Annotated in this window: 68 protein-coding genes; 33 read left to right on the top strand and 35 right to left on the bottom strand. The window is 70.7% G+C overall.

Annotation, left to right across the window (positions count from 1 at the left end; genetic code table 11):
- Positions 1–102: 102 nt before the first annotated feature.
- The gene (gene cysK, locus QMK61_RS14400; protein WP_302072921.1) at positions 103–1,056 is read right to left on the bottom strand and encodes a cysteine synthase A; all 954 of its coding nucleotides are present in this window, start codon (positions 1,054–1,056) and stop codon (positions 103–105) included.
- A 152-nt stretch (positions 1,057–1,208) separates the two neighbouring features.
- On the opposite strand from cysK, the gene QMK61_RS14395 reads away from it, so the two are divergent.
- The 5 genes from QMK61_RS14395 to QMK61_RS14375 all read left to right on the top strand — a co-directional run bounded on the left by QMK61_RS14395 (position 1,209) and on the right by QMK61_RS14375 (position 6,250).
- Positions 1,209–1,568: an EF-hand domain-containing protein gene (locus tag QMK61_RS14395; protein ID WP_302072920.1), complete on the top strand. Its 360-nt coding sequence runs from the start codon at positions 1,209–1,211 to the stop codon at positions 1,566–1,568.
- A 101-nt stretch (positions 1,569–1,669) separates the two neighbouring features.
- A complete protein-coding gene (locus QMK61_RS14390) occupies positions 1,670–3,010 on the top strand; it encodes a TCR/Tet family MFS transporter (RefSeq protein WP_302072919.1) in 1,341 nt (446 codons plus the stop codon).
- Complete coding sequence (locus QMK61_RS14385; RefSeq protein WP_302072918.1) at positions 3,007–3,510, top strand: DUF1993 domain-containing protein; 504 nt, start codon at positions 3,007–3,009, stop codon at positions 3,508–3,510. The genes QMK61_RS14390 and QMK61_RS14385 overlap by 4 nt, the downstream gene beginning before the upstream one ends.
- 146 nt (positions 3,511–3,656) lie before the next feature.
- On the top strand, positions 3,657–4,520 hold the full coding sequence (locus QMK61_RS14380) for a DUF72 domain-containing protein (protein ID WP_302072917.1): 864 nt from the start codon (positions 3,657–3,659) through the stop codon (positions 4,518–4,520).
- Between the two features lie 98 nt (positions 4,521–4,618).
- Positions 4,619–6,250, top strand: coding sequence for an NAD(P)/FAD-dependent oxidoreductase (locus QMK61_RS14375; RefSeq protein ID WP_302072916.1), 1,632 nt, complete (start codon positions 4,619–4,621; stop codon positions 6,248–6,250).
- Between the two features lie 21 nt (positions 6,251–6,271).
- Here the strand turns inward: QMK61_RS14375 and folK are convergent, their stop codons facing one another.
- The 4 genes from folK to tsaD all read right to left on the bottom strand — a co-directional run bounded on the left by folK (position 6,272) and on the right by tsaD (position 9,737).
- Positions 6,272–6,772 (bottom strand): 2-amino-4-hydroxy-6-hydroxymethyldihydropteridine diphosphokinase, encoded by a 501-nt coding sequence (gene folK / locus QMK61_RS14370; RefSeq protein WP_302072915.1) that lies wholly within the window; start codon positions 6,770–6,772, stop codon positions 6,272–6,274.
- Positions 6,772–8,040: a mechanosensitive ion channel domain-containing protein gene (locus QMK61_RS14365; protein WP_302072914.1), complete on the bottom strand. Its 1,269-nt coding sequence runs from the start codon at positions 8,038–8,040 to the stop codon at positions 6,772–6,774. Before QMK61_RS14365 ends, folK begins: the two co-directional genes overlap by 1 nt.
- A gap of 121 nt (positions 8,041–8,161) precedes the next feature.
- Positions 8,162–8,521, bottom strand: a complete 360-nt coding sequence (gene folB / locus QMK61_RS14360; protein ID WP_302072913.1) for a dihydroneopterin aldolase — start codon at positions 8,519–8,521, stop codon at positions 8,162–8,164.
- A gap of 163 nt (positions 8,522–8,684) precedes the next feature.
- Positions 8,685–9,737 (bottom strand): tRNA (adenosine(37)-N6)-threonylcarbamoyltransferase complex transferase subunit TsaD, encoded by a 1,053-nt coding sequence (gene tsaD, locus QMK61_RS14355; protein WP_302072912.1) that lies wholly within the window; start codon positions 9,735–9,737, stop codon positions 8,685–8,687.
- Between the two features lie 70 nt (positions 9,738–9,807).
- Between tsaD and rpsU the strand changes: the two genes are divergently transcribed.
- The 3 genes from rpsU (at position 9,808) to QMK61_RS14340 (ending at position 10,919) form a co-directional block, all read left to right on the top strand.
- Positions 9,808–10,023 carry a 30S ribosomal protein S21 gene (rpsU, locus tag QMK61_RS14350; RefSeq protein WP_008208668.1) on the top strand — a complete coding sequence of 72 codons (216 nt, stop codon included), beginning with the start codon at positions 9,808–9,810 and terminating at the stop codon, positions 10,021–10,023.
- Positions 10,024–10,182: 159 nt separating this feature from the next.
- Positions 10,183–10,629: a GatB/YqeY domain-containing protein gene (locus tag QMK61_RS14345; protein WP_302072911.1), complete on the top strand. Its 447-nt coding sequence runs from the start codon at positions 10,183–10,185 to the stop codon at positions 10,627–10,629.
- Between the two features lie 119 nt (positions 10,630–10,748).
- The gene (locus QMK61_RS14340; protein WP_302072910.1) at positions 10,749–10,919 is read left to right on the top strand and encodes a DUF1328 domain-containing protein; all 171 of its coding nucleotides are present in this window, start codon (positions 10,749–10,751) and stop codon (positions 10,917–10,919) included.
- A 352-nt stretch (positions 10,920–11,271) separates the two neighbouring features.
- Here QMK61_RS14340 and QMK61_RS14335 read toward each other — a convergent pair whose 3' ends face one another.
- Positions 11,272–11,907 carry a GNAT family N-acetyltransferase gene (locus QMK61_RS14335; protein ID WP_302072909.1) on the bottom strand — a complete coding sequence of 212 codons (636 nt, stop codon included), beginning with the start codon at positions 11,905–11,907 and terminating at the stop codon, positions 11,272–11,274.
- A 135-nt stretch (positions 11,908–12,042) separates the two neighbouring features.
- On the opposite strand from QMK61_RS14335, the gene dnaG reads away from it, so the two are divergent.
- Positions 12,043–13,827 carry a DNA primase gene (gene dnaG / locus QMK61_RS14330; RefSeq protein WP_302072908.1) on the top strand — a complete coding sequence of 595 codons (1,785 nt, stop codon included), beginning with the start codon at positions 12,043–12,045 and terminating at the stop codon, positions 13,825–13,827.
- A 48-nt stretch (positions 13,828–13,875) separates the two neighbouring features.
- Positions 13,876–14,493 (top strand): DedA family protein, encoded by a 618-nt coding sequence (locus QMK61_RS14325; RefSeq protein ID WP_302072907.1) that lies wholly within the window; start codon positions 13,876–13,878, stop codon positions 14,491–14,493.
- A gap of 18 nt (positions 14,494–14,511) precedes the next feature.
- On the opposite strand, the gene QMK61_RS14320 is transcribed toward QMK61_RS14325, so the two are convergent.
- The 3 genes from QMK61_RS14320 to QMK61_RS14310 form a co-directional block, all read right to left on the bottom strand.
- Positions 14,512–15,174 carry a hypothetical protein gene (locus QMK61_RS14320; protein WP_302072906.1) on the bottom strand — a complete coding sequence of 221 codons (663 nt, stop codon included), beginning with the start codon at positions 15,172–15,174 and terminating at the stop codon, positions 14,512–14,514.
- 16 nt (positions 15,175–15,190) lie between these two features.
- On the bottom strand, positions 15,191–17,839 hold the full coding sequence (gene mgtA / locus QMK61_RS14315) for a magnesium-translocating P-type ATPase (protein WP_302072905.1): 2,649 nt from the start codon (positions 17,837–17,839) through the stop codon (positions 15,191–15,193).
- 155 nt (positions 17,840–17,994) lie between these two features.
- Positions 17,995–18,204 (bottom strand): hypothetical protein, encoded by a 210-nt coding sequence (locus QMK61_RS14310; RefSeq protein WP_302072904.1) that lies wholly within the window; start codon positions 18,202–18,204, stop codon positions 17,995–17,997.
- Positions 18,205–18,579: 375 nt separating this feature from the next.
- Between QMK61_RS14310 and QMK61_RS14305 the strand changes: the two genes are divergently transcribed.
- On the top strand, positions 18,580–20,181 hold the full coding sequence (locus QMK61_RS14305; RefSeq protein ID WP_302072903.1) for a tetratricopeptide repeat-containing sulfotransferase family protein: 1,602 nt from the start codon (positions 18,580–18,582) through the stop codon (positions 20,179–20,181).
- Positions 20,182–20,191: 10 nt separating this feature from the next.
- Here the strand turns inward: QMK61_RS14305 and cyoE are convergent, their stop codons facing one another.
- From cyoE to QMK61_RS14280, 5 genes are read right to left on the bottom strand one after another with little or no spacing between them, the layout of a single operon-like run.
- A complete protein-coding gene (gene cyoE / locus QMK61_RS14300) occupies positions 20,192–21,100 on the bottom strand; it encodes a heme o synthase (RefSeq protein ID WP_302072902.1) in 909 nt (302 codons plus the stop codon).
- Between the two features lie 15 nt (positions 21,101–21,115).
- Positions 21,116–21,589 carry a hypothetical protein gene (locus tag QMK61_RS14295; protein ID WP_302072901.1) on the bottom strand — a complete coding sequence of 158 codons (474 nt, stop codon included), beginning with the start codon at positions 21,587–21,589 and terminating at the stop codon, positions 21,116–21,118.
- Complete coding sequence (locus tag QMK61_RS14290) at positions 21,586–22,764, bottom strand: COX15/CtaA family protein (protein ID WP_302072900.1); 1,179 nt, start codon at positions 22,762–22,764, stop codon at positions 21,586–21,588. Before QMK61_RS14290 ends, QMK61_RS14295 begins: the two co-directional genes overlap by 4 nt.
- Positions 22,764–23,339 carry a hypothetical protein gene (locus tag QMK61_RS14285; protein WP_302072899.1) on the bottom strand — a complete coding sequence of 192 codons (576 nt, stop codon included), beginning with the start codon at positions 23,337–23,339 and terminating at the stop codon, positions 22,764–22,766. Before QMK61_RS14285 ends, QMK61_RS14290 begins: the two co-directional genes overlap by 1 nt.
- Positions 23,336–24,073, bottom strand: coding sequence for an SURF1 family protein (locus tag QMK61_RS14280; RefSeq protein WP_302072898.1), 738 nt, complete (start codon positions 24,071–24,073; stop codon positions 23,336–23,338). Before QMK61_RS14280 ends, QMK61_RS14285 begins: the two co-directional genes overlap by 4 nt.
- Before the next feature lie 59 nt (positions 24,074–24,132).
- Between QMK61_RS14280 and QMK61_RS14275 the strand changes: the two genes are divergently transcribed.
- The gene (locus QMK61_RS14275; protein ID WP_302072923.1) at positions 24,133–24,348 is read left to right on the top strand and encodes a twin transmembrane helix small protein; all 216 of its coding nucleotides are present in this window, start codon (positions 24,133–24,135) and stop codon (positions 24,346–24,348) included.
- 229 nt (positions 24,349–24,577) lie between these two features.
- Here the strand turns inward: QMK61_RS14275 and QMK61_RS14270 are convergent, their stop codons facing one another.
- The 5 genes from QMK61_RS14270 to QMK61_RS14250 form a co-directional block, all read right to left on the bottom strand.
- Positions 24,578–25,465 (bottom strand): cytochrome c oxidase subunit 3, encoded by an 888-nt coding sequence (locus QMK61_RS14270; RefSeq protein ID WP_302072897.1) that lies wholly within the window; start codon positions 25,463–25,465, stop codon positions 24,578–24,580.
- Between the two features lie 72 nt (positions 25,466–25,537).
- Complete coding sequence (locus tag QMK61_RS14265) at positions 25,538–25,717, bottom strand: hypothetical protein (RefSeq protein WP_302072896.1); 180 nt, start codon at positions 25,715–25,717, stop codon at positions 25,538–25,540.
- On the bottom strand, positions 25,704–27,320 hold the full coding sequence (ctaD, locus tag QMK61_RS14260) for a cytochrome c oxidase subunit I (protein ID WP_302072895.1): 1,617 nt from the start codon (positions 27,318–27,320) through the stop codon (positions 25,704–25,706). Before ctaD ends, QMK61_RS14265 begins: the two co-directional genes overlap by 14 nt.
- A 67-nt stretch (positions 27,321–27,387) precedes the next feature.
- A complete protein-coding gene (gene coxB / locus QMK61_RS14255) occupies positions 27,388–28,326 on the bottom strand; it encodes a cytochrome c oxidase subunit II (protein WP_302072894.1) in 939 nt (312 codons plus the stop codon).
- Complete coding sequence (locus tag QMK61_RS14250) at positions 28,323–28,838, bottom strand: DUF2244 domain-containing protein (protein ID WP_302072893.1); 516 nt, start codon at positions 28,836–28,838, stop codon at positions 28,323–28,325. The genes coxB and QMK61_RS14250 overlap by 4 nt, the downstream gene beginning before the upstream one ends.
- 203 nt (positions 28,839–29,041) lie before the next feature.
- Between QMK61_RS14250 and putA the strand changes: the two genes are divergently transcribed.
- From putA to QMK61_RS14215, 7 genes are all read left to right on the top strand, one after another.
- A complete protein-coding gene (gene putA, locus QMK61_RS14245; RefSeq protein WP_302072892.1) occupies positions 29,042–32,197 on the top strand; it encodes a bifunctional proline dehydrogenase/L-glutamate gamma-semialdehyde dehydrogenase PutA in 3,156 nt (1,051 codons plus the stop codon).
- Between the two features lie 105 nt (positions 32,198–32,302).
- Positions 32,303–33,631 (top strand): DUF4157 domain-containing protein, encoded by a 1,329-nt coding sequence (locus tag QMK61_RS14240; protein ID WP_302072891.1) that lies wholly within the window; start codon positions 32,303–32,305, stop codon positions 33,629–33,631.
- 507 nt (positions 33,632–34,138) lie between these two features.
- Positions 34,139–35,224 carry an AraC family transcriptional regulator gene (locus QMK61_RS14235; RefSeq protein ID WP_302072890.1) on the top strand — a complete coding sequence of 362 codons (1,086 nt, stop codon included), beginning with the start codon at positions 34,139–34,141 and terminating at the stop codon, positions 35,222–35,224.
- A 124-nt stretch (positions 35,225–35,348) separates the two neighbouring features.
- Complete coding sequence (locus QMK61_RS14230) at positions 35,349–36,581, top strand: parallel beta-helix domain-containing protein (protein ID WP_302072889.1); 1,233 nt, start codon at positions 35,349–35,351, stop codon at positions 36,579–36,581.
- A 10-nt stretch (positions 36,582–36,591) separates the two neighbouring features.
- The gene (locus tag QMK61_RS14225) at positions 36,592–37,731 is read left to right on the top strand and encodes an SO2930 family diheme c-type cytochrome (RefSeq protein WP_302072888.1); all 1,140 of its coding nucleotides are present in this window, start codon (positions 36,592–36,594) and stop codon (positions 37,729–37,731) included.
- Between the two features lie 132 nt (positions 37,732–37,863).
- The gene (locus tag QMK61_RS14220; protein WP_302072887.1) at positions 37,864–40,338 is read left to right on the top strand and encodes a TonB-dependent receptor; all 2,475 of its coding nucleotides are present in this window, start codon (positions 37,864–37,866) and stop codon (positions 40,336–40,338) included.
- Positions 40,339–40,346: 8 nt separating this feature from the next.
- Entirely contained in the window at positions 40,347–41,762 is a 1,416-nt protein-coding gene (locus tag QMK61_RS14215) for a coniferyl aldehyde dehydrogenase (protein ID WP_302072886.1), read from the top strand.
- 249 nt (positions 41,763–42,011) lie between these two features.
- Here the strand turns inward: QMK61_RS14215 and QMK61_RS14210 are convergent, their stop codons facing one another.
- On the bottom strand, positions 42,012–43,085 hold the full coding sequence (locus QMK61_RS14210; RefSeq protein WP_302072885.1) for an alpha/beta hydrolase: 1,074 nt from the start codon (positions 43,083–43,085) through the stop codon (positions 42,012–42,014).
- A 197-nt stretch (positions 43,086–43,282) separates the two neighbouring features.
- On the opposite strand from QMK61_RS14210, the gene QMK61_RS14205 reads away from it, so the two are divergent.
- On the top strand, positions 43,283–43,924 hold the full coding sequence (locus QMK61_RS14205; RefSeq protein WP_302072884.1) for a TetR/AcrR family transcriptional regulator: 642 nt from the start codon (positions 43,283–43,285) through the stop codon (positions 43,922–43,924).
- 141 nt (positions 43,925–44,065) lie between these two features.
- On the opposite strand, the gene QMK61_RS14200 is transcribed toward QMK61_RS14205, so the two are convergent.
- Positions 44,066–45,502, bottom strand: coding sequence for an outer membrane protein transport protein (locus tag QMK61_RS14200; protein ID WP_302072883.1), 1,437 nt, complete (start codon positions 45,500–45,502; stop codon positions 44,066–44,068).
- A gap of 204 nt (positions 45,503–45,706) precedes the next feature.
- On the opposite strand from QMK61_RS14200, the gene QMK61_RS14195 reads away from it, so the two are divergent.
- Together QMK61_RS14195 and QMK61_RS14190 are read left to right on the top strand one after the other, a co-directional pair.
- Complete coding sequence (locus tag QMK61_RS14195) at positions 45,707–46,009, top strand: YcgL domain-containing protein (RefSeq protein ID WP_302072882.1); 303 nt, start codon at positions 45,707–45,709, stop codon at positions 46,007–46,009.
- A gap of 71 nt (positions 46,010–46,080) precedes the next feature.
- On the top strand, positions 46,081–49,575 hold the full coding sequence (locus QMK61_RS14190) for an ankyrin repeat domain-containing protein (protein WP_302072881.1): 3,495 nt from the start codon (positions 46,081–46,083) through the stop codon (positions 49,573–49,575).
- Positions 49,576–49,650: 75 nt separating this feature from the next.
- Here QMK61_RS14190 and QMK61_RS14185 read toward each other — a convergent pair whose 3' ends face one another.
- The gene (locus QMK61_RS14185; protein ID WP_302072880.1) at positions 49,651–51,489 is read right to left on the bottom strand and encodes a monovalent cation:proton antiporter-2 (CPA2) family protein; all 1,839 of its coding nucleotides are present in this window, start codon (positions 51,487–51,489) and stop codon (positions 49,651–49,653) included.
- A 99-nt stretch (positions 51,490–51,588) separates the two neighbouring features.
- On the opposite strand from QMK61_RS14185, the gene QMK61_RS14180 reads away from it, so the two are divergent.
- Complete coding sequence (locus tag QMK61_RS14180) at positions 51,589–52,377, top strand: glutaminyl-peptide cyclotransferase (RefSeq protein ID WP_302072879.1); 789 nt, start codon at positions 51,589–51,591, stop codon at positions 52,375–52,377.
- 510 nt (positions 52,378–52,887) lie between these two features.
- Here QMK61_RS14180 and QMK61_RS14175 read toward each other — a convergent pair.
- The gene (locus QMK61_RS14175; RefSeq protein ID WP_302072878.1) at positions 52,888–53,775 is read right to left on the bottom strand and encodes a LysR substrate-binding domain-containing protein; all 888 of its coding nucleotides are present in this window, start codon (positions 53,773–53,775) and stop codon (positions 52,888–52,890) included.
- 105 nt (positions 53,776–53,880) lie between these two features.
- On the opposite strand from QMK61_RS14175, the gene QMK61_RS14170 reads away from it, so the two are divergent.
- From QMK61_RS14170 to QMK61_RS14160, 3 genes are all read left to right on the top strand, one after another.
- Positions 53,881–54,201, top strand: coding sequence for a carboxymuconolactone decarboxylase family protein (locus tag QMK61_RS14170; RefSeq protein WP_302072877.1), 321 nt, complete (start codon positions 53,881–53,883; stop codon positions 54,199–54,201).
- Between the two features lie 10 nt (positions 54,202–54,211).
- On the top strand, positions 54,212–54,784 hold the full coding sequence (locus QMK61_RS14165) for a DUF4865 family protein (RefSeq protein ID WP_302072876.1): 573 nt from the start codon (positions 54,212–54,214) through the stop codon (positions 54,782–54,784).
- Positions 54,785–55,068: 284 nt separating this feature from the next.
- Positions 55,069–55,449 carry a tautomerase family protein gene (locus tag QMK61_RS14160; RefSeq protein WP_302072875.1) on the top strand — a complete coding sequence of 127 codons (381 nt, stop codon included), beginning with the start codon at positions 55,069–55,071 and terminating at the stop codon, positions 55,447–55,449.
- A gap of 282 nt (positions 55,450–55,731) precedes the next feature.
- Here QMK61_RS14160 and QMK61_RS14155 read toward each other — a convergent pair whose 3' ends face one another.
- Positions 55,732–56,667, bottom strand: coding sequence for an alpha/beta hydrolase (locus QMK61_RS14155; RefSeq protein ID WP_302072874.1), 936 nt, complete (start codon positions 56,665–56,667; stop codon positions 55,732–55,734).
- A 259-nt stretch (positions 56,668–56,926) separates the two neighbouring features.
- Between QMK61_RS14155 and QMK61_RS14150 the strand changes: the two genes are divergently transcribed.
- The 3 genes from QMK61_RS14150 (at position 56,927) to QMK61_RS14140 (ending at position 59,268) form a co-directional block, all read left to right on the top strand.
- Positions 56,927–58,063 carry an acyltransferase gene (locus QMK61_RS14150; protein WP_302072873.1) on the top strand — a complete coding sequence of 379 codons (1,137 nt, stop codon included), beginning with the start codon at positions 56,927–56,929 and terminating at the stop codon, positions 58,061–58,063.
- 341 nt (positions 58,064–58,404) lie between these two features.
- Positions 58,405–58,710, top strand: a complete 306-nt coding sequence (locus QMK61_RS14145) for a carboxymuconolactone decarboxylase family protein (protein ID WP_302072872.1) — start codon at positions 58,405–58,407, stop codon at positions 58,708–58,710.
- 57 nt (positions 58,711–58,767) lie between these two features.
- Positions 58,768–59,268, top strand: coding sequence for a DoxX family protein (locus QMK61_RS14140; RefSeq protein ID WP_302072871.1), 501 nt, complete (start codon positions 58,768–58,770; stop codon positions 59,266–59,268).
- 18 nt (positions 59,269–59,286) lie between these two features.
- On the opposite strand, the gene hemB is transcribed toward QMK61_RS14140, so the two are convergent.
- Positions 59,287–60,279 (bottom strand): porphobilinogen synthase, encoded by a 993-nt coding sequence (gene hemB, locus QMK61_RS14135; RefSeq protein WP_302072870.1) that lies wholly within the window; start codon positions 60,277–60,279, stop codon positions 59,287–59,289.
- A gap of 167 nt (positions 60,280–60,446) precedes the next feature.
- On the opposite strand from hemB, the gene QMK61_RS14130 reads away from it, so the two are divergent.
- Positions 60,447–61,979: a S53 family serine peptidase gene (locus QMK61_RS14130; RefSeq protein WP_302072869.1), complete on the top strand. Its 1,533-nt coding sequence runs from the start codon at positions 60,447–60,449 to the stop codon at positions 61,977–61,979.
- A gap of 42 nt (positions 61,980–62,021) precedes the next feature.
- On the opposite strand, the gene QMK61_RS14125 is transcribed toward QMK61_RS14130, so the two are convergent.
- From QMK61_RS14125 to QMK61_RS14105, 5 genes are all read right to left on the bottom strand, one after another.
- Positions 62,022–62,840, bottom strand: coding sequence for a heme ABC transporter ATP-binding protein (locus QMK61_RS14125; protein ID WP_302072868.1), 819 nt, complete (start codon positions 62,838–62,840; stop codon positions 62,022–62,024).
- Entirely contained in the window at positions 62,837–63,898 is a 1,062-nt protein-coding gene (locus tag QMK61_RS14120) for an iron ABC transporter permease (protein ID WP_302072867.1), read from the bottom strand. The genes QMK61_RS14125 and QMK61_RS14120 overlap by 4 nt, the downstream gene beginning before the upstream one ends.
- Positions 63,895–64,710 carry a hemin ABC transporter substrate-binding protein gene (locus QMK61_RS14115; RefSeq protein ID WP_302072866.1) on the bottom strand — a complete coding sequence of 272 codons (816 nt, stop codon included), beginning with the start codon at positions 64,708–64,710 and terminating at the stop codon, positions 63,895–63,897. Before QMK61_RS14115 ends, QMK61_RS14120 begins: the two co-directional genes overlap by 4 nt.
- A gap of 272 nt (positions 64,711–64,982) precedes the next feature.
- Positions 64,983–66,068 carry a ChuX/HutX family heme-like substrate-binding protein gene (locus QMK61_RS14110; protein WP_302072865.1) on the bottom strand — a complete coding sequence of 362 codons (1,086 nt, stop codon included), beginning with the start codon at positions 66,066–66,068 and terminating at the stop codon, positions 64,983–64,985.
- Positions 66,069–66,098: 30 nt separating this feature from the next.
- Complete coding sequence (locus QMK61_RS14105; RefSeq protein WP_302072864.1) at positions 66,099–68,423, bottom strand: TonB-dependent hemoglobin/transferrin/lactoferrin family receptor; 2,325 nt, start codon at positions 68,421–68,423, stop codon at positions 66,099–66,101.
- A 352-nt stretch (positions 68,424–68,775) separates the two neighbouring features.
- On the opposite strand from QMK61_RS14105, the gene glk reads away from it, so the two are divergent.
- A complete protein-coding gene (glk, locus tag QMK61_RS14100) occupies positions 68,776–69,795 on the top strand; it encodes a glucokinase (RefSeq protein ID WP_302072863.1) in 1,020 nt (339 codons plus the stop codon).
- A gap of 63 nt (positions 69,796–69,858) precedes the next feature.
- Positions 69,859–70,536 (top strand): HAD family hydrolase, encoded by a 678-nt coding sequence (locus QMK61_RS14095; RefSeq protein ID WP_302072862.1) that lies wholly within the window; start codon positions 69,859–69,861, stop codon positions 70,534–70,536.
- Positions 70,537–70,609: 73 nt separating this feature from the next.
- Here the strand turns inward: QMK61_RS14095 and QMK61_RS14090 are convergent, their stop codons facing one another.
- The 5 genes from QMK61_RS14090 to QMK61_RS14070 form a co-directional block, all read right to left on the bottom strand.
- On the bottom strand, positions 70,610–71,683 hold the full coding sequence (locus QMK61_RS14090) for a TraB/GumN family protein (protein WP_302072861.1): 1,074 nt from the start codon (positions 71,681–71,683) through the stop codon (positions 70,610–70,612).
- A gap of 133 nt (positions 71,684–71,816) precedes the next feature.
- Positions 71,817–74,045, bottom strand: a complete 2,229-nt coding sequence (locus QMK61_RS14085) for an NADP-dependent isocitrate dehydrogenase (RefSeq protein WP_302072860.1) — start codon at positions 74,043–74,045, stop codon at positions 71,817–71,819.
- A 175-nt stretch (positions 74,046–74,220) separates the two neighbouring features.
- Entirely contained in the window at positions 74,221–77,346 is a 3,126-nt protein-coding gene (locus tag QMK61_RS14080; RefSeq protein WP_302072859.1) for an efflux RND transporter permease subunit, read from the bottom strand.
- Between the two features lie 177 nt (positions 77,347–77,523).
- Positions 77,524–80,760: an efflux RND transporter permease subunit gene (locus tag QMK61_RS14075; protein ID WP_302072858.1), complete on the bottom strand. Its 3,237-nt coding sequence runs from the start codon at positions 80,758–80,760 to the stop codon at positions 77,524–77,526.
- A 146-nt stretch (positions 80,761–80,906) separates the two neighbouring features.
- Positions 80,907–82,136 carry an efflux RND transporter periplasmic adaptor subunit gene (locus QMK61_RS14070; protein WP_302072857.1) on the bottom strand — a complete coding sequence of 410 codons (1,230 nt, stop codon included), beginning with the start codon at positions 82,134–82,136 and terminating at the stop codon, positions 80,907–80,909.
- A 453-nt stretch (positions 82,137–82,589) separates the two neighbouring features.
- Between QMK61_RS14070 and QMK61_RS14065 the strand changes: the two genes are divergently transcribed.
- Positions 82,590–83,111, top strand: a complete 522-nt coding sequence (locus QMK61_RS14065) for a c-type cytochrome (protein ID WP_302072922.1) — start codon at positions 82,590–82,592, stop codon at positions 83,109–83,111.
- The last annotated feature ends 368 nt before the right edge of the window (positions 83,112–83,479 follow it).

The raw sequence follows: 83,479 nt of genomic DNA, 5'->3' as shown, positions 1-83,479 counted from the left end.
CGAGCTAACGCGGGCTATGTCGACGGTACCCTCGCCCGGTCACACGTCTCCACCGCGCGGGTCATGGCTGAGGCGAAGAAAAGACGTTGAAAGGCATGGCTCTCAGAGCCCCGCCAGCCATTCGTCATCGGAACCCTCGGCCACGCCCTCGAACAGGAAGGTGGACAGGTAGCGCTCGCCGGTGTCCGGCAGCATCGCCAGGATCGCGCTGCCCTCGGCCGCGGTCTTCGCGTAGTCCAGCGCCGCCGCCACCGTGGCGCCGGCGGACACGCCGACGAAGAGGCCTTCCTCGGCCGCCAGCCGGCGCGCGGTGTCGCGCGCCACGGTGTCGTCCACCGGCAGGTCCACGTCGACCACCGCGCGGTTGAGCACGCCGGGCACGAAGTCCGGCGTCCAGCCCTGAATCTTGTGCGGCTGCCATTCCTTGCCGGCCAGCATCGACGCCACCGCCGGCTCGGCGACGACGATCTTCACCTCCGGCCGGGCCAGCTTGAGCACCTCGCCCACGCCGGTGAGCGTGCCGCCGGTGCCCCAGCCGGAGACGAAGGCGTCCAGCCGGCGGCCGGCGAAGTCGCGCAGGATCTCCGCCGCGGTGGTGCTGCGGTGGTACGCCGGGTTGGCGGGATTGTCGAACTGGCGCGGCAGGAACCAGCCATGCTTCTTCGCCAGCTCCTCGGCGACGCGCACCATGCCGGTGCCGCGCTCGGCCGCCGCGGTGAGGATCACCTTCGCGCCGTAGGCGCGCATCAGCTTGCGCCGCTCGACCGAGAAGGTCTCGGCCATCACCGCCACGAACCGGTAGCCGCGCGCGGCGCAGACCATCGCCAGTGCCACGCCGGTGTTGCCCGAGGTGGCCTCGACCACGGTGTCGCCGGGCTTGAGCTGGCCCTTGCGCTCGGCGTCGAGGATCACCGCGAGGGCGAGGCGGTCCTTCACCGAGCCGCCGGGGTTGAACGCCTCCACCTTGGCGTACAGCGCCACGTGCGGCGGCGCCACCCGGTGCAGGCGGACGATGGGCGTGCCGCCGATGGTGTCGAGAATGCTTTCGTGGATCATGGCAGCCTCCTGTCGGGTGTCCGGAACCACCTACGCTAGACCTTCGGCGAGGCGGATGCCAAACAATCTTTCCCGCTATCGTTTCCACGCCGCGGGCGCGTGGCGTGCCCCTGTTCTCGGCACGCCGGCGCGGCCTGCCCCACACTGCACGGATGCCGACCGTCCTCCGCCTGCCGCTCCGCCCCGGCCTCGCCGCCTGCCTCGCGCTCGCTGCCTGCGCGCTGGCCGCACAGGGCTACCCGGGCACCCCGGCCGACTACCTGCGCCAGATGGACGCCAACGGCGACGGCCGGGTCAGCGAGGCCGAATACGTGGCCTACATGAGCCGCGGCTTCCGCCGCATGGACGCCAACGGCGACGGCGTGCTGGAAGCGGCCGAACTGCCCGGCGGCCGCGGCCGCCCGGTGACCCTGCGCGAATGGCAGCAGGACCTGCGCCGCCAGTTCCATCGCCTCGACCGCAACCACGATGGCCGGCTCGACGCGCGCGAACTCGCCGCGCCCCCGGGCTGAGCGCCAGGCGACGGCAGCCACAAGAAACTTCGAACGGACTCCGGGCCACACCCGCGCCGCGATGCGCTATCGTGCGCGCCTGTCCCCAGGCCCTGCCCGTCATGGATAGCTCCCGACCGCACACCCGGCGCCACGCCGCGCTCGCCTTCATCTTCGTCACGGTGATGGTGGACATGCTGGCGTTCGGCATCATCATCCCGGTGCTGCCGCACCTGATCGTCGAGCTGATCGGCGGCAGCATCGCGCAGGCCGCCGTGTGGGTGGGCGCGTTCGGCGCGCTGTTCATGCTGATGCAGTTCGTCTGCTCGCCGATCCAGGGCGCGCTGTCCGACCGCTACGGCCGGCGCACGGTCATCCTCATCTCCAGCTTCGGCCTGGGCGTGGACTTCATCGTGATGGCGCTGGCGCCGGTGCTGTGGCTGCTGTTCCTGGGTCGCGCGGTGTCGGGCATCTGCGCGGCCAGCTTCTCCACCGCCAACGCCTACATCGCCGACGTCGTGCCGAAGGAGAAGCGCGCGGCCGCCTACGGCACGCTGGGTGCGGCGTTCGGCATCGGCTTCATCGTGGGGCCGGCGCTGGGCGGCTTCCTCGGCCACCTGGCGATCCGGCTGCCGTTCTGGGTGGCGGCGGGACTGTCGCTGCTGAATTTCTGCTACGGCTTCTTCGTGCTGCCGGAGTCGCTGCCCAAGGAACGCCGCAGCCTCCGCTTCGACTGGCGCCATGCCAACCCGCTGGGCTCGCTGCTGCTGCTGCGCCGCTACCCGCAGGTGTTCGGGCTGGCCGCGGTGTTCTTCCTGATCAACCTGGCGCAGTTCTCGCTGAATTCCACCTACGTGCTGTACACCGACTACCGCTTCGGCTGGGGGCCGCAGGTGGTGGGCTACACGCTGGGCCTGGTCGGCCTGTGCAGCGGGCTGGTGCAGGCAGTGCTGGTGCGGCGGCTGATGCCGTCGCTGGGCGAGCGGCGGATGATCCTGCTGGGACTGGGATTGTGCATCGGCGGCTACGCGCTGTTCGGCCTGGCGCCACACGTCTGGCTGTTCGTGCTGGGCATCCCGTTCCTGTGCCTGGGCGGCCTGGCCGGGCCGCCGGCGCAGGCGCTGGTGACGCACCAGGTCGACCCGCGCGAGCAGGGCCGCCTGCAGGGCGCGCTGACCAGCCTGGCCAGCCTGGCCGGCATCTTCGGCCCGGCGCTGTTCGCCAACCTGTTCGCGCTGTTCATCAGCGACCACGCGCCGGTGCGCCACCTGCCCGGCGCCGCGTTCGTGCTCGCGGCGCTGCTGCTGGCCGCGGCCACCCTGGTGGCGACGCGCGCCACCCGCGCCGCGCCGGCGCATTCCACGCCCGCCGGCGACGACATTGCGCTGCCCGGCGAGACCTCGCCGCTGGCGGTGCCGCTGGCCGATCCCCTTCCCGCTGAACCACCGGAGCATTCCCGATGAGCCTTTCCATGTACCAGGCCTCCGTTCCCGTCTTCGTGCGCGCGCTGACCAACCTGCGCCACGTGTTCCAGAAGGGCGAGGCCCACGTGAAGTCGAAGAACGTCGCCGACGAGGTGCTGCTGCAGACGCGCCTGATCCCCGACATGCTGCCGCTGGTGAAGCAGGTGCAGATCGCCTGCGACATGGCTGCGCGCGGCGCCGCCCGCCTCGCCGGCGTGGAACCGAAGAGCTTCGAGGACAACGAGACCACGCTGCCGCAGGTATACGCGCGCATCGATGCCGCGATCGAATACGTCAAATCCTTCCAGCCCGAACAGATCGACGGCAGCGAAACGCGCACGGTGCAGATGAAGACGCGCAACGGCGAAGTGACGCTGAGCGGGCAGGACTACCTGTTCGGCTTCACCCTTCCCAACCTGTTCTTCCACTGCACCACCGCCTACAACCTGTTCCGCGGCATGGGCGTGGAGATCGGCAAGAGCGACTTCATCGGCGCCTGACGCCCACCGGCAGCGCGGCGACGAGACACGCCGTCGCCGCGCGCCGACACGCCGGCCACGCCGCCTCGACGCAAGCGGCGGCAGCCTCGGGGCATGCGCAGGCGCCTTTCCGCCACCGCTCCGCCCAGCCGCCGCGGGTTCGCGGCATGAGCGTGCGCATCGGCATTTCCGGCTGGCGCTACGCGCCGTGGCGCGGACGCTTCTATCCGGAAGACCTGCCGCAACGGCTGGAACTGCACTACGCGTCGCGGTGTTTCCGCAGCATCGAGCTCAACAGCTCGTTCTATGCATTGCAGCGGCCGGAAAGCTACCGCCGCTGGCATGCGGACACGCCGCGCGGCTTCGTGTTCGCGGTAAAGGCGCCGCGCTTTATCACGCATGTCCGGCGGCTGCGCGACATCGACGGGCCGCTGGCCAACTTCTTCGCCTCCGGCCTGCTGGAACTGCGCGCGAAGCTCGGCCCGGTGCTGTGGCAGTTCCCGCCCAGCCTGCGCTACGACCCCGGCCTGTTCGAGGATTTCCTCGCCCGCCTGCCGCGCGACGCGCGCCAGGCGCAGGCGCTGGCGCGCGGGCACGAGGCGCGGCTGGCCCATGCGAGCGTGGCGATCGACCGCAACCACCGCCTGCGCCACGCGGTGGAGATCCGCCACGAAAGCTTCGCCTGCGAGCCCTTCATCGCGCAGTTGCGCCGGCACCGCGTGGCCCTGGTGGTGGCCGACACCGCCGGCCGCTGGCCGCTGCTGGAGGACGTCACCGCCGGCTTCATGTACCTGCGCCTGCACGGCGACCGCGAGCTGTACGCCAGCGGCTACGGCGACGCCGCGCTGGACGACTGGGCCCGGCGCATCCGCGCCTGGCGGCGCGGCGGCCAGCCGCAAGGCGCACGCACCGTCAGCCCGGGCCGGCCGCCCGCGCGCACGTCGCGCGACGTGTACTGCTACTTCGACAACGACACCAAGGTGAAGGCGCCGTTCGACGCCGGAAGGCTGGCGCGGCGGCTGGATCCGTAGCCCGCAAAGGCGGTCCGCTTCCGCAAGCGGTCGGGGCCGGGCGCGCCGGCTGCGTGCCCGCATGCGAAAATCGCTCCTCCGTTCCCGCCGACCCGCGCATGCTGCGACTGACCGACATCAAGCTCCCGCTCGACCACGCGGACGACGCCCTGCCCGCCGCGATCCGCGCGAAGCTGGGCATCCCGCCCGAGGCGCTGCGCGGCTACACGGTGTTCCGCCGCGGCTACGACGCGCGCCGACGCGGCGCGATCGCGCTGATCTACACGCTGGACGTGGACGTGGCCGACGAGGCCGCGCTGCGGGCCCGCTTCGCCGACGACCGCCACGTGCAGCCCACGCCGGACACGAGCTACCACCCCGTGGCGAAGGCGCCGGCGCGGCTGGACCACCGCCCGCTGGTGGTCGGCTTCGGCCCCTGCGGCCTGTTCGCGGCGCTGATCCTGGCCGAGATGGGCTTCCGGCCGATCGTGCTGGAACGCGGCAAGGCGGTGCGCGAGCGCACCAAGGACACCTGGGACCTGTGGCGCCAGCGCAAGCTGCACCCCGACTCCAACGTGCAGTTCGGCGAGGGCGGCGCCGGCACGTTCTCCGACGGCAAGCTGCACAGCCAGATCTCCGACCCGCGCCATCACGGCCGCAAGGTGCTGACCGAGTTCGTCAAGGCCGGCGCGCCGGAGGAGATCCTCTACGTCAGCAAGCCGCACATCGGCACGTTCCGGCTGGTGTCGATGGTGGAGAACATGCGCGCCACCATCGAGTCGCTGGGCGGCGAGGTCCGCTTCGGCCAGCGCGTGGACGACCTGCTGATCGAGACCGGCACGGACGGCGAACGCCGCCTGCGCGGCGTGGTGCTGGCCGACGGCGGCGAGCTGCGCAGCGACCACGTGGTGCTGGCGCTGGGCCACAGCGCGCGCGACAGCTTCGAGATGCTGCACGCGCGCGGCGTCTACGTGGAGGCCAAGCCGTTCTCGATCGGCTTCCGCATCGAGCACCCGCAGTCGCTGGTCGACCGGGCCCGCTTCGGCCCGCAGGCCGGCCACCCGGTCCTCGGCGCGGCCGACTACAAGCTGGTGCACCACGGCAAGGGCGGGCGCTCGGTGTACAGCTTCTGCATGTGCCCCGGCGGCACCGTGGTGGCGGCCACCAGCGAACCCGGGCGCGTGGTCACCAACGGCATGAGCCAGTACTCGCGCAACGAGCGCAACGCCAACGCGGCGATCGTCTGCGGCATCGACCCGCGCGACTTCGCGCCCTACGGCGACGGTCCGCTGGCCGGCATCGCGCTGCAGCGGCACTGGGAATCGTTCGCCTACGAGCTCGGCGGAGGCGACTACAGCGCGCCCGGCCAGCGCGTGGGCGACTTCCTCGCCGGCCGGCCCTCGCGCGCCTTCGGCGAGGTGCTGCCCTCGTACCGGCCGGGCGTGCGCCTCACCGACCTGTCCGCCGCCCTGCCCGACTACGCGGTGGCGGCGATCCGCGAGGCGATCCCCGCCTTCGAGCGGCAGCTGCGCGGCTATGCGATGCCCGACGCCATGCTCACCGCGGTGGAAACACGCACCTCTTCGCCGGTGCGGATCAGGCGCAACGACGACGACCTGCAGAGCCTCAACACGCGCGGGCTGTATCCGGCCGGCGAGGGCGCCGGCTACGCCGGCGGCATCCTGTCGGCGGCGGTGGACGGCATCCGCGTGGCCGAGGCGGTGGCGCTGGCGATCGCACCGGCGGGCTGAGCAGCGGCAGGGCAGCCGGGCTCAGGCGGCGTCCGGCGCGTCCAGCGACACCACGTGCAGCGGTTCGCTCTCGTGCGGGAACGCGGCCCAGCGTTCGGCCATCGTCGTGCCGTCGAGCGGGTGGTGCAGGTCCGGCGCGATGTCGGCCAGCGGCTTCAGCACGAAGGCGTGCCGCAGCTCCTTGCGCGGGATCTGCAGGTGGCCGGGGCCATCGATCACGCGCTCGCCGTACAGCACGATGTCCAGGTCCAGCGTGCGGCTGGCGTAGCGCGGCTGGTCGCGGCGGCGGCCGTGGCGGTCTTCCAGCGCGTGCAGCCAGTCGTTCAGTGCCTCGGGTTCGAGCCCGGTGTCCAGCCCGACGGCGAGATTGACGAAGTCGGGGCCGTCGAAGCCCACCGCCCTGCTGCGGTAGGCGGGCGAGACGTCGATCGCGCCGAAGCGGGCGCGCAGTTCGTCCAGCGCGGCGCGCAGGTGGCGGTGCGGCTCCAGGTTGGAGCCCAGGCTGAGGTAGACGCGGGCCATCACTGCGCCGGTGCGGGGAAAGGCGACGATTCTGCCTGCCCCGCGCCCGACCGCGCCAGCCCGGCCTGCACGTCGTGGCCGGACGGCTGCTGGTACAGCCGCAGGCCGAACTCCGGCAGCAGCGCGAACAGGTGGTCGAACAGGTCGGACTGGATGCCCTCGTACTCGGCCCAGGCCACGGTGGCGGTGAAGCAGTACAGCTCCAGCGGGATGCCCTGCGGTCCGCTGGCGAGCTGGCGCACCATGCAGCTCAGGCCGTGGTGGATGCGCGGGTGGGTGTCCAGGTAGGCCTGCACGTAGGCGCGGAAGGTGCCCAGGTTGGTGAGCCGGCGGCGGTTGGCGGCCACCTCGCCGGCCTCGCCCAGCGCGTGGTTCCACGCGGCCACTTCCTGCTGCCTGGCGGGCAGGTAGTCGGCCAGCAGGCGCAGCTTCGCCAGCCGGCCCAGCGCGTCGGCGTCGAGGAAGCGCACGCTGGCGGCGTCGATGTGGATCGCGCGCTTGATGCGCCGGCCGCCGGTCTCCTGCATGCCGCGCCAGTTCCGGTACGAATCGGAGATCAGCCGCCAGCTGGGGATGGTGGTGATGGTCTTGTCCCAGTTGCGCACCTTCACCGTGTGCAGGGCGATGTCGATCACGTCGCCGTCGGCGTTGAGCTGGGGCATCTCGATCCAGTCGCCCACGCGCAGCATGTCGTTGGAGGAGAGCTGCACGCCGGCCACGAAGCCGAGGATGGTGTCCTTGAAGATCAGCATCAGCACCGCCGACAGCGCGCCCAGCCCCGACAGCAGCAGGCCGATCTTCTGCCCGGTCAGGGCGGTGATGATGACCAGCCCGGCCACGATGAACAGCCCGATCTTGATCAGCTGCACCATGCCCTTGATCGAGCGCTGCTGGCCGCGCGGCGTCTCGCGGTACAGGTCCTCCAGCGCCGACAGCGCGGCGCCGATCGCCATCGCCACGAAGAGCGCCAGCAGCGCCTCCATCACGTTGCCGAGGGTCTGCTCCACGCGCTCCGGGACGCCCGGCACCAGCCGGATGCCGTACTGGATGGCCAGCGCCGGCACCATCCGCGCCAGCCACAGGAAGGTGTTGCGCCTGAACAGCGCATCGTCCCAGCGCCAGGCGGTGCGCTCGGTGATGCCGCGCACCACGCGCAGCAGGATGCGGCGCACCAGCGTGCCGGCCAGCCAGGCCAGCAGCAGCAGGACCAGCAGGCCCAGCGCGGTGCGCATGCCGGGGAGATCCAGCAGGTGTTGCAGGGAAGCCATGCGGTTCGCTCCTTGGGTCGGGACCCGCATGCACACGGGTCGGGCGGCAAGGGCCGCGGGGAGGCGCCAGGCCTCGCGAAAGGGAACGGCCGCGGCGCCGCGGCCTGGCGCGAACGACGCGCTATTGCGGCCGCGTGCCGCGCTCGATGCGCACGCCCACCGCCTTCGCCCCGCGCACCGCGCCGGGCTTGGACAGCTTCAGGCGCACCCAGGCCACGCCGAACTCCTCGCGGATGATCGCGGCGCAGCGCTCGGCCAGCGTCTCCACCAGGCCGAAGCTGGACGCGCCCACGTAGTCGATCAGCCGCTTGGACACGTCCTTGTAGTTCAGCGTCAGCGCGATGTCGTCGCCGGCGGCGGGCACGGTGTTGTCGAACGCCATCTCGATGTCGAACGACAGGGTCTGGCGCACGCGGCGCTCCCAGTCGTAGATGCCGATCACCGCGTCGATGCGCAGGTCTTCGATGAAAACGATGTCCATCGCTACAGGGTCGGCGATGACGGCGCGGCAATCAAGTTTCGGCGCGACTGAACATCGCCTCGGCCCGACATCCATTCGCGTTCGGCGTAGGCCCGCAGGGCCGAAGTCGAAACGCCCGGAGGATCCGGCACGAACGGATTTCATGCCGGGACACCACCCGCGGTCAGGCCGCGGGCGGCAGCGTCTCCAGGTTCCAGCGCGGGTACACCTGCACGGTCTCGTCCTGCCGCTGCCCTGCGGCGAGGCGGATCGCGCCGGCCAGCGCGATCATCGCGCCGTTGTCGGTGCAGAACTGCAGGCGCGGGAAGTAGGTGCGGAAGCCGTCCTTCTCGCCCGCCGCGGCCAGTTCGGCGCGCAGCCGCCGGTTGGCGCCCACGCCGCCGGCGATCACCAGCCGCCCGGCGCCGGCCGCTTCCAGCGCGCGGCGGCACTTGATCACCAGCGTGTCGACGATGGCTTCCTCGAAGGCACGCGCGACGTCGGCGCGGGTCTGTTCCGACTGGTCGGACTGCTGCCAGGCCAGCAGCACCTGGGTCTTCAGGCCCGAGAAGCTGAAATCCAGCCCGGGCCGGTCGGTCATCGGGCGGGCGAAGCGGAACGCGCCGGGCCGGCCCTGCTCGGCCAGCTTCGCCAGCGCCGGGCCGCCGGGGTACGGCAGGCCCATCAGCTTGGCGGTCTTGTCGAAGGCCTCGCCGGCGGCGTCGTCCAGGGTATCGCCGAGGATGCGGTACTCGCCGATCGCCTTCACCTCGACCAGCATCGAGTGCCCGCCGGAGACCAGCAGGGCCACGAACGGCGGCTCCGGCGGGTCGTCCTCCAGCAGCGGCGCCAGCAGGTGGCCTTCCATGTGGTGCACGCCGATCGCCGGCACGCCCAGCGCCCAGGCCATCGCCCGGCCCGCGGCGGCGCCCACCAGCAGCGCGCCGACCAGCCCGGGGCCGGCGGTGTAGGCCACCCCGCCCAGGTCGGCCGGAGCCAGCCCGGCCTGGGCCAGCGCCTCGCGCACCAGCGGCAGCAGCTTGCGCACGTGGTCGCGGCTGGCCAGCTCCGGCACCACGCCGCCGTAGTCGGCGTGCAGCTTGATCTGGCTGTACAGGGTGTGGGCCAGCAGGCCGCGGCCGGGCGCATCCGGCTCCCAGCGCAGCAGGGCCACGCCGGTCTCGTCGCAGGAGGATTCGATGCCCAGCACAGGCTTTGAAAAAGTCACGGTATCCACGCTATACTTCGCGGCTCGCCCTATTCAACAGGCTCGTCAGGTACGGGCCAGTCTACCACCCGGAGTCTTCATGCCCAGCGTAAAAGTCCGCGAGAACGAGCCGTTCGAGCTTGCCCTGCGTCGCTTCAAGCGCACCTGCGAAAAGGCCGGCGTGCTCGCCGAAACCCGCAAGCGCGAGTTCTACGAGAAGCCGACCCAGGAGCGCAAGCGCAAGCGCGCCGCCGCGGTGAAGCGCCACATGCGCCGCCTGTCGCGCGACGTCACGCGCAAGACGCGCCTGTACTGAGCCTGGCCGTCCGCCCCGCGCGGACGCGCGGCTGCCCCGCGCAGCCGTCCAGGCCGGTCTGCTGGCGCGTCCATCCGCCGCCGCGACCGCCAAGCCTCTTGCACTGGCCGGCGTTGCCCCTTGGGCGACGCCGGCCTTGTGCGTTTCCGGAGTAAAGCCATGACGCTCAAGCAGCAGCTCACCGACGACATGAAGGCCGCCATGCGCGGCGGCGACAAGCACCGGCTCGGCGTGGTCCGGCTGGTGCTGGCCGCGATCAAGCAGCGCGAGGTGGATGAGCGGATCGAGCTGGACGACGTGCAGGTCCTGGCGGTGCTGGAGAAGATGCTCAAGCAGCGCAAGGACTCGGTCAGTCAGTACGAGGCCGCCGGCCGCCAGGACCTGGCCGACGTCGAGCGCGCCGAGATGACGGTGATCGAGGCCTACCTGCCCGCCAAGCTGGACGACGCCGAGCTGGACGCGCTGATCGCGGCCGCCATCGCCGAGACCGGCGCGGCCAGCCCGCGCGACATGGGCAGGGTGGTGGCGGCAGTGAAGGACAAGGCCGCCGGCCGCGCCGACATGGCCGTGGTCTCGGCCAGGATCAAGGCGCGCCTGGCCGGCTGAGCGCCGCCGGCGCGTCGCCGCCGCGTCAAGGCCGCCCCGCTGCCCGATGGCGCGGCCTTCACGCGCGCTCCCGGACACTGCCCCGCGTCGCCGTCGTGGCGGCAGGACGGGAACCACGCATGCTCAAGTGGGCCATCATCTTCGCCATCATCTCGCTGGTCACCGGCCTGCTCGGTTTCCGCGGCATCTCCGGCGTGGCCGCCACCATCGCCAAGATCTTCTTCGCGATCTTCCTGATCCTGTTCCTGATCGCGATCCTGGCGGTGATCGGGGTGTTCCACATCCTGTAGCGCCCGGCGACCCACGACCTTCGGTCTCGCTGAAGCGCCCGCCACCGCGAACCCGCCCGGCCCGTTCGCCCCTCCGGAGAGAAGGTTGGGATGAGGGGCGGGTGCTCGCCATGAGCACGCTGTTTGCCTTCGCCTCCTCTCCCCTCCGGGGAGAGGATTGAGGTGAGGGGCGGGTGCTCGCCATAAGCACGCTGTTTGCCTTCGCCTCCTCTCCCCTCCGGGGAGAGGATTGAGGTGAGGGGCGGGTGCTCGCGACACCCCCCCCCCAATCACAGCGCGCTTCGAAGCAAGGTTTTCGCGAGGTTGCCCCCCTCACCCCGGCCCTCTCCCCGCAGGGGAGAGGGAGAAAGCACTAGCCCGCCACGCGCTCCATCCGCCGGTGCCCCGGCACCACACCCTGCGCATTCGCCAGCGAAGAAGCCCGCTCGCCGCTCACCGCGAACCCCAGCCGCCCGTACAGCGCCTGCGCGCGCGGGTTGCTCACCGCCACGTCCAGCACCATGCGCCGGCGGCCAGCCTGCTCGCCGCGCCGGATCAGCGCCTCGATCAGTGCGCGCCCGATGCCCTGCCCGCGCAGCGCCGGCGACACGCCCAGGTGCGCCAGGTAGTGCATGCCGCGCGACGGCGGCGGGATCACCCGCTCCACCCGCAGCCCCCGCGCGACCACGCCCGGCGCATGGCGCAGGCCGTAGTGCACCAGGATCTGCCGCGCCGCCGCCAGCGTGAACGCCAGCGCCGTCTCGCCGCCGTAGCCGGCGCCCACCGCCACCACCACGCCCTCCAGCTCGCCCACCACGTGGTTGCGCCAGCCGAATTCGCCCGCGCCGTCGACGAAGGCGTGGCGCAGGAAGGCCTGCGCGTCGCCGCGCCCGGGCACCGCGAACACGTAGTCGAAGGCCGCCGGGCCGGAACTGTGGATCAGCGGCACGGCGGCGGCCGCATCCTGCGGCGAGGCCGCGCGAAAGCGCACTGCGGACATCTCGGCCATCGTCGCTTCCCCTAGCCAGGACCGGACGCATGCTAGCCGCCCCGGCGCCCGCCGCCCCGCGCCCGGGCGACGATTGGCCGCGCGCCCCTCCGTGCTGGCCGATTCCACCCCCGGGCGGACTACACTAGGGCGCTTATGCGCGGCCTGATCCCCGACAGCTTCATCGACGAACTGCTCGCCCGCGTCGACATCGTCGACGTGATCGAGCGGCGCGTGCCGCTGAAGAAGGCCGGGCGCGAGTGGACCGCCTGCTGCCCGTTCCACGACGAGCGCACGCCCTCGTTCTACGTCAGCCCGGCCAAGCAGTTCTACCACTGCTTCGGCTGCGGCGCGCACGGCAGCGCGATCAAGTTCCTGATGGAGTACGAGCGGCTGGAATTCCCCGACGCGGTGGAGGAACTGGCGCAGTCGGTGGGCCTGACCGTGCCGCGCGAAGGCGGCCGCGACGACCGCCCGCGCGAGGACAAGACCGACCTCTACGCCCTGCTCGACGCCACCGCGCGCTGGTACCAGGAGCAGTTGCCGAAGAGCGCCGAGGCCAAGGCCTATTGCGCGAAGCGCGGGCTGGACGCCGACACCGTCGCGCGCTTCCGCCTCGGCTGGGCGCCGGCGGGCTACGACGGCGTGATCAAGGCGCTGGGCCAGGGCGAGCGGCGCATGCAGCTGCTCGCCGAGGCCGGCATGGTCTCCACCGGCGAGCGCGGCAGCCGGTACGACCGCTTCCGCGAGCGGCTGATGTTTCCCATCCTCGACCGCCGCGGCCGGGTGATCGCCTTCGGCGGGAGGATTATCCAGAAGTCCGGCGAGGGGTCGCCGGCTCTTGACCCCGGCGCGCAGGATGCGCGCAAAAGTGACGGCCCCAAGTACCTCAACTCGCCCGAGACCCCGCTGTTCCACAAGGGCCGCGAGCTGTTCGCGCTGTGGCAGGTGAAGCAGGCCAACGCGAACCTGCAGCGCATCGTGGTGGTGGAGGGCTACATGGACGTGATCGCGCTGCACCAGGCCGGCCTGCCGATCGCGGTGGCCACGCTGGGCACCGCCACCACGCCCGAGCATACCGAACTGCTGTTCCGCGCCGCGCCCGACGTGGTGTTCTGCTTCGACGGCGACCGCGCCGGCCGCGCCGCCGCGTGGAAGGCGCTGGACGCCGCCCTGCCGCGCCTGCGCGACGGCCGTCAGGCCTATTTCCTGTTCCTGCCCGAGGGCGAGGACCCGGACACGCTGGTGCGCAAGGAAGGCAAGGACGGCTTCGAGCAGCGGCTGAAGCACGCCACCCCGCTGTCCGAATACTTCTTCGCCGAACTGGCGCACGAGGTGGACACGAACAGCCTCGACGGCCGCGCGCGGCTGGCCGAGCGCGCCCGCCCGCTGATCGCGCGGCTGCCCGACGGCGCCTTCCGCGACCTGATGGCGGACGAACTGGAAAAGCGCACCGGCGCGCGCGCCGCGCTGCAGCCCGGGGCCGCCGCGCGGCGCCCCGCGCAGCGCCCGGTGGCGGTGCAGCGCTCCCTTGTACGCAGCGCCATTGCGTTGCTGCTGGCGCAGCCGGGCATGGCCGACGAGGTGGAAAAGCCTTACCCCTTCCTGCGCCTGGACAAGCCCGGCGTGGACCTGCTCGCCGAGCTGCTGGACACCGCCCGCGCCCGCCCCGGCATCAATCCGGCGATGCTGGTGGAGCACTTCGCCGAACGTGCGGAATACCCCGCCCTGCAGAAGCTGATGGCCGCCACCGTGGTGGGCGAGCCGGAGGCGCAGCGCACCGAATTCCACGAGGCGCTGCTGCGCATGGAGCAGCAGGCCGTGTCGCTGCGCCGTCATGCTTTGCAGGCGAAGATGCGCGAAGGCACCCTGAGCGGCCCCGAGAAGGACGAATTGCGCGGGCTGCTGGCCGCACGCGTGCCGCCGGCGGCGACGACATGAGGCGCCGCCCGATGCGCCGCGCCGCCCATCCGACAACCCGGAGCGTCGATGGACCTGCTTGAACGACTGATCACGATCTTCGCCCAGAACGGCTACGTCGCCGTGTTCATCGCACTGATGATCTGCGGCGCCGGCCTGCCGTTGCCGGAGGACGTGACCCTGGTGGCCGGCGGCGTGATCGCCGGGCTGGGCTACGCCAACGTGCACGCGATGTTCGCGCTGGCCATGTTCGGCGTGCTGCTGGGCGACACCGCGATCTTCCTGCTCGGCCACCACTACGGCGCGCGGATGATGCGCTGGCGGCTGGTGGCGCGCGTGCTGACCCCGGCGCGCTACGCGATGGTGCAGGAGAAGTTCGACCGCTACGGCAACCGCGTGCTGTTCTTCGCCCGCTTCCTGCCCGGCATGCGCACCACCATCTACGTCACCGCCGGCGCCACCCACCGCGTCTCCACGCTGCGCTTCATCCTGATCGACACCCTGGCCGCGCTGATCAGCGTGCCGTTCTGGGTCTACCTGGGCTATCTCGGCGCGAACAACCACACGTGGCTGATGACGTGGATGCAGCGCAGCCAGAACAGCCTGTGGCTGCTGGTGGGCCTCGTGCTGCTGGTGCTGCTGTTGCTGTGGTGGCGCCACCGGCGCCGACGCGCGGACGGCTGCTGAGGCGGCGACGCGCCCCGCTCAGCCGTCGTCGCCCGGCGACCAGTTGAAGCCCAGCGTCAGCCAGCGGCCGTCGCGGTCGCGGCCGGCCAGGACATCCACGCTGACGGCATCCGGCAGGTGCAGGCGCAGGCCGCCCTGCACGGCGCGGTAACCGCCGCCCTCGGCATAGGCCTCGGCCAGCCAGGACCACCGCGCATCGGGCCGGTACTCCATGCCTACCCCGCCGGTCGGGCGTCCGCGCGCAGCGTGCGGCGCGCGCCAGCCCAGGTTGGCCTGCAGCGTCAGCCGCGGCCCCAGCGGCAGGCTGGTGGACAGGTTCGCGGTGGCGGCGTCGAAGCCGCCGTCGCGGCGACGCCAGTCGCCACCCAGCGCCACGGCCAGGCCCGGCGCGCGCTCGCCCATCTCGACCAGGGTGTGCTTGACGCCGGCATACAGCGCCGGTCCGCCCGGCCCGGCGGGGTACGCGCTGGCGCCTGCGCTGTACTCCAGGCCGGCCCAGGCGCAGGCGGGCATCGCCGTGGCCTCCAGCGCGCCCGGCCGCGCGCGCAGCCAGGACTCGAGCTGGCAGTGGCCGTCGGCAGTGGTGCCGGCGTCATCCACCAGCAGGCTGGCGCCGGCGTGCGCGACGCACGTGACCAACCCCAGCGCCGCCAGCAGGGCGGCGGCCGGCAGCTTGCGCATGACACGCCCTCCATGGCTACAGCCAGCGCCCGTAGCGGCGCATGTAGAGCACCTTCACCGCCTGGGTCAGCGCGCAGTAGGCCAGCACGGTCAGCGCCAGCCAGCCGAAGAACGCGGCCGGCATCTCCACCATGCCGAGCTTGGTGCCGATCGCGGTGAACGGGATCAGCCCGCCGATCACGATGATCGCCGTGGTCAGCCCCAGCACCGGCGCGGCCGCCGCGCTCTGCAGGAACGGGATCTTGCGCGTGCGGATCATGTGCACCACCAGGGTCTGCGTGAGCAGGCTCTCGATGAACCAGCCCGACTGGAACAGCGCCTGGTGCTCCGGCGCGTTGGCGCCGAACACGAACCACAGCAGCGCGAAGGTGGTGATGTCGAACACCGAGCTGGACGGCCCGATCCACAGCATGAAGCGGCCGATGTCGCTGGCGTCCCACTTGCGCGGCTTGCGCAGGTAGTCCTCGTCCATGCGGTCGAACGGGATCGACAGCTGCGAGATGTCGTACAGCAGGTTCAGCACCAGGATCTGCAGCGGCAGCAGCGGCACGAACGGCAGGAACAGGCTGGCGATCAGCATGCTCAGCACGTTGCCGAAGTTGGAGCTGGCGGTCATCTTGATGTACTTCACGATGTTGCCGAAGGTGACGCGCCCCTCGAGCACGCCCTCCTCCAGCACCATCAGGTTCTTCTCCAGCAGGATGATGTCGGCCGACTCCTTGGCGATGTCGGTGGCGGTGTCCACCGAGATGCCGACGTCGGCCTCGCGCAGCGCCGGCGCGTCGTTGATGCCGTCGCCGAGGAAGCCCACGGTGTGCCCCTGGCGCTGCAGCGACTTCACCACGCGCGCCTTCTGCAGCGGCGACATCTTGGCGAACACGGTGGTGCGCGCCACCAGCGCGTCCAGCGCCGCATCGTCCAGCGGCTCGATGTCGCGGCCCTGCGCGGAGTGCTCCACGTCCAGGCCCACCTCGCGGCAGATCTTGCGCGTCACCGCCTCGTTGTCGCCGGTGACCACCTTCACCGCCACGCCGTGGTGGTGCAGCGCCGCGATGGCGACGCCGGCCGAGTCCTTCGGCGGATCGAGGAAGGCCAGGCAGCCCACCGCCACCAGGCCGGCCTCGTCGGCGATGCCGTAGGCATGGTCGACCGGCGGCTGGCGCTTGATCGCCACCACCAACACGCGCAGGCCGTCCTCGTTGAGCCGTCGCGTGATGGCGCGGATCGCGGCGCGGCGACCCTCGGTCATCGGCATCTCGACGCCGTCCTGGCGCGCGAAGGCGCAGATCGACAGCATCTCCTCCACCGCGCCCTTGCACACCAGCAGGTGCTCGCCCTCGCCGTCGCCCAGCACCACCGACATGCGGCGGCGCTGGAAGTCGAACGGAATCTCGTCCACCACGCGGTAGCGCGCGGCCAGCGGCTCCAGGTCGCGGTGCGCCAGCACGGCCTTGTCCATCAGGTTCTTCAGGCCGGTCTGGAAATGGCTGTTGAGGTAGCCGTACTCCAGCGCCTCGTCGGACTCCTCGCCGTCGAGGTCGAGGTGGCGCTCCAGCACGATCCTGTCCAGCGTCAGCGTGCCGGTCTTGTCGGTGCACAGCACGTCCATCGCGCCGAAGTTCTGGATCGCGTTGAGCCGCTTCACCACCACCTTGCGCCGGGACATGGCGATGGCGCCCTTGCCCAGATTGGCGGTGACGATCAGCGGCAGCATCTCCGGCGTGAGGCCCACCGCCACCGACAGCGCGAACAGCAGTGCCTCCCAGAAGCCCTGCTTGTACCACTGGATGCCCAGCACCACCGGCACCATCACCAGCATGAAGCGGATCAGCAGCCAGCTCACGCTCTTCACGCCGCGGTCGAAGCTGGTCTGCACGCGCTCGCCCGCCAGGCTGCGCGCCAGCGAGCCGAGGTAGGTGCGCGCGCCGGTCGCCACCACCACCGCGGTCGCGCTGCCGCTGACCACGTTGGTGCCCATGTAGCAGACGCTGGAGAGGTCCAGCGGGTTGGCCTGTGCGCCGGCCGCCGTGTCGCGCGCGCCGGGCGCCGCCTTCTCCACCGGCAGCGACTCGCCGGTGAGGATGGCCTGGCTGATGAACAGGTCCTTGGCGTGCAGCAGGCGCAAGTCGGCGGGCACCATGTCGCCCGCGCCCAGGTGCACGATGTCGCCGGCCACCAGCTCGGCCACCGGCACCTCGATGCGCTCGCTGTGGCCGTCCGAGGCGCGGCGCGTGGCAGTGGCGGTGTTGCGCACCATCGCCTTCAGCTTTTCCGCCGCGCGCGAGGAGCGGAACTCCTGGGTGAAGCTCAGCACCGCGCTGATGAAGACCATCACGGCGATGATCGTCGGCCCGGCGAGGTCGTCCGGGTCGGTGGCCAGCTGCACACCCGCCAGTACCAGCAGCACGATGATGAAGGGGTTCTTGAACGCGTGCAGCAGCTGCAGCGACCAGTGCGGCGGCTTCTCGTGCGAAACCTCGTTGACGCCGTCGCGGTCCAGCCGCCCGGCGATCCGCTCCTCGTCGAGGCCGCCCGGCGAGGTGTCCAGCGCCTCCAGCAGTTCCTCGTTGCGGCGCCAGGCCTCGCGGGCCGCGGCCACCTGCGGCGCGGCCTGCGCGCCCTTGCCGGCCGCCATGCCGGCGACGTTGTGGATGGTCTTGATCATGCCCGCTTCCGTCTTCGTTCGTGTACTCACCGGTGCGGGCGCGGCGCGTCAGCGCGCCGGCCACCCGTGCGGTGGCGAGGGGGTGCGCGGCCGCCCGGGCGGCCGGAGGTGCGGCGCGGATGGCGGAGGCCATCCCTTGCGCGGCGGGGTATGCGTCACTGGTTGGCCGCCAGCAGGTAGCGCGGCGGCTCGTCGGCGTTCGCCGGCAACGGACGTTCCGCTTCGCCGCGGCGAAGCTCGACCACGTTGCGGGAAGTCGCCAGCGGGGCGGGCACGGTCACCATGCGGCGCACGGGTTCGCGGCGGCCGGACAGGGGAAGCCGGCCCGCGGCAGGCAGACGGAAGATTTCGCGAAGGAGCTTCATGGCCCAATCTCCTCGTAACGGTGTCAGGGCACCGTCGGAGTCGGGCCGGACTTCCCTAGTCGAGGAAAGCGCCGGCCGACCGCTGGCGGTCGCCGCAGACGATCAGCTTGTTATGCGACGCCGGCACCCGATGCTCGCGGATGTCGACGTTGCGACTAGGGTAAACGTCCATATGCCTTGTTCAGTAAGGACTGGTGTGCCGGCCGCGCAGCGCGCCGGTCGGCGCGCGCATTCTCGTGCCGCAACGCGCAAGTGTCAAGCGCACTCATGCCACCGTTTGCGATTTGGCCCATGCCTTACTATCGGCCGGTCCCGCGCAGCTGACTGCGCCCGCTTCGAGCCGGAGCGGCATCAACCGCACCAACAGGATCACCCATGACGGCGCATGCCACTCCATCGGAAGGATTCCAGCAGCTGGCGACCAGCACCCGCCATGCGCTGGAGTGCGGCGACACGAGGTTGGCCGCCGAACTCGCCGCCCGCCTGCTCCAGTTGGCCCCGGGCCATCCCGAAGCGCACTACCTGTCCGGCATTTGCGCGCTGGAGCGACAACAGTTGCCGCATGCACTCGAACATCTGCACCGCGCAGCCAGCCAGGCGCCGCGAGAGCCGGCCTACGCGGTGCAATTCGCCCGTGCGCTTGCGCGCGCGCACCGACCCGGGGATGCACTGGAAGTGGCCAACGTGGCGTCGACGCTCGATCCGGATGATCCGGCGGTGCTCGGCATACTCGGCACGGTCTATATGCAATGCCATGCGCCCGAACGCGCGGCACCCGCCTTCCGCCGCGCCTGCGAGCTGGCGCCGGACAACGCGGCGCACCATTTCAACAAGGCGGTCTCACTGGTTTTCGCCGGCCATGCCGACGCCGCCGAGGATGCACTCGAAGCCTGTCTGCAACTGGATTCCGAACACTGGCAGGCGTACGGCATCCGCTCGCGGCTGCGCCGCCAGACCGCTGAACGCAACCACCTCGATGCCCTGCTTGCGCTGGCCGAACGCACCCAACCCGTGCCGCAGGCGCAACGGCAACTGCACATGGCGCTAGGCAAGGAATACGAGGATCTCGGCGATTATGCCGCAGCCTTCCGCAGTTACACCGCAGGCAATGCCGCCGCACGTGCCCTTGCGGGCTATGCCCTCCAGGCCGACGAGGCGATCTTCCAGGCGCTGTTCGACACCTTTCCGGAACCGCCTCCCGCAACGGGCAATGCCTGCCTGAGCCGCGAGCCGATCTTCGTATTCGGCATGCCCCGCACCGGCACCACGCTGGTGGAGCGCATCCTTTCCAGCCACCCCGAGGTTTCGTCGGCCGGCGAGCTGCAGCACTTCGGCGTCGCGCTCGAACGCCTGTCGGGCGCACGCTCGACCACGTTGCTCAGCCCGGAGGTCGTGCGGCGGGGATGCCAGGTGGACCCGGCCCAGTTGGGCGACCGCTATCTGGCCAGCACACGCCCCCTGACCCACCTGAAGCCGCGCTTCGTCGACAAGTTGCCGCATAACTTCCTGTACGCGGGATTCATCGCCCGGGCGCTGCCCCATGCCAGCATGATCTGCCTGCGCCGACATCCACTCGACACCTGCTTGGCGAATTTCCGCGAACCTTTCTCCGAAACCTCGCCGTTCCACGGCTACGCATTCGACCTGCTCGACACTGGCCGCTATTACCTGCAGTTCGACCGGTTGATGGCGCACTGGAGGCGACTGTTCCCGGGTCGCATCCTCGAACTCGATTACGAGGACCTGGTATACGATCCGGAAGGCGCTGCGCGTCGCCTGCTGGCGCATTGCGGGCTTCCCTGGGACGACGCCTGCCTGCACTTCGAGCGCAACCGCTCGGCCGCGACCACGGCCAGCGCCCTGCAGGTTCGCGCTCCCATCCACCGCGATTCGGTGATGCGTTGGAAACATTACGCGCAGCCGCTGCTGCCGTTGCAGGTCCTTCTGGAGCGGGCGGGTATCGATTGCGGCGATTGAACCGCCGGCGTCACGAAGCCAGCGGCTTCAACGTCAGTCCCTGCTGCGCCAGCGGCACCGCCAGCCAATGGTCCGCCAACAAGAAGGCGAACAGCGCCATCAGGTAGATCACCGAGTACTTGAACACGCGCATGGCGAAGTACTCGTCTGGCGGATCCAGCAGGCGGATGGCGTAGTAGAGGAAGCCCGCGCCCAGCACCAGCGCGCCGCCCAGGTAGACCAGGCCGCTGTTGCGGGTGATCGCCGGCAGCAGGGTCACCAGCACCAGCAGCACGGTGTAGAACAGCACCTGCCAGCGCGTGTAGGCCACGCCATGCGTCACCGGCAGCATCGGCACGCCGGCGCGCGCGTAGTCGTCGCGGCGGAAGATCGCCAGCGCCCAGAAGTGCGGCGGCGTCCACACGAAGATGATCAGGCACAGCTGCAGCGCGAACGGGTGCAGCCCGCCGGTGGCCGCGGTCCAGCCCAGCACCGGCGGGATCGCGCCGGCCAGGCCGCCGATCACGATGTTCTGCGGCGTGGCGCGCTTGAGGTAGGCGGTGTAGACCAGTGCGTAGCCGATCAGGCCGGCGAAGGTGAGGCATGCGGTCAGCACGTTCACCAGCAGCGCCAGCACCAGCATCGAGACGATGCCCAGCACGACCGCAAACACCAGCACCTGGCGCGGCTTCAGGTGCCCAGTGGCCAGCGGGCGCCGCGAGGTACGCACCATCAGCTTGTCGATGCGCTCGTCGATCAAGTGGTTGAACGCGGCGGCCGAGCCGGAGGCCATCCAGATGCCCAGCGTGCCGAACACCAGCGCACGCCACGGCGGGATGCCAGGCACGGCGAGGAACATGCCGATCACGGCGCAGAACACCAGCAGCGCCACCACGCGCGGCTTGGTCAGCTGGAGGTACTGATCAAGAGGCAGAGTCACGGGAAAACTTCGCTGTCATGGTGTGTGCTGCAGATCATCCTGGGCGGTATCGGCGTAATGACCGAACTCCGTGTAGTCCAGCCGGTGGTCGTGGTTCAGGTCATACTGGTCGAAACGAGCACGCAGCCCGGGCAGGCCCGCCACCTCGGAACGGCTGAGGCGCAGGTCGCCATCACGGTCCAGCCCCCTGAACAGCCTGGTCAATCGCTCCTCCGGCATCATCGGGCTGGTCTGATTGCGTTGCGCAAGCCGTTGCTGGATCGACACTACATCCTCGTTGCTGCTGCGCAGCTGGCTGTGCCGCTCGATCGCACCGACACTCACCCCTTTCTGGGGATGCTCCTGTGCCGCTGCGACGCTCGCCGCGACGCATGCGGCAAGGAGAACACCGCCGGACAACCGCTTCGCAAGCCTTGCCATAGACGCCCCTGCAATGTCAGGTTGATGGAACAACGACGAGCACGTGACCGGTCCAAGGAGACGGTTCATCGGCGCGCATCCAGGCCGCGGAACATCGCGCCGTCGCGTCGCGGCTGGGTGCGCGCCAGGTTCGCCAGCAGCACGAACAGCAGCAGCGCGGCGCCGCCGTTGTGCAGCGTCGCCACCGCCAGCGGCAGGCCGAGGTACACGTTGCTGACGCCCAGCGACACCTGCAACAGCAGCGCCAGCGCCAGCGCCGCGCCGCCCAGGCGCAGGCCGCGCCGCGCCAGCCGCCAGGCCAGCGCCAGCAGGTAGCAGAACACCACCAGGGCGCCGAGGCGGTGCACCAGCTGGATCGCGGTGCGCGCCGGCTGGTCGAGGATGCCGCCCTCGAAATTCACCCCGATGCCGCGCCACAGCACGAAGCCCTGGTGGTAGTCGGCAGGCGGCGCCCACTGGCCCAGGCATTCGGGGAACGAGCCCGGGCCGTAGCCGCAGGCCAGCGCCGCGTAGTTGGCCGAGGTCCAGCCGCCCAGCGCGATCTGGCCGGCCAGCAGCACCAGCCCGAGCACGACCGCCGCGCGCAGCCCGGCGAAGCGGTTGTCCTCCGCGCCCACGCCGGCGAAGCGCAGCGCCGCCCACGCCAGCAGGCCGAAGGTGGTCATGCCGCCCAGCAGGTGGCCCATCACCACGATGGGCTTGAGCAGCAGGGTCACCGTCCACATGCCGAGCATGGCCTGGAAGATGATCACGCCCAGCGCCAGCACGCTGATCCGCCACGCGCCCGGCCGGTCCAGCAGCGCCGCGGTGGCCAGCGGCAGCGCGATCGCCAGCGCCGCCAGCGCCGAGGAAAACACGTGCTCGCCGCGCATGTACATGCTCACGCCCGCCGCGGCGAACACCGCGGCGGCGACCAGCGCCAGCCGCGCCCAGCGCCGCCGCCACGCGGCAAGCAGCGCCAGCGCCAGCACCGCCACGCCCAGCGTGCCGGCCAGCATGCGATGCACCTGCTCGCGCCAGGCCTTGTGCGCCTCGTAGGGGCGGCCGGGGAAGGCCGCGTCGGCCTGCGCCACCGCCTGCGCGTGCTGCGGCCAGGTGGCCTGGCCGTAGCAGGTGGGCCAGTCGGGGCAGGACAGGCCGGCGTTGGACAGGCGCACGAAGGCGCCGAACATCACCAGCCCGAACGCGAACACCGCGGCGAACAGCGACAGGCCGCGCAGGATGCGGGTGGAACGGTCGGGCATCAGCGGATCACCTTGCGCATGTCCTGGAGCAGGCCGGAAACGTCGAAGCCGGCAGGATAGCGCGCCAGCACCGTGCCGTCCGATTCCACCAGCAGCGCGGCCATGCTGTCCGGCGCGGCCGGGCGCCAGGCGTCCAGCGCGTGTTGCGGGTCGCGGCCCAGCGTCCAGTAGTTGCGCATCGCGGCAAGCGCACCGGCGTCCGCCGGCGGTGCGCCCACGTAGAGCAGGCGCAGGCGGTCCTGGCGGTTGTTCAGCATTACCCGCGCCTTGGCCATGCCGGTGAGCGCGGCGAAGCAGCGGCGCGCGCAGTCCGGCCCGGGCAGCGCCAGCAGGGTGAGCCGCGGCGTGCGGTCGCGCCAGGCCCAGCGCGTGCCGTCGTCCAGCGTCACCGCGAGCTGCTCGTGCTGGAAGTTGCGCTGCGGCAGCACGGGCAGGCCGTGGCCCTTGGCGCCCGGGTGCCAGCCGGCCAGGCTCAGTGCCATGGCCAGCACGAAGGGGGCGGCGAAGATCGAGGCCACCAGCAGCAGCTTGCGGCGGCTGCGGCGCAGCGCGAGGGCGTCGTCGGGTCGGTTCATGGCGAAGGTCTCTTCGGACGTTTGCGGCGGTGCAGGACCAGGAACAGCACCACCGCGGCCAGCGCGAAGGTGAACCACTGGAAGGCGTAGGCCCGGTGCCGCGCCGGCGGCATCGAGCCGAAGTCGAGCGTGTGCTCGCGCACGTAGATCGAGGCCGGGTCGGGGCCGAGGGCGAGCACGCGCGGGTACAGCGGACGGCCCAGGTCGCGCGCCACCTGCCCCATGTCGAGGTAGATGGTGGTCTTGGGCCACCGCGCCTGCCGCGCCAGCGCGTCGCCGCCCATTTCGAAGCCATGCCCGGGCGGCGGCTGGTACAGGCCCTGCAGCGTCACCTCGCCGGCGGGCAGCGGCGGGCGCTGCGGGTGCCGGTCGTCGCCGTTGCCCGGCAGGAAGCCCAGGTCGACCAGCAGCAGGCGGTCGTGGCCGCGCGGCTGGAACGGCACGTAGACCTCCTCGCCGCCGCGGTCGTCGTGGCGCGGGTTGTCCAGCAGGTAGACGCGGTCGCCCAGGTAGCGGCCCGTCGCCCGCACCCGCGGGTAGGCGTCGACAGGCGGCGCGTCGGCGACCTGGTCGAAGCCCTGCACCGGCGCGCTGGCGGCCGCGGCATACCGTCGCAGCAGGTCGTCCTTGTACTGCGCCCGGTGCAGCTGCCACACGCCCAGGCGCACGAACAGCAAGGCCGCGGCCACGGTCAGCAGCACCGACCACCACGCCGGGCGCCGCAACCGGCTCACGCGGCCGCCCCGCCGGTGCGGGCTATACTGCGGCGGTCGAAGGCGTTCGGGCGATGCACGTGGAAACCATCTCAAAAATCGCGCTGGTGGTGATGTTCCTGGTGGTCGTGTTCAACCTCGGCCAGGCGCTCTACTTCATGATGACCGACAAGGACGACGACCGCCGCACGGTGTGGGCGCTGACCCGGCGCATCGGGCTGTCGCTGGTGCTGATCGCGATGGTGATCGTCGGCTACAAGCTCGGCTGGATCCATCCGCACGGCGTGGGCCAGTAGGCCATTCTAGCCAGGTCACCGGGCGCGCCGAAGCGCCTGCGTCACCGCGTCCGACGCCCTTCCCTTCCCTGAAAACGAATCGCCCGCCATGCGGCGGGCTTTTCGTTTTCGTTCGCGGAACCCCACGGATCCCAATTGCGATGGTTTTCGTGAAGCGTCCGGCCATGGATGGCCGGTTCTTGATCCGCTCTCCGCGACAGGACGTCGCGTGAAGTAAAACCGCGTCCAATTACAGCACGTAGACGAACATGAACAGGCCCAGCCACACCACGTCGACGAAGTGCCAGTACCACGCCACCGCCTCGAAGCCGAAGTGGTGTTCCTTGTTGAAGTGGCCCTTGAGGCAACGCAGCCAGATGACCGCCAGCATGATCGTGCCCAGCGTCACGTGCAGGCCGTGGAAGCCGGTGAGCATGAAGAAGGTGGCGCCGTACACGCCGGTGTGCAGCGTGAGGTTCAGCTCCTTGTAGGCCTCCATGTACTCGTTGGCCTGGCTGAACACGAACAGCGCGCCCAGCAGCACGGTGACGCCGAGGAAGGCCAGCAGCTTGCCGCGGTGGCCGGCGCGCAGCGCGTGGTGCGCGATGGTCACGGTGACGCTGGAGCTGAGCAGGATCAGCGTGTTCAGCAGCGGCAGGCCCCATGGCGCCACGGTGGAGAAGCTGCCGCCGACGTGTTCCGGTCCGTTGCCCCCGCCGGCGCCCCACGAGGCGGCGTAGTCGCTCCACAGGAACTGGTGGGTGAGCACGCCGTGGCCGTGCCCGCCGAGCCACGGCACCGAGTACATGCGCAGGTAGAACAGCGCACCGAAGAACGCGCCGAAGAACATCACCTCGGAGAAGATGAACCACATCATCCCCATGCGGAACGAAGTGTCCACCTGGTGGTTGTAGCGGCCGGCCAGCGATTCGCGGATCACCGAGCGGAACCAGCCGAAGAACATGCACAGCACGCCGATCGCGCCGATGGTGATCACCGTCTTGCCGAAGCCGGCCTCGCCCGGTTCGGCGTTGAGCCAGTGCGCGGCGCCGAACACGGTGAGGAACATCACCACCGCGGCCACGATCGGCCAGTGGCTCTTGCTCGGTACGTAGTAGATGTCTTGCTGCTGACCCATGGTGGTTTCCCGTGGATTTTCCTGATGTCCTGCGGCACGTCGCGGATGGGCCGCGGCGCTCCCCTGCAACGCCTAGTGCAGCCCGATGTGCTGGATCCACAGCAGCTGCGCGATCGACAGCACGAAGAACGACACCGCGACCACGCCGGCGATCAGCGCCGTGCGCCGCGCGCGGCGCAGGCGCTCGGCCTGCGCCGGGTCGAGCGGCTGCCGGTCCAGCGCCACGCCGCCGTGCGGATCAGTCCTCGACATGGCCGTGCGCCAGTTCTTCGTCGTGGATCACCGGGGCGATCGCGAAGGTATGGTGCGGCGCCGGCGAGGGCACCGTCCACTCCAGCCCGCGCGCGCCTTCCCACACGCGGTCGGTGGCCTTCTTCTTCGAGAAGAACACGCAATGGAGGATCACGCCGAGGAACAGCAGCTGCGAGGCGCCGAATAGGAAGCCGCCGATCGAGCTGATCATGTTGAAGTCGGCGAACGCCACGTTGTAGTCCGGGATGCGGCGCGGCATGCCGGCCAGGCCGAGGAAGTGCTGCGGGAAGAACAGCACGTTCACGAAGATCACGCTGCACCAGAAGTGCACCTTGCCCCAGAACTCGCTGTACATGCGGCCGCTCCACTTCGGCAGCCAGTAGTACGTGGCGGCCATGATCGCGAACGCCGCGCCGGTCACCAGCACGTAGTGGAAGTGCGCCACCACGAAGTAGGTGTCGTGGTACTGGAAGTCGGCCGGCACCAGCGCCAGCATCAGGCCGGAGAAGCCGCCGATGGAGAACAGGATGATGAACGCGATGGCGAACAGCATCGGCGTCTCGAACGTCATCGAGCCACCCCACATGGTGGCCACCCAGTTGAACACCTTGATGCCGGTGGGCACGGCGATCAGCATGGTGGCGTACATGAAGAAGATCTCGGCGCCCATCGGCATGCCCACCGCGAACATGTGGTGCGCCCACACGATGAACGACAGGAACGCGATCGCCGCGATGGCGAACACCATCGCCTTGTAGCCGAACAGCGGCTTGCGGGCGAAGGTCGGCACGATCTCCGAGATGATCCCGAACGCCGGCAGGATCATGATGTACACCTCGGGGTGGCCGAAGAACCAGAAGATGTGCTGGTACAGCACCGGATCGCCGCCGCCGGCGGCGTTGAAGAAGTTGGTGCCGAAGTACTTGTCGGTGAGCAGCATGGTCACCGCGCCCGCCAGCACCGGCATCACCGCGATCAGCAGGAACGCCGTGATCAGCCAGCTCCACACGAACACCGGCATCTTCAACAGGTCCATGCCCGGCGCGCGCATGTTGAGGATGGTGGCGATGATGTTGATCGCGCCCATGATCGAGCTGATGCCCATCAGGTGGATGGCGAACACCGTGTAGGCCAGCGAACCGCTCTGCAGCGACAGCGGCGGATACATCGTCCAGCCGCCGGCCTGGCTGCCACCCGGCAGGAACAGCGTGGACAGCAGCAGCGCGAAGGCGAACGGCAGGATCCAGAACGAGAGATTGTTCATGCGCGGCAGCGCCATGTCCGGCGCGCCGATCATCATCGGGATCATCCAGTTACCCAGGCCCACGAAGGCCGGCATGATCGCGCCGAAGATCATCACCAGCGCGTGCATGGTGGTCATCTCGTTGAAGAAGTAGGGCTGCACCAGCTGCAGGCCCGGCTTGAACAGCTCGGCGCGGATCACCATCGCGAAGCTGCCGCCGACGAAGAACGCCGTCAGCGCGAAGATCAGGTACAGCGTGCCGATGTCCTTGTGGTTGGTGGACATCACCCAGCGCTGGAAGAAGTTCGTCGGCGCGCCGTGATGCTCGTCGTGGTGGTCGTGGGTGGCTTCGTGGGCCATGGCCTTGCACCTCTGCCTGATCTAGATAATCCGATTGCGTGAGACTGCGCGGGCAGTCCTCCGATGGTCAACCCTGGCGGCCGCCCTGGGCGGGCGCGGCGGCCTGCGCGGTCTGCGGCGCGGGCGCGGCGGCGGGGGCCGGCGTGGCCGCCTGCTGCTGGGCCGCCAGCCACCTGGCGAAGTCCTCCTTGGAGAGCGCCTTCACCACGATCGGCATGAAGCCGTGGTCCTGGCCGCACAGCTCGGCGCACTGGCCGCGGTAGACGCCCGGCGTCTTGATGTCGGTCCAGGCGGCGTTGACCACGCCGGGGATCGCATCCATCTTCCAGCCGAAGGCCGGCACGAACCACGAGTGGATCACGTCGTCAGCGGTGATCACGAAGCGGATCTTGGTGTCCACCGGCACCACCAGCGGCTTGTCCACGTTCAGCAGGTAGGTGTTCTGGCCGTCGGTCTTCACCGCGTACGGGTCGAGGCCCGAATGCAGCTGGCGCGTCTCGTTGCTGAGGTCGTCCAGCTTGGACATGAAGCCGACCTTCTCGATCGGCTTGCCCAGGTAGTCCACGTAGTCGTAGCGCCATTTCCACTGGTAGCCGGTGACCTTGATGGTCATCTGCGAGCCGGTGGTGTCGTAGAACTTGCGCATGCCGTCGGTGGCCAGCCACGCCAGCGTCATCAGGATCAGCACCGGGATGGTGGTCCAGACCACCTCGACCACGGTGTTGTGCGACCACTTCTCGGCCACCGCGCCGCGCGACTTGCGGAAGCGGAACATGGCGATGAACATCGCGCCGAACACCAGGATGCCGATGACCGTGCAGACCAGCAACGAGATCATGTTGAGGTCGTAAGGCACGCGCGAATAGGTGGTGACACCCTTCGTCATGTCCATCTGCCAGGGAACCGGGTTGGCGCGGACCGCACCGCCGAACAGCGCAAGCCCCCCCGTCGCCAGTGCCATCGCCGCGAGCCGGATGCCGTGATGCCTGATGCCGCCAGATGTCATGTGTCGCACCTTTGTTGTTCCTGCCCCTGCCTACGCGGCTGCGCCCGGAATTCGGCCAGCAACGCGATGAGTTTCCGAGCCAGTTCGGCGCGCTCCTCGTCGGCGAGAAAAGCCCCGATTTCCAGCCTGCGCCCGTGCGACGACAACAGCAGGCGACGGTGCCCGTCTCCCGGCTCCAGCAGCACCCGCACCCAGTAGGTCTGGAAGCGCGCGCAACGCTTTGCCGGAAGCGCCTGCACCTCGAGGGATGCAGGATCGAGGGTGAGCCGCTCGCTGCGGTCACCGGCCCGCCAGGCCACGCTAAGCGCGACGGCCACTGCGGAGGCCTCGATCAGGGCAAACAGCGGGGCAAACACGTTCCCCTGCCATGCCCCCAAACCCGCCGTTGTCAGCACCAGCGCCGCCAGCACCCCGATCAGGCATCGCAGCCCGCGTCGGCTGAGTGCGCGGTTGGGCCGTAGCCACAACGTCGCGCCCGGCAGGCCGGTGGCGGCTGGTCGAAGCACGATCATGGGAGTCCGGCGTGCCTGGAACGGGTCGATAATAGGTCGCGGCGTCGCCACGGGCAAGAATGTCGCAGGCCCTTGACCCGGATCAGCCGCGCCGCCAACGCGCGGGAGCGGGCGCGATCTTCTTTTTCCATGCGGGTGCGTGCGGCCTCGCCCGCGGCGTACAATCGCGCGCTTCGCCGTCCCCGCCCGACATTGGCCTTTCCGTGATCCAGCCCATCCTCAGCCCCGAACTTCCCGCCGGCGCCGAGCCGGCCCGCGCGCGTATCACCGCCGCGTGGCTGCGCGACGAGACCGAAGCGGTCAACGACCTGCTCGCCCAGGCCACCCTGCCGCCAGCCGAGCGCGAGCAGGTGATCGACGTCGCCGCCGGCCTGGTGACCCGCGTGCGCGCCCGCGCCAAGGACCAGAGCGCGGTGGAATCCTTCATGCGCCAGTACGACCTGTCCTCCGAGGAAGGCGTGCTGCTGATGTGCGTGGCCGAGGCGCTGCTGCGCATCCCCGACAAGGCCACCGCCGACAAGCTGATCCGCGACAAGCTGGGCGACGCCGACTGGAAGAAGCACCTGGGCCAGAGCGAATCGCTGTTCGTCAACGCCAGCACCTGGGGCCTGATGCTCACCGGCCGGCTGGTCAACCTGGCCGAGGAGACCCGCCACGACTTCACCGGCGCGCTGAAACGCCTGGTGGCACGCGCCGGCGAGCCGGCGATCCGTCTGGCGGTGCGCCAGGCCATGCGCATCATGGGCCACCAGTTCGTGATGGGGCAGACCATCGACGAGGCGCTGGACCGCTGCGCCAAGAAGGAATACGCGGTGTACCGCTATTCCTACGACATGCTGGGCGAGTCCGCGCTCACCAGCGAAACCGCCGAGCGCTACCAGGAGGACTACCGCCGCGCCATCGCCCGCATCGGCGCGCGCGGCCCGTTCGCCAACCACACCGACGCGCCGTCGATCTCGGTGAAGCTGTCCGCGCTGCATCCGCGCTACGAAGTGGCCAAGCGCGAGATCGCCCGCCGCGACCTCACCGCCAAGCTGCTGGAGCTGTCGCAGCTGGCGAGAAGCCAAGGCATCGCGCTGTCGGTGGACGCCGAGGAAGCCGACCGCCTCGAACTCTCGCTGGACATCATCGGCGACGTGTTCGCGCACCCCTCGCTGCAGGGCTGGAACGGCCTCGGCATCGTGGTGCAGGCCTACTCCAAGCGCACCCCGTTCGTGATCGACTGGCTGATCGAGACCGCACGTGCGGCAAATCGTCGCTGGTACGTGCGCCTGGTGAAGGGCGCGTACTGGGACGCCGAGATCAAGCGCGCCCAGGAACAGGGCCTGACGGGCTACCCGCTGTACACACGCAAGCCGAACACCGACGTCTCCTACCTCGCCTGTGCGCGCAAGCTGTTCGACGCCGGCGTGGAACTGATCTACCCGCAGTTCGCCACCCACAACGCGCACAGCATCGCCGCCGTGCACCATATCGCGCGCGGCCGCCCGTTCGAGTTCCAGCGCCTGCACGGCATGGGCACCGACCTCTACGCGGAAGTGATCGGCAAGGACAAGCTCGACGTGCCCTGCCGCGTGTACGCGCCGGTGGGCACGCACGAGGACCTGCTGCCCTACCTGGTGCGCCGCCTGCTCGAGAACGGCGCCAACACCAGCTTCGTCAACCGGGTGGTGGACGAGACGCTGCCGGTGCGCGAGCTGGTGGCCGACCCGTGCGAAACCGTGCGTGGCTTCGCCTCCATCCCCCACCCGCGCATTCCCTTGCCGGTCAATCTCTTTGGCGAACTGCGGAAGAACTCCATGGGCATCAACTTCTCCAACGACAACGAACTGAAGGCGCTGGCCGAGGCCGTCAACGCCAAGGCCGGCCCGTGGAACGCCACGCCGCTGGTGCCCGGCGGCACGGGCCACGGTCCGACCGTGCAGGTGACCAACCCGGCCGACCGCCGCCAGGTGGTGGGCAGCTACGTCAGCGCCGATGCCGCGCTGGTCGACCAGGCGCTGGCCAACGCCGTCGCCGCCCAGCCCGACTGGGATCGCCTGCCCGCCGCCAGCCGCGCCGCCATCCTCGAGCACGCCGCCGACCAGCTCGAGGCGCGCCGCGCCGAGTTCATCGCGCTGTGCGTGCGCGAGGCCGGCAAGAGCCTGCCCGACGCCATCGCCGAGATCCGCGAGGCCGCCGACTTCCTGCGCTACTACGCCACCATGGCGCGCCGCCTGTTCGGTCAGCCCGAGCAGCTGCCCGGCCCCACCGGCGAGAGCAACCAGCTGTTCCTCAACGGCCGCGGCGTGTTCGTCTGCATCAGCCCGTGGAACTTCCCGCTGGCGATCTTCCTCGGCCAGGTCAGCGCCGCGCTCGCCGCCGGCAACAGCGTGATCGCCAAGCCCGCCGAGCAGACCAGCCTGATCGGCTACGCCGCGGTGAAGCTGCTGCACGAGGCCGGCGTACCCGAGGCCGTGCTGCAGTACCTGCCCGGCGACGGCGCCGTGGTCGGCGCCGCGCTGACGAAGGACCCGCGCGTGGCCGGCGTGGCCTTCACCGGCTCCACCGAGACCGCCTGGGCGATCAACCGCGCGCTGGCCGCGCGCAACGCGCCGATCGCCGCGCTGGTGGCCGAGACCGGCGGCCAGAACGCGATGATCGCCGACTCCTCCGCCCTGCCCGAACAGATCGTCAAGGACGTGGTCGCCTCCGCCTTCCAGTCCGCCGGCCAGCGCTGCTCGGCCGCGCGCGTGCTGTTCGTGCAGGAGGACATCGCCGACAAGGTGGTCGCCATGCTCGCCGGCGCGATGGCTGAGCTGAAGGTGGGCGACCCCGGCCAGCTCTCGACCGACGTCGGCCCGGTGATCGACGAGGACGCGAAGCAGATCCTGGTCGAGCACGCCGCGCGCATGGACAAGGAGGCGAAGCTGATCGCCGAGGTGAAGCTCGACGCCGACGTCGCCGCCCACGGCACCTTCTTCGCCCCGCGCGCCTACGAGATCCCCGCGCTGTCCACGCTGAAGCGCGAGGTGTTCGGCCCGGTGCTGCACGTGATCCGCTGGAAGGCCAGCGAGCTGTCGCAGGTGGTCGAGCAGATCAACGCCACCGGCTACGGGCTCACCCTCGGCGTGCACAGCCGCATCGACGACACCGTCGAGTACATCCGCAGCCACGCCCGCGTCGGCAACTGCTACGTCAACCGCAACCAGATCGGCGCGGTGGTCGGCGTGCAACCCTTCGGTGGCGAGTCGCTGTCCGGCACCGGCCCCAAGGCCGGCGGCCCGCACTACCTGCTGCGCTTCGCCGGCGAGCGCACGCTCACCATCAACACCACCGCCGCCGGCGGCAACGCGTCACTGCTGACGATCGGGGAGTAGGCGGCAGGGTCGGGAGCGTGCTCGGCCATGGACACTCGTTTCCGGCGAACAACGGCCTATCATGGAGGTTGCGGGCGAACGGACCTGTGTTTCAGGAGGGCGTCGATGAAGACCAGCGATACCGATGCGAATACGGCACAACGTCAACCTGCTGCGGCATCAGGCGAACATGAAGCCATAGGTGCCGGCCACGGCCGTGCCGTACTCCGGCGCGGCGCTTTCCAGGAGGGTATCGACCAATCTCCGCGCATGCTGGCGCAGCGACACGCACTGCAGGCCATGCTCGGACCAGCCTCGCTCGGACAAACGATGTCCAGACCAGCGATGTCCGGAAGCGCGTTCCAGCGCCAAGCCAATGAACCACCGGTGCAGGTGCGTGCCGCAGACAAGGTCGAGTCCGCCGGATCGAGCACCCCGACGATAGCCTCCGCGGAGGCCCTCCCCGCGACGATCAATGCGACCGGCATGCCGCACCAGCTCAAGGCCGGCATCGAGGCCCTGTCCGGAATGGACCTGTCCGATGTCCGCGTGCACCGCAATTCCGGCAAGCCGGCGCAGTTGAGCGCCCTGGCATACGCGCAAGGCAACGAGATTCATCTGGGTCCGGGACAGGAACGGCACCTGCCGCACGAAGCCTGGCACGTGGTGCAACAACGGCAAGGACGCGTGCGGCCGACCATGCAGATGGCAGGCGTCGGCGTAAACGACGACGCGAGGCTCGAGCGGGAGGCCGACACCATGGGAGCGAAAGCGCTCCAGCGCGTAGCGACATCACAACCAGCGACATCGGGACCCGGTCCTTCGTGGGCCTCGCAAACCACCATCCAGAAAGTCGACGTCGGCTACGTGCCGGCAGTCCCTGGCGCGTTTCGGACGACGACGACGATTGCCTTGCTGACCGGCACACCCGCATCCGACAAACCCTTCAGCAATACCCAAAGGCCGCTCATCTACGCCAACAATATCGCCAATGGTGGAGGTGCCCCCCCGGTCATACCCGCCGGGAACAACCCCAGGGACGACGTTACCAACGGTGGGCTGCTCGATCGCCAAATCGTCACCCAGGTCGAACCCGAGATCGACCATATCGTTCCCAGGGCCGAGGGTGGCGCCAACGACTACAGCAACGCCCGGGTCCTGAGCAAGCAAAACAACGTGAATGCCATGCCGCGACCCAACAATGCGCAAAAGGCATTCCGCCTGTACGAGGCCATCAACCTGTCGGCCAACATCCCGCAAAACGGCCAACCCAACTTCGTATACCCCCAGACCCAGATTCCGGCAGGGGCTGCCCTGGGGCTCGTGGAGACGCAATTGCTGGCCATCCATGCCGGTCTTGCGCAACCGCCTCAAATCACGAGCCTGGGCCAGGCGGGCGCCAATGCCATCAAGAACGACGGCCGTGGAACCGCGAATTTCGTGACCATCGCCTGAGAGCCTGTTCAAGATATCCCGTCGCTCGCGTTGCCTTGCCCTGGCCGCCCGGTGGGAATGCGTGGCGCAGCGCCTGCCTGGCTGGCAGGCAAGCCGCGCGCTGCCGCATGGCGGCCAGGGCAAGGCAACCCGAAGGACCGGGTCTGTTGGCCCGCATCCCTGCGTCATCGCTCCGTCGTGGACGGACGCCCACGCCTTCGCTCTTCCTTGGTCTGCGCGCAAACAGCTCCCGGCGCGGGCCACGGGGAGATTTTGAACAGGCTCTGACTCGGGCGATGGACCACCCGGGCGATGGCACCCGGCTAGCTCCCCCTGCGCGCCGGCAAGGGAGACTTCGCCCCTCCTCCAAGGCATGTGGATAGCCTTCGACTGAACCCGGCAGGGTGGAAACCGGAGCCACCGCGATGCCGGCCACTTGCGCGGCGCACAAGAAGCCGGCGCCGCATGCGTGATAGAAAAGCCATGACGCCGGCATAGCCGGCCCGTTCGCGTCGGAGCATTCCGCTGATGGCCCGTCCCGCCGCCCTGCTCGATCCGGTCCACGGCCACGTCGCCGCGCTGGCGACGGACGACCCGCGCTATACCGCCGCCGAGTTCCCGCCGAACAAGCTGCTCTACCTGGCGCAGATGGCGGAGGCGCGCGGCATCGACTGCCGGCCGTGGTTCGCCGGGCTGGCGCTGGAGCGCGCGCAGCTGGCCGACCCCGCGCTGCGCGTGTCCTACCGCCAGGCCAGCGGCTTCGTGCGGCGCGCGCTGGCGGGGCTGGGCGTGCCCGACGCCGGCCTGCGCATCGGCCGCGAGGGCACCATCGGCGGCTTCGGCCTGCTCGGGCTGGCGATGATGACCTCGCGCACGCTGGGCGATGCGATGGTGGCCGGCATCGCCCACCACAAGATCTGCGGCTGCCTGCTCGACCTCGGCTTCGAGACGGTGGACGCGCAGGCGGTGGCGCTGGTGGCGCGGCCGCTGTTCGGCGACGTGGAACTGCAGCCGTTCTTCTGCGAGGAACTGTTCGCCAGCTGCCTGATGATCGCGCGCGAGCTGGTGGGACCGGCGCTGGATCCGCTGCGCGTGGAGCTGGCCTACCCGCGCCCGGCCTATGCGGCCGGATACGCCGCGACGTTCGGCTGCGAGGTGCGCTTCGGCACCGCGCAGAACCGGCTGCTGATCGAGACGCGCTGGCTGGCCCATCCGCTGCCCGGCTACAACCCGCTCACCGCGAAGCAGGCGCTGGCGCTGTGCGCGCAGCAGCTCACCCCGGACGGCGGCGAGCCGCACCAGGAGATCGTGGCGGCGGTGGAGCGCCTGCTGCGCAGCCGCCTGCGCCAGCCGCCGAAGCTCAACGACGTGGCGCGCACGCTCAACCTCAGCGAGCGCTCGCTGCGCCGGCGGCTGGCCGAGAGCGGGCGCATCTTCCGCGAGATCCACGACCGCGTGCGCGCCGAACGCGCGCTGCAGCTGCTGCAGGCCGGCGCGCTGAGCGTGGCCGAGGTGGGCAGCGAGGTCGGCTTCAGCGACCCGCGCGAGTTCCGCCGCGCGTTCAAGCGCTGGACCGGGATGGCGCCACAGGACGCACGGCACGCCGCCGATTAGGCCGCCTGCGGCCGGTTGGCCGCTTTGCCCCCCGTCTCACGACCGTTTCGCCCTCCCCCGCCGCGGTCGCTTGCGGGACAGTGGCGCCATCCGCAGACGCCGTTCGAATGGGGGTTCAACGATCATGCGCAAGACGCTCGTCACCATCGCGCTCGCCGCCGCGCTCGCCGGCTGCGGCCAGCAGGCCCCGGCGCCGCAGAGCCAGACCGACGCCAGCTTCGAGTCGAAGCTGCAGGAACAGCTGCTGGACGCCAGGCCCGGCAGCGTGATCGAGATCCCCGCCGGCACCTACCACCTGAAACGCGGCCTCAGCCTGCGCACCGACGGCGTCACCATCAGGGGCGCCGGCATGGACAAGACCGTGCTGTCGTTCAAGGGCCAAGTGGTCGGCCCCGAGGGCCTGCTGGTGAACGCCAACGACTTCACCGTCAGGGACCTCACCATCGAGGACACCAAGGGCGACGCGCTGAAGATCAACCACGGCAGGAACATCACCATCCACGGCGTGCGCACGCAGTGGACCGACGGCTCGAAGACCAGCAACGGGCCCTACGGCATCTACCCGGTGAAGACGCAGAACACGCTGATCGAGGATTCCGAGGCGATCGGCGCCTCCGACTCCGGCATCTACGTAGGCCAGTCCACCAACGTCATCGTGCGCAACAACAAGGTGCACGGCAACGTGGCCGGCATCGAGATCGAGAACACCGTAAACGCCGACGTCTACGGCAACACCGCCACCGACAACTCCGGCGGCATCCTGGTGTTCAACATGCCCGATCTGCTGATGGGCGGCCATGGCACGCGCGTCTTCAAGAACAAGGTGGTGGCCAACAACCACGACAACTTTGCCGCCAACGGCTCGGCGGTGGCCAGCGTGCCGGCCGGCTCGGGCGTGGTGGTGAACTCCAACCCGAAGGTGGAGATCTTCGACAACGACATCGCGGACAACAAGACGGCGAACATCATCATCTCCAGCTTCTACTCCACCAACTACGCCAGCCGCCTCGGCGTGGAACCCAACTACGACCCGTACCCGAAGGGCATCTACGTCTACGGCAACCGCCTCAAGGGCGGCGGCGACTCGCCCAGCGGGCTGGAGTTCAAGGCGCTGAAGACGGCGCTGTTCGGCCTCAACGGCCACTTCCCCGACGTACTGTGGGACGGCTACAGCGATCCCAGGTTCAAGGGCAAGGACATGCCGCCGGAAGACCGCATCTGCATCCAGGACGTCAGCGGCGTGGTCGATGCCGACGGCCCGGACGGCTACAAGCACCCCAGCACCGACACGAAGCCGTACCAGTGCACGCTGGCCAAGCTGCCCGCGGTGGTACTGAACCCCGAGCCGAAGCTCTGAGGGGCCGCCGGTGAGATTCGCGAAGCACACCGCGCTGCTGGCGCTGCTCCTGCTGTCCGCCTGCCATCGCGGCATGCCCGCGGCGTCGTTCCACGCCGAGGGCATGCCGCCGAAGCTCAGCGACTGGCACATGGTCGAGGCACGCGACGGCAGACTCGTGCTCAACGACGGCGTGGTGCCGTACAACCTCAACAGCCACCTGTTCACCGACTACGTGCACAAGCTGCGCACGGTCTGGATGCCCAAGGGCACGTCGGCGAAGTACACCGCCGAGGGGCCGCTCGACTTCCCGCTCGGCACCGTGATCACCAAGACCTTCTATTACCCGCGCGCCGCCGACGGCAAGTTCGACGATGTGGCGCGCACGCTGGACTACGCCGGCGACTACGCCGGCCAGGGCCTCGACCTGGCCAGCGTGCGCCTGATCGAGACGCGCCTGCTGGTGCTGCGCAAGGACGGCTGGACGCCGTTCACCTACCTGTGGAACGACGCCCAGACCGAGGCCACCCTGGCGCGCACCGGCGCGGTGGAACCGCTGACCCTGGTCGACGCGCAGGGCGGCCGCGAGGACTTCAACTACGTGGCGCCCGACGAAGGCCAATGCGTCACCTGCCACGAAGCCAACATGCTGACCCGCAAGATCCAGCCGATCGGCCCGTGGTCGCGCCACCTGAACCGCGACTACGACTACGGCAAGGGGCGCGAGAACCAGCTCCAGCACCTGGCCGCGGTCGGCTACCTCACCGGCCTGCCGAAGCTGGGCGAGGTGCCGCGCGACGCCAACTGGCGCGACCCGGGCGCCTCGCTCGACGCGCGCGCGCGCGCCTGGCTCGACATCAACTGCGCGTACTGCCACAACCCGAACGGCGTAGCCAGCGTCACCGGCTTCTCGCTCGGCCACGACACGCCGGAAAACCACCGCCTCGGCATCTGCAAGTCGCCCGAGGCGGCCGGTCCCGCCACCGGCGGGCGCCTGTTCGACATCGTGCCCGGCAAGCCGGACGAGTCGATCCTGATGCACCGGCTCGCCTCCACCCGGCCCGGCGTGATGATGCCGGAGATCGGCCGCAGCACGGTGGACCGCGAAGGCATGGCGCTGATCCGGGCATGGATCCTTTCGCTGAAGGGCAACTGCGACATCGTGCACTGAGGTTCGGGTTTTCAAACTCTCAGCCTGGCCATGGATGACCCATCTTCACAAGCTCTGAGCCGCCGCGGGGGCGGCCGGCGAATCCAGCCACACGCTCGCGCGGCGAGCGGCAATGCCAAGGGGAGAAACGGGATGACCATGCGCCTGCGACCGCTGTCCACCCACCTGCGCCGCCTGCTCTACGGTGGCACCGCGCTGCTGCTGCTCGCGCCGCTGCCAGCCCTGGCCGGCCCCGCGCAGGACCAGGCGCGGAACAACGGCGATACGGCCGCCCGCAAGCCCGACAAGGTGCAGCAGCTCGGCGCCATCACCGTCACCGCGCAGAGCCGCGCGCAGGAAATGCAGGACGTGCCGATCCCGCTGCAGATCGTCACCGCCAAGCAGGTGGATACGCTGGCGGCCACCGACCTCAGCAAGATGAGCATCTTCGTGCCCGGCCTGGTGGTGGGCGGCGACCAGCCCACCCAGCCCAGCTACGAGTTGCGCGGCATCAGCACCGACGACTTCGGCATCGGCACCGAGTCCGCCGTGGGCGTCTACATCGACGGCGTCTACGCCGCGCGCTCCGGCGGCGCGCTGCTGGCCTTCAACGACATCAAGCGCATCGAGGTGCTGAAGGGCCCGCAGGGCACGCTGTTCGGACGCAACGCCGCCGCCGGCGCGATCTCCATCGTCACCAACGAGCCCAGCGACCGCTTCGAGGCCAGGGCGCGCCTGCGCTTCGGCAACTACGGCAAGCGCTACGGCGACGCCCTGGTCAACATTCCGCTGAACCAGGACATGGCGCTGCGCGTGAGCGTGCTGGACAACCAGAGCGACGGCTGGGTGAAGGACGCCGCCACCGGCAAGCGCTACGGCAAGGACGACGACTGGGGCACGCGCGCCGTGTACCGCTGGAACCTCGGCAAGGACACCCGCGTGCTGCTGGCCTGGGACCACGAGCAGCTGAAGCAGCCGCCGCATCCCGCCTTCGGCCTGATCGCGCTGTCGGACGACACCCACCAGCGCGCGCCGTTCCCTGCCGATCCCTCCGCCTACCTCAACCCGCTGCACGCACCGCTGTACAACGACACGGTGAATCCGATCGAGAAGCGCCGCTTCGACGGCGCCACGCTCACCGTCGACCACGGTTTCGGCTGGGGCAGCCTCACCTCCACCACCGCATGGCGCAACTTCGACACCGTCAACCGCGGCGACTACGACGGCACCAACCACATCGTCGACTACCTCGACACCGCCAACGTCGAGCACAACAACAGCTGGTACCAGGAGTTCAAGCTGGCCGGCAACACCGACCTGGTCGACTGGGTGGCTGGGGTGAGCTGGTACAGCGAGCAGGCGCGCCAGAGCAGCCAGACCGACATCTTCACCGACAGCCTCGACACGCTGGCGCAGAACGTGATGGGCGCGGGCACGCCGCTCACCGACATCAGCGGCGCACTGGGCGCGATGGGCCTGCCGTACAGCTTGCTCGGCGACCCGTGGCACGAGGCGATCAGCAACGACGGCCACTTCAAGGCCTACGCCGCCTACGGCGATGTGATCTGGCACCTCACCGACCGCCTCAACCTCACCACCGGCGCGCGCTTCACCCGCGACCAGAAGGACTTCTCCTGGTACAACATGCCGCGCCAGGCGCCACAGTTCGACGCCACCGTGCAGGCGCTGGACGCCGCCGGCATCCTCGCCATGCTGCCGCCCGAAGCGCAGTACGCGCTGGCCGCGTTCCAGCAGAACGTGATCTTCAGCCCCTCCAGCGGCGCCCCGGTCGGCATGCTGGTGAAAACCCGCAACCGCTGGAACGACATCAGCCCGCGCGCCGTGCTCGACTACAAGTTCGCCCCCGACGTGATGGGCTACGTGTCGGTCACCAAGGGCTACAAGGCCGGCGGCTACAACAGCGTGCAGATCGGCTCGCACTTCGCGCCCGAGAAGGTGTGGAACTACGAGGCCGGCCTCAAGACCGTGTTCCCGGACCAGCACCTGCTGCTCAACGCCTCCGCCTACTACTACCGCTACGACAACCGCCAGTCGCTGACGCTCGACCCCAACAGCGCCGGCTCCGGCGTGCCGCGCTATCTGGTCAGCAGCAGCAACCAGCAGGCCAAGGGCCTGGAGGTCGAGCTGCAGTGGCAGCCGGTCGACGCGCTGCAGCTGGGCCTCAACGCCGCCTACATCGACGCCACCTACCGCAACGCCACCGCACCCTCCGGCGCCGACCTGGACGGCCAGCCCACCGGCGAGCCGAAGTACTCCTACGCCGCCCACCTGGCCTATACCTGGCACGGCGTGGCCGGCGGCGACGTGAGCTTCGACCTGTCCCACGCCTACCGCGGCAAGTCGCGCTGCAACAGCGACTCGCGCCTGCAGGGCACCTGCCAGATCAGCCCCAACTTCAGCGTCGGCGCGGCGCAGCAACGCACCGACGCGCGGCTGGGCTGGAACGCGGCGGACGACCACTGGGGCGTGGCGCTGTACGCCAGCAACCTGTTCAACCAGCGCTACGTCACCGGCGTGAACAACATCACCGAGAGCGTGTTCGGCACGCCCTACGCCAGCATCACGCCGCCGCGCACGTGGGGCGTGGAACTGCAGGCGAAGTTCTGAGCCGCGCCATGAATCGTCCCGACGACGCCGACCTCGCCGCCCGCTTCCAGCGCCTGCGCCTCGCGCAGGCGGCCGCGCCGTCGCCGCCGTGGCCGCAGCGGGCGCGCCGGCTGCAGGCGTTGCGCGACCTGCTGCTGGCACACCGCGATGCCATCGCCGCCGCGATCCAGGCCGACTTCGGCTGCCGCCCGGCCGAGGAGACCGCGCTGCTGGAGGTCTTCCCCAGCCTCTCGGCGATCCGCCACGCGCTGCGCCACGGCCGGCGCTGGATGAAGCCGAAGCGCCGCCCCGCCGACTGGCTGTTCCTGCCCGCGCGCACCGAGCTGCGGCCGCAGCCGCGCGGCGTGGTCGGCATCATCGTGCCGTGGAACTACCCGCTCTACCTCGCCGTCGGCCCACTGGTGGACGCGCTGGCCGCCGGCAACCGCGCGATGGTGAAGATGAGCGAGTACACGCCGCGCTTCTCCGCGCTGTTCGCCGAGCTGGTGGCCGACGCCTTCCCGCCCGACGAAGTGACGGTCGTCACCGGCGACGCCGAGGTGGCGCAGGCCTTCGCCGCCTTGCCGTTCGACCACCTGCTGTTCACCGGCTCCACCGCGGTCGGCCACCAGGTGATGCGCGCCGCCGCCGCCCACCTCACCCCGGTGACGCTGGAACTGGGCGGCAAGTCGCCCGCCATCGTCGGCCCCGGCGCGCGCTTCGGCCAGGCGGTGGAACGCATCCTGCTCGGCAAGCTGGTCAACGCGGGGCAGACCTGCATCGCGCCCGACTACGTGCTGCTGCCGCGCGCGCAGGTCGAGGCCTTCGTCGCCGCGGCACGCGCCGCCGTGGCCAGGCTGTACCCCGGCCTCGCACGCAACCCGCAATACGCCAGCATCGCCACCGACCGCCACTTCGCGCGGCTGTCGGCCCTGCGCGACGAGGCCGCGGCCGCCGGCGCCCGCATCGAGCCGCTGGCCAACGCCGCGCCCGATCCCGTCCGCCGCCTGCTGCCGCCCGTGCTGCTGGCGGACGTCCGCGACGACATGGCCGTGATGCGCGAGGAAATCTTCGGCCCGCTGCTGCCGCTGGTCCCCTACGACACGCTGGACGAGGCGATCGCCCACGTCGCCGCCCGCCCGCACCCGCTCGCGCTGTACCTGTTCGAGACCGACCGCGCGCGCATCGACGCCGTGCTGGCGCGCACCCACGCCGGCGGCGTCACCGTCAACGACACGCTCTACCACATCGCCCAGCACGAGCTGCCGTTCGGAGGCGTGGGCGCCTCCGGCATGGGCGGCTACCACGGCGAAGCCGGCTTCCGCACCTTCTCGCACCTGAAGCCGGTGTTCCGCCAGGCGCGCTGGAACGGCGCCGGACTGCTCAACCCGCCCTACGGCAAGCGCTTCCGGCGGATGCTGGGTCTGCTGCTCCGGCGCGGATGATTCCCTGCGAGACACGGTAGCGCCGTGCAATCGCCGGCGTCGAGCGGGGGCGCCTCAGAGCCTGTTCACGACGTCCGGCATGGAGGCTTCGTGGCATACCATCGGCCTTCGCAGATCCTTCGTTCCCGGCCTGCCTTCTCGGTGCACGGGGAATGGATGCATGGCTGGGTTCGCATGCCTGACGAGATCGAGCGCCGGGTGTGAGCCCCGCCGTTGCCGCCACGCGTGCGGCAACGACCTGTAACAGCGCTACCTGGGCGGGTGCCCGGTCAGCTGCAAGGCCTGTTCGACCGCCTTGACCACCGCACCCGGCTGGTCGGCCTGGATCTCGTGCGAGGTATTGGCGACCCGCACCAGCGTTCCGCGCGACGAGGTGGCGACGATCTGCGCCTGGGTCCGGGCGCGGGCCTGTTCGAGCCCCTTGCGGTCGCGGGGCAGGGCGTCGGCATAGGTGTTGTCGGCGGACAGCACGATCAGGGGCGTCGACCCGTGCGTCTCCCGGGTCGGCACCGGCTGCTTGAACACCCCGACGTTGTCGTGGAGTACCGACAGCACCGTATGCCAGAACGCCGGCTTCGACATGCGGGCCAGGTCCGCCGCATTGACCTTCGCGCTCGCCAGCGGGTTGGCGTCGCCGAGGCAATCGTGCAGGTCCGGGGCGGCGGAAGGGAGCTTGCCCTTTTCGGCGGCCGCCGCGCAGCGGTCGAGAAATGCGAACCGTTGCGCCGACAGGGCGTCCTCGTCCTTCTGCCAGGCGGGCGCATACCGTGCGATGTCCTGCGCGGGCGGGTCGACCAGAACCATGGCACTCACGTCGGCCGGGTAGCGGCTCGCATACTCCCGCACGATGTTGCTGCCCAGCGAATGCCCCACCAGCACCAGCGGCGTCTTGATGCCGGCATGCCGGATCAGCGCGTGCAGGTCCGATACGTCGGCGTCGAGGTCCCGCGGCAGGGGTCCTTCGCTGCTGAAACCATAGCCGGTGCGGTCGTAGGCGCATACGCGGGCGACCGGGGCCAGCAGCGGCTGCACCTTGAACCAGGTGGAGGAATCGGCGACCGCGCCGGCTTCCAGCATGACGGTCTGCGCTCCGCTGCCGGTGCAGCGCAGGTTGAGGTGGCGGCCGTTGCCGATGTCGACCCGCGTGCCCGCATGCGCGTAGCTGTCCGGTATGCGTCGTGGCGTCGCGGCCGGATCGGCGCCGCGGGCCGGCGCCAGGCCGAACGCCCCGGCAAGGAGCACGGTGCAGCCCAGGTTCCGATACATGCTGTTCATGGTTTGCCTCTGGTCGGGTGTCAGCAGCGGGGCGCTTAGAAATTCCATCCCAAACGCTGCAGGCGGGACGTAGCGGCGTGGCGCGATCCTTGGCGGGGAGCGCACAACGGCTTCGAATTCGTTTTTAGAATTACAAGCCGTATACTCAAATAGCGTGACGCCGGAAGTCAAGATGGTCGGCGACTGGGCCGGCGGCCCGCTTGTCGCTACCCTGCACGGGCCGTCGAAGCCGAGGAGTTCCAGCCTTGACCCCACGCCCCTACGTGAGCCGCGCCCGGGCGGCAGCCGCCGAGGCCCGGCGCCAGGCGGTCATCGAGGCGGCCGCCGCGTTCATGCGCGCGAATCCCATGACGGTGTTTTCGCTGGAAAGCGTTGCGGCGGCGGCGGGGGTCACCCGGCTCACGGTCTACAAGCAGTTCGGTTCGCGCGGCGGGTTGCTGGAGGCCGTGTTCGACGTCCTGGCAAGGAACGGCCGCCTGGGACGCATCGCCGATGTCGTCACCGACCCCGACCCGCGGGAAGGCCTCATGCGCCTGGCCGAAGTGTTCTGCGATTTCTGGTCCGGCGATGCCGCGGTCGGCCGCCTGCACGATGCGATGGCGACCGACCCCGACCTGGCCCGGGCTTTGTCGGAACGCAACGAGCGACGGCGGCGGGCGGTTGCGGCCCTGCTCGAGAGAATGCAGCTGCCCGCGACGGCGGGCCAGCGGCGGGACGCCGCCGACCTCATCTTCGCGCTCACGAGCTACCCGATGTTCCGCCTGTTGTCCGGAGGGCGGTCGGCCGCCGGGGCCTGCGCGCTGATCAAGGCGGCCTGCAGCGACGCGCTGGACCGGTTGACGGCCAGGCCCCCGGCCGGGCGCGCCTCCGGCACGCACTGGCATTGATGCCGGGCGCCCGGGCAACGCGCGTCGAAGCCACCAGGCCCCCGCCCGGCATGCGGCCTCACGGCATGGCGCGGATCGCCGGCACAAAAAAGCCTCCCCGCGGACGGGGAGGCTTCCGGTGCGTTCCTCTCGCCTGCGCGATCAGAACTTGTACTGCGCCGACACGCTGAGCAGGTTGCCGTAGTCGTCGAAGTTGCCCGCCAGCACGTCGCCGGTGGAGCTGGTCGAACCGTTGACGTGCGCCTGGTTGACGAAGATGTGCGCGTACGAGGCGTTGATCTCGAAGTGGTCGTTGGCCTTGTAGCCGATGCCCACGGTGACGAACTTGCGGGTGGAGTCGGGTACGCGCGGGTCGCGGTTGGCGGCGCGGGTAGGCGTGGTGTCCACCGCCAGGCCGCCGCGCAGGGTCAGCCTGTCGTTGACGTAGTAGTCGCCGCCGATCGACGCGAACCAGGTGTCGCGCCAGTTGAACGGCTCCACCGTGGCCGGCTGCGCCGGGTTGGCGTAGTTCACCACCAGCTGCTTGAGCACGCTCCACTGGGTCCAGGACAGGTCCATGCCGATGCCGAACTTCTCCGCCTGGTGCCAGTAGCTGGCGGTGGCGCTGGCCGGCGTGGTCAGGTTGGCGTTGCCGGTGGTGTGGGTGAACGGCACCGCGCCGCCGAGCAGGCCGGCCACGGTCGGCGTGCCGAGCAGGTAGGCCACGTTGTCGGGCACGGTGAAGTTGGCGGTGCCGCCGATCTTGTGCTTGATGCGCGAGTGGTAGTCCAGCGCCAGGCGGTCGGATGGGCTCAGCTTCCACAGCGCGCCGACCTGCCAGCCAAAGCCCCAGTCGTCGCCCTTGATGCGCGCGTAGCCGTCGCTGCCCGGCGGCACCAGCGCGCCGATCTGCTGCAGCAGCGCGGGCGCCATCTGCGCCGGGATCTTGCCGGCCGCCACGCCCTGCTGCACCAGGCCCATGCCGACCATGTTGAAGTTGATCGCGCTGGTCAGCTCGGCGCTGGTGCGCTGGGCGATCGCGCTGGCGCCCAGGGTGAAGTTGTCGGTGACGTCGTAGGAGGCGGACAGCGTGGCGTCCAGCGATTCCAGCTTGGTCTTCAACGCGTTGTAGCGGCCGACCCAGTTGCGGTCGTATTCGGTCTGGAAGCCGAACGGCACGGTCAGGCCGCCGCCGATGTGCCAGCGGTCGCCGACCTGGGTGGCGATGAAGAACGCGGGCACCGGCAGCGTGGTGCCGGCGTCGCCGCCATTGCCGCCGCTGATCGGGCGGCCCAGCGCGTCGTGCGCCGAGCCGTTGAACGTGGCGCTGAAATTGATTGCGGTGACGTCGGCCTGGAAGTAGGTGCCGTTCAATTCGGTCATGGCCGCGGGGTTGTTCGCCACCACCGACACGTCGCCGCCGGCGGCGGCCGAACCGGCGTAGGCGCGGCCCATGCTCTTGGCGCTGTCTTCCTTCAGCTGGAACGCGCTGGCCTGCGCGCCCGTCGGCAGGGCGAGGCCCGCCGCGACGGCCAGGCCCAGCGTGGCCAGCGCCAGCGGACGTGCCGCGCCGGTGAGGTGACGGAAAGACTTGTGCATGGCTTGCTCCTGCGTATCGTGGCGGCTGGAATCGGGGAACAGGGCGTTCTGTATGAGGCTTTCACGCGGGATTCATACGCGCGTTTGACACCCTTGGCCGGCACTCTGCCGGCTCCGCCGGGGCGGCGCAAGTGCGGTCGCAGCAAACAGTCCCGGCGCGGGCTGCTAACCTTCGGCTCTTCCCACCGATCCATGGACGTCGCCATGCACAGCCACGTCTACGCCAGCCAGCGCAAGGCCGATACCTACCTGTGGCTGGCCGAGCGCGACCGCTTCGACCTGCTGCCGCCCAGCCTCGCATTGATGCTTGGCGAGTTGCGCTTCGTGCTGGAAGTGGAGCTGAGCGGCGATCGCCGCCTGCCGCAGGAAGACGCGCAGCAGGTGCTCGAACACCTGCGCACGCAAGGCTGGCACCTGCAGCTGCCGCCGAACTCCACCCTGGCCGCCGGCAACCACCTGCCCTATGGCAGTTCGCTGGCGGACCGCCGCGAGGACGAGGACGAGTAGCGCATCGCCACCGCACGCTCGTTAACAAAGGATTACCGCCTGCTCTTGTCACGCTTTCTATACTCGTCGTCATGCCTTCTTCCAAATCGCGCCGGCGCCCGTCGCCCTTCCTGTCGTCCCTTGCCTGGTTCGTGCCCGGACTGATCGCCGCGGCGGTCGCCGGCATCGGCGCCCACCCGCTGGCGCTGATCCCGCTGCTGCTGGCCAACACGCTGACCATGGCCGCGGTCTGCCACGCCATCGGCTTCGACCCCGAGCCGCACTACGGCCGCACCGTGCTGCGTCGCGGCGCCGCCCACCTGGTGATGTTCACCGGCTACGTGGCGCTGGTGTTCCTGCTGGTGGCCGGGCCGATGCTGTGGCTCAACCAGCAGCACGGGCTCGGCGCCACGCTGCTGCTGGCGGTGGCGCTGGTGGTGGCGCTGGCCGTGCTGTGGCGGCTGTGGCCCGCGTTCGGACTGGTGTTCGTGTGGGACGACGCCTACCCCGCGCAGGCGCAGCACGAGGGCTCGTGGATCTTCACCGCCACCGCGCGCAGCATCGCGTTCGGCCGGCACCTGTCGCGCGAGGAGCGCTTCTTCACCCACTTCCTGCCCGCCGCGCTGGCGCTGCTGGTGCTGGCGTTCTGCGCCATCGCGCTGAGTGGCTTGTACGGCGTGCTGCCGGCGGAGATGCGCACCGCCACGCTGGCCATCTACGCGCTGGTGCTGATGCCGCTGGGCTGCCTGGTGGTGGCCAACCGCACGCTGCGCGCGCTGCTGTGCGAGAACCGGCAGGTCCGCCGCCACGCGCCGGCCGCCGACGCCGACGGCGCCGGACCCGCGCGCACGGCGCCGCCGCCCCCGGTGGCGCTGAGCGAGCAGGAACGCACCGCCGGCACGCCCGAGCAGGCGGCCGCGCTGCTCGCCGCCACCCGCGACGGCGACATCGAGCGCGCGCTGGCACTGCTCGACGCCGGCGCCGACCCGGACACCGCCCCGCCGCCGGGCGACCGCGACCAGCGCCCGGCGCTGATGCTCGCCGCGCTGCTGCCCGACACCCGCCTGCTGCGCGCCCTGATCGCCAAGGGCGCCGCCGTCGACCGCGCCGTCGGCGGGCTCACCCCGCTGCTGGCCGCCACCCGCGACAGCCGCGCCGGCCGCGCCGACGCGGTGATGACCCTGCTCGCCAACGGCGCCAGCGCACTGGCCGCCGACGCCGAGGGCAACACCCCGCTGCACGGCGCCGTGCTCAGCGAGGAACCCATCGTCGCCGCCATGCTGCTGGACGCCGCCGCGCCGGTGAACGCGCTGAACAAGGCCGGCCTCAGCCCGCTCGCGGCGGCCTGCCGCGCCGCCAACTGGCCGCTGGCGAAGTTCCTGCTGGAACGCGGCGCCAAGCCCGCGCCCGCCGACGGCGAACCCGCCCTGGTCGCCGCCGCCGGCATCCCCGATGACGACCCCGAAGGCGTGAAGCTGCTGCTCAAGCACCGCGCCGCGGTGAACGCGGTGGACGCGCAGCACCGCAGCGCGCTGATGGTGGCCGCCGCCGAGGGCCACGAGCGCATCGTCCGCGCCCTGCGCGCCGCCAACGCCGACGTGGCGCTGGCCGATCGCCACGGCAGCACCGCGCTGATGGAAGCCGCGCGCGCCGGCGCCGTCGGCATCGTGCAGCTGCTGGCCGAAGCGCAGCCCGACGCGCGCGTGCGCGACGGCCACGGCCGCGACGCGCTCACCCTGGCCTGCCAGTCGCCGCGCGCCCATGCCGACACCGTGCGCGCCCTGCTCGCCCTGGGCGCCGAACCGAAGACGCCCGGCAGCGACGGCCGCAGCGCGCTCGACCACGCCGCCGCCGCCGGCCGCTGGGACCTGGTTGCCCTGCTCGATCCCGACACCCCGCTACCGGCCAGCCTGGAAGCCACCGCGGCGCCGGCCGAAGGCGCCGACACGCCGGCCCACCTGCTCGACGCGCTGCGCTTCGGGCACTGGGCCGTGGTCTCCGGCTTCGCCACCCGCGTGCGCGAATGGCCGCAGGCGGAACTGGCCCAGCTCTACCTCGAACTCGCCGCCCCCGGTCTCGGCACCGCGCGCCGCTGGCTGCTCGACCACGGCCTCGCGGCCGAAGCCCGGCTCGCCCCTGTCGCCGCCGGCGCGGAGGAGCCCGACGGCGGCGACGAGGCCGATGCCGGGCCGCGCCTGCCGCCTCCGCACCGACGCCTGTTCGACGCGCTGCTGCTGCAGCTGCCGGCCGCCACCGAGGCGGTGGACGACCTGCTCGGCGCCGGCGCCACGCCGGCCGGCGCCGGCCTGCTGGCGCAGGCGCTGGGCCGCCTGCAGGGTTCCGTGCAGGGCGCCGCGCTGCCGCTGGCCATGCTCGAGCGCGGCGCCGACCCGTTCGGCCCGGACGCGCAGGGCCGTACCCCGCTGCACCTCGCCACCGCCGCCGGCCAGCACGCCCTGCTGCATGCCCTGCTGGCGCGCGGCTGCGATCCCAACGCACGCGACCACGAGGGCCGCACCCCGCTGTTCGCCGCGCTGGCGCACGGCGCCGGCGCGCTGCCGCTGGTGCGCGAGCTGGTCGCCCACGGCGCCGACGCCGAGGCCGCCGACGCCAACGGCGAGACCCCGCTGGGCCTGGCGCTGGAACACGACGACGTCGAGCGCTGGCTGGACTGGGGCGCCTGGCCGCGGCCGCGCCGACCACTGCGCGCCGACGACCTGCCGGCCGCCGCCAAGGCCGGCGCCGACGCCGCGGTGGAACGCCTGCTCGAACTCGGCTTCGCGGTGGACACCCGCGACGCGCACGGCGCCAGCGCGCTGCTGCACGCCTGCGGTGCCGGCCATCGCGAGACCGCCGCGCGCCTGCTCGACGCCGGCGCCGACGCCACCCTCGCCGCGCACAACGGCATGACCCCGCTGGGCGCCGCCGTGGGCGCGCGCCGCGAGGCACTGGTCGCGCTGCTGCTGGAGCGCGGCGCGCCGGTGGACCAGCGGCTGCCCGGCGAAGCCACCGCGCTGATGCTGGCCGCCGCGCTGGGCTACCCGGAGATCGCCGAGCGCCTGCTCGATGGCGGCGCCGACATCCACGCCGTCGACGCGCGCGGCCACGGCGCGCTGCACGCCGCCGCGCAGTTCGGCTTCGAGCACAACGACAGCCTGCGCGCGCGCCGGCTGTTCGACGTGCTGCTCAGGCGCGGCGCCGACGCGAACCTCGGCGACCGCGAAGGCAAGACCCCGCTGCTGCTGCTGCTCGGCGCCCAGCTGCGCCCCGGCAGCGACTGCGACGCCACCCACCTCGGCGCGCTGCTGCCGGTGCTACTGGACGCCGGCGCCAAGCTGGAGCACGCCGACCAGCGCGGCGTCACCGCGCTGCACGCCTGCGCCATGCACGCGCTGCTGCCGCCGGCGCGCGTGCTGCTGGCGCGCGGCGCCGACCGCGCCGCGGCCGACGCCTTCGGCCGTACCGCGGCCGACGTGGCGCGCCAGCTCGGCTACGTCGACGTCGCCCACGAGCTGGCCGCGCGCAGCGCCGGCGCCATCCCAAGCGTGCGGCAGACGCTGCGCCAGCCCGCCCAGCCGACGGAGTGACCTCGACGGGTCCCGTGCCGCGGGGCTCCCGGAGGCCGTGGACAGGCCCGGCCGCGCGACGCGGCCGGCGGCGGATCACAGCGTGTCGGTGAGCGGCTTGTCGGGATCGCGCTCGCGCGCCTGCTCCGCCTGCGGCAGCGCGTCGGCCTCGAACAGCCGCTCAAGGTCGGCCAGCGCCTCGCGGGTGGTCTGCACCAGCTTGGTCTCGTCGTCGTAGACCAGGTACTGCGTCTTCAGCAGCTCGGCATCCTGGCGACGGAAGCGCTCGACGCGGTCCATCGCGCGCTCCGGCGTCATGCCCAGCGCCACCAGCGCCTGCTTGGTCATCTTCAGGCTGGAATACAGCGTCTCGCGCACCGGGTCGTCGACGCCCATGTCCATCAGCCGCCACACGTGCTGGCGGTTGCGCGCGCGCGCCACGATGCGCAGGTGCGGGTACTGCCGGCGCACCACGCGCGCCACGCGCAGGCTGGATTCGGGGTCGTCGCTGGCCAGCACGAACACCTCGGCCTTGTCCGCCTGCGCCGCGCGCAGCAGCTCGGGGCGCGCGGGGTCGCCGTAGAAGATGTCGTTCCAGTTGCCGAAGCGGCGCACCATGTCCATCTGTTCGATGGAATGGTCCAGCGCCACGAACGGGATGCCCTCGGCGCGCAGGATGCGGCCCACCACCTGGCCCATGCGGCCGAAGCCGGCGATGATCACGCGCGGCGCGCCGGCCTCGATGGTGTCGTACTCGCGCTCGGGCTTCTTCGCCTTGCCCTCGCCCAGCAGTTTCGCCAGCAGCGCCACCAGCAGCGGGGTCAGCGCCATCGACAGGGTGATCGCCAGCACCAGCTCGCCGCCCTGGTGCGCGCCGACCAGCTTCTGCTCCTGCGCCAGCTTCAGCACCACGAAGGCGAACTCGCCGCCGCTGGCCAGCAGCACCGCCAGGCGCAGCGCGTCGCGGCGGTCCAGTCCGCCGACCAGCCGGCCCAGCGGCCACAGCAGCACGCCCTTCACCAGCAGCACGGCGGCGGTGAGGCCCAGCACCAGCAGGGGTTCGCGCAGCAGCAGGCCGACCTGCATCGACATGCCCACGCTGACGAAGAACAGCCCCAGCAGCAGGCCCTTGAACGGTTCGATGTGCGATTCCAGATCGTGCCGGTATTCGGAGTCGGCCAGCAGCACGCCGGCGAGGAAGGCACCCAGCGTCACCGACACGCCGGCCAGCTCCATCAGCAGCGCCACGCCCATCACCACCAGCAGCGCGGTGGCGGTGGACACTTCCACCGTGTCGGCCTTGGCCACGAAGCGGAACACCGGGCGCAGCAGGTAGCGGCCGCCGACCATCACCACCACGATCACGCCCAGCGTGCGCAGCGCGCCGAGCAGGTCGAAGCCGTGCTGCCCGGACGAACCGGCCAGCAGCGGCACCGCCGCGATCAGCGGGATCGCCGCCAGGTCCTGGAACAGCAGGATCGCGAACGCCTGCCGGCCGTAGGCGGTGCCGGCCTCCTTGCGCTCGCCCAGGATCTGCAGCCCGAACGCGGTGGACGACAGCGCCAGGCTGCCGCCCACGATCGCCGCCGCGCGCGGCGGCAGCCCGCAGAACGCCCAGGCGATCGCGCCGACCACCACGCTGGTGGCCAGCACCTGCAGCAGGCCGGTGCCGAACACCGAGCGGCGCATCACCCACAGCCGCTGCGGCGACAGCTCCAGCCCGATCACGAACAGCATCAGCACGATGCCGAATTCCGAGATCGTGCTGATGCCGTCCACGTTGCCGACCAGGCGCAGCACCGACGGCCCGATCACCACCCCGGCCAGCAGGTAGCCCAGCACCGAGCCCAGCCGGAAGCGCTTGGTCAGCGGCACGGCGACCACCGCCGCCAGCAACAGCACCACCGCCGTCTCCAGGAAACGATGTCCTTCCACGCGCGCGCACCTTGTCGGGGAGGGACCGATTATTCCACGCGCGCGCCGTCGCGTGCTGCGCACTGCCGCGCGGCCACGCGACGTGGGATCATCGCAGCCATGAAACGCCCTGCCGCCCTGCTGCTCGCGCTCGCCGCCGCCGGCCCCGCCGCCTGCGCCGGCACGCGCGACGCCATCCCCGTCTACGGCTACGCCGTGGTGCATGCCTACCCGCACGACACCAACGCCTACACCGAGGGCCTGTTCTACCTCGACGGCCACCTGTACGAGAGCACCGGCCAGGTCGGCGCCTCCACCGTGCGCAAGGTGGACCTGGCCACGGGCAAGGTGCTGCAGCAGGCCGACACGCCCTGGCCCGACTACGGCGAGGGCAGCGTCGCCTGGCAGGACAAGCTGATCCAGCTGACCTGGCGCAACCACGAAGGTTTCGTCTACGACCTCGCCACGCTGAAGCCGCTGGCGCGCTTCGCCTATCCCGGCGAGGGCTGGGCGCTCACCACCGACGGCAGCTACCTCTACATGAGCGACGGCACACCGGTGATCCGCCGGCTCGATCCGAACACCCTGCAGCAGGTGGGCAGCATCCACGTCACCGCCGACGGCAAGCCGCTGGAGAACATCAACGAGCTGGAATGGGTGAAGGGCCAGCTCTTCGCCAACGTATGGCTCACCACGCACATCGCGCGGATCGACCCGGCCAGCGGCAAGGTGGTGGGCTGGATCGAGCTGGGCGGGCTGGTGCCCAAGGCGGACTCCCTGGGCGACCCAGTCAACGACGTGCTCAACGGCATCGCCTACGACGCGAAGCACGACCGCCTGTTCGTCACCGGCAAGTGCTGGCCGAAGCTGTACGAGATCCGGCTGACCGGGCCGGCACGGGAACGCTGAGGTCGTTTGCCTCCTCCCCCTGCTTGCAGAGGGAGGCCGGGAGGGGAACGGGCTTGTCGCGAGCTTGCCTACCCCTCCCCGACCCTCCCCTGCACGCAGGGGAGGGAGCTCTTGCCCTCCCCGCAAGCAGAAGAGGGAGTTCTTGCATGATCAGCGCAGGCAGTGACGCCGACGCGCCGAGAAAGAACACCGAGGCCGCCGCTCGTCTCCTCCCCCTGCTTGCAGGGGGAGGCCGGGAGGGGGTCGGGCTTGTCGCGAGCTTGCCTACCCCTCCCCAACCCTCCCCTGCACGCAGGGGAGGGAGCTCTTGCCCTCTCCGCAAGCAGAAGAGGGAGTTCTTGCATGATCAGCGCGGGCAGTGACGCCGACGCGCCGAGAAAGAACACCGAGGCCGCCGCTCGTCTCCTCCCCCTGCTTGCAGGGGGAGGCCGGGAGGGGGTCGGGCTTGTCGCGAGCTTGCCTACCCCTCCCTAGCCCTCCCCGGAAGCAGGGGAGGGCGCTCATGCACGATCAGCGCGGCAGTGACGCCGACAGCGTCCGGGTGAGGATCTCCGCCAGCCGCGCCACGGCCGGGGCCGGCTCCGCCTCGGCCCGGTGCAGCGCCAGGCCCAGCATCGGCAGCGCGGGCAGGCCCGCCTCCTTCGCGGTCAAGGCGCGCACGCCGGCCGGCAGGCCCAGCGGCGTACGCACGCTTACGCCCAGGCCCGCCGTCACCGCCGCCCAGGTGCCGGCGAGGCTGGCGCTGGTGAAGGCGATGCGCCAGGCGATGCCGGCGCGGTCCAGCGCATCGATGGCGGCGCGCCGCACCAGGCAGGGCGCGTCCAGCACCACCAGCGGCAGCGGCTCGCCGCGCCGGCGCGGCTTCGGGAAGGCGGCGTCGGCCGTGCCGATCCAGCGCATCGGCAGGCGCGCCACGCGCTCCGCGTGCGGGCTGCCCTCGTCGCCGTCCCAGGCCAGCGCCAGGTCGAGCCGGCCGCGGTTCACTCCTTCCAGCAACTCCGCGTTGCGCGCGATGCGCACCTCGACGCGCAGCCGCGGATGGGCCCGCGCGAAGCGGCCCAGCACCGCCGGCAGCAGGCTTTCGCCGAAATCCTCCTGCAGGCCCAGCCGCACGCGGCCTTCCAGTTCCACGCCGCGCACCGCCGCCGCGGCCTCGTCGTTGAGCTCCAGCAGGCGCCGCGCATAGCCCAGCATCACCTCGCCCGTCTCGGTGAGCGCCATGCCGCGGCCGGCCTTGCGCAGCAGGGGCCGACCGGCCTGCTCCTCCAGCTTCTTGAGTTGCGCGCTGACCGCCGAGGTGGAGCGGTTCAACCGCTCCGCCGCGCGCGCGAAACTGCCCAGCTCCACGCCGTGCACGAAGCTGCGCAGCACGTCGGGATCGAAGGCAATGGGGCGCATGGAAATTATCCCGTTTTCATGGATCGACAATGCTGAAAATGCCGATTTTCAGGACCATACTGCGGCGCTACCGTAAGCCCCGTCAACCCCGACGAGGACACCCCCATGGCCCACGACCCCCGCTACGCCCGCGACAGCATCGGCGACATCGCCCCGAAGCTGGCCGAACTCACCGACGACGTGCTGTTCGGCGACGTCTGGTCGCGCCCCGGCCTCGCGCCGCGCGAACGCAGCATCGCCACCGTGTCCGCGCTGGTGGCGCTGAACCGCACCGAGCAGTTGCCGTTCCACCTGCGCCGCGCGCGCGACAACGGCGTCGGCGACGCGGAACTGGCCGAGCTGGTCACCCACCTCGCCTTCTACGGCGGCTGGCCGGTGGCGTTCTCCGCGCTCGGCGTGCTGCGCCGGCTCGACGACGGACAGTGAGGTCGCCGCCATGATCACGATGCAGTACGACATCACCCTGCCCGCCGACTACGACATGGCGGTCATCCGCCACCGCATCGCGGAAAAGGGGCACCTGCTCGACGGCTTCCCCGGCCTCGCCTTCAAGGCCTGGCTGCACGCCTCGCGCGACGACCGCGAACTGCCCAGCCGCGACAACCTCTACGCGCCGTTCTACCTGTGGCATGACAGCGAAGGCATGAACGCCTTCCTCGGCGGCGCCGGCTTCGCCACGCTGGCGCGCGATTTCGGCCGACCCGCGGTGCGCACCTGGATACCGTGGCAGGCGGAGCTGGCTGCCGACCTGCGCAACGCCGCCTGCGCCACGCGCGAATGGGCTGCCATCCCCGCGCACGCCGATCTCGGCAGCCTGCGAGAAACCGAGATCGCCGCGGCGCGGCAGGACCGCGCGGCCGGCGCGCTGGCCGCGATCGCGGCATACGACCCGACGGGCTGGACCCTGCTGCGCTTCCGCCTGTGGCCGACCCTGCGTCCGGACCTTGCCCGCGATGGCCGGCAGCTTTACCGCGTGGGCCATGTCTCGCAACCCGGGGCGGCTCGCTGAGCGGAGTCTTCCCACCCTCATTCCGCCTCCTCTCCACTCGCCGACATCGCTCCCTCCACCTACCGCCATTTCCCCTTCACCCATCGTCATCCCATGCCCCTCACCGTCATTCCGGCGGAAGCCGGAGGCGCTTTTCAACAGACGAAGGTCTGGTCATCCAGTCCGACGACTCGTGCGAAGCACGCAAAACCCGTTACGCGTGCTTCGCACCAGTACCTCACTGGATTCCGGCCTGCGCCGGAATGACGGTGAGGGGGAACCCGGATCTTCCCAAGGAGAACCCCATGCCCCTCGTCCGCATCGCCCTGCGCCGCGGCAAACCCGCCGCCCACCTGGCCGCCCTGCGCAACGGCGTCTACGAAGCCATGCGCGAAACCTTCGACGTGCCCGAGGACGACCGCTTCATCCTGGTCCACCAGCACGACGCCGACGAGTTCGACTGCGACCCGCACTACCTCGGCATCGACCGCAGCGACGATCTGGTGATCGTGCAGGTCGCCTGCCGCGACTCGCGCAGCGTGGCGCAGAAGCAGGCGTTCTACCGCCGCGTGGCGGAAAAGCTCGCCGCCGATCCGGGCCTGCGCCCGCAGGACGTATTCATCAACCTGCTGGAGACACGGGCGGAGAACTGGTCGTTCGGCCACGGCGTGGCGCAGTACGTCTGAGAGCCTGTTCAAAATCTCCCCGTGGCCCGCGCCGGGAGCTGTTTGCGCGCAGGCCAAGGAAGAGCGAGGGAGTGGACGTCCGTCCACGACGGAGCGATGACGCCGGCCTGTGGGCAAACAGACCCGGCCCGAAGGGTTGCCTTGCCCTGGCCGCCAGGCGGCAGCGCGCGGCTTGACCTGCCAGTCAGGCAGGCGCTGCGCCACGCACTACCACCGGGCGGCCAGGGCAAGGCAACGCGAGCTACGGGGAGATCTTGAACAGGCTCTGAGTGCCGCGCCCGTTCAGTGCGGCAGCATGCCGATCGTGCGCATCCAGGCCTCGGCGAGGCCGGGCCAGCCGGTGATCGGCTGCGCCGTGCGCCGCAGCCCGAACGCGTGGCCGCCGTGCGCGTACAGGTGCATTTCCGCCGGGACACGGGCCTTGGCCAGCGCGGTGTAATAGACCAGCGACTGGTTCACGCCGTCGGTGTAGTCGTCCTCGGCCTGCAACAGGAAGGTGGGCGACGTTTCGCGGGTGACGGACACATTCGGGTTCAACGTGCCATCGTCGGTCGCCAGGTGCCCGGGATAGATGGCCATGGCGAAATCCGGCCGGTCGCTTTGCCGGTCGGCCGCATCCACCGGCCGGTACAGCCGGCGCTTGAAGCGGGTGCTGGCCTCGGCCACCAGATACCCCCCCGCCGAGAAGCCGATCACACCCACCTTGTGCGGATCGACATGCCACTCTGCCGCATGGAAGCGCACCAGCCGCAGCGCGCGCTGGGCATCTTCGAGCGCAGGCACCGACACGGCGAAGGAATAGCACTTGCAGTGCACGTCGTAAGGCAGGCTCGGCACGCGGTATTTCAGCAGCACGCAGGTGATGCCACGGGACGTCAGCCAGTCGCAGACTTCGGTGCCTTCGAGGTCGATGGCCAGCACCTGGAAGCCCCCGCCTGGGAACACCACGACTGCGGTGCCCGTGTTCGTTCCTTTGGGTGAATAGACCGTCAGCGTGGGCTGGCTCACGTTGGTCACCGCCAGCCACGGCCGACCAGCGATCAGGTGCTCCGCCCGCAGCGTTTCGGTTTCCGGCCCCGGCATCGCCTGCATGTCGGGCGGCGTGCCCGGCCACAGCGGCATGTGCACGTGGCCGGCGGAAGGCTGCCAGACCGTTTCCGTCGCATGCGCGCACGCGCACGCCAACAGCAGACCGAAGAACACGAACCACGTTTTCATGATGCCCCTTTGCCCCGGCGCGCGGCCGAGGTTGCTTGATGAGGACGGAAGCCGGATGGAAATCCGCCCGATCATCCTGCAACGCGGATCGGTCCGGGCGCGGTCGCAATGATGGATTTTCCGTGATCGCCACCGAGGGCGGCCACCATGGACCGTTGCCGCCGCCGCGCCGGCGGCCGGGAGCGACTCCGGGGCCACATCGTCCGCAAGAACTTGTAGCATCGGCAATTCGTCCATCGGCTCATGCGACGCAACCCACATGGCAAAAACCCCCGCGGCCCTGCCGGCAAGCAAGGAGCACTACCTCGTCCTCGACGGTCTCCGCGGCGTCGCCGCCCTGATGGTGGTGCTGTTCCACATCTGCGAGGCGTACAGGCCGGACCATCCGTTGACGCAGCCGATCAACCACGGCTACCTGGCCGTGGATTTCTTCTTCCTGCTGTCGGGCTTCGTGATCGCCTATGCCTACGACGACCGCTGGCAGGCGCTGGGCACGTGGGATTTCTTCAAGCGGCGCCTGGTCCGCCTGCAGCCCATGGTCGTCATGGGCATGGCGATCGGCGCGCTGCTGTTCTACTTCCAGGCGGGCCCGGCCTTCCCGCTGATCGAGGCCACGCCGGCGTGGAAGCTGCTGCTGGTGATGCTGGTCGGCTGCACGCTGCTGCCGCTGCCGCCGTCGATGGACATCCGCGGCTGGAGCGAGATGCACCCGCTCGACGGCCCGGCGTGGTCGCTGTTCTTCGAATACGTCGCCAACATCCTGTACGCCATCGGCCTGCGCAAGTTGTCGAACCGCTGGCTGGGCGTGCTGGTGGCGCTGGCCGCCGCCTTCCTGGTGCAGTTGGCCGTGTTCGGCCGGCGCGGCGACGTGATCGGCGGCTGGTCCATCGATGCGCAGCAACTCCACATCGGTTTCGCCCGCCTGCTGTTTCCCTTCCTCGCCGGCATGCTGCTGATGCGCCTGGGCAAACGCATCCGGATCGGCCACGCCTTCGCGGCATGCAGCCTGCTGCTGGTCGCGGCGCTGGCCCTGCCCCGCTTCGGCGGCGCCGACCGCCTGTGGCTCAACGGCCTGTACGAGTCGCTGTGCGTGATCGTGGTGTTCCCGCTGATCGTGGCCATCGGCGCCGGCGCCACGCAGGTCGATGGCCTGTCCACCCGCATCGCCGGGTTCTTCGGCGAACTCTCCTACCCGCTCTACATCACCCATTACGGTCTGATCTACGTCTACACCGAATGGATCGGCACGCACGAAACGCTGCCCTTCGGCACCAAGTGCGCGGCGGGCGCCGCGGTCTTCGTCGCGAGCATCGCCATCGCGTATGCGTGCATGAGGCTTTACGACCTGCCGGTACGGAAGTGGCTGGCGGGGAAGTTCCTGAGACGTGCGGCCTAGGGAGCTTCTGGCGTTGCCTGTCATTCCGGCGCAGGCCGGAATCCAGTAGCCGCGCGGCCTGAGCAAGCGTGGTCGCTACTGGATCCCGGCCTGCGCCGGGATGACGGGCCAAACCGCGGGCAATGACTCCCTGCCGCTCACCAGGCACACGAAGGTGGGCATGCCGAAGGCGCCCTTCACCCGTCGCAGCACGTCGAGGTTTGAACAGGCCCGACTTGTCGGCAGTGACGATGTAACCGGTCGCCCTGCCGCGACGAACTGCGTGTGTCGGCCTCTCATCCTGCCGGCAGGCAGTGCCATTCCCCGCAGCCTCCATCCCCCGATCAACACAAGGAATCCGCATGTACGACATGAAGAACCTGAGCCGCCTGAAGAAGCTCGACGAAAAAGCGCCGGATGCCATGAAGGCCTTCTGGGCATTCGACAAGGCGGCCTTCGCCGCGGGCGCCCTCGACGCGCGGCAGAAGCAGTTGATCGCGGTGGCCGTGGCGCTGACCACGCAATGCCCGTATTGCATCGAGGTCCACACCAAGGCGGCGCGCGACGCCGGCGCCGACGATGCGCAGCTGGCCGAGACCGCCGTGGTCGCCGCGGCCATCCGCGCCGGCGGCGCGATCACCCACGCCACCCATCTGCTGCACGACTGACGGCGTCCCGCCACCGGGATCGTCCCGACCGGCAACCACAACGCCAGGAACCCGAACATGACCCCTCTCCTGCCCGTGCCCGCGGTACCCCGGCGGCTCGCCGCGTGGGCGCCGATCCCCCTGCGCCTGATCGTGGGCGGCGGCTTCATGGAACACGGCTTCGCCAAGCTGGGCCGCGGCGCCGATGCGTTCGCGGCGATCCTGCAGGCCATCGGCGTGCCGTTCCCGCACCTGATGTCCTGGGCCACCATCGCGGTGGAAGTGCTCGGCGGGCTGGCCATCCTGCTGGGCAGCTTCGTGGCGCTGGCCAGCGTGCCGATGGCGGTCGTGCTGCTGGTCGCCATCTTCACCGTGCACCTGCCCTACGGCTTCAGCTCGATCAAGCTGATGACCGTGACGCCCGCCGGCGCGCACTTCGGGCAGCCGGGCTACGAATGCGACCTGCTCTACCTCGCCGGCCTGGCGACGCTGGTGCTGGGCGGCGCGGGGCCCTGGGCGCTGGACAAGCTGTGGCGCAAGCGCCCGGGGCAGTCCGCACCGGGGGCCGGTCCTGCGTGACATACCGGCGTGGCAGCGCTATTCGCCGCGCAGCCACCTCGCCGCGTCCACCGCGAAATAGGTGAGGATGGCATCCGCGCCCGCGCGCTTGAACGCGGTGAGCGTCTCCAGCACCACTGCCTTCTCGTCCAGCCAGCCATGCTGGCAGGCGGCCTTGAGCATCGCGTACTCGCCGCTCACCTGGTAGACGAAGGTGGGCATGCCGAAGGCGTCCTTCACCCGGCGCAGCACGTCGAGGTAGGGCAGGCCGGGCTTCACCATCACCGCGTCCGCGCCCTCCTGGATATCCAGCTCGACCTCGCGCAGCGCCTCGTCGCCGTTGCCCACGTCCATCTGGTAGGTGTGCTTGTCGCCCTTGCCGAGGTTGGCGGCGGAGCCGACCGCGTCGCGGAACGGACCGTAGAACGCCGAGGCGTACTTGGCCGAGTAGGCGAGGATGCGGGTGTGGACGTGGCCGGCCGCCTCCAGCGCGTCGCGGATGCGGCCGATGCGGCCGTCCATCATGTCCGAGGGCGCCACGAAATCCATGCCGGCCTCGGCCTGCGCCAGCGACATCTTCACCAGCGCCTCGACGGTGGGCTCGTTCATCACGTAGCCGTGCGCGTCGACCAGGCCGTCCTGGCCGTGCGTGGTGTAGGGGTCGAGCGCCACGTCGCCGATCAGGCCCAATTCGGGGTACGCCGCCTTCAGCGCGCGGGTGGCGCGGTGCATCAGGTTGCCGGGATTCCACGCCTCGCGCGCGTCCTCGCTCTTCACGTCCTGGCCCGGCGAGGGGAACAGCGCCAGCGCGGGGATGCCCAACCGCACGCATTCGCCGGCCAGCTTCAGCAGCTCGTCGATCGACAGCCGCGACACGCCCGGCATCGACGGCACCGGCTCGCGCTGGCCTTCGCCCTCGATCACGAAGGCGACCATGATCAGGTCGGACGGCAGCAAGGTGTGCTCGCGCATCAGCGCGCGGGAGAAAGCGTCGCGGCGCATGCGGCGCATGCGGATGGCGGGGAAGCTCATGGCGGGACTCGTCGAACGGTGTCCGTCCATTCTAGCGCCGCGCGCCGGCCGCGCCCCCGCCGCGGACACGTTGCCGCGCCACGAACCGCCAACATCGGACCAACGGTATCGACACGCCGGCAGGCGCATGCTTCGGCGATCCCCACCCGACCGCCCGGCGCCCCGACATGAACATCCCCGCTCCCCGCCGCCACTGGCACGCGCCGAAGCATGCGCGTTATCTCGGCCCGCACGACGACGATGCGCCGCTCGACGTCACCCTGGTGCTGCGCCGTCGCGGCGAGGCGCCGCCGGCGGCCGCCTGGCCGCTCCACCCGCCGATGCGGCGCGCCGATTTCGGCGCCCGCTGCGGCGCCGATCCCGCCGACCTGGACCGCGCGCGCGACTTCGCCCGCACGCACGGCCTGCAGGAAACCGGCTGCCAGCCGCACCGCCGCGCGCTGCACCTGCGCGGCCCGGCGGCCGCGCTGCAACGCGCCTTCGGCGTGCGCCTGGGCCACTACCAACCCGAGGACGGCGGCGCGCCCTTCGTCGGCTGCGCCGAGGCGCCCGCGCTGCCCGAAGGCGTGATCGCCGTGCTGGGCCTGGACCGCCGCCCGGTCGCCCGGCCGCAGTTCCGCAAGCCGCTGGCGCAGCCCAGCCGGAGCTACACGCCGCTGCAGCTCGGCCAGCTCTACGGCTTCCCGGCCGGCGACGGCGGCGGCCAGGGCGTGGCGATCATCGAGTTCGGCGGCGGCTACCAGGAAAGCGACCTCGCGACGTACTTCCAGTCGCTGGGCCTCGCGAAGACACCCACGGTCACCGCGGTATCCGTCGCCGGCGGGCAGAACCAGCCGGGCGGCGACGCCGACGCGGAGGTGATGCTGGACATCGAGGTCGCCGGTGCGCTGGCGCCGGCGGCGAAGTTCGCGGTGTACTTCGCGCCGAACACCGACCAGGGTTTCTACGAGGCGATCTCGCAGGCCGCGCACGACGACACGCACAAGCCCTCGGTGATGTCGATCAGCTGGGGCGGTCCGGAGGACAGCTGGACCGGCGCCTCGCGCGACGCGATGCAGAGCGCGCTGCAGGACGCCGTCGCGCTCGGCGTCACGGTGGCCGTGGCCGCTGGCGACAGCGGCTCCTCCGATGGCGAGGACGACGGCCAGCCGCACGTGGACTTCCCCGCGTCCAGCCCGTACGCGCTGGCCTGCGGCGGCACCCGGCTGGTGGCCAACGGCAGCGCCATCAACAGCGAGACGGTGTGGAACGAGACCCGCGCCAACGAAGGCGCCACCGGCGGCGGCGTCAGCACGGCGTTTCCCCTGCCCGACTGGCAACAGGACGCCGGCGTGCCCAGGGCCCCGGACGGTTCCGCCGGCCGCGGCGTGCCCGACGTGGCCGGCGACGCCGACCCGCGCACCGGCTACCAGGTGCGCGTGGACGGCGAGGACCAGGTGATCGGCGGCACCAGCGCGGTGGCGCCGTTGTGGGCGGCGCTGCTGGCGCGGCTCAACCAGCAGCTCGGCGCGCCGCTGGGCGACGCCCACGCGGCCATCTACCAGATCGGCGGCAAGGCGTTCCGCGACGTCACCGTGGGCGACAACGGCGACTACCAGGCCGGCACGGGCTGGGATGCATGCACCGGCTGGGGCAGTCCCGACGGGCAAACCCTGCTCGACGCGCTGACGGCGCTGGGCGGGAGTTCCGGCAGCGCCTAGCCCTTTTCTCCCTCCCCGGAGAGAAGAGGAAGCAGAGCCGCGCTAGGCCGGCGCCAGCATCCACTCGTGGTCGCCGGTCGCCACCCGCCGCAGCGGCAGGCCGTACACCTCGGACAGCACGTGCGGCTCCAGCGCCTCGGCCGGCGGCCCGTGGCGCAGCAGCCGGCCGTGTTCCAGCAGGGCCGCCTCGTCGGCGTAGCGCGCGGCGAGGTTGAGGTCGTGCAGCACCGCGATCACGCCGAAACCCTGGCAGGCCAGCAGGCGCGCGCGGCGCAGCACGAAGTGCTGGTGGGCGATGTCCAGTCCCGCCTCCGGCTCGTCCAGCAGCAGCCAGGACGGACCGTCGCCGCCCTCCCATACCTGCGCCAGCACGCGCGCCAGCTGCACGCGCTGCCGTTCGCCGCCGGACAGTTCCAGGTAATTGCGCCCGCGCAGGTGCCAGGCGTGCGCGGCGCGCAGCGCGGCGTCGGCGATGCGGCGGTCGTCGACCGCGTGGCGCACGCCGTGCGGGCTGCGGCCCAGCAACACCACCTCGTCCACGCGGAAGCCGAAACCCAGTTGCACCTGCTGCGACAGCATCGCGCGCCGCCGCGCCAGCGCCGCGGGCGGCCACTGCGCGAGCGGGCGCTCGTCCAGCGTCGCCTGTCCCTGCGTGGGGGCCAGCAGGCCGGCCAGTACGCCGAGCAGGCTGCTCTTGCCGGCGCCGTTCGGCCCCACCAGCGCGAGCAGGCGGCCGGGCTGCGCGCGCAGGTTCACCGCCTGCAGCACGCGCCGCTCGCCGCGTTGCAGGTGCACGTCGCGCACGGCCAGTTCGCCCGAACCGGCGTCGTTCCATCCGGCCGCCGCGGGCAGCGCGTTCATGCCGGCGCCTCGCCGATCCGCGTGCGCAGCAGCAGCCACAGGAAGAACGGCCCGCCCAGCAGCGCGGTGAGCACGCCGATCGGCAGCTCGGCCGGCGCCACGACCACGCGCGCCGCCATGTCCGCGCCGATCACCAGGGTGGCGCCGGCCAGCGCGGAGGCGGGCAGCAGCAGGCGGTGGTCCGGCCCCCACAGCAGGCGCAGCACGTGCGGCACCACCAGGCCGACGAAGCCGATCACGCCGCACATCGCCACCGCCGCGCTGGTCGCCAGCGCCACCAGCGCGATCAGCTCGCGCCGCAGCCGCGCCGGCTGGAAGCCGAGCAGCGCCGCTTCCTGCTCGCCCAGCAGCAGCGCGTTGAGCGCGCGCGCGCGGCGCGGCAGCAGCAGCACCGGCAGCAGCATCGCCGGCGCCACCGCGGCCAGCCGCACCCAGTCGGTGCCGCCCAGGCTGCCCAGGGTCCAGAAGCTGAGGTCGCGCAACTGGTGCTCGTTGGCGAGGTAGGTGAGCAGGCCCACGCCCGCCATCGCGATGGCGTTGATCGCCACCCCGGCCAGCAGCAGCATCGCCATGCCAGGCCGGCGCCGGCCCAGCAGGTAGACCAGCAGGGTGGACGCCAGGCCGCCCGCGAACGCGGCCAGCGCGATGCCGAACGAGGCCAGCAGGGTCGGCGCGGTGGCGAGCAGACCGCCGCCCAGCACGATCATCCCGATCGCGCCCAGCGCCGAGCCGGCGGAGACGCCGACCAGCCCCGGCTCGACCAGCGGGTTGCGGAACAGCCCTTGCATGGTCGCGCCGCTCACCGCCAGCGCGGCGCCGACCAGCGTGGCCATCAGCACGCGCGGCAGGCGCAGCATCAGCACCACCATGTCGTCGCCCCGCGCGGGACGGCCGGCCAGCCAGCGCCACAGGGCGCCGACCACCTCGGCGGCGCCCAGGCGCATCGCGCCGCAGGCCAGCCCCGCCACCACGGCGAGCAGCAGCAGCCCGGCCAGCCCCGCCAGCGCGAAGCGGCGCGTGGAGCGCGCGCGCGGGCGCGGCAGCGCGACGGCGTTCATGGCCGCACGGACGCCAGTGCGCGCTGCAGCGCCAGTTCGCGGTCGGCGTTGCGCGGGCCGAAGCCGAGCAGCGCCTGGCCGTCCACGAACACGATGCGCCGCGCGCGGCCGGCCGGCGTCTGCGCCACGCCGGGCAGCTTCAGCACGCCGTCGACGCCGCCCAGCGCCTGCTCGCGCTCGTGCATCAGCACGATCACGTCCGGCGCCAGCGCCACCAGCGCCTCGGCCGAGACCGCCTTGTAGCCGGTGAAGCTGTCCGCCGGATCGACGCCGCCCGCCAGCGCGATCGCGTGCGTCGCCGCGGTGTCGCGGCCCGCCGCCATCGGGCTGCCGGAGCCGGCCGACAGCAGGAACACCACGCGCGGGTGGTACGCCATCTTCGCCACGCGCCCGGCGAGCGTGGCGTAGTCGGCCTCGAGCCGCTTCGCCAGCCGTTCCGCCGCGTCCTCGCGGCCGAGGATGCGGCCGACGCGGCGCAGCTTGTCCAGCACGCCATCCGGCGTGTGCGACACCGGCATGTGCTCGATGCGCACGCCGGCCTCGCGCAGTTGTTCCAGCACCTGCGGCGGGCCGGCGTCGGCGGTGGCCAGCACCAGTTGCGGACGCAGCGACAGCACGCCCTCGGCGGAAAGCTGGCGCACGTAGCCCACGTCGGGCAGCTTGTGCGCCGCCTCGGGCCATTCGCTGGTGCTGTCCACGCCGACCAGCGACGACTGCGCGTCCAGCGCGTAGACGATCTCGGTGATGTCGCCGCCCAGCGCGACGATGCGCGTGGGCGTGGCGGCGACGGCGCACAGCGGCAGCAGCGACATCGCCACCGCCAGCAGCCAGCGCCCACGCCTGGCTCCCTCCCCTGCTTGCAGGGGAGGGTTGGGGAGGGGTCCCCCAAGCTCGCCGCGAGGTTGCACCCCCTCCCAACCTCCCCCTGCACGCAGGGGGAGGAGAAAAGCGAATCCACGCCCACGCCTGGCTCCCTCCCCTGCTTGCAGGGGAGGGTTGGGGAGGGGTCCCCCAAGCTCGCCGCGAGGTTGCACCCCCTCCCGGCCTCCCCCTGCACGCAGGGGGAGGAGAAAAGCGCGGCGGTTCATGCGGCGACCTCCGCCGCGGGCAGGCCGTCGGCCAGCGCCCGCCAGTCGTCCCGCTCCGGCACGCCGGGCTTGCGCTCGCCGAACACCTGCACGATCTGCCCGCCCTGCGCGTCGTACAGTTCCAGCGAGGTGACCGCGCCGTCCGGGGTGGGCTTCTTCACCACCCAGCTCTCGGCGACGTGGTCCTCGCGCAGGTGCAGGTTGAAGTCCTCGTCGAGCACGTTGAGCCACGGGCCCACGGTGCGGACGTTGCGCACCGGGCCGGTGTGGATCTGCACCACGCCGGGCGAGCCGGTGAACACCATGATCGGCAGGCCGTCGGTGGCGGCCACGTGCAGCACGGTGCGGATCGCGCCCTTGCCCACCGGCCGCGCGAACTCCGGGCCGACCAGGCGCAGCGCCTGCGCACGGGTCACCTTGTGGCGCTTCAGCAAGGCGTAGAAATCGTGCGGGTCGCGCATCGCGCGCCAGCCGGCGCGCAGGCTGTCCAGCGCCACCGCGTCGTCGTGCAGCAGCCGCGGCAGCGGGTCGGCCACGCTGCGCACCTCGAGCAGCGGCGACTGCACCGCCGCCGCGAAACCGCCGACCAGGCTGTTCCAGGCCGCCGCATCGGTGTCGTCCGTGCGATACACCTTGTGCACCGCGCGGCCGTCGCCGTCGAAGAACTGCAGGCTCTGCAACTGGCGCCCGTGCGACGCCTCGCGCACCGCGAAACCGGACTTCCAGTGGGTGAGGAAGACACGCAGGTCGATCGCGCCGTTCAGCACCACGCCCATCGCGGGGCCGAGGTCGACGTGGTCGAAGCAGCCCTTCTTCTCGTGCACGCAACTGTCGTTGCGGGTGAGGATCATCACCCGGCCCAGCGCGGGCAGCGCGCGGATCAGGTCCGCCCACGGCCCGTCCAGCCGGATCACGCCGTCGCCGCAGCGGCTGGCGACCAGTTCGCCCTCGCTCACGCCCAGCCGCTCGGCGAGGTCGCGCGCGCGCAGGTTGGGTTCGCTCTCGCGCAGGCGCTGCCAGGCCTGCTGGAGCTGCAGCGGCGGCATCGCCTGCGCCTTCGGCGCGGCGGGTTCGTTCAACATCGCGGTATCGTCCATCGGATCGTCCCTCCGTCAGAAGGCGAGCTTCGCGGCCACGCTGACGCTGCGGCCGGGCATGCTGAGGCGGTCGACCGGCAGGCTGCCGGGGCCGGCGTCGTTGACGCCGTTGCCGCTGACCAGGTTGCCCAGCGCGCCGCCGTTCAAGTTGCCCCAGTCCCAGTAGGTGCGGTCGGTGAGGTTGCTGATGCCGGCGTACAGCTCCAGGTTCGCGACCGGCGTGTAGTGCGCGTAGAGGTCGAGCGTGCCGTAGCCCGGCGGGCGGAACGTGGCTGGATCGCTGAGCCGGCTGTGCCGGCGCACGGCGGTGCCGACCAGTTCCGCGCCCCAGTTCGCCGCGTCATAGCTGACACCCAGCACCAGCTTGGCCGGATCGACCGTGTTGAGCGGGCTGTAGCCGGTATCGCCGGGCTGGATCAGCCGGCCGCTGGCCACCGCCGCGCTGCCGTGCAGCGACCAGCCGCCGAGCGCATCGGTGAAATCGCCCAGCCGCAGCACGCCGCTGGCCTCGACGCCCCGGATGGTGGCCTTGCGCGCATTGACCGCGCGGAAATACTGGCTGAAGAACGCGCCCGGCGACATCTGCTGCGCCCAGGCCGGCACCTGCGACGGATCCAGTTCGTAGCCCGACCAGATGAAGTCGCGGTAGCGGTTGTAGTAGGCGGCCACGCTGAACCAGCCGGCGTCGCCCTTGCCGCGCAGGCCGATCTCGGCGCCGCGGCTGGTTTCGGACTTCAGGTCGGGGTTGGGCAGGAAGGCGATGTTGATGCCGGGGATCGGCTGCTCGTTCCAGGAACCGGCGATTTCGCTGTAGAGCGGCGGACGGAAGCCGTAGGCGTAGTCGGCATAGGCACTCAGCGCGTCGCTCAGGTGCCACACCACGCCCAGCTTGGGCGAGACGTGGTTCTTCCCGTAGTTGGCCTGCACGTAGCCCGGGTTGTAGGCCAGGTACAGGGCGTCGTCGTCGGGCTGGTATTCGTAGCGGTCGGCGCGCAGGCCGGGGGTGATCTCCAGCCGTCCGCCGAACAGGCCGATCTGGTCCTGGCCGAAGACCGAATAGCGGTTGGTGTCGCTTTCCGGGATCAGGTGCAGCGGGTAGTCGCCGGGCAGGAAGGCGCTGCTGCTGCCGCGCGCGCCGGTGAGCTTGTTGATGCCGTAGCCGCCGACGGCCGACTGCGCGTGGGTGCGCGAGGCTTCCGCACCGTAGCTGATGACCTGGCTGACCGAAGCGTCGTCGCCGAGATGCCTGGTCGCCACCAGGCGTCCGCCGAACACCTTCTCCTGCAAGGGCAGGCTGTCGTAGAAGCGCGCCACCGTCGCGCTCTCGGTCTGGGTGCGGGTGCGCGTGCGGCTCTTCTGCCAGTAGACGTTCCAGTCCAGTGTGTCGGCCAGCACCGAGTCCAGGTGTGGGAACCACTGGCCGGCGCTGGCGCGCACGCGCGTGTTCTCGTCCTGGGAACGGTAGTAGCCGGAGGACGGCGTGATCTCGGAAAGGCTGTCGGTGCGCGTGCGCATCTGCGAGCCGTCGAGGATCACCCGGTCGGTGCGGCCGCTGGCGGCGGTGTGCACGTACTTGCCGAGGAAGCCGTCCAGGCCGTAGCTGAGCGGATCGGGCCGGGTGCGCGTGGCGCCGCTGCCGCCGACGTCGCCCTGGTTGGCGGTCTCGTGGCCCTCGCGGTGGTTGATCACGAACAGGATGCCGTTGCGCGCGCCGCCGCCGGCCAGGGTGGCGGTGGAGGACAGGCTGCGGTCGCTGCTGTCGTACTGCTCCTTCAGCGCGATGTAGGTGTCCCGGCCCGGCGCGAGGTAGTCGGCCGGGTCCTTGGTCTCCAGGCGCACCACGCCGCCCAGCGCATCCGACGGATCGAGCGCCGAGGCCGGCCCGCGCACGATCTCCACCTGCTTGACGTCGTCCAGGTCGATGAAGTTGCGCCCGGCGCGGAAGCTGCCGCCGGCGACGTCGGCGCCGAACGAGGCGGGCATCGACACGCCGTCGAGCACGATCTGCGTGCGGTTGCCGGACAGGCCGCGGATGTTGAAGCTGTCCAGGCCGAAGCGGCCGGCCGTGCCGATCACCGAGACGCCCGGCTCGTAGCGCACCAGGTCGCGGATGGTGGTGACCAGGTGGCGGTCCATCTGCACCCGGCCGATCACCGACACCGTGCCCGGCGTGTCCAGCCGGATCGTGGGCGCGGTCGCGGTGACCTTCACCTGCGGCAGGTCGGTGGCCCCGGGTGGAACCGGGGCGGGCGTAGCGGGGGGGGCCGGCTCGGCGGCCAGCGCCGGCCAGGCCAGCGTGGCGCAGACCAGGACGGCCAGCGGGGACTTGCGCACGATCATGAAGAATCCTCTGCCTTGCGTGGAATGCACGCGGCTTGCTGGCAAAGGAGGCGCGGGGTTCGCGCCTGCGGCTGGCGGCCGGAATGGATGGGCGAGCGGCCCGCGCGGGGCGGCCGGTCGTTTCTGCAAATGAGAATTTATCGCATTTACAGGACGGGCGCCAGTCCCCCGGCCCGTTCCAGGAATCCGCTTTCCCCGGGTTTTCCAAATGGACGTCTAGCCGGCTTTTTCGCCGACCCCGCATCCTCCGCGGCGGCCTTGCCGCCGCGGCCATGCGCGGGCGCATGCGCTCCGGACTGGACGAACCGGCCCCGGCACGGCACGCTGTATGGATTTCCCCGCCAGGATCGTCATGAGTTCCCAGCACGCCACCCCCACCCTGCTCGCCGACCTGGGCGGCACCAACGTCCGCTTCGCCCTCGCCGACACCGGCCGCGCCGATCCGTTGCTGATGGACAGCGTGCGCCGCTACCGGGTGCGTGACTTCGACACCCTGGCCGACGCCATCCGCCAGTACTTCGCTGATACCGGCCATGCCGCGCGCTCGGCCACCATCGCGGCCGCCGGCCGCATCGCCAACGGCGAGACGGTGCAGATCACCAACAATCCCTGGGCGGTGTCCGCGCGCGACCTCGAGCAGAAGCTGGCGCTGGACTCGGTGAAGCTGGTCAACGACTTCGCCGCGCAGGGCATGGCGGTGCCGTTGCTGGGCGCGCCGCACCTCACCGCGGTCGGCCCGCAGCCGCTGCCGCGGCGCGACGACGCGCCGTCGCAGACCTACGTGGTGATGGGCCCCGGCACCGGCCTGGGCGTGGCCGGCCTGCTGCTGCGCGAGGGCCACTGGATCGTGCTGGAGACCGAGGGCGGCCACGCCGGCTTCGCCGCCCACACCGCCGAGGACGTGGAGATCCTGCACCGCCTCAACGCGCGCTTCGGGCGCGTGTCCAACGAGCGCATGATCTGCGGCAACGGCCTGGTCAACCTGTACCTGGCGCTGGCCGACATCGCCGGCGAACCGGCCGAGGAGTACACACCGGAAGACATCACCGCGCGCGCCGAGAACGGCAGCGACGCGTTGTGCGTGCGCACCGTCGAGACGCTGGCCGGGATCTTCGGCAGCGTGGCCGGCGACCTGGTGCTGAGCCTGGGCGGCTGGAACGGCGTCTACCTCACCGGCGGCGTGCTGCCGATCCTGCTGCCATGGCTGCGCCGCGGCGGCTTCCGCGAACGCTTCGAGGCCAAGGGCCGCTTCCGCGAGACGATGGAACAGGTGCCCACGGTGGCCGTGGTGCACCCGGAACCCGGCCTGCTCGGCGCCGCCGCGCTGGCCCGCGTGCAGGCCGGCCTGCCGCTGCTGCCGCCGCGCGACTGAAACCCCGCGCGCGGTTCACGCGCCGCGCGGCATACTTGTCCGCCCCACGCGCCGGAGTCCCTCATGTCCCGCACGCCCCTGCTGTTCGACCTCGACGGCACCCTGATCGACAGCGTGTACCAGCACGTGCTGGCCTGGAAGGAGGCGCTGGACGGCGAGGGCGTGGAGCTGTCGGTGTGGCGCATCCATCGCAAGGTGGGCATGAGCGGCGGCCTGTTCACCAACATCCTGCTGCGCGAGACCGGGCTGGAGATCACCGAGGAACGGCTGGAACGCCTGCGCGTGCGCCACGCCGAGGCGTTCAACCGCTACCACGCGCAGGGCGCGGTGCGGCCGCTGCCCGGCGCGCGCGAGCTGCTGGCCTACCTCACCGAGCAGCGCATGCCGTGGGCGATCGCCACCAGCGGGCGGATGGAGACCGCCGCGCACAACCTCGCGGCGCTGGGCGTGGACCCGGCGAAGGTGCCGGTGGTGACGCGCGACATGGTGCGCCACGCCAAGCCGGACCCCGACCTGTTCGTGGCCGCGGCCGAACGGCTGGGCGTGGACATCCGGCACGCGCTGGTGGTCGGCGACAGCATCTGGGACATGCTGGCCGCCCAGCGCGCCCGCGCGCTGGGCGTGGGGCTGCTGTCGGGCGGCTACGGCCAGGACGAACTGGAGCGCGCCGGCGCCTTCCGCGTGTACGACGACCCGGCCGACCTGCTGCGCCACATCGACGAGGTGGCGGCGCGCGACTGAGCCGGCGCGTCCGGTGGCGCGGCACGCGCGGCGCCGCCGGAAACGAACAGCCCCGCTTCGCGACCGCCGGCCATCAACGCGTGACCGAAGCCGGAGCCGCCGGCGACGCAGCGCTGCCGGCATCGGCCGGCGATGCGTCCTGGGCCCCGGGCGATTCGACCGTATAGCCCCCTGCCCGCAGCCGGGCGAGGTAGCCGTCCGGCGCCAGCAGGTCGCGCATCGGCAGCAGCGCCAGCGTGCTGCGGTGCTGCGCCAGCGCCTGGACCGCCGCCGCCATCCAGCTCCGCGCCAGCTTTTCCGGCAGGTCGTCGAGGCCCTGCTGGCGCGCGAAGGCGGCCCCGCTCAGCGCGTCGGCGCAGGCTTGCCCGGCATGGTCGCGCGGCAGCCGCGCCAGGGTGTCGATGTCGCCGGTGGCCCAGGCGTTGGCGCGCGCCTGCATGTTCGGCACGCCGTACTCGACGCGGTCCAGCATCTGCCCGAAGCAGGCCAGGTCGTCCATGCTGCCGTGGCGGAACGATTTCAGCGCCGCCTTCGGATCGGCGATGGCGACCACGTAGTCGGTCTTCACCAGCGGAATGTCGTGCTGCCTAGCCAGCTTCTCCACCCGCTTGCGCGCCACGTCGCGGTCGTCGAGCCCGGCCCGCTTGATGGCCGCCTGGTAGAGCTTGAGCCCGGCGAAGATCGGGCGGTACTTCTCCACGCCGCGATCGCGCCCGAGGTACTGCGCCTTCAGCGTCTGCCAGCGCGCGTACAACGGCGGCGGCAGCACCTGCGCCAGCCTGCGGCCACCGGGATCGTCGCGGATGCCGATCAGCCGCGGCAACAGCAGCAGCGTGCCGAAGAAGCCCAGCTTGGCGTGCAGCGCGATGCCGGGCGGCCGCAACACGGCCTGCGAGGCCAGCTCCACCGCGGTCACCTGCCGCGCGGACCACGCCATCTTCTTCGGCAGCGGCGCGAGCGTGCCGAGGATCCACAGCACGTGGCCATCCTTGCTCACCTTCCACAACCCGGGGCCGGGCAGCTCACCGCTGACCACTACCGCGGGCAGGTCCCGTGCGGCGGATGCGGCCGGCGTGGGCACCGTCTGCGCCGCCGCCTGCAGGCCGGCCAGGGCCAGCACCGCGATCATCCACAGCCTGCCGTGCATGCTCCCTCCCTGCAGTTGCGGCATCCCGTCAATGTCCCGGATTCGGACCGGCGCGCCGCGGCCAGGTTCCCGCATGCGGCGCCATGATGGCGGAACGGGCGCCAGCGCGCCCGTTCCGTCCTGCGGACCCGCCCTACTTCAACTGCGCCAGCGCGGCGTTGAAGGTGGCGCTGGGCCGCATGGCGCCGCCCACCAGGCCGAGGTCGGGGTGGTAATAGCCGTGGATGTCCACCGGGCGGCCCTGCACGCCGTTGAGCTCGGCCACGATCTTCGCCTCGTCCCGCGCCAGCGCCTGCGCCAGCGGGGCGAACCTCGCCTTCAGGCCGGCGTCGCTGTCCTGAGCCGCCAGCGCCTGCGCCCAGTACAGCGCCAGGTAGAAGTGGCTGCCGCGGTTGTCCAGCTCGCCGACCTTGCGCGCAGGCGACTTGTCGTTGTCGAGGATCCTGCCGTTGGCCTGGTCCAGCGTCTTCGCCAGCACGCCGGCGGCGGCGTTGCCGTAGCGGTCGGCCACGTGCTCCAGCGAGGCGGCCAGGGCGAGGAATTCGCCCAGCGAATCCCAGCGCAGGTAATCCTCTTCCAGGAACTGCTGCACGTGCTTGGGCGCGGAACCGCCGGCGCCGGTCTCGAACAGGCCGCCGCCGGCCATCAGCGGCACGACGGAGAGCATCTTGGCGCTGGTGCCCAGCTCCATGATCGGGAACAGGTCGGTAAGGTAGTCGCGCAGCACGTTGCCGGTGACCGAGATGGTGTCCTGGCCCTTGCGGATGCGCTCCAGCGAGAACTTCGCGGCCGCCACCGGATCGAGGATGCGGATGTCCAGGCCCGCGGTGTCGTGGTCCTTGAGGTAGCGCCCAACCTTGGCGATCAGCTCGCGGTCGTGCGCGCGGTTCGCGTCGAGCCAGAACACCGCCGGGGTGGCCGACAGGCGCGCGCGCTCCACCGCGAGCTTCACCCAGTCCTGCACCGGCGCGTCCTTGGTCTGGCACATGCGCCAGATGTCACCGGCTTCCACGGCGTGCTGCAGCAGCACCTTGCCGGAACCGTCGACGACCTTCACCACGCCGTCGGCGGCGAGCTGGAAGGTCTTGTCGTGCGAGCCGTATTCCTCGGCCTTCTGCGCCATCAGGCCCACGTTGGGCACGCTGCCCATCGTCGCCGGGTCGAACGCGCCGTGCGCCTTGCAGTCCTCGATCACCGCCTGGTAGACGCCGGCATAGCTGCGGTCGGGGATCACCGCCTTGGTGTCCTCGAGCTTGCCCTCGGCGTTCCACATCTTGCCGGAGTCGCGGATCATCGCCGGCATCGAGGCGTCGATGATCACGTCGCTGGGCACGTGCAGGTTGGTGATGCCCTTGTCGGAGTTCACCATCGCCAGCGCCGGGCGCCGGGCGTACTCCGCCGCGATGTCGGCCTTGATCCCGGCCTGCGTCGCCTCCGGCAGCTGGCCCAGGCGCGCATACAGGTCGCCGATGCCGTTGTTCGGGTCGAAGCCCACCTGCTTCAGCGCGTCCGCGTGCTTCGCCAACACGTCCTTGTAGAACTCGCCCACCACCACGCCGAACATGATCGGGTCGGACACCTTCATCATGGTGGCCTTGAGGTGGAGCGAGAACAGCACGCCCTGCTTCCTGGCGTCCTCGATCTGCGCGTCGACGAAGGACGCCAGCGCCTTGCGGCTCATCACCGCGGCGTCGATGATCTCGCCGGCCTCGAGCGCGATCCCGTCCTTCAGTACCCTGGCGGCGCCGTCCTTGCTGGACCATTCGATCCTCACCGTGGCGGGCGCGTCGACGGTGACCGACTTCTCGCTGCCGTAGAAGTCGCCGCCATCCATGTGCGCCACATGGGTCTTCGAATCCCCGCTCCACGCGCCCATCCGGTGCGGGTGCTTGCGCGCGTAGTTCTTCACCGAGAGCGGCGCGCGGCGGTCGGAATTGCCCTCGCGCAGCACCGGGTTCACCGCGCTGCCCTTGACCTTGTCGTAGCGCGCCTTGGCGTCCTTCTCGGCGCCGGTCTTCGGCTCGTCCGGGTAGTCCGGCAGCGCATAGCCCTGCGCCTGCAGCTCCTTGATCGCCGCCTTCAGCTGCGGCACCGAGGCGCTGATGTTCGGCAGCTTGATGATGTTCGCCTCCGGCGTGGTGGCGAGCCGGCCCAGCTCAGCCAGGTCGTCGGCGATCCTCTGGCCGTCCTTCAGGTAATCGGGGAACTGCGACAGGATGCGCCCGGACAGCGAGATGTCACGCGTCTCCACCGCGATGCCCGCAGTGGCGGTGAACGCCTGCACGATCGGCAGCAGTGACTGCGTGGCCAGGAACGGCGCTTCGTCGGTCAACGTGTAGATGATCTTGGGGGTGTCGGACATGGTGACGCTGACCCTCTGGTGGTTCGGGGAAGATGATGCGGCACCCGCCGGCGCGTGCCTCGAGGCGCGGCGACCATGCGGGCGGCCATGGCGAAATCTTCCCATTGTCGTGGTTTCGCGGCGCCAGGCAAAGCGCCGCCCCTCCTATGCATGGGCGGCGGCGGGCACCGCCCGCTCAGCCTCGCTGCGCCAGCAGCCGGGCCCGACGCCGCTCGCGCCGCCTCGCGCGGCGGGCGCTCCAGCGGTCGGCGAGGCAGGAGAACACCACGTATAGCGCGGGCGTGCTGAGCAGGGTCAGGGTCTGCGAGACGAGCAGGCCGCCGATCAGGGCGATGCCGAGCGGGCGGCGCAGTTCGCTGCCTTCGCCCAGGCCGATGGCGATCGGAAGCGCGGCGAGGATGGCCACCATGGTGGTCATCATGATCGGGCGGAAGCGCACGACGCAGGCCTCGCGCACGGCGTCGCGCGGCGACTTGCCGTGCTCGCGCTGCGCCACCAGGGCGAAGTCGATCATCATGATCGCGTTCTTCTTGACGATGCCGATCAAGAGCACCAGCGCGATCTGCGCCACCACCGACAGCTCGGTGTCGGTGACCCACAGCGCCAGCAGCGCGCCGACGCCGGCGGCGGGCAGCGTGGACAGGATGGTCACCGGGTGGACCAGGTTCTCGTACAGCATGCCCAGCACGATGTACACGGTGAGCACCGCCGCCAGCAGCAGCCACAGCATGCCGCTCTGCGCCTGCTGGAAGCGGCGGAAGTTGTCGCCCAACCCGAGGCGGATGTCGCCGGGCATGCGCATGCCGTCCACGGTGTGCTGGATGATCGCGTAGGCCTCGCCCATGCTCACGCCGGGCGCGAGGTTGAAGCTGAGGTCCATCGTGGTGTACTGGTTCTCGTGGGTGATCGACGAGGGCGCCAGGCCGGGCACCTGCTTCACGATCGCGGTGATCGGGATCATCTTGCCGCCGCTGGAGCGTACGTAGATCTTGTTCAACGCGTCGGGCGTGGCGGTCTGGTTGGGCAGCGCGTTGACCACCACCTTGTACTGGTTGAGGTCGGAGTAGATGGTGCTGACCTGGCGCTGGCCGAAGGCGTCGTACAGCGCGCCGTCGATGTCGCCCACCGACACGCCCAGCCGCGCCGCGGTGTCGCGGTCGATGACGATGTTCTGGCGCAGGCCGGATTCGTCCACGTCGCTGCCCACGTCGCGCAGCTTGGGGTTCTTCTTCAGCTGGTCGACCAGCCTGGGCAGCCATTCCTGCAGTTCGGCCAGGTCGTTGCCCTGCAGCGACACCTGGTACTGCGCGCCCTGGCTGGTGCCACCGCCGCCGCTGGGCAGATCCTGGATCGGGCGCAGGCGCACGTTGAGGTCGGGGTAGCGGTCGGCCTTGGCGCTGAGACGCGCCAGCGCGGCGAAGGTGTCGTCGCGGCGACCTTCGGCGCGCGTCTTCAGCTGGATGTTGAACGAGGCGCTGGTGCCGCTGCGGCTGCTGCCCAGGCGCGTGCCCACCACCGCCACGTCGCGGTCGGCCAGCAGCATGTCGGTGATGCGCTGCAGGCGCGCCTGCGACTCGGCGAAGGACACCGTGGCGCTGGAGGTGGCGCGGCCCCAGATCAGCCCGGTGTCCTGCGGCGGGAACAGGCCGGTCTTCACCACCTTGAACAGGAAGAACGTGGCCAGGATCAGCGCCAGCGGCGTCAGCGACAGCGCCAGCACGTGGCGCAGCGAGAAGTCCAGCGCGCGGGTGTAGACGCGCAGCATGCCGGCGTGGAAGCGCTCCAGCGCGGCGCCCAGCCGCGAGGGCTTCTCCGGCTCGCGATGGCCGCGCAGGAAGCGCCCGCACAGCGAGGGCGTCAGCGTCAGCGAGACCAGCATCGACATCACGATCGCCGCCACCAGGGTCATCGTGAACTGGTGCATGAACATGCCGGTGATGCCGCCGGCGAACAGCAGCGGGATGAATACCGCGGTCAGCGAGGCGGTGATGGAGACGATGGTGAAGCCGATCTCGCGCGCGCCCGCCAGTGTCGCCTCCAGCCGCGACATGCCGGCGTCGATGTGGCGGATGATGTTCTCGATTACCACGATGGCGTCGTCGACCACGAAGCCGATCGCGATCACCAGCGCCAGCAGGGTGAGGTTGTTGAGCGTGTAGCCGAGGATGTACATCACCACGAACGCGCCGGCCAGCGACAGCGGCACGGTGATCGCGGCGATCAGCGTGGGCGCCAGCCGGCGCAGGAACAGCGCCATCGTCAGCACCACCATCGCCAGCGAGATCAGCAGCGTGGCCTGCACCTCGTGCAGCGAGGCGCGGATGGTCGGGGTGCCGTCGAAGTACGGCGTCAGCGTGGTGCCCGGTTGCAGGTAGGAGCGCAGCCCCGGCACCTCGGCCTTCACCCGGTCCACCGTGGCAATGACGTTGGCGTCGGCCTGCTTGTACACGTACATCAGGATCGCCGGCTTGCCCTGGAACCAGGCCGCCTGGTACGCGTCCTCGGTACCGGCATAGACCTTCGCCACGTCGGACAGGCGCACCGGCACGCCGTTGTGCATCGCCACCACCAGGTCGGCGAAGTCCTGCGCGTCGTGCAGCGAATCGTTGGCGGTGACGACCATCTGCGTCTTGCCGTTGCTCAGGAAGCCCTGCGGCGAGGTGACGTTGGCCGCCACCAGCGCGTTGCGCAGCTGGTCGGGCGACAGGCCCATGGCGTTGAGCGCGCGCAGGTTCACGTCGACGCGGATTGCCGGGGTGGCGGCGCCGGCGATGTCCACCGAGGAGACGCCCGGGATCTGCCGCAGCCGCTGCGCCAGCAGCGAGTCGGCCACGTCGTACAGGGCGGCGGCCGACTGCGTCTCGGAGGTCAGCGCGAAGACGATGATCGGGTCGTCGTTGGGGTTGGCCTTGCGGTAGCTGGGGGCGCCGTTGAGGCCAGTGGGCAGGTCGGGCATGGCGGCGTTGATCGCCGCCTGCACGTCGCGCGCGGCCGAGTCCAGGTCGCGCCCGTCCTGGAAGAACATCAGCACGAAGGTGCTGCCTTCGGAGCTGTGCGAATTCATGCTGTCGATGCCCGGCACCTGGCCCAGGTGGCGCTCCAGCGGCGCGGCCACGGTGGCGGCCATGGTGCTGGCATCGGCGCCGGCCTGGCTGGCGGAGACGAAGATCACCGGGAACTGCATGTCCGGCAGCGCCGATACGCCGAGCAGCGAGTAGCAGATCATGCCGATCACGAACACGCCCATCGCCATCAGCGAGGTGCCTATCGGGCGGCGGATGAACGGTGCACAGATGTTCATGCGGTACGGATCACGGCGTGTTGCGGAGTCACGGGGGCGACGGGGATCATGCCTAGCTCATTTCAACGCGCAGGCCACGATCCGGTTGAACCGGCCGCCGCAAAAAAGCCGAAAGGGGCGCCAGCCCGCAGGCCCGCCCCTCGCGGCACGATGCCGGCCCGGCCGGCACCGCGAACGTCACGCCCCGCTCCGCCGCGCCAGCGCCAGCTCGCGCTGCTCGCGACGGTGGCGCAGCCAGTCGGAGAACCGTTCCATGTAGAGGTAGATCACCGGCGTGGTGTACAGCGTGATCAGCTGCGACAGCAGCAGGCCGCCCACGATCGACACGCCCAGCGGCCGGCGCAGCTCGGCGCCGATGCCGTTGCCCAGCGCCAGCGGCAGCGCGCCGAGCATGGCGGCGGCGGTGGTCATCATGATCGGGCGGAAGCGCAGCAGGCAGGCGCGGTGGATCGCCGCGCGCGCGTCCATGCCCTTGCGCTGCGCCTCGATCGCGAAGTCGATCATCATGATCGCGTTCTTCTTCACGATGCCGATGAGCAGGACGATGCCCACGATGCCGTCCACCGACAGGTCCATGCCGAACAGGATCAGCGCCAGCAGCGCGCCCACGCCGGCCGGCGGCAGGGTCGAGATGATCGTCAGCGGGTGGATGTAGCTCTCGTACAGCACGCCCAGCACGATGTAGATCACCACGATCGCGGCCAGCAGCAGCAGCACCTCGTCGCCCAGCGAGGAGGAGAACTCCGCCGCCTTGCCGATGAACTCGCCGCGCACCTGCGGCGGGAACTTCAGCTGCGCCTCCACCTCGTGGATCGCCTCCACGCCCTGCGACAGCGAGTAGCCCGGCGCCAGGTTGAACGAGATGGTCACCGCCGGCAGCTGGTTCTGGTGGCTGATCACCAGCGGCGCGTCGGTCACCGTGGCGGTGGCCAGCGAGGACAGCGGGATGGTGCCGCCGGCGCCGATCTGGAAGCCCACGTTGCCGGTGTTGCCGATGCCGGACGGCGTGGCCGAGTTGCTCGACTTCAGCTGGCCGAAGCTGGTGGCGGTGGAGCCGGTGAGCGCACCGTTGCCGTTGCCGCGCACGGTCAGCTTGTCCAGCAGGTCGGTGCGGTTGCGGAACTGCGGCGCCACCTCCAGCACCACGCGGTACTGGTTGAGCTGGGTGAAGATGGTGGAGATCTGGCGCTGGCCGAAGGCGTCGTACAGGGTGTCGTCGATGGTCTGCACCGGCACGCCCAGGCGGCTGGCCTTCTCGCGGTCGATGTCGAGCTTCAGCGCGTTGCCCTGGTTGACCAGGTTGTTGTCCACGTCGGCCAGCTCGGGACGCTGGCGCAGCGCCTGGGTCATCCGGGTGGCGTAGGTGGCCAGGTCGGCGGATTTCACGTCGGACAGCGAGTACTGGTATTCGGTGGCGGCCACGCGGGTGTCAAGGGTCACGTCCTGCACCGGCTTCAGGTACAGCGCCACGCCGGGGATGCCGGCGGCGTCCTTCTGCAGGCTGGCGACCACGTCGTCCAGGCTGCCGCGCTTGCCGCGGTCCTTCAGCACGATGCTGAGCTGGCCCTGGTTGATGGTGGGGTTGATGGTGCCGGCGCCGATGAAGGCGGCCACGCCGGCCACCGCCGGGTCGGCGCGCAGCGCCGCGGCCACCGCCTTGGTGCGGTCCTCCATCTGCGGGAAGGCGATGTTGTCGTCGGCCTGCACCACGCCGGTGATCATGCCGGTGTCCTGTTCGGGCAGCAGGCCCTTGGGGATCACGACATAGAGGAACACGGTGACGACCAGGGTGATCGTGGCCACCAGCATGGTCAGCCGGCGGTGGTCCAGCACCCAGTCCAGCGAGCGCTCGTACAGGCCCACGGTGCGCGCCCACACCGTCAGCTTGCCGGCGGCGAGGTGGCGCTCGTGCGCGTCCTCGGCCTCGGGCAGCTGGTCGGGCTTGAGCAGGTAGGCGCACATCATCGGCGTCAGCGTCAGCGACACCAGCATCGAGATCGCCACCGCGATGGTCAGCACCCAGGCGAACTCGTGGAACAGGCGGCCGGTGACGCCGGGCATCAAGAGCAGCGGCAGGAACACCGCGATCAGCGACACGGTCAGCGACAGCACCGTGAAGCCGATCTCCCTCGCGCCGATCTCGGCCGCCTCCGGCCCGTCCTTGCCCTGCTCGATGTAGCGGACGATGTTCTCGATCATCACGATCGCGTCGTCCACCACGAAGCCGGTGGCCACGGTCAGCGCCATCAGCGAGAGGTTGTCCAGCGACATGCCGGTGAACGACATCACGCCGAAGGTGCCGAGCAGCGACAGCGGCACCGCCACCGAGGGGATCACCGTGGCCCACAGCCGGCGCAGGAAGACGAAGATCACCGCCACCACCAGCACGATGGTCAGCAGCAGGGTGAACTCCACGTCGTGCACCGAGGCGCGGATGGTGATGGTGCGGTCGGCGAACACGTTGAGGTGCACGTCGGCCGGCAGCGTGGCCTGCAGCGAGGGCAGCACCTGGCGGATCTGCTCCACCGTTTTGACGATGTTGGCGCCGGGCTGGCGGCGGATGTCCAGCAGCACCGCGGGCTTGTTGTCGGCCCAGGCGGCGAGCTGGTCGTTCTCCACGCCGTCCACCACCTGCGCCACGTCGGCCAGCCGCACCGGCGCGCCGTTCTTGTAGCTGATGATGGTGCTCTTGTATTCGGCGGCGTCCTTGAGCTGGTCGTTGGTGCCGATCGAGTAGCTTTGCGTCTTGCCGTTGAGCGTGCCCTTGGGCGCGTTGACGTTGGCCTGGGTCAGCGCGCTGCGCACGTCCTCCATGGTCAGGCCGAGGTTGGCCAGCTGCGAGGGGTTCACCTGCACACGCACCGCGGGGCGCACGTTGCCGGCGATCGACACCAGGCCCACGCCCGGCACCTGCGACAGCTTCTGCGCGATCACCGAGTCGGCCATGTCGTTGATGTCGCGCAGCGGGCGGCTGTCGGACCGCAGCGACAGGGTGAGGATCGGCGCATCGGCCGGGTTCACCCGGTTGTACACCGGCGGGTACGGCAGGTTGTTCGGCAGCGTGCCCTTGGCCTGCTCGATCGCCGCCTGCACGTCCTGCGCGGCCACGTCGATGTCGCGGCCCATGTTGAACTGCAGCACGATGGTGGACAGGCCGGCGGAGGAGTCCGAGCTCATCATCGCCAGCCCGGAGATCTGCCCCAGCTGCCGCTCCAGCGGCGTGGTCACCAGCGAGGCCATGGTGGTGGCGCTGGCGCCGGGGTACTGCGTGGTCACCACCAGGCTGGGCGCCTCGATCTCCGGCAACGCCGACACCGGCAGCTGGCGGTAGCCGAGGATGCCGAGCAGCAGCACCGCCACCATCAGCAGCGAGGTGGCGATCGGCCGGCGGATGAAGAGGGTGGAGAAGCCCATGGATGCGAACCCTTGTTGCGGCCTCGTGCCGCGTGGTGTGTCAGCCCCTCCCCTGCGCGCGGGGGAGGGCCGGGGAGGGGTGCCGCGCGCCGCGAAGTCCGCGCCCGCTCCCGGCCTCCCCCTGCGGGCAGGGGGAGGCGTTCAGATCAATGCCCGCGGCGACCGCGGCCGCCCTGGCCGGACTTGGCGGCCTTCTGCAGCTCCGCCGCGGTGGGCGCCGGCGGCACCTCGCCGGGCTTCAGCGGATTCACCTTGCTGCCCGGCTTCAGCCGGAACTGGCCCTCGGTGACCACCTGCTCGCCCAGCGCCAGGCCCTTGCCGATCATCACGTGGCTGTCGCCCACCTCGCTGGCCACCGTCACCGGCTGCATCTTCACCGTCTTGTCGGCCTGCACCACGTACACGTAGTCGCCGTCCGGGCCGCGCTGCACCGCCTGCGCCGGGATCACCAGGCCGCCCTGCACCGTGTTCACCTTCAGCTGCACGTTGACGAACTGGCCCGGCCACAGATTGCCGTCCTTGTTGTCGAACAGCGCGCGCAGCTTGAACGTGCCGGTGGTGGCGTCGATCTGGTTGTCCACCACCTGCAGCGCGCCGCTGGCGTCGATCGGGTGGGCGTCGGTGCGGTCGAGCGCGGTCACCGGCAGGCTGACGCCGCTGCGGAAGGCGCTGCGCACCTGGTCGAGGTTCTGCTCGGGCAGGTTGAATTCCACGTAGATCGGGTGGATCTGGGTCAGCGTGACGATGGCGGTGCTGGTGGTCACCACGTTGCCCGGGTCCACCGCGCGCAGGCCGGCCACGCCGTCGATCGGCGAGACGATGCGGGTGTAGCCCAGCTGCACCCTGGCGTTCTCCGCGTTGGCCTTGTCGGCGGCCACCAGCGCCTCGTCCTGGACCACGGTGTTGCGCAGGCTTTCCAGGTCCTGCTTGGCGATGTAGTTCTGCGCCAGCAGCGTCTTGCTGCGCTCGTAGTTGCTGCGCGCGGTGGCCAGCTGGGCCTCGGCCTGGTGCTGCTGGGCCACGGCCTGGTCGTAGCTGGCCTGGAAGGTGCGCGGGTCGATCTGCGCCAGCAGGTCGCCCTTCTTCACCTCGTCGCCTTCCTTGAAGTTGATGCTGAGCAGCTGGCCGCCCACCTGCGGATTCACGGTGACGGTGTTGCGCGCCACCACCGTGCCCAGGCCGGTGAGGTAGATCGGCACGTCCTGCTTCGCCACCGGCACCACCGTGACCGGCACCGGCGCATTGTCGCCGCCGGCGCCCGGTGCGCCGCCGCGGCCCTGGCCCGCGCCGCCGGGCTTGTGCACCAGCCGGAAACCGATCGCCAGCACCACGATCACGGCTACGACGATCAGCGCGATCTTCCAAAAACGCGACATGTAGAACTCCCGGGTAGACGGCCGGCCCGCAGGCCCGGCCGGCGCGCACCTGCGCCTGGAACGGTGGATGTTGAAATGGATGGACTGCTGAAGAATAGGGGCAGTTCAACGGCATTGGACAATGCCAGTTGACATGGGGGCGGCATGACCGATGGCAGGGGCGAAGCCCGATGCGACGCCATTCCGCCGCCGGCCGGGCACAGGATACGGGGCTTTTCCCGCCACCGCGATACCGCCGCGCGCCGCCACCGCCCCGGCATGGACGGCCATCCGTCCGTGGCCTGCGACAACGCATCCCTTCCACGCGGGTTCGTCTATAATGTGGGCTTTGTTGCCCGCGCGTCCCTGTCGGAGCCGGGAAGCGACCTCGCCACCCCGGCGATCAGGCATGCCTCGGAGGCCGCGGCCCCCGGGCCGACCCAACGATGACTGGAGACTAGCGTGAGCGGTTCCTTGACCAAATCCGACCAGGGCTTCCTTAAGCAGTTCTCGATCCTGATCGTCGGCCTGTGCCTGCTGACCCTGGTGCTGATCATCACCGCGGTGACGATCTACCACCGCGAGCCGGCCGAGACCGACCCCGCCGCCTCGAAGGACGCGACCGCCCGCCTGGCCCCGGTCGGCGCCGTGTACGCCGGCGACACCGGCCGCGCGGCGATGGAAGCCGCCCAGGCCGCCGCGGCCAAGGCGGCCGCCGCGCAGGTCGCCTACGGCGGCACCACCGACGGCAAGACCATCTACGACAACCTCTGCCACAGCTGCCACACCGCCGGCGTGGCCGGCGCGCCGAAGCTGGGCGACAAGGCCATGTGGGCGCCGCGCATCGCCGAGGGCCTGGACACCCTGATCAAGCATGCCACCGAGGGCTACCACGGCCCGGACGGCAACTTCATGCCGCCCAAGGGCGGCAACCCCGCGCTCACCGACGCCCAGGTGAAGGCTGCGGTGACCTGGATCGTGGGCCAGGCGAAGTAAGGCACCCCCCGCTTCAATCAAGCAAAAGCAAACGCCGCCCCCCCGGGCGGCGTTTTCGTTCGCCCCTCCCCCTGCACGCAGGGGGAGGTTGGGAGGGGGTCCAACCTCGCGGCAAGCCCGCCTACCCCTCCCCGACCCTCCCCTGCAAGCAGGGGAGGGAGAAAGGCCCGGGCGGCGTTTTCGTTCGCCCCTCCCCCTGCACGCAGGGGGAGGTTGGGAGGGGGTCCAACCTCGCGGCAAGCCCGCCTACCCCTCCCCGACCCTCCCCTGTGTTCAGCCCGGACACATAGCGGACATTCGTTCGGAGAGATGGTGGACACGTTCAGGGCAGCCTCCGGCCGCTGGTGGAAGTGTGCTCGATGACATCG

Origin of the sequence: Fulvimonas sp. R45 (genome assembly GCF_030504985.1) — a bacterium.
In the GTDB taxonomy this organism is placed as follows: domain Bacteria; phylum Pseudomonadota; class Gammaproteobacteria; order Xanthomonadales; family Rhodanobacteraceae; genus Rhodanobacter_A.
The sequence above is the reverse complement of the archived record's forward strand: the minus strand, read 5'-3'. Positions and strand labels throughout refer to the sequence as shown.

Excerpts from the sequence above, each read along its gene's own strand:
- cysK (WP_302072921.1), bottom strand. The coding sequence starts at position 1,056 with ATGATCCACGAAAGCATTCTCGACACCATCGGCGGCACGCCCATCGTC.
- QMK61_RS14395 (WP_302072920.1), top strand. The coding sequence starts at position 1,209 with ATGCCGACCGTCCTCCGCCTGCCGCTCCGCCCCGGCCTCGCCGCCTGC.
- QMK61_RS14390 (WP_302072919.1), top strand. The coding sequence starts at position 1,670 with ATGGATAGCTCCCGACCGCACACCCGGCGCCACGCCGCGCTCGCCTTC.
- QMK61_RS14385 (WP_302072918.1), top strand. The coding sequence starts at position 3,007 with ATGAGCCTTTCCATGTACCAGGCCTCCGTTCCCGTCTTCGTGCGCGCG.
- QMK61_RS14380 (WP_302072917.1), top strand. The coding sequence starts at position 3,657 with ATGAGCGTGCGCATCGGCATTTCCGGCTGGCGCTACGCGCCGTGGCGC.
- QMK61_RS14375 (WP_302072916.1), top strand. The coding sequence starts at position 4,619 with ATGCTGCGACTGACCGACATCAAGCTCCCGCTCGACCACGCGGACGAC.
- folK (WP_302072915.1), bottom strand. The coding sequence starts at position 6,772 with ATGGCCCGCGTCTACCTCAGCCTGGGCTCCAACCTGGAGCCGCACCGC.
- QMK61_RS14365 (WP_302072914.1), bottom strand. The coding sequence starts at position 8,040 with ATGGCTTCCCTGCAACACCTGCTGGATCTCCCCGGCATGCGCACCGCG.
- folB (WP_302072913.1), bottom strand. The coding sequence starts at position 8,521 with ATGGACATCGTTTTCATCGAAGACCTGCGCATCGACGCGGTGATCGGC.
- rpsU (WP_008208668.1), top strand. The coding sequence starts at position 9,808 with ATGCCCAGCGTAAAAGTCCGCGAGAACGAGCCGTTCGAGCTTGCCCTG.
- QMK61_RS14345 (WP_302072911.1), top strand. The coding sequence starts at position 10,183 with ATGACGCTCAAGCAGCAGCTCACCGACGACATGAAGGCCGCCATGCGC.
- QMK61_RS14340 (WP_302072910.1), top strand. The coding sequence starts at position 10,749 with ATGCTCAAGTGGGCCATCATCTTCGCCATCATCTCGCTGGTCACCGGC.
- QMK61_RS14335 (WP_302072909.1), bottom strand. The coding sequence starts at position 11,907 with ATGGCCGAGATGTCCGCAGTGCGCTTTCGCGCGGCCTCGCCGCAGGAT.
- dnaG (WP_302072908.1), top strand. The coding sequence starts at position 12,043 with ATGCGCGGCCTGATCCCCGACAGCTTCATCGACGAACTGCTCGCCCGC.
- QMK61_RS14325 (WP_302072907.1), top strand. The coding sequence starts at position 13,876 with ATGGACCTGCTTGAACGACTGATCACGATCTTCGCCCAGAACGGCTAC.
- QMK61_RS14320 (WP_302072906.1), bottom strand. The coding sequence starts at position 15,174 with ATGCGCAAGCTGCCGGCCGCCGCCCTGCTGGCGGCGCTGGGGTTGGTC.
- mgtA (WP_302072905.1), bottom strand. The coding sequence starts at position 17,839 with ATGATCAAGACCATCCACAACGTCGCCGGCATGGCGGCCGGCAAGGGC.
- QMK61_RS14310 (WP_302072904.1), bottom strand. The coding sequence starts at position 18,204 with ATGAAGCTCCTTCGCGAAATCTTCCGTCTGCCTGCCGCGGGCCGGCTT.
- QMK61_RS14305 (WP_302072903.1), top strand. The coding sequence starts at position 18,580 with ATGACGGCGCATGCCACTCCATCGGAAGGATTCCAGCAGCTGGCGACC.
- QMK61_RS14295 (WP_302072901.1), bottom strand. The coding sequence starts at position 21,589 with ATGAACCGTCTCCTTGGACCGGTCACGTGCTCGTCGTTGTTCCATCAA.
- QMK61_RS14290 (WP_302072900.1), bottom strand. The coding sequence starts at position 22,764 with ATGCCCGACCGTTCCACCCGCATCCTGCGCGGCCTGTCGCTGTTCGCC.
- QMK61_RS14285 (WP_302072899.1), bottom strand. The coding sequence starts at position 23,339 with ATGAACCGACCCGACGACGCCCTCGCGCTGCGCCGCAGCCGCCGCAAG.
- QMK61_RS14270 (WP_302072897.1), bottom strand. The coding sequence starts at position 25,465 with ATGGGTCAGCAGCAAGACATCTACTACGTACCGAGCAAGAGCCACTGG.
- QMK61_RS14265 (WP_302072896.1), bottom strand. The coding sequence starts at position 25,717 with ATGTCGAGGACTGATCCGCACGGCGGCGTGGCGCTGGACCGGCAGCCG.
- ctaD (WP_302072895.1), bottom strand. The coding sequence starts at position 27,320 with ATGGCCCACGAAGCCACCCACGACCACCACGACGAGCATCACGGCGCG.
- coxB (WP_302072894.1), bottom strand. The coding sequence starts at position 28,326 with ATGACATCTGGCGGCATCAGGCATCACGGCATCCGGCTCGCGGCGATG.
- QMK61_RS14250 (WP_302072893.1), bottom strand. The coding sequence starts at position 28,838 with ATGATCGTGCTTCGACCAGCCGCCACCGGCCTGCCGGGCGCGACGTTG.
- QMK61_RS14240 (WP_302072891.1), top strand. The coding sequence starts at position 32,303 with ATGAAGACCAGCGATACCGATGCGAATACGGCACAACGTCAACCTGCT.
- QMK61_RS14235 (WP_302072890.1), top strand. The coding sequence starts at position 34,139 with ATGGCCCGTCCCGCCGCCCTGCTCGATCCGGTCCACGGCCACGTCGCC.
- QMK61_RS14230 (WP_302072889.1), top strand. The coding sequence starts at position 35,349 with ATGCGCAAGACGCTCGTCACCATCGCGCTCGCCGCCGCGCTCGCCGGC.
- QMK61_RS14220 (WP_302072887.1), top strand. The coding sequence starts at position 37,864 with ATGACCATGCGCCTGCGACCGCTGTCCACCCACCTGCGCCGCCTGCTC.
- QMK61_RS14215 (WP_302072886.1), top strand. The coding sequence starts at position 40,347 with ATGAATCGTCCCGACGACGCCGACCTCGCCGCCCGCTTCCAGCGCCTG.
- QMK61_RS14210 (WP_302072885.1), bottom strand. The coding sequence starts at position 43,085 with ATGGAATTTCTAAGCGCCCCGCTGCTGACACCCGACCAGAGGCAAACC.
- QMK61_RS14200 (WP_302072883.1), bottom strand. The coding sequence starts at position 45,502 with ATGCACAAGTCTTTCCGTCACCTCACCGGCGCGGCACGTCCGCTGGCG.
- QMK61_RS14195 (WP_302072882.1), top strand. The coding sequence starts at position 45,707 with ATGCACAGCCACGTCTACGCCAGCCAGCGCAAGGCCGATACCTACCTG.
- QMK61_RS14190 (WP_302072881.1), top strand. The coding sequence starts at position 46,081 with ATGCCTTCTTCCAAATCGCGCCGGCGCCCGTCGCCCTTCCTGTCGTCC.
- QMK61_RS14180 (WP_302072879.1), top strand. The coding sequence starts at position 51,589 with ATGAAACGCCCTGCCGCCCTGCTGCTCGCGCTCGCCGCCGCCGGCCCC.
- QMK61_RS14175 (WP_302072878.1), bottom strand. The coding sequence starts at position 53,775 with ATGCGCCCCATTGCCTTCGATCCCGACGTGCTGCGCAGCTTCGTGCAC.
- QMK61_RS14170 (WP_302072877.1), top strand. The coding sequence starts at position 53,881 with ATGGCCCACGACCCCCGCTACGCCCGCGACAGCATCGGCGACATCGCC.
- QMK61_RS14165 (WP_302072876.1), top strand. The coding sequence starts at position 54,212 with ATGATCACGATGCAGTACGACATCACCCTGCCCGCCGACTACGACATG.
- QMK61_RS14160 (WP_302072875.1), top strand. The coding sequence starts at position 55,069 with ATGCCCCTCGTCCGCATCGCCCTGCGCCGCGGCAAACCCGCCGCCCAC.
- QMK61_RS14155 (WP_302072874.1), bottom strand. The coding sequence starts at position 56,667 with ATGAAAACGTGGTTCGTGTTCTTCGGTCTGCTGTTGGCGTGCGCGTGC.
- QMK61_RS14150 (WP_302072873.1), top strand. The coding sequence starts at position 56,927 with ATGGCAAAAACCCCCGCGGCCCTGCCGGCAAGCAAGGAGCACTACCTC.
- QMK61_RS14145 (WP_302072872.1), top strand. The coding sequence starts at position 58,405 with ATGTACGACATGAAGAACCTGAGCCGCCTGAAGAAGCTCGACGAAAAA.
- QMK61_RS14140 (WP_302072871.1), top strand. The coding sequence starts at position 58,768 with ATGACCCCTCTCCTGCCCGTGCCCGCGGTACCCCGGCGGCTCGCCGCG.
- hemB (WP_302072870.1), bottom strand. The coding sequence starts at position 60,279 with ATGAGCTTCCCCGCCATCCGCATGCGCCGCATGCGCCGCGACGCTTTC.
- QMK61_RS14130 (WP_302072869.1), top strand. The coding sequence starts at position 60,447 with ATGAACATCCCCGCTCCCCGCCGCCACTGGCACGCGCCGAAGCATGCG.
- QMK61_RS14125 (WP_302072868.1), bottom strand. The coding sequence starts at position 62,840 with ATGAACGCGCTGCCCGCGGCGGCCGGATGGAACGACGCCGGTTCGGGC.
- QMK61_RS14120 (WP_302072867.1), bottom strand. The coding sequence starts at position 63,898 with ATGAACGCCGTCGCGCTGCCGCGCCCGCGCGCGCGCTCCACGCGCCGC.
- QMK61_RS14115 (WP_302072866.1), bottom strand. The coding sequence starts at position 64,710 with ATGTCGCTGCTGCCGCTGTGCGCCGTCGCCGCCACGCCCACGCGCATC.
- QMK61_RS14110 (WP_302072865.1), bottom strand. The coding sequence starts at position 66,068 with ATGTTGAACGAACCCGCCGCGCCGAAGGCGCAGGCGATGCCGCCGCTG.
- QMK61_RS14105 (WP_302072864.1), bottom strand. The coding sequence starts at position 68,423 with ATGATCGTGCGCAAGTCCCCGCTGGCCGTCCTGGTCTGCGCCACGCTG.
- glk (WP_302072863.1), top strand. The coding sequence starts at position 68,776 with ATGAGTTCCCAGCACGCCACCCCCACCCTGCTCGCCGACCTGGGCGGC.
- QMK61_RS14095 (WP_302072862.1), top strand. The coding sequence starts at position 69,859 with ATGTCCCGCACGCCCCTGCTGTTCGACCTCGACGGCACCCTGATCGAC.
- QMK61_RS14090 (WP_302072861.1), bottom strand. The coding sequence starts at position 71,683 with ATGCACGGCAGGCTGTGGATGATCGCGGTGCTGGCCCTGGCCGGCCTG.
- QMK61_RS14085 (WP_302072860.1), bottom strand. The coding sequence starts at position 74,045 with ATGTCCGACACCCCCAAGATCATCTACACGTTGACCGACGAAGCGCCG.
- QMK61_RS14080 (WP_302072859.1), bottom strand. The coding sequence starts at position 77,346 with ATGAACATCTGTGCACCGTTCATCCGCCGCCCGATAGGCACCTCGCTG.
- QMK61_RS14075 (WP_302072858.1), bottom strand. The coding sequence starts at position 80,760 with ATGGGCTTCTCCACCCTCTTCATCCGCCGGCCGATCGCCACCTCGCTG.
- QMK61_RS14070 (WP_302072857.1), bottom strand. The coding sequence starts at position 82,136 with ATGTCGCGTTTTTGGAAGATCGCGCTGATCGTCGTAGCCGTGATCGTG.